Annotated in this window: 103 protein-coding genes and 1 pseudogene (1 of these 104 running past the window's edge); 70 read left to right on the top strand and 34 right to left on the bottom strand. The window is 39.3% G+C overall.

Translation table 11 applies throughout. The features are described from left to right. Nucleotides 1–579, top strand: partial view of a hypothetical protein gene (locus ACTJJH_RS13135; RefSeq protein ID WP_440601258.1) — the 3' portion only. Its footprint begins 45 nt before the window's first position; the window shows 579 of its 624 coding nt (coding positions 46–624); its start codon lies beyond the left edge, outside the window; the stop codon is at nt 577–579. A gap of 7 nt (nt 580–586) precedes the next feature. After that, nucleotides 587–1540: a M15 family metallopeptidase gene (locus tag ACTJJH_RS13130; RefSeq protein WP_032003326.1), complete on the top strand. Its 954-nt coding sequence runs from the start codon at nt 587–589 to the stop codon at nt 1538–1540. On the opposite strand, the gene ACTJJH_RS13125 is transcribed toward ACTJJH_RS13130, so the two are convergent. Continuing rightward, a complete protein-coding gene (locus ACTJJH_RS13125) occupies nt 1537–2394 on the bottom strand; it encodes a LysR family transcriptional regulator (RefSeq protein WP_440601257.1) in 858 nt (285 codons plus the stop codon). The genes ACTJJH_RS13130 and ACTJJH_RS13125 overlap by 4 nt on opposite strands. 147 nt (nt 2395–2541) lie before the next feature. Here ACTJJH_RS13125 and ACTJJH_RS13120 point away from each other — a divergent pair, with 147 nt between their 5' ends. The 4 genes from ACTJJH_RS13120 to ACTJJH_RS13105 all read left to right on the top strand — a co-directional run bounded on the left by ACTJJH_RS13120 (nt 2542) and on the right by ACTJJH_RS13105 (nt 6177). Beyond that, a complete protein-coding gene (locus tag ACTJJH_RS13120) occupies nt 2542–3210 on the top strand; it encodes an ankyrin repeat domain-containing protein (RefSeq protein WP_440601256.1) in 669 nt (222 codons plus the stop codon). A 16-nt stretch (nt 3211–3226) separates the two neighbouring features. Further along, entirely contained in the window at nt 3227–3709 is a 483-nt protein-coding gene (locus ACTJJH_RS13115; RefSeq protein ID WP_440601255.1) for a nucleoside deaminase, read from the top strand. Next, nucleotides 3709–4890, top strand: a complete 1182-nt coding sequence (locus ACTJJH_RS13110) for a cyanate transporter (protein ID WP_440601254.1) — start codon at nt 3709–3711, stop codon at nt 4888–4890. Before ACTJJH_RS13115 ends, ACTJJH_RS13110 begins: the two co-directional genes overlap by 1 nt. Before the next feature lie 129 nt (nt 4891–5019). Further along, complete coding sequence (locus tag ACTJJH_RS13105; protein ID WP_440601253.1) at nt 5020–6177, top strand: winged helix-turn-helix domain-containing protein; 1158 nt, start codon at nt 5020–5022, stop codon at nt 6175–6177. Nucleotides 6178–6214: 37 nt separating this feature from the next. Here ACTJJH_RS13105 and ACTJJH_RS13100 read toward each other — a convergent pair whose 3' ends face one another. Further along, nucleotides 6215–6670 carry a GNAT family N-acetyltransferase gene (locus ACTJJH_RS13100; RefSeq protein WP_440601252.1) on the bottom strand — a complete coding sequence of 152 codons (456 nt, stop codon included), beginning with the start codon at nt 6668–6670 and terminating at the stop codon, nt 6215–6217. A 112-nt stretch (nt 6671–6782) separates the two neighbouring features. Here ACTJJH_RS13100 and pdxR point away from each other — a divergent pair, with 112 nt between their 5' ends. Next, nucleotides 6783–8258: a MocR-like pyridoxine biosynthesis transcription factor PdxR gene (pdxR, locus tag ACTJJH_RS13095; protein ID WP_440601251.1), complete on the top strand. Its 1476-nt coding sequence runs from the start codon at nt 6783–6785 to the stop codon at nt 8256–8258. 274 nt (nt 8259–8532) lie between these two features. Here pdxR and ACTJJH_RS13090 read toward each other — a convergent pair whose 3' ends face one another. Next, on the bottom strand, nt 8533–9192 hold the full coding sequence (locus ACTJJH_RS13090) for an epoxyqueuosine reductase QueH (protein WP_005070032.1): 660 nt from the start codon (nt 9190–9192) through the stop codon (nt 8533–8535). Between the two features lie 453 nt (nt 9193–9645). Between ACTJJH_RS13090 and ACTJJH_RS13085 the strand changes: the two genes are divergently transcribed. The 3 genes from ACTJJH_RS13085 to ACTJJH_RS13075 all read left to right on the top strand — a co-directional run bounded on the left by ACTJJH_RS13085 (nt 9646) and on the right by ACTJJH_RS13075 (nt 11204). Then, a complete protein-coding gene (locus ACTJJH_RS13085; RefSeq protein ID WP_005070027.1) occupies nt 9646–9939 on the top strand; it encodes a hypothetical protein in 294 nt (97 codons plus the stop codon). Between the two features lie 202 nt (nt 9940–10141). Beyond that, entirely contained in the window at nt 10142–10606 is a 465-nt protein-coding gene (gene soxR / locus ACTJJH_RS13080; RefSeq protein WP_017385517.1) for a redox-sensitive transcriptional activator SoxR, read from the top strand. A 163-nt stretch (nt 10607–10769) separates the two neighbouring features. After that, entirely contained in the window at nt 10770–11204 is a 435-nt protein-coding gene (locus ACTJJH_RS13075) for an I78 family peptidase inhibitor (protein ID WP_440601250.1), read from the top strand. Between the two features lie 71 nt (nt 11205–11275). On the opposite strand, the gene ACTJJH_RS13070 is transcribed toward ACTJJH_RS13075, so the two are convergent. Further along, entirely contained in the window at nt 11276–11899 is a 624-nt protein-coding gene (locus ACTJJH_RS13070) for a hypothetical protein (RefSeq protein ID WP_032056483.1), read from the bottom strand. Nucleotides 11900–12369: 470 nt separating this feature from the next. Here ACTJJH_RS13070 and ACTJJH_RS13065 point away from each other — a divergent pair, with 470 nt between their 5' ends. Next, on the top strand, nt 12370–13749 hold the full coding sequence (locus ACTJJH_RS13065) for an L-serine ammonia-lyase (RefSeq protein WP_320137855.1): 1380 nt from the start codon (nt 12370–12372) through the stop codon (nt 13747–13749). Between the two features lie 43 nt (nt 13750–13792). Here the strand turns inward: ACTJJH_RS13065 and paaZ are convergent, their stop codons facing one another. Next, complete coding sequence (gene paaZ, locus ACTJJH_RS13060) at nt 13793–15895, bottom strand: phenylacetic acid degradation bifunctional protein PaaZ (RefSeq protein WP_440601249.1); 2103 nt, start codon at nt 15893–15895, stop codon at nt 13793–13795. 266 nt (nt 15896–16161) lie between these two features. Between paaZ and paaA the strand changes: the two genes are divergently transcribed. From paaA to ACTJJH_RS12990, 14 genes are all read left to right on the top strand, one after another. After that, nucleotides 16162–17100, top strand: coding sequence for a 1,2-phenylacetyl-CoA epoxidase subunit PaaA (paaA, locus tag ACTJJH_RS13055; protein ID WP_014206395.1), 939 nt, complete (start codon nt 16162–16164; stop codon nt 17098–17100). A gap of 32 nt (nt 17101–17132) precedes the next feature. Further along, nucleotides 17133–17423: a 1,2-phenylacetyl-CoA epoxidase subunit PaaB gene (gene paaB / locus ACTJJH_RS13050; protein ID WP_000389648.1), complete on the top strand. Its 291-nt coding sequence runs from the start codon at nt 17133–17135 to the stop codon at nt 17421–17423. Nucleotides 17424–17435: 12 nt separating this feature from the next. Next, nucleotides 17436–18191, top strand: coding sequence for a 1,2-phenylacetyl-CoA epoxidase subunit PaaC (paaC, locus tag ACTJJH_RS13045; RefSeq protein WP_440601248.1), 756 nt, complete (start codon nt 17436–17438; stop codon nt 18189–18191). A 16-nt stretch (nt 18192–18207) separates the two neighbouring features. After that, entirely contained in the window at nt 18208–18708 is a 501-nt protein-coding gene (paaD, locus tag ACTJJH_RS13040) for a 1,2-phenylacetyl-CoA epoxidase subunit PaaD (RefSeq protein WP_440601247.1), read from the top strand. Between the two features lie 23 nt (nt 18709–18731). Beyond that, on the top strand, nt 18732–19793 hold the full coding sequence (gene paaE / locus ACTJJH_RS13035; RefSeq protein ID WP_440601246.1) for a 1,2-phenylacetyl-CoA epoxidase subunit PaaE: 1062 nt from the start codon (nt 18732–18734) through the stop codon (nt 19791–19793). A gap of 8 nt (nt 19794–19801) precedes the next feature. After that, complete coding sequence (locus ACTJJH_RS13030) at nt 19802–20575, top strand: enoyl-CoA hydratase-related protein (RefSeq protein WP_262728821.1); 774 nt, start codon at nt 19802–19804, stop codon at nt 20573–20575. Beyond that, complete coding sequence (paaG, locus tag ACTJJH_RS13025; protein WP_262728819.1) at nt 20575–21366, top strand: 2-(1,2-epoxy-1,2-dihydrophenyl)acetyl-CoA isomerase PaaG; 792 nt, start codon at nt 20575–20577, stop codon at nt 21364–21366. The genes ACTJJH_RS13030 and paaG overlap by 1 nt, the downstream gene beginning before the upstream one ends. 2 nt (nt 21367–21368) lie before the next feature. Then, on the top strand, nt 21369–22907 hold the full coding sequence (locus tag ACTJJH_RS13020; RefSeq protein ID WP_262728817.1) for a 3-hydroxyacyl-CoA dehydrogenase: 1539 nt from the start codon (nt 21369–21371) through the stop codon (nt 22905–22907). 12 nt (nt 22908–22919) lie between these two features. Beyond that, nucleotides 22920–24128, top strand: a complete 1209-nt coding sequence (gene pcaF, locus ACTJJH_RS13015) for a 3-oxoadipyl-CoA thiolase (protein WP_262728816.1) — start codon at nt 22920–22922, stop codon at nt 24126–24128. Nucleotides 24129–24168: 40 nt separating this feature from the next. Then, the gene (gene paaK / locus ACTJJH_RS13010) at nt 24169–25458 is read left to right on the top strand and encodes a phenylacetate--CoA ligase PaaK (RefSeq protein ID WP_000377864.1); all 1290 of its coding nucleotides are present in this window, start codon (nt 24169–24171) and stop codon (nt 25456–25458) included. A 53-nt stretch (nt 25459–25511) separates the two neighbouring features. After that, nucleotides 25512–26477 carry a phenylacetic acid degradation operon negative regulatory protein PaaX gene (gene paaX, locus ACTJJH_RS13005; protein WP_000062822.1) on the top strand — a complete coding sequence of 322 codons (966 nt, stop codon included), beginning with the start codon at nt 25512–25514 and terminating at the stop codon, nt 26475–26477. Then, complete coding sequence (locus ACTJJH_RS13000) at nt 26464–27069, top strand: DapH/DapD/GlmU-related protein (RefSeq protein WP_440601245.1); 606 nt, start codon at nt 26464–26466, stop codon at nt 27067–27069. The genes paaX and ACTJJH_RS13000 overlap by 14 nt, the downstream gene beginning before the upstream one ends. Nucleotides 27070–27146: 77 nt before the next feature. Then, the gene (locus ACTJJH_RS12995) at nt 27147–27530 is read left to right on the top strand and encodes a PaaI family thioesterase (RefSeq protein ID WP_416698894.1); all 384 of its coding nucleotides are present in this window, start codon (nt 27147–27149) and stop codon (nt 27528–27530) included. Between the two features lie 127 nt (nt 27531–27657). After that, on the top strand, nt 27658–27906 hold the full coding sequence (locus tag ACTJJH_RS12990) for a hypothetical protein (RefSeq protein ID WP_440601244.1): 249 nt from the start codon (nt 27658–27660) through the stop codon (nt 27904–27906). A gap of 119 nt (nt 27907–28025) precedes the next feature. Here the strand turns inward: ACTJJH_RS12990 and ACTJJH_RS12985 are convergent, their stop codons facing one another. Next, nucleotides 28026–32702: a hypothetical protein gene (locus tag ACTJJH_RS12985; protein ID WP_440601243.1), complete on the bottom strand. Its 4677-nt coding sequence runs from the start codon at nt 32700–32702 to the stop codon at nt 28026–28028. Nucleotides 32703–33530: 828 nt separating this feature from the next. Here ACTJJH_RS12985 and ACTJJH_RS12980 point away from each other — a divergent pair. Next, entirely contained in the window at nt 33531–34085 is a 555-nt protein-coding gene (locus ACTJJH_RS12980; protein WP_440601242.1) for a TetR/AcrR family transcriptional regulator, read from the top strand. A gap of 107 nt (nt 34086–34192) precedes the next feature. After that, nucleotides 34193–34837: a glutathione S-transferase family protein gene (locus tag ACTJJH_RS12975; protein WP_440601241.1), complete on the top strand. Its 645-nt coding sequence runs from the start codon at nt 34193–34195 to the stop codon at nt 34835–34837. A gap of 66 nt (nt 34838–34903) precedes the next feature. Here ACTJJH_RS12975 and ACTJJH_RS12970 read toward each other — a convergent pair whose 3' ends face one another. Next, a complete protein-coding gene (locus ACTJJH_RS12970; protein WP_001277471.1) occupies nt 34904–35188 on the bottom strand; it encodes a DUF1330 domain-containing protein in 285 nt (94 codons plus the stop codon). Between the two features lie 62 nt (nt 35189–35250). After that, nucleotides 35251–35913 carry a GntR family transcriptional regulator gene (locus ACTJJH_RS12965; RefSeq protein WP_001049494.1) on the bottom strand — a complete coding sequence of 221 codons (663 nt, stop codon included), beginning with the start codon at nt 35911–35913 and terminating at the stop codon, nt 35251–35253. A 152-nt stretch (nt 35914–36065) separates the two neighbouring features. Between ACTJJH_RS12965 and ACTJJH_RS12960 the strand changes: the two genes are divergently transcribed. The 10 genes from ACTJJH_RS12960 to ACTJJH_RS12915 all read left to right on the top strand — a co-directional run bounded on the left by ACTJJH_RS12960 (nt 36066) and on the right by ACTJJH_RS12915 (nt 45794). After that, entirely contained in the window at nt 36066–36668 is a 603-nt protein-coding gene (locus ACTJJH_RS12960; protein ID WP_000420415.1) for an amino acid synthesis family protein, read from the top strand. Beyond that, entirely contained in the window at nt 36637–37428 is a 792-nt protein-coding gene (locus ACTJJH_RS12955) for an alpha/beta fold hydrolase (protein ID WP_262728809.1), read from the top strand. Before ACTJJH_RS12960 ends, ACTJJH_RS12955 begins: the two co-directional genes overlap by 32 nt. 30 nt (nt 37429–37458) lie before the next feature. After that, nucleotides 37459–38391, top strand: a complete 933-nt coding sequence (tgnA, locus tag ACTJJH_RS12950; RefSeq protein ID WP_032028489.1) for a flavin-dependent trigonelline monooxygenase reductase component — start codon at nt 37459–37461, stop codon at nt 38389–38391. 2 nt (nt 38392–38393) lie between these two features. Beyond that, the gene (tgnB, locus tag ACTJJH_RS12945) at nt 38394–39431 is read left to right on the top strand and encodes a flavin-dependent trigonelline monooxygenase oxygenase component (protein ID WP_001212559.1); all 1038 of its coding nucleotides are present in this window, start codon (nt 38394–38396) and stop codon (nt 39429–39431) included. Between the two features lie 11 nt (nt 39432–39442). After that, nucleotides 39443–40912, top strand: coding sequence for a (Z)-2-((N-methylformamido)methylene)-5-hydroxybutyrolactone dehydrogenase (gene tgnC / locus ACTJJH_RS12940; protein WP_057086185.1), 1470 nt, complete (start codon nt 39443–39445; stop codon nt 40910–40912). A gap of 122 nt (nt 40913–41034) precedes the next feature. Then, nucleotides 41035–41178 (top strand): hypothetical protein, encoded by a 144-nt coding sequence (locus ACTJJH_RS12935; RefSeq protein ID WP_081035520.1) that lies wholly within the window; start codon nt 41035–41037, stop codon nt 41176–41178. A gap of 38 nt (nt 41179–41216) precedes the next feature. Beyond that, nucleotides 41217–42623 (top strand): purine-cytosine permease family protein, encoded by a 1407-nt coding sequence (locus ACTJJH_RS12930; protein WP_000081163.1) that lies wholly within the window; start codon nt 41217–41219, stop codon nt 42621–42623. A gap of 25 nt (nt 42624–42648) precedes the next feature. Then, nucleotides 42649–43818 carry a hypothetical protein gene (locus ACTJJH_RS12925; protein WP_320124652.1) on the top strand — a complete coding sequence of 390 codons (1170 nt, stop codon included), beginning with the start codon at nt 42649–42651 and terminating at the stop codon, nt 43816–43818. Between the two features lie 138 nt (nt 43819–43956). Further along, nucleotides 43957–45414 carry an NAD-dependent succinate-semialdehyde dehydrogenase gene (locus ACTJJH_RS12920; protein ID WP_440601240.1) on the top strand — a complete coding sequence of 486 codons (1458 nt, stop codon included), beginning with the start codon at nt 43957–43959 and terminating at the stop codon, nt 45412–45414. Next, nucleotides 45411–45794: a carboxymuconolactone decarboxylase family protein gene (locus ACTJJH_RS12915; protein ID WP_000064100.1), complete on the top strand. Its 384-nt coding sequence runs from the start codon at nt 45411–45413 to the stop codon at nt 45792–45794. Before ACTJJH_RS12920 ends, ACTJJH_RS12915 begins: the two co-directional genes overlap by 4 nt. 62 nt (nt 45795–45856) lie before the next feature. On the opposite strand, the gene ACTJJH_RS12910 is transcribed toward ACTJJH_RS12915, so the two are convergent. Beyond that, nucleotides 45857–46762: a LysR family transcriptional regulator gene (locus tag ACTJJH_RS12910; RefSeq protein ID WP_440601239.1), complete on the bottom strand. Its 906-nt coding sequence runs from the start codon at nt 46760–46762 to the stop codon at nt 45857–45859. 98 nt (nt 46763–46860) lie between these two features. Between ACTJJH_RS12910 and ACTJJH_RS12905 the strand changes: the two genes are divergently transcribed. Beyond that, nucleotides 46861–47457 (top strand): NAD(P)H-dependent oxidoreductase, encoded by a 597-nt coding sequence (locus ACTJJH_RS12905; protein WP_396464087.1) that lies wholly within the window; start codon nt 46861–46863, stop codon nt 47455–47457. A gap of 56 nt (nt 47458–47513) precedes the next feature. Here ACTJJH_RS12905 and pobR read toward each other — a convergent pair whose 3' ends face one another. Beyond that, the gene (gene pobR, locus ACTJJH_RS12900) at nt 47514–48329 is read right to left on the bottom strand and encodes an IclR family transcriptional regulator PobR (protein ID WP_017385546.1); all 816 of its coding nucleotides are present in this window, start codon (nt 48327–48329) and stop codon (nt 47514–47516) included. 141 nt (nt 48330–48470) lie between these two features. Between pobR and pobA the strand changes: the two genes are divergently transcribed. Beyond that, nucleotides 48471–49685, top strand: a complete 1215-nt coding sequence (gene pobA / locus ACTJJH_RS12895) for a 4-hydroxybenzoate 3-monooxygenase (protein WP_016144900.1) — start codon at nt 48471–48473, stop codon at nt 49683–49685. Nucleotides 49686–49834: 149 nt separating this feature from the next. Here the strand turns inward: pobA and alr are convergent. Continuing rightward, nucleotides 49835–51128 (bottom strand): annotated as a pseudogene (gene alr / locus ACTJJH_RS12890) (alanine racemase). A gap of 1246 nt (nt 51129–52374) precedes the next feature. On the opposite strand from alr, the gene ACTJJH_RS12885 reads away from it, so the two are divergent. The 7 genes from ACTJJH_RS12885 (at nt 52375) to phnX (ending at nt 60468) form a co-directional block, all read left to right on the top strand. Beyond that, nucleotides 52375–53097, top strand: coding sequence for a UTRA domain-containing protein (locus tag ACTJJH_RS12885; RefSeq protein ID WP_347750493.1), 723 nt, complete (start codon nt 52375–52377; stop codon nt 53095–53097). A gap of 91 nt (nt 53098–53188) precedes the next feature. Next, a complete protein-coding gene (locus tag ACTJJH_RS12880) occupies nt 53189–54226 on the top strand; it encodes a putative 2-aminoethylphosphonate ABC transporter substrate-binding protein (RefSeq protein ID WP_440601238.1) in 1038 nt (345 codons plus the stop codon). 22 nt (nt 54227–54248) lie between these two features. Next, the gene (locus tag ACTJJH_RS12875; protein ID WP_440601237.1) at nt 54249–55451 is read left to right on the top strand and encodes an ABC transporter ATP-binding protein; all 1203 of its coding nucleotides are present in this window, start codon (nt 54249–54251) and stop codon (nt 55449–55451) included. Beyond that, complete coding sequence (locus ACTJJH_RS12870) at nt 55445–57154, top strand: putative 2-aminoethylphosphonate ABC transporter permease subunit (RefSeq protein ID WP_440601236.1); 1710 nt, start codon at nt 55445–55447, stop codon at nt 57152–57154. The genes ACTJJH_RS12875 and ACTJJH_RS12870 overlap by 7 nt, the downstream gene beginning before the upstream one ends. Nucleotides 57155–57256: 102 nt before the next feature. Next, on the top strand, nt 57257–58411 hold the full coding sequence (locus ACTJJH_RS12865) for a TIGR03364 family FAD-dependent oxidoreductase (protein WP_032034568.1): 1155 nt from the start codon (nt 57257–57259) through the stop codon (nt 58409–58411). Nucleotides 58412–58437: 26 nt separating this feature from the next. Then, nucleotides 58438–59625 (top strand): 2-aminoethylphosphonate--pyruvate transaminase, encoded by a 1188-nt coding sequence (gene phnW / locus ACTJJH_RS12860; RefSeq protein WP_440601278.1) that lies wholly within the window; start codon nt 58438–58440, stop codon nt 59623–59625. 27 nt (nt 59626–59652) lie between these two features. Continuing rightward, nucleotides 59653–60468, top strand: coding sequence for a phosphonoacetaldehyde hydrolase (gene phnX, locus ACTJJH_RS12855; protein WP_069122852.1), 816 nt, complete (start codon nt 59653–59655; stop codon nt 60466–60468). 223 nt (nt 60469–60691) lie between these two features. Here the strand turns inward: phnX and ACTJJH_RS12850 are convergent, their stop codons facing one another. After that, entirely contained in the window at nt 60692–61942 is a 1251-nt protein-coding gene (locus ACTJJH_RS12850) for an MFS transporter (RefSeq protein WP_440601235.1), read from the bottom strand. A gap of 61 nt (nt 61943–62003) precedes the next feature. Further along, nucleotides 62004–63155 (bottom strand): acyl-CoA dehydrogenase family protein, encoded by a 1152-nt coding sequence (locus tag ACTJJH_RS12845; RefSeq protein WP_440601234.1) that lies wholly within the window; start codon nt 63153–63155, stop codon nt 62004–62006. 331 nt (nt 63156–63486) lie between these two features. Between ACTJJH_RS12845 and ACTJJH_RS12840 the strand changes: the two genes are divergently transcribed. Together ACTJJH_RS12840 and ACTJJH_RS12835 are read left to right on the top strand one after the other, a co-directional pair. Further along, on the top strand, nt 63487–64704 hold the full coding sequence (locus ACTJJH_RS12840; protein ID WP_064784480.1) for a CaiB/BaiF CoA transferase family protein: 1218 nt from the start codon (nt 63487–63489) through the stop codon (nt 64702–64704). Between the two features lie 186 nt (nt 64705–64890). Further along, entirely contained in the window at nt 64891–65736 is an 846-nt protein-coding gene (locus ACTJJH_RS12835) for an IclR family transcriptional regulator (RefSeq protein ID WP_000996082.1), read from the top strand. 65 nt (nt 65737–65801) lie between these two features. Here ACTJJH_RS12835 and ACTJJH_RS12830 read toward each other — a convergent pair whose 3' ends face one another. Then, nucleotides 65802–66611 (bottom strand): enoyl-CoA hydratase, encoded by an 810-nt coding sequence (locus ACTJJH_RS12830; RefSeq protein WP_064784479.1) that lies wholly within the window; start codon nt 66609–66611, stop codon nt 65802–65804. A gap of 229 nt (nt 66612–66840) precedes the next feature. On the opposite strand from ACTJJH_RS12830, the gene ACTJJH_RS12825 reads away from it, so the two are divergent. Further along, complete coding sequence (locus ACTJJH_RS12825) at nt 66841–67812, top strand: NAD(P)H-dependent flavin oxidoreductase (protein ID WP_440601233.1); 972 nt, start codon at nt 66841–66843, stop codon at nt 67810–67812. A gap of 60 nt (nt 67813–67872) precedes the next feature. Here the strand turns inward: ACTJJH_RS12825 and ACTJJH_RS12820 are convergent, their stop codons facing one another. The 6 genes from ACTJJH_RS12820 to ACTJJH_RS12795 all read right to left on the bottom strand — a co-directional run bounded on the left by ACTJJH_RS12820 (nt 67873) and on the right by ACTJJH_RS12795 (nt 74446). After that, entirely contained in the window at nt 67873–69045 is a 1173-nt protein-coding gene (locus tag ACTJJH_RS12820; protein WP_081274058.1) for an MFS transporter, read from the bottom strand. Between the two features lie 64 nt (nt 69046–69109). Next, nucleotides 69110–69952 carry an IclR family transcriptional regulator gene (locus tag ACTJJH_RS12815; RefSeq protein ID WP_000081480.1) on the bottom strand — a complete coding sequence of 281 codons (843 nt, stop codon included), beginning with the start codon at nt 69950–69952 and terminating at the stop codon, nt 69110–69112. A 109-nt stretch (nt 69953–70061) separates the two neighbouring features. Then, the gene (locus ACTJJH_RS12810) at nt 70062–71267 is read right to left on the bottom strand and encodes a 3-oxoadipyl-CoA thiolase (protein ID WP_005069941.1); all 1206 of its coding nucleotides are present in this window, start codon (nt 71265–71267) and stop codon (nt 70062–70064) included. Nucleotides 71268–71281: 14 nt separating this feature from the next. Beyond that, nucleotides 71282–72805 (bottom strand): 3-hydroxyacyl-CoA dehydrogenase, encoded by a 1524-nt coding sequence (locus ACTJJH_RS12805; protein WP_440601232.1) that lies wholly within the window; start codon nt 72803–72805, stop codon nt 71282–71284. Nucleotides 72806–72866: 61 nt separating this feature from the next. Beyond that, nucleotides 72867–73628, bottom strand: a complete 762-nt coding sequence (locus ACTJJH_RS12800; protein ID WP_060465826.1) for an SDR family oxidoreductase — start codon at nt 73626–73628, stop codon at nt 72867–72869. Between the two features lie 29 nt (nt 73629–73657). Next, nucleotides 73658–74446: an enoyl-CoA hydratase gene (locus tag ACTJJH_RS12795; RefSeq protein WP_440601231.1), complete on the bottom strand. Its 789-nt coding sequence runs from the start codon at nt 74444–74446 to the stop codon at nt 73658–73660. A gap of 311 nt (nt 74447–74757) precedes the next feature. On the opposite strand from ACTJJH_RS12795, the gene ACTJJH_RS12790 reads away from it, so the two are divergent. Genes ACTJJH_RS12790 through ACTJJH_RS12765 form a run of 6 tightly spaced genes read left to right on the top strand, consistent with a single transcriptional unit; the run spans nt 74758 to nt 81213 of the window. After that, nucleotides 74758–75912, top strand: a complete 1155-nt coding sequence (locus ACTJJH_RS12790; RefSeq protein ID WP_440601230.1) for an acyl-CoA dehydrogenase family protein — start codon at nt 74758–74760, stop codon at nt 75910–75912. A 58-nt stretch (nt 75913–75970) separates the two neighbouring features. Next, nucleotides 75971–77254, top strand: a complete 1284-nt coding sequence (locus ACTJJH_RS12785) for an MFS transporter (protein ID WP_197970761.1) — start codon at nt 75971–75973, stop codon at nt 77252–77254. Nucleotides 77255–77301: 47 nt separating this feature from the next. Then, nucleotides 77302–77970, top strand: a complete 669-nt coding sequence (locus tag ACTJJH_RS12780; protein ID WP_000608704.1) for a 3-oxoacid CoA-transferase subunit A — start codon at nt 77302–77304, stop codon at nt 77968–77970. Next, nucleotides 77970–78623, top strand: a complete 654-nt coding sequence (locus ACTJJH_RS12775) for a 3-oxoacid CoA-transferase subunit B (RefSeq protein ID WP_440601229.1) — start codon at nt 77970–77972, stop codon at nt 78621–78623. Before ACTJJH_RS12780 ends, ACTJJH_RS12775 begins: the two co-directional genes overlap by 1 nt. 37 nt (nt 78624–78660) lie before the next feature. Beyond that, nucleotides 78661–79977, top strand: a complete 1317-nt coding sequence (gene dcaP, locus ACTJJH_RS12770; RefSeq protein ID WP_440601228.1) for an outer membrane trimeric porin-like protein DcaP — start codon at nt 78661–78663, stop codon at nt 79975–79977. A gap of 18 nt (nt 79978–79995) precedes the next feature. Further along, nucleotides 79996–81213, top strand: a complete 1218-nt coding sequence (locus ACTJJH_RS12765) for an MFS transporter (protein ID WP_057085826.1) — start codon at nt 79996–79998, stop codon at nt 81211–81213. 20 nt (nt 81214–81233) lie between these two features. On the opposite strand, the gene ACTJJH_RS12760 is transcribed toward ACTJJH_RS12765, so the two are convergent. Beyond that, a complete protein-coding gene (locus ACTJJH_RS12760; protein ID WP_440601277.1) occupies nt 81234–81683 on the bottom strand; it encodes a PaaI family thioesterase in 450 nt (149 codons plus the stop codon). Nucleotides 81684–81987: 304 nt separating this feature from the next. Here ACTJJH_RS12760 and ACTJJH_RS12755 point away from each other — a divergent pair, with 304 nt between their 5' ends. Beyond that, on the top strand, nt 81988–83790 hold the full coding sequence (locus ACTJJH_RS12755; RefSeq protein WP_440601227.1) for an acyl-CoA dehydrogenase C-terminal domain-containing protein: 1803 nt from the start codon (nt 81988–81990) through the stop codon (nt 83788–83790). Nucleotides 83791–83987: 197 nt separating this feature from the next. Continuing rightward, nucleotides 83988–84791: a thioesterase family protein gene (locus tag ACTJJH_RS12750; protein ID WP_032056434.1), complete on the top strand. Its 804-nt coding sequence runs from the start codon at nt 83988–83990 to the stop codon at nt 84789–84791. 73 nt (nt 84792–84864) lie between these two features. Here the strand turns inward: ACTJJH_RS12750 and ACTJJH_RS12745 are convergent, their stop codons facing one another. Next, complete coding sequence (locus ACTJJH_RS12745; protein ID WP_440601226.1) at nt 84865–88347, bottom strand: indolepyruvate ferredoxin oxidoreductase family protein; 3483 nt, start codon at nt 88345–88347, stop codon at nt 84865–84867. A gap of 204 nt (nt 88348–88551) precedes the next feature. Here ACTJJH_RS12745 and ACTJJH_RS12740 point away from each other — a divergent pair, with 204 nt between their 5' ends. Beyond that, entirely contained in the window at nt 88552–89493 is a 942-nt protein-coding gene (locus tag ACTJJH_RS12740; protein ID WP_002114430.1) for a LysR family transcriptional regulator, read from the top strand. A gap of 250 nt (nt 89494–89743) precedes the next feature. On the opposite strand, the gene ACTJJH_RS12735 is transcribed toward ACTJJH_RS12740, so the two are convergent. The 5 genes from ACTJJH_RS12735 to ACTJJH_RS12715 are packed head-to-tail and all read right to left on the bottom strand — an operon-like array spanning nt 89744 to nt 96257. Then, entirely contained in the window at nt 89744–90646 is a 903-nt protein-coding gene (locus ACTJJH_RS12735) for a hydroxymethylglutaryl-CoA lyase (protein ID WP_440601225.1), read from the bottom strand. Then, nucleotides 90643–92634: an acetyl/propionyl/methylcrotonyl-CoA carboxylase subunit alpha gene (locus ACTJJH_RS12730; RefSeq protein WP_440601224.1), complete on the bottom strand. Its 1992-nt coding sequence runs from the start codon at nt 92632–92634 to the stop codon at nt 90643–90645. The genes ACTJJH_RS12735 and ACTJJH_RS12730 overlap by 4 nt, the downstream gene beginning before the upstream one ends. A gap of 11 nt (nt 92635–92645) precedes the next feature. Next, nucleotides 92646–93449: an enoyl-CoA hydratase/isomerase family protein gene (locus tag ACTJJH_RS12725; protein WP_440601223.1), complete on the bottom strand. Its 804-nt coding sequence runs from the start codon at nt 93447–93449 to the stop codon at nt 92646–92648. A gap of 9 nt (nt 93450–93458) precedes the next feature. Continuing rightward, nucleotides 93459–95060 (bottom strand): carboxyl transferase domain-containing protein, encoded by a 1602-nt coding sequence (locus ACTJJH_RS12720; protein WP_440601222.1) that lies wholly within the window; start codon nt 95058–95060, stop codon nt 93459–93461. 24 nt (nt 95061–95084) lie between these two features. Continuing rightward, complete coding sequence (locus tag ACTJJH_RS12715) at nt 95085–96257, bottom strand: isovaleryl-CoA dehydrogenase (RefSeq protein ID WP_240282638.1); 1173 nt, start codon at nt 96255–96257, stop codon at nt 95085–95087. 144 nt (nt 96258–96401) lie between these two features. Between ACTJJH_RS12715 and ACTJJH_RS12710 the strand changes: the two genes are divergently transcribed. From ACTJJH_RS12710 to ACTJJH_RS12690, 5 genes are all read left to right on the top strand, one after another. Then, nucleotides 96402–97019, top strand: a complete 618-nt coding sequence (locus ACTJJH_RS12710; protein ID WP_002114305.1) for a TetR/AcrR family transcriptional regulator — start codon at nt 96402–96404, stop codon at nt 97017–97019. 108 nt (nt 97020–97127) lie between these two features. After that, a complete protein-coding gene (locus ACTJJH_RS12705) occupies nt 97128–98822 on the top strand; it encodes an AMP-binding protein (protein ID WP_440601221.1) in 1695 nt (564 codons plus the stop codon). Nucleotides 98823–98895: 73 nt separating this feature from the next. Continuing rightward, the gene (locus ACTJJH_RS12700; protein ID WP_167563773.1) at nt 98896–99567 is read left to right on the top strand and encodes a class I SAM-dependent methyltransferase; all 672 of its coding nucleotides are present in this window, start codon (nt 98896–98898) and stop codon (nt 99565–99567) included. Nucleotides 99568–99843: 276 nt separating this feature from the next. After that, nucleotides 99844–101127: a DcaP family trimeric outer membrane transporter gene (locus ACTJJH_RS12695; protein WP_440601276.1), complete on the top strand. Its 1284-nt coding sequence runs from the start codon at nt 99844–99846 to the stop codon at nt 101125–101127. A 100-nt stretch (nt 101128–101227) separates the two neighbouring features. After that, nucleotides 101228–102583, top strand: coding sequence for an MFS transporter (locus tag ACTJJH_RS12690; protein WP_167563772.1), 1356 nt, complete (start codon nt 101228–101230; stop codon nt 102581–102583). 49 nt (nt 102584–102632) lie between these two features. Here the strand turns inward: ACTJJH_RS12690 and ACTJJH_RS12685 are convergent, their stop codons facing one another. Further along, entirely contained in the window at nt 102633–103871 is a 1239-nt protein-coding gene (locus ACTJJH_RS12685; RefSeq protein WP_440601220.1) for an SGNH/GDSL hydrolase family protein, read from the bottom strand. Nucleotides 103872–103982: 111 nt separating this feature from the next. On the opposite strand from ACTJJH_RS12685, the gene ACTJJH_RS12680 reads away from it, so the two are divergent. Then, a complete protein-coding gene (locus ACTJJH_RS12680) occupies nt 103983–104888 on the top strand; it encodes a LysR family transcriptional regulator (protein WP_440601219.1) in 906 nt (301 codons plus the stop codon). On the opposite strand, the gene ACTJJH_RS12675 is transcribed toward ACTJJH_RS12680, so the two are convergent. Further along, nucleotides 104881–105183, bottom strand: coding sequence for a hypothetical protein (locus ACTJJH_RS12675; protein WP_440601218.1), 303 nt, complete (start codon nt 105181–105183; stop codon nt 104881–104883). The two genes, ACTJJH_RS12680 and ACTJJH_RS12675, sit on opposite strands and share 8 nt — an antisense overlap. Nucleotides 105184–106088: 905 nt before the next feature. Between ACTJJH_RS12675 and ACTJJH_RS12670 the strand changes: the two genes are divergently transcribed. The 3 genes from ACTJJH_RS12670 (at nt 106089) to ACTJJH_RS12660 (ending at nt 107245) form a co-directional block, all read left to right on the top strand. Then, the gene (locus ACTJJH_RS12670; RefSeq protein ID WP_005069891.1) at nt 106089–106235 is read left to right on the top strand and encodes a hypothetical protein; all 147 of its coding nucleotides are present in this window, start codon (nt 106089–106091) and stop codon (nt 106233–106235) included. A gap of 265 nt (nt 106236–106500) precedes the next feature. Further along, the gene (locus ACTJJH_RS12665; protein ID WP_440601217.1) at nt 106501–106929 is read left to right on the top strand and encodes a hypothetical protein; all 429 of its coding nucleotides are present in this window, start codon (nt 106501–106503) and stop codon (nt 106927–106929) included. Between the two features lie 94 nt (nt 106930–107023). Continuing rightward, entirely contained in the window at nt 107024–107245 is a 222-nt protein-coding gene (locus ACTJJH_RS12660; RefSeq protein ID WP_002114549.1) for a hypothetical protein, read from the top strand. Between the two features lie 82 nt (nt 107246–107327). Here the strand turns inward: ACTJJH_RS12660 and surA1 are convergent, their stop codons facing one another. From surA1 to ACTJJH_RS12645, 3 genes are all read right to left on the bottom strand, one after another. Beyond that, complete coding sequence (gene surA1 / locus ACTJJH_RS12655; protein WP_002114287.1) at nt 107328–107645, bottom strand: surface antigen protein 1; 318 nt, start codon at nt 107643–107645, stop codon at nt 107328–107330. 115 nt (nt 107646–107760) lie between these two features. Continuing rightward, nucleotides 107761–107988 (bottom strand): hypothetical protein, encoded by a 228-nt coding sequence (locus tag ACTJJH_RS12650; RefSeq protein WP_002114279.1) that lies wholly within the window; start codon nt 107986–107988, stop codon nt 107761–107763. A gap of 279 nt (nt 107989–108267) precedes the next feature. Continuing rightward, the gene (locus ACTJJH_RS12645; protein WP_014206459.1) at nt 108268–108744 is read right to left on the bottom strand and encodes a CinA family protein; all 477 of its coding nucleotides are present in this window, start codon (nt 108742–108744) and stop codon (nt 108268–108270) included. Nucleotides 108745–109060: 316 nt separating this feature from the next. Here ACTJJH_RS12645 and ACTJJH_RS12640 point away from each other — a divergent pair, with 316 nt between their 5' ends. Beyond that, nucleotides 109061–110479 (top strand): iron-containing redox enzyme family protein, encoded by a 1419-nt coding sequence (locus ACTJJH_RS12640; protein WP_440601216.1) that lies wholly within the window; start codon nt 109061–109063, stop codon nt 110477–110479. 41 nt (nt 110480–110520) lie between these two features. Then, nucleotides 110521–112665: a catalase HPII gene (gene katE / locus ACTJJH_RS12635; protein ID WP_080632720.1), complete on the top strand. Its 2145-nt coding sequence runs from the start codon at nt 110521–110523 to the stop codon at nt 112663–112665. 54 nt (nt 112666–112719) lie between these two features. Here the strand turns inward: katE and ACTJJH_RS12630 are convergent, their stop codons facing one another. Next, nucleotides 112720–113598, bottom strand: a complete 879-nt coding sequence (locus ACTJJH_RS12630; protein WP_000432004.1) for an SDR family oxidoreductase — start codon at nt 113596–113598, stop codon at nt 112720–112722. Nucleotides 113599–113737: 139 nt separating this feature from the next. Beyond that, nucleotides 113738–114139 carry a DUF6367 family protein gene (locus ACTJJH_RS12625; RefSeq protein ID WP_068565422.1) on the bottom strand — a complete coding sequence of 134 codons (402 nt, stop codon included), beginning with the start codon at nt 114137–114139 and terminating at the stop codon, nt 113738–113740. A gap of 474 nt (nt 114140–114613) precedes the next feature. Here ACTJJH_RS12625 and ACTJJH_RS12620 point away from each other — a divergent pair. Beyond that, nucleotides 114614–115343: KGG domain-containing protein (locus ACTJJH_RS12620; protein WP_440601215.1), on the top strand; the 730-nt coding region annotated here is incomplete at its 3' end.

The following is a 115343-nucleotide window of genomic DNA, read 5'->3' as shown; positions in this document are numbered from 1 at the left end:
AAAAAAAAGCCGAAATCACCAGTACTTTATATTGTGATTGGTGTGATTGCAGGGGTGTTTGTCAGCATCTCGCTATTCCTGTTCTTGTCTCAACCGAATTCGCCAGAATCAACAGCAATTGAGAGTAAATCAACGGAAGAGCAAGTTTTAAATCAAGATGTTGTACATTCTTCAGATGAACAAAATCAGATTGCTGTAAGTCAAGACAACGAGACGGATTCAATGAGTCGTGATGGCTTTGAACAGCCAAAAGATAATGAGTTAAGCAATATTTTTAAACCTGTTCCACATAAACCTGTTGCTACGAATGAACAACGAGTTTCACCATTTGATGAACAGCTAACAGGTGAAAAGAAAGTTCAGGTTGTGCCTCAACTACAGACGAGTGTAGCTAAAGCGGCTCAACCCAAAATACAGCCAGCTCAGCAAAAACCTGTGAGTAAGCCGCAGCAGCAACAAGTGGCGCAGGCTAAACCCGTAGTTGAGAGTAAAGCTCCAGCTGAACCAGAACCTGAGGTTGAGCCGCCTAAGGCATCGGTAGATATTAAAATTACACGAAGTCCTTTTGCCGTGAATTAATGAACTGATGATGATCTTTCTCATATTCTTTTGCTTTACATGTTTGGCAATTGGTTTAGCGTTTTTAATGTCTTATGAACTCAGGAGTAGAAGCAAAGATTTTGTTTTGTCATTACTGCCCCAAGGGCGTAAACAGCTTAATCAGGTTAAACAATTTGCTCAAACCATGAATCAGGCAGCTGCTCCTGAAAAATTACAATCTCATTGGCATTTACAGCAATGGTGGATTGTAATTGCAGGCTTTTTCTTGTTTGCCAGTATATTAGTTTTTGCTTTTACTCGTCCGATTAGTTCAACCCGAATTGAAGCTGAATATCTGAAAAAAACAGATCCTCAAATCTATGCACTTTTAAATGGTGAAATATTATCGCCACCGCCAGAAGTAGATGAAAGCCTAATTGAAGCCGCAATTGTTGAGGCGACGCAGTTAGAGCAGCAATATTCGTCTCAAAATAGTGGAGCTATTAATTCTTCACCGATTGATAACGCCAGTTTCGATGGTCGAGCTATTCTGGACACAAATTTAGTTGATCGTAAATGGGACAAAATGAACCCACGATATAAACAGCGTTTACTCATGGTCTTTAAAATCATGAAAGAACAGTATGGTTATGAGTTGGTTCTATTAGAAGGCTATCGTAGCCCAGCACGTCAGAATATGTTGGCGGGCAATCCAAATACGACTAGAGCGAGAGGGTATCAAAGCTATCACCAATTTGGTTTAGCTGCTGATGTAGCATTTAAGCGAAATGGAAAAGTGGTTATTTCTGAGCGAGATCCATGGGCAATGCAAGGCTATCGGTTATATGGGCAAGTCGCTGAATCGGTTGGCTTAACTTGGGGTGGACGTTGGAAATCTATCCAAGATTATGGGCATACCGAGTTCCGTATGCCAGGCTTAAGAAAAACTCAAGAAATGGCAGAAAAACTGATTGCTGAAAGTTCGAATGATATAAGTTAAATATTGATTGAGGATTGAAAACGTTCTTGTAAAACAGTCGTCATTTTATCTACAAGCTGGGAAATTATCCCAGCTTTTTCCCATGTGTAAATTGAAACGGCCATAGGCGGCACAGCTCCTAATGCATCATATCTACGTACTCTCCGGCCATTGGTCGTAGCTACAGGCAATAAAGATAATCCTAATCCTGTTTCAACACTGACTAACACGCTTTCTAGGCTACTACCCGTAAAGGCAATATACCAACGTCGCCGTTCGCGCTCTAAGGTTGCGAACATCTCATCCCGATAAAGTCCGCCTTGAGGAAAGGTCACTAAACTTATGGGATCAGACCATGCAGTTGTTGAATTCTCACTTTCAAACCATGCCATTTCTTCTGGGAATGTAGCGTGGTGATCAGCACTGGCCGCAGGTTCTTTGACAATAATAATATCGAACTCACCATTCCGATAACGTTCTGTTAAGTTGCGACTCAAGCCAGAGGTTACGTCTAAACGAATGGAACGATGCTCTTTGGCAAATATACCAAAAACTTCGGCCATTGCTTGGCTCATCATATCTTCTGGTAAACCAATACGAATGGGAATACTTCCTGCTGGATCTTTAAGTAGCGCTTCAGCTTCTTGTTGGAGAGTCAAAATCCTTTGCGCATAACCAATTAGATATTCTCCAGATGCCGTCAATTTGAAAGGTCTTGCTGTCCGATCTATAAGGGCATGACCGACAGATTCTTCAAGTCGTGCTAACTGCTGACTAACTGTTGATTGAGTCAGGTGTAATCGTTCGGCAGCTGCGGTAAAACTACCCGTTTCAAAAATAGTGACGAAAGCACGTAAAAGGCGAGGATCAAACATATTAGGTATCGCCACACTAAAAAGCCAATAAGATAAGTATTTATAATCTTAATACTATCGATTAAATAATTTAATTTCCAAATACTTTTGGTGATCTTTATTCTATTTATAAAATGTTTAGCCAAAAATTTCTATTGGGAGGCCACCATGCGTAAGTCACTAATATGGATGAATCTGATTGTCGCATTAGGGGCGTCGGGTTTTACAAATATGACGAATGCAATGGGTGAGTATCCTTTACATCAGGCAGTGATAAATAATGACACACAATCTATCAAACGGATTTTATCTCAAAAAGCTTTAATTGATGAGCGAGATGAAACTGGTTCGACTGCTTTGATGGTCGCTACAAGAGCAAATAATGTACATGCTGCTCATATGCTGATAGAGGCTGGTGCCGATGTAAATGCAAAAGACAATATTCAAGACAGTCCATATTTATATGCTGGTGCACAGGGATATTTAAAAATTCTAAGAATGATACTCATGCATGGTGCCGATTTAAAAAGTATTAACCGTTACGGTGGAACTGCGCTCATTCCAGCAGCGGAACGAGGCCATGTTGAAACAGTCCGTACATTAATTGCGGCCGGTGTAGATGTTAATCATGTGAATAATTTGGGTTGGACAGCATTACTTGAGGCCATCATTTTGGGAAATGGAGAACCTAAATATCAACATATTGTAGAGCTTTTATTGAAAGCAGGTGCTGATCCGAACTTGGCAGATAAAGACGGGATAACTCCCTTAGAACATGCGCGGTCACGAGGATACCTCGAAATTGAAAAAAGACTTCTTGCAGCTGGTGCAAAATAGAAAGTGAGAGTATGTGATGGAAAAAGGTGAACAGTTTTTACGTAAGGCGATTGAGCTTGCCTATAACAATATCGAAAAAGGTGGCAGGCCATTTGGTGCTGTGGTTGTAAAAAATGGAGAAATTATTGCTTCAGGCGTAAATCAGATTCTGGTAACGAATGACCCAACCGCACATGCTGAATTACTGGCGATTCGTGCAGCCAGCCAAGTTTTAGGATCTGCCAATTTAGAAGGCTGCTCTGTGTATGCAAGTGGCCATCCATGCCCAATGTGTATGGCTGCGATGCGTTTAGCTGGTATAAAGTCGGTGAGCTATGCTTATTCTAATGAAGACGGAACACCATTTGGTCTGTCTACAGCCGAAATATATATTGAGCTTGCCAAGCCGTTTGCTGAGCAATCAATGAAAATTCAATATATACCGATCAGAGTTGAAAACCGCACTGATCTTTATGCGCATTGGAAGAATTATCAAGCCAATTATTCAGGCTCAAAATAATGAAGCAGTCTGGAGTTTTTTTGACTCATCCCATGCTTGTTGTAACGGTAGCTTTGGTGGGCCTTAATTTAAGACCATTTATCACAAGTATTGGACCATTGATTGCCAATATTCGAACAGCCACTGGTTTAAGCTTACAAGGGATAGCACTACTTACTTTGCTACCGATGATGCTTATGGGAGTCATTGCATTTGTTGGCCCAATATTGCAGAACTATGTCGGCGAACGAAAAGCTATTCTTGGTGCATTGCTGGCCATTTGTGGAGGATGTGCTGTCCGATTTTTATTGCCTACATCCGAAGGATTAATTCTTAGTGCAATATTAATTGGATTCGGAGTTGCGATGATACAAGCGGCTTTTCCCGGCATGATTAAACGAGAATTTAGCCAATATATTGGGCCGATGATGGGACTTTATTCGGCTATGCTCATGGGAGGAGGAGCACTAGGTGCATGGTTAGCTCCCATAATTTCAAATATAACGGGTTTATGGTTTGTTGGACTGGCTTTTTTTGCAGTTCCAGCTTTATTTGCATTTATATTGGCGCTTGTCTTTTTACCAACAAAATTTGGCTCATCCATTCATCATGCGCCTGTACGCAAGTTATTAAATCAACCTCGAACATGGTTATTAATGATGTGCTTTGGACTTGTAAATGGTGGCTACTCGTCAGTAGTAGCGTGGTTGGCACCTTCTTTTCAAGATCAGGGTTGGAGTGCAGCACAAAGTGGAAAATTACTCGCTTTGCTGGCCCTGAGCCAAGCAACTTCAGCGCTCATTTTGCCTGTTTTAGCTAGGAAATATAAAGATCGACGTCCATGGTTATGGTTTACGTTAGCAATGCAGCTAGTCGGTTTCTCTGGAATGGCTTTTATGCCTGATTTTGCCTCTATACTTTGGGCAATTTGTTTGGGCGTAGGTTTGGGAGGATGTTTTGCGTTAACGCTTATCGTTGCATTAGACCATTTTGATGATCCGATTCATGCAGGGGCTTTATCTGCATTGATGCAGGGTGGTGGTTTTTTACTGGCAGCAATCCCGCCGTGGATTATTGCAATTTTGCATGATCTTACGGGGGCTTACAAAGCAGGATGGCTTTTCCATTTAGCCAGTGTGATATTAGTAGTTGTTTTAGTAATTAGATTGAATCCCAAAAGTTATTTTAAAGTAAGTCTGTAAAACGTTGAGTTAGCCGAGATTCATTTTTTAAGAATTGCTACTCCTATAATCACAAGCAAATGAGGAAATAGTGATAGGATAGAACTGAAAATTTCCTCTTTTAAATGAATACAACAATATTTGATTTCTATGACTTCTTCTTTGAAACAGCTCACTTTATTTAATCAAGGCCTAGGAAAAACCAGTCGATTTGCAAAAGGCATGGATGGAACTTTACAGGCTATTGAGCATTTAGGATATGTGCAGATCGATACCATATCGGTTGTAGAGCGAGCTCATCACCATATATTGTGGAGCCGAGTGCCTGATTATGAGCTAAGTCATCTCAATAGTTTGGTTCGTGAGCGCCAGATTTTTGAATATTGGTATCATGCAGCGTCTTATCTTCCTATGAAAGATTATCGTTATGCACTCCCTGCCATGATGTCTGTCAGAAACGGAGAAAGCCGTTATTTCAATAGAGGTGATCAACGCCTTATGAATGAAATTTTGGCCCGTGTTCGTGCTGAAGGAAAAATTCGTCTTCGTGATATTGATAAGAATAATAAAAAGAGTTTGGGAAACTGGTGGAATACCGGACCAGGCCGCCGTGCTTTTGAGCAGTTATATATGCAGGGTGACCTGATGATCTGTGAGCGTAACGGAATGGAAAAGGTCTTTGATTTGACCGAGCGCTGCTTGCCTGAAAATATTGATTTAAGTATGCCTACGCTTTATGAATATGCGCAGTATTTGTTTAATAATACGCTTCGAGCGCATGGTGTATTTACATGGAAACAATTAGTTCATTTAAAGAAAAATGATTTAAAAGAAACTATGCGTGTCGTTTTGAAAGAGCAGATTGACGCAGGTGTAGTATCTGCAATTAAGCTTGAGAATGGTCAAACTTTATATGTTGATGTTGCTGCAATGGAACAAAAGGTTAGTACTGATTTCGGTTTAAAAATACTTTCACCTTTTGATAATTCTCTTATTCATCGTGACCGTTTAGCTTCTTTATTTGAATTTGATTACCGCATTGAATGCTATGTACCAGCGGCCAAACGTGTATATGGTTATTTTTGCTTGCCGATCCTATATCAAGATGAGTTAGTCGGCCGAGTAGATTGTAAAGCGCATCGTTCTATCAAAGAATTAGAAGTGATTAGCCTACATTTGGAAAAAACAGTAAAAAATAAGGAGCTCTTCTTCTTCGAACTGGAACAAGAGCTCAAGCGTTTTGCTGCGTTTAATCAATGCTCAACTATTAATGACAAAGTGATTCAGCGTATTCGTACTAAAATTTAGACACCAAAAGCACTCCAGCTTTTGGTGTTTTCACTTTTTAGTTTAAAGGCATACGATATTGAATAACTCCTGGTTTTTGTGCAATCCAGTCATAAAGCTTTTGCGCTGTTACATTGGTTTCTTGAGTATGCCAATATAAACGGTCACAGTTGTGTTCGATAGCTTGCTTCTGCACATATTCAATGAGTTGCTTACCAATGTGTTGTCCACGAACTTCAGGGGAAACATACAGGTCTTCTAGATAACAGTAATTATTTTCTGCCCACGTTGAACGATGAATAACATAGTGCACAATTCCTAAAACCTGCTTACCTTGTTTGGCAACGGCACAGTACATAGGTTCATTCTCATCGAAGAAACGTTCCCATGTTACTTTTGTGACATGAAGGGGTAAATTCACCTGATAAAAATTTTGGTAAGCAAGCCAATATTTTTCCCATTGTGAATAATCTTGCTGCTGAACAGGAACGATTTGAAGCCCTTGATTTTGCATAATAATTACACTCTGTTTTAAAGTAATAAAAAATCGACAACTAGAGTGTAGTTTTGATAGTGGTATTTTTATAAGATACACTTTTGATATTTTTCATAGTACCAGTTTTGATATGGCAGCTCCGATTTCCGCATCTTTTCCACATTTAATTTTGCCAAAAGGCCAGATTAAAGATGGATTATATACGGCTTTGCGTGATGCAATTTTAGATGGAAGGCTGACTGCCGGAACAAAATTACCCTCAAGTCGTACCTTGGCAGAGATGATGTCAATTTCAAGGAATTCTGTATTGGCGGCTCTTGAACGATTACTAGATGAGGGATATTTATTTACTAAACCAAGTTCGGGTACCTATGTTGCTGAGGTTGTGCCAGATCAGTTAATACACGTTCAAAAAAATTCAAAAGAAAAGTCTAAAAATACTCATCGTTCCTTAAATATTAATCCGAATATTGAAGCTTTATTGGATTCATGGCGAAAGCAGTCATGGTTAAGTAAAAAGAAAAAGATGTTTCATGTAGGGGTAGGCTGTATTGATTTATTTCCTCATCAACTGTGGGGCAAGTTATTAACGCAAGCTTGGCGGCAGTCGTATTATCAGCTTGGTCAATTTTACGACCCGCGTGGCTATCTACCTTTGCGTCAGGCAATTTCTGAATATGTTCGCTCCACTCGAGGCCTGAACTGCAACGAAGAGCAAATTATTATTGTAAACGGAACGCAGCAGGCTATTCATTTAACGGCCTATGCCTTACTTCAAGCAAATGATGAAGTGTGTTTGGATGAGCCAGGATATGATGCAGCTTTTAAGATTTTTCGAAGTTTTGGTGCACAGGTAAATTTGATCGAGAGTGATGAGGAGGGAATGCAAATCTCTGACATTACAGATCATTATTTCAAAAGCAAACTTGTTTATACGGCACCTTCACATCAGTTTCCTTTAGGAGGAACTTTAAGTTTAGCTCGCCGTTTTGCTTTATTAGATTGGGCAAACAAACAAGAAAAATGGATTTTTGAAGACGATTATAATAGTGAGTTTCGTTATGGCACGCACCCAATCCAAGCACTACAAGGTTTAGATCAGCAGCAAAGAGTCATTTATTCTGGAACTTTTACCAAGATGATGTTTCCGGAGTTTCGTTTAGGGTTCATGGCTGTACCTGAAGCATTGATTGAAACCTTTAGTGCAGCTAAATACTATACTGACGTGCGAAGTTCATATTTAGAGCAGGTCGCTTTAGCTTTATTCATTCAACAAGGCCACTATGCTCGACATGTACGTAAAGTTCGAAAAGCATGCTATGAGCGTCAACAAGTATTGATTAACGCTATTAATGAATACCTTTCAGATGTACTCGATGTTCAGCCAACAGATTCAGGCATTCATCTTATATGTTGGTTAAAAGCATCATGGACTGAGCAGGAGTTTATTTCTTATTGCTCGGCATTAAACTTAGAGATTCAACCTCTATCAAGATATTGTCAACTTGAGCCGAAAAAAGCAGCAGTTCTGTTGGGCTATGCTGCACATCAACCTGAGGAAATGGTAGAAAATATTAAGAGATTAGCCATCAGTATCAAAAAATAAAATAGCTAAACTTTTCAAAATTATATATGAATTTTAGAGCGATTTTATTTTTAATGAGAAGGACAAAATATTTATTCGATTTAAATATTTTGATGAAATATTAAAAAATTTAAATTTAAAAGATTTATTAATCTTATTTTAAGATAACTTCATTATTCTAAAAACATCAAAGCTCAGTACAGTACACCTTTTGGCCACATTCTCCAGATGTGGCCTTTTTTTATTAGGAATAAATATAGCTTAGAATGAATTAATTTTTTAAGGAGAATAAGATTTAATCTTCTTCCATGGCATTACTATAAAATTTAACACCTAGTTTAATTCGGTCTCGACCATTACTCATACGCCAACGATTGGTGTCACGTAAAGAATATACACAGCCACAATATTCCTGTTGGTAGAATTCCTCTCGCTTACTGATTTCAATCATTCGACTAGAGCCACCATTTTTTCGCCAGTTATAATCCCAATATTGAATATCCGGATAATTGGATGCTGCCCGAATTCCGCAATCATTAATTTGAGCCATATTTTTCCAACGAGAAATTCCTAACGAACTACTGATGAGACTAAAGCCGTGTTCATGTGCATAAAGGGCAGTTCGCTCGAAACGCATATCGAAACACATGGTACAACGTATGCCGCGTTCTGGTTCATCTTCCATACCTTTAGCTCGAGCAAACCAATTATCCGTGTCATAATCTGCATCGATAAATGGAATATTATGCTTTTCTGCAAAACGAATATTTTCTTCCTTACGGATGAGATATTCTTTTACCGGATGAATATTAGGATTATAAAAAAATATTGAAAATTTAATTCCAGAATCAATTAATGCTTCCATAACTTCTCCTGAACAAGGAGCACAGCAAGAATGAAGTAATAATTGATCATGTCCAGATGGGAGTTCTAATTTTAAACGTTGAGTTGACATAATAAAAAATTAAATTGCAATTCTAATAATTATATATTTTTATTTTGTATAATGTGAACTGAATTATTTTCAATTAAACATGAAATTAATTTAATATCTTAAAATTTATTTATTACTTTATTTGTGGTTTAGTTGAATATAATGAAATAATTAGATTATTAAATATTAAAATTATTTATATCGGTACTTTTAAATTTATTAACCGAAATACTATATAGTAATATAAAATATAGATAAATTTAATATTTTTTAAAATAATAATATTAAAAGATAGCTAGGTAAGTGATTGATGTTTCTAAATATAATTTGAAATTTTTTATGTTTTATTGTGATGTGTGTCACAGATAAACCTTATTTTTTCAATTAAAATATTTCTTTAGATTTGTAGCTTTAATAAATCTATACTATAAAACTTGATATGTTTTTAAATTTAAGTGTGTGATTATTTGAGATATGAAAGATTGGCAATGTAAGTATTGTAATGGTTACATTATGGTTAATCATTCAAAGATCAGCGTAGGAGAAAAAGTTTACTTTTTGGTATATAAATTTGATGCAAAGAACGAACGAAAAAAATTATATAAAAAGGGAATTGTAGTTGCTCGCTACGATAATATACTTCACATTGAGTCACGTAAAAAAACTTATAAGATCGAACAAGCTAAGGTCTATCCATTAGGAGCACCGATGCCTTTCGTTTACAACATGTTTTGGGTTTGCGGGTGCCCATGTACCCTACAAAATTAATTTCTTAAATTTAAATGTCAGCAGCTCATTTTATAAATTTAATTGAATTAATAATCGTATCAAATTTATTTTTTCCGCTTTTATAGAAAAGTTAAGAGCGATAAGCTCATAAAAGTGGTTTTTAGCAGTTAAGGTGTTTGGATTTTTATTTGACAAAGTAAAGATGCTCTTTTATAAACCTTGAGTAAAGTTGAGGTTAAGCATGATAAGTGAAAATAAAAAAGCTGACTCTAGTCGAGTTTTGACTGTGGGGGAAGTTGCAAAAAGGAGTGGAGTTCCTGTCTCGACCCTACATTTTTATGAGGCGAAGGGGCTGATAAAAAGTATAAGAACCAATGGTAATCAGCGTCGCTTTCCATTAATCGTTTTAAGATATATTGCGATTATTAAAGTTGCTCAAAGAGTGGGAATTCCTTTAAATGAAATTAAAGAAGCTCTTAGCGCATATCCTATGGGGAGCAAATTAACAGCTAAACAGTGGAAAGAGTTATCAAGCCATTGGCGAAAAGATCTCGATGATCGTATTCAAAAATTAACGAGGTTACGGGATGAAATGGACTGGTGTATTGGTTGTGGTTGCTTATCACTAGAGCAATGTCCGTTAAGAAATCCAGAAGATGTTTTAGGGCAAGAGGGATCTGGAGCACGAATTTTGGAAAGGCCATGATCGCAATATTTTGATAATTATTTTTAGAAAGGAAAATCTTAAATTCCAATTAATTAAAGAAATGGTGAGTAGAACTCCCAAGTGAGTTTTTTATTGTAAACAAGACACATGAAACATGAATTTTTTTGATATCTTTAGTTTTTTTATTAAGAAGCAAAAATTTATGAAAAAAATTATCTTTCTTGGTTTAGCGCTTGTTTCGTTAACGGCTTGTTCATCTGTACAACATAAAGATTCAACTCCACCAAAAATTGGTTCACCAAACCCAGCTAGTCAATATTGTGTTGAACAAGGTGGGAAATTAGAAATTAGAAATGAAGCAAATGGTCAGGTTGGGTATTGTCATTTACCAAATGGCCAAGTTGTCGAAGAATGGAAATTATTCCGTGATAACCAAACGAACTGTGTAGCAGAAGAAGCTCAAAAATTAGTGGGTCAATCTGGCCTTACTGATGATCAAATTAAACAAAAAACTAAATCAGAAATTGTGCGCAAAGTGGCTCCAGGTCAACCAATGACTATGGATTATCGTACAAACCGAGTTACAGTTACTATTGATCCTGCTTCTAAGAAAATTACTCAAGCAACCTGTGGTTAATGTGTGTAATTAAAGTTTGGTAAATCAAATTTTAAAGAAAAGAGCCTGCTGAAAATGCAGGCTTTTTTACTTTAATTTTGGGAATAATGGATAACGGGATACTCTTTTTGTTGTGGCAGTTGCTGTAAAGCCTGATTAATTTTGATGAGAAAAATATCAACTTTATCTTGGCTTGGATTGTTGGTGTTGTATGAGGCTCTTTCTTGATAGTTAATTCCACATCCAATAATTTTCATATTTGCGGGATTAAAGCTCCAGTCATTTTTATTTTTGATCGAGATATCTAAATCACTATCACATTCTTTCCAGAGTTTTAAAAATTGATTGGAATATACAGCGGGAGCTTCTTGTGCTCGGTAGGCTGTAAATCCTTGCATTTCAGAGTTAGCAAATTGAAGGAGATGATTGGTAGGCATTCCTCCCCAAAGTATAGCCGTATCTTTCGGTAGCTTTATCCACGTTATATTCTCTTCTTTAAGAGGTGCAGTTTGCTCATCTTTCTGTTTGGACTTTTGAGATTTATAAACCAGTTTTGTTCCAACAGGAACCGTTACACCTTTGACTTGAGTGCTCTGTGTTGTATAGAAATACGGCGAATCATCACGGTTACAGCCTGTTGGGTTATAACAACCAATACAACCACTTAACAATAAAAGCGGACAACTTAAAATACTTAATTTGAAAACTCGATCCATTTTTCTTGTCTTTAATTATCTCTAGAAATTTAATATATCAGTATTTAAATCAATAATAAAAAAAGCCCCTAGCGGACTAGAGGCAGAAAAACATCAGATGCAAGAACAGGTGAATTATGCATCTGAGTTAAGTAGGTTGTATCAAACCATGTAGAGCACTTTACCAGCAAAAATGAATAAAAATAGGGAGGTGCGACTAATGGCTAATATTTGTAGTTTTTTATTTGTACAACTTCCTGTACTTGTTTTAAGGAAGGGGGCGCTAATACATTTATATTTGTTAATAAAAACTACAAAAGTTATGGCTGTGAACAAAGTTATTTATCGTGATTGTTCAACCGTTGTCTTTTTGTGCTACTGCCGAAGAGTTATTCGTGATTTGTACTTGGCTTAATGATAATTTTAGAGCTATCCGAAAGGACACAATAATGACGAACATACGAATAATAATGAATCGAAGGTAGGACCACGTGTTTATTAGTGTATTTGATCTTTTTAAAATTGGCATCGGCCCATCTAGCTCCCATACAGTTGGACCCATGCGAGCGGCATACAGTTTTGTGGATGATTTATTGAAGCAAAACGATTTACAAGCAACAGCTAGAGTTCAGGTGAAGTTATACGGTTCGCTGTCGGCAACGGGTGTCGGTCATGCGACAGACAAGGCTGTTCTGTTAGGTTTAATGGGTTTTGACCCTGAACATATTGATACCCAAGTAAGTACAAGCTTGATTGAAGATGTTCTAGAAAATAACGCCATCCAGCTTAATCAGCAAAAGACTATTTCTTTTGATTATAAGCATGATGTGCTTTTTCTAGATGAATCTTTGCCTTATCACCCCAATGCAATGGAGTTGATTGCCTATAACGAGGCTCAAGAAATTTTATATGCAGAAACTTACTATTCGGTTGGTGGCGGTTTTATTGTTAGCCAAAGGCAATTAGCAACAACTCAAACTGAAACAAACGACGTTAAGGTTCCATATCCATTTCACAGTGCGGCTGAACTTTTAAGCTTATGTAAGACTCATCATTTATCAGTGAGCGAGTTAATGCTTGAAAATGAAAAAAGCTGGCGGAGTGAAGCTGAGATTCGTAGCAAGATTATGGAAATCTGGAAAGTGATGCAGCAATGTATTCACAACGGATTAATTAATGAAGGCATATTACCGGGCGGATTAAACGTAAAACGTCGGGCTAAAAAAATTCACGATAAGTTATTAAATAAGAAAAATTCAAACCTGATTGTGACAACTTTTCATGCGATGGAATGGGTCAATTTATTTGCCTTAGCGGTAAATGAAGAAAATGCTGCTGGCGGTCGAGTAGTAACGGCACCTACAAATGGGGCCGCAGGAATTATTCCGGCAGTTTTATATTACTACGTGACTTTTTCTAAAGATTTTTCCGAAGATAAAGTGGTCCGTTTCTTTTTGAGCGCGGCAGCCGTCGGCATTTTATGTAAACTCAATGCTTCTATTTCTGGTGCAGAAGTAGGGTGTCAAGGTGAAGTCGGCTCGGCGTGTGCGATGGCTTCGGCAGGCTTAGCCGAGATTTTAGGAGCATCGCCTGAACAGGTGGAACATGCGGCTGAAATTGGGCTTGAACATAACTTGGGTTTAACGTGTGACCCGATTGGTGGTTTGGTTCAGGTGCCTTGTATTGAACGAAATGCAATTGCAGCCGTAAAAGCCATTAACGCAGCTCAAATGGCGCTTCATGATGACGATGAACACTTTGTCACGCTAGATAAAGTGATCCAGACCATGAAAGAAACAGGCAAAGATATGTCTGAGAAATATAAAGAGACTTCAAAAGGTGGCCTCGCTGTTAACGCAATTGAGTGCTAAAAAAATGAGATGGGGACGAGGTGACCCCATCTCAATTTAAACATTAAGCTTCGCGAGCAACTAAGGTTAAAATATCGTAAGTTGCGACAAGTTCACCACGTTGGTTTTTGACTTTAATATCCCATACCACAACGCCATGCGCAGGCTGAGAAGGGTCTTTTTGTGGTTTAGGGGTTTTCTGTTTACAGGTCAGTTCAACCTGAATCGAGTCACCAATTTTAACTGGTTCAACAAAACGTAAGTTGTCCATACCGTAGTTGGCAATCACAGGACCTTGTGCTGCATCTACAAATAGACCTGCTGCGGCAGACACAATGAAGTAACCGTGTGCAACGCGTTCACCAAAGAAAGACTCGGCCGCTGCGATTTTGTCGGTATGTGCATAGAAGTAGTCACCACTTAAACACGCGAAATTGACAATATCGGCTTCAGTCACTGTACGACGCGCTGTTAATAAACGTTCACCAATTACTAACTCATCAAAAGACTTTTTAAATGGATGTACGCGGTCTTCATTAACTTTTGAGCCAGCAGTCCATGAGTGGGTAATTTGCGTCAGGCTATTTGGAGAGCCTTGAATTGCAGTGCGCTGCATATAATGTTTAACCGCGCGAATACCACCTAACTCTTCACCGCCACCGGCACGGCCAGGGCCGCCGTGTACTAAATGTGGAAGTGGTGAACCATGACCTGTACTTTCTTTTGCTGACTCTGCATCAAGTACATGCACACGGCCATGCCAAGGCGCAATTTTTTGAATAATCTGCTCAATATTCTCATCGTTATTTTTAACGACAGAAGCGACTAGGCTACCTTCACCACGTGAAACAAGGTCAGCTAGTTCTTCAATATTTTGATATGGCATGAGTGTACATACCGGACCGAAAGCTTCTGTGGTATGAACATTCGTCGCTTGTAAAGGTTGTTCGCAGAGTAATAAAGTTGGAGCGAAAAAAGCGCCTTTTTCAGGATGGTCTGCATTAAATGTAAAGCTATCATTGCCACCAAAAACAATTTTTGCGTCTTTGCTGAGTTCAGCAACTTTTTCTGCAACGTCATATTTTTGTTTTATGCTCGCTAAAGCCCCCATGGTGGTTTCTTCTTTTTGCGGGTCACCCACTACAACTTTAGCAAGTTTGGCAGTTAGCTTTTCTTGCACAGTTGCTAACAAGTTTTCAGGAACAAATGCACGACGAATCGCAGTACATTTTTGGCCTGCTTTTGTGGTCATTTCACGGAAAACTTCACGCACAAATAAATCGACAGTTTCTTCATTTGCCTCAGGGCTTAAAATTGCACTGTTGACTGAGTCGGCTTCCATGCTAAATGGAATTGAATATTTATTGAGGTGAGGGTGGTTACGCAGTTTTTGACCTGTATAAGCAGAACCTGTAAACGTGACACAGTCTTGTGGGCCTAAGTGATCGAACAAATCATACGTTTGACCGCAAATAAGTTGTAGCGAGCCTTTTGGTAATACATGTGCTTCTTCAATCGCTTTTACAACAGCTTGAGTTAATTGAGAGCCGTCAGTTGCTGGTTTCACAATACATGGCACACCTGCAAGTAGCGTCGGTGCAATCTTTTCAAGCATTCCCCAAATGGGGAAGTTAAAAGCATTAATGTGAACGGCAACACCTGCTTTAGGACTTAAAATGTGTTTAGCGCCGAAAGTGCCATTTTTAGAGAGTTGAATCCAGCTGTCTTCAGTAATAATTTTTTCGTCATTGAGTTCACGGCGAACCAGACTCGAATAAGCAAATAATGTCTGGATCCCACCTTCAATATCAATCCAAGCATCTTTACGAGTTGCACCTGTTGCATAAGTAAGTTTGTAGAACTCTTCTTTGCGCTCAAGTAAATATTGGGCAATTTGTTTTAATGCATTGGCACGTTGGTGAAATGTCCAGTTAGCCAGTTCTGAACCATTTTGTTTGGCATATTGAACAACACGTTTCATATCAATGCCATGACTACTTACGGCATAAATCGCTTCACCTGTAATGGCATGATAAACAGGGCGTAGTTCTTCACCCGTCGAATGCCATGTTCCATAGACATAAGAAGCAAGATGAGGCAGTTGATGCTCAGACTGCTGAAAATCTGTGTCAGTTGAGGTTCCTTCTAGGTGTGCTTGTTCAAGCATGACCAAACTCCTTTTTTATTTGATACATCAATTATAAAAAACTGCAAAAATATGATTCATAATTTCAGATTAATTTGTCTAAAAGTCAACTTTATTTTGATTTATAAAAGTAAAAAGGTTTTTTACAATTGATTTAAAATTAATAATTTCAATAACTTGATATATTTTATTGTTGTGGATTTAATTTGATACTAAAAAAGTGATTGACTTTGTTTTTAGTGTATCGAAAAATAGATTCAAGGGTGATACCTACAGGGAATGAAAGAATGGAAAACAATTACCAGAAATTTGAACAAAATATTGCCAATGAAATTACGATCGAGGCTAAGGATCAAATGCCCGATGCCTACCGCAAAACATTGATTCGTCAAATTGGGCAACATGGCCATTCTGAAATTGTAGGTATGTTGCCTGAAGGAAACTGGATTACTCGTGCACCAACTTTAAAACGTAAAGCGGTTTTACTGGCGAAAGTACAAGATGAAGCGGGTCATGGTTTGTATTTGTACAGTGCGGCAGAAACTTTAGGTGCTGACCGTGATGACATGATGGAAAAATTAATTGATGGGAAAATGAAATACTCATCAATCTTTAACTATCCAACTTTGACTTGGGCAGATGTCGCTGCAATTGGCTGGCTTGTTGATGGGGCAGCCATTGTGAACCAAGTTGCGCTTTGCCGTACTTCTTACGGGCCATATGCACGTGCAATGGTACGTATTTGTAAAGAAGAAAGTTTCCACCAGCGCCAAGGTTTTGAGGCCATGATGGCTTTAGCAAACGGTACGCCAGAACAAAAGCAGATGGCACAAGATGCAGTAAATCGCTATTGGTGGCCAGCACTCATGATGTTTGGCCCAAGTGATGAGCATTCTCCAAACAGCGCACAAAGCATGGCGTGGAAAATCAAACGCTTTAGTAACGATGAATTACGTCAAAAGTTTGTCGATAACACCGTACCACAAGTACTGCAACTTGGCTTGGAAGTACCAGACCCAGATTTAAAGTTCAATGAAGAAACAGGCCACTATGAGTTTGGCGAGATCGACTGGCACGAATTTAATGAAGTGATTGCCGGACGTGGACCATGTAATCACGAGCGTATCGAAGCACGCCGTAAAGCATGGGAAAACGGCAAATGGGTTCGTGATGCAGCAGTGGTCTACGCGAAAAAACAGCAGCTTGAAGCGAACAAAGTGGCTTAACAAGATTTATGGAAAAATTTGAGGAAATCAAAATGGAAGATAAAAACAACTGGTCGCTCTACGAAGTATTTGTACGTAGTAAACAAGGCTTAAGCCACCGTCACGTAGGTAGCTTAAGAGCACCTGATGATGAAATCGCACTGCAACATGCTCGTGATGTTTACACGCGCCGTAATGAAGGAATTAGCATTTGGGTGGTTCGTTCTGAACTGATTAAATCATCACAGCCAGATGAAAAAGCTGAATTTTTCGATCCTTCTTTAGACAAGGTTTATCGTCACCCGACTTTTTACCATATCCCAGATGGCATTGAGCACATGTAAGGGGAATGGCAAATGAATCATTCAGTTTTATCTAAATTCTTATTACATATTGGCGACAGCCAATTGGTTTTATCGCAGCGTTTGGCTGAATGGTGCGGGCATGCACCTGAGCTTGAAATTGATATTGCCTTAGCAAATATCGGTTTGGACTTGTTGGGTCAGGCAAGAAACTTTCTGACTTTGGCTGGTCAATATGATGAAGCTCAACGTGATGAAGACCAGCTTGCATATTTCCGTACTGAACGTGAGTTTTTAAACCTCTTGTTATGCGAACAACCCAATGGTGACTTTGCACAAACGATTGTACGTCAGTGGTTGATGGATCATTACCATCTTCATTTATTTACGGCTTTAGCGCAAAGCTCACTTCCTGAATTAAGTGCGCTTGCTGTCAAATCTTTAAAAGAAGTGAAGTATCACATCCGCTTTTCGACAAGCTGGATGGAACGTTTAAGTTTAAGTACAGATGAAGCGCATCAACGTGTGCAAGACGGTTTAAATAATTTATGGCGCTTTACCGCTGAATTATTTGAACTGAGTGCAGACGAAAAAGCACTAGTTGCACAAGGCGTGATTCCAGATTTTTCAAATGAAAAAGAACAATGGAACCAAATCATTGCAGATGAGCTTAAGCGTTTTGAATTAAATGTTGCTGTGAACGGTGCTTATCGCCGTGGTGCGAAACAAGGATTGCATACCGAGCATTTGGGTTATTTGTTGGCTGAAATGCAAAGTATTCAAAGAACTTATCCGGGCATGACCTGGTAAGACAAGGAGGTGAGCCATGCAAATGATTCGTCATTGCATCGACCAATGTTGGGATGTTCTACAAACGGTCAGTGACCCTGAAATTCCGGTTTTATCGGTTGTCGATTTGGGCATGATTCGCGGTGTAGAGATTAACGATCAACAAGAAATTATTGTTCGTCTAACTCCAACATATAGCGGATGTCCAGCAACAGATATGCTCAAAGCACAAATTGTTGAGGCATTTACCGCAGAAGCTTTGACACCAGTCAAAGTCATGGTTGATTTGTCAGAAGCATGGACCACGGACTGGATGTCTGAAGCAGGGAAAAAGAAACTGCAAGTTTATGGCATTGCACCACCTGAAGGGTTGGCGCATCAGTGTGGGACTCACGTTCATTTAAATGATGGTGTCGAGTGCCCACGTTGTAAAAGCCGACATACCCAACTGTTAACAGAGTTTAGTTCTACCGCCTGTAAAGCACTTTATAAATGTCAGGACTGTCTTGAGCCTTTTGATTACTTCAAATGTATTTAAGTCTTTAGATAAGGAAATCAGCCATGAGCCAATTTGTACCATTAAAAGTAAAAAGTATTACACAGCAAACCGATCAGGCAATTTGTATTGCATTTGACGTTGTACCTGAACAACAAGAACAATTTCAATTTCAACCGGGGCAACATTTAACCATTCGCCATTTAACCGAAGCGGGTGAAATTCGCCGTTGTTATTCAATTTGTAGCTATGCGGGTAAAGAAGACATCAGCATTGCGGTTAAAAAAATTGATCAGGGTCAATTTTCAAACTGGGCAAATGACCATTTGAAAGTGGGCGATGTGCTTGAAGTCATGCCACCACAAGGTGTGTTTTTCCAAAAAGCAGCCAAGATTGGCGGACAAAACTATTTAGGTGTTGCTGCGGGGAGTGGTATTACCCCAATTTTATCGATTGTTAAGCAAGTTTTGTTTGAACAACCTGAAGCTAAATTTACCTTGCTCTATGGCAATCGTTCATGGAAACAAACCATGTTTGCCGAGCAAATTATGGATTTGAAAGATCAGTTTAAAGAACGCTTTCAACTCATCAATATTTTTTCTCGTGAGTTCAATGACAGTGAACTGATGAATGGTCGTATTGATGCAGAAAAGTTAAAACAGCTTTTTGATTTTGAAGTGCTTGAAACAAACTTTGACCATGTTTTTGCCTGCGGCCCAGACGAAATGATGAATGCTGTAGAAAGCACTTTGCCGAACTTTGGTATTGCCAAAGAGCGCATTCACACTGAACGTTTCCATACAGGACAAGCGCGTAAGCGTAGTGTTGAAGCGGATGCAAACCGTAAAGAAGAAAAAGTAAACATCATTTTAGATGGCCGTGAACTGATTGTTTCTGTGGCTCAAGATGATGAAAGTATTCTTGATGCGGCTTTGCGTGCGGGTGCCGACTTACCGTATGCATGTAAAGGTGGGGTGTGTGCGACCTGTCGTTGTAAGGTACTTTCTGGCGAAGTCGACATGTTCCTTAACTATAGTCTTGAAGAAGATGAAGTTGAAAAGGGCTATGTGCTGAGCTGCCAGACCTTACCAAAAGGCTCAAATGTTCGTTTGAGTTTTGATGAATAGAGGCCGCCATGCAAGAGTTGATCAAAGCCAACACAGCTGCTGACGGTGTTTTGTTATTAACCCTAAACCGTCCAGAAAAAAGAAATGCTTTAAACAATGCGACATTGCAGTGTTTATGCGAGTTGCTCGAAGAAGCTGAACATAATGCTCAAGTCAAAGCGGTGGTTTTAACGGGTAATGCTCAATGTTTTGCGGCTGGGGCTGATCTTAGCGAGTTGGCAGCAATGGACGCCGTGTCTTTGCAACTCGATATTCGCCCGAAGCTTTGGCAAAAAATTGATGCGTTTAGTAAGCCACTGATTAGCGCAGTCAATGGCTATGCCTTAGGCGCTGGGTTTGAGTTGGTTTTGCATGCAGATATGGTGATTTGCGGTGAAAATGCCCGTTTTGCTTTACCTGAAATTGGCCTTGGGATGTTGCCGGGTGCAGGCGGAACACAGCGTTTAGCGCGCTTGGTTGGACAGCAACTCACCATGCGCTGGGCGATGACAGGTGAGATGATTTCGGCAAAACAGGCAGAACAACATGGCATTTGCAGTCAAGTGGTTCCGACCGAATTAACCGTTGAATATGCGGTTCAACTTGCAGCTAAAATTGCCAAACAAGCGCCTTTAGCGATTCGCGTGATTAAACAATCAATTAAAAGTATTCATGAAACGACTTTAAGTCAGGGACTCAAGTTTGAACGTCAAAACTTTGTCTGGCTGGCGGCTACAAAAGATCGAAACGAAGGGATTAATGCTTTCTTTGAGAAAAGAAAGCCAGTGTTTAGAGGTGAGTGATGGACTATCAAAATATTATTGCTGAAGAAAAAAATGGTGTTGGCTACCTGACATTTAACCGCCCAAAAGCACTGAATAGCTTTAACGTTGATATGCACCGTGAAGTGGCTGAGGTTTTAAACCTGTGGACCAAAAATCCCGATGTTCGCTGTGTTGTGATTAGTGGTGAAGGCCGCGGCTTCTGTGCAGGGCAAGATTTAGGTGATCGTGTAGTTGACCCAAATGCTGAAGCTCCAGATTTAGGATATTCCATTGAAACTTACTATAACCCGCTCATTAAAACGATTGTAAATATGCCAAAGCCTGTGATTTGCGCCGTAAATGGTGTAGCAGCAGGTGCAGGGGCAAATATTGCACTGGCATGTGATTTAGTGATTGCAGCTAAATCGGCAAACTTTGTACAAGCCTTTTGCCGTTTAGGTTTGGTTCCAGACTCGGCGGGTACATGGTTTTTACCACGTGCTGTAGGCCATGCGCGTGCTATGGGATTGGCTTTGTTAGGTGACAAGCTCCCAGCAGAAACCGCAAAAGAATGGGGCATGATTTGGGATGTGGTTGACGACGCCGAGCTTAAAACAAAAGTGACTGAACTCGCTGAACGTTTAGCGAAACAGCCTACATTTGGTCTATCTCTTATTAAAAAAGCCATTCATCAATCAAGCAATAACACCTTTGATGAGCAAGTGCTGTTAGAGCGAGATTTGCAACGCATTGCGGGTCGTTCCGAAGATTATCGTGAAGGGGTACAAGCCTTTATGAATAAACGTGAACCAAATTTTAAAGGGCGTTAAGCATGACAGATTTAGACTTATCTCGTGCCCGAATTGCCGTTATTGGTTCTGGCACTATGGGCATCGGCATTGCCCAGTTAGCCATCGTAAACGGGCACTCGACTGTTTTATATGATTTAGATGCTCAAAAAGCGCAACAAGCCGTTCAAGGTTTAGGGCAGACGTTTAAAAAGCTGGTTGAAAAGAGCAAGCTTACCCAACAGCAAGCTGATGAAGCCTTAGCGCGTTTAACTGTGGTCAATCAAGTTGAAGCACTGCGTGATGCTGACTTGGTTATTGAAGCAGTGGTTGAGAAAAAGGAAGTTAAACAGTCTTTATTTAAGCAACTCGCTGAAATTTGTAGTCCGCAAACCATTTTTGCAAGTAACACATCTTCAATTTCAGTGACTGCAATTTCGGCGGGCATTGCTCACCCTGAGCGTGTGGTCGGCTTACACTTTTTTAACCCTGCGCCAGTCATGAAATTGGTTGAAATTGTACAAGGCTTAAAAACACCAAACAGCTTATGTTTAGCTTTAAAAAACTTGATGTTGAATTGGAAAAAAATTCCGGTACTCACCAAGTCGACGCCCGGGTTTATTGTTAACCGAATTGCACGTCCGTTTTATGCAGAAGGTTTTAGAGCACTGCAAGAACAAGTCACCAGCTACGACCAGCTAGATTATGCCTTGAAGCAATGCGGCGGTTTTGCGATGGGACCGTGTGAACTTACTGACCTCATTGGGCAAGATGTTAACTTTTCAGTGACCCAAAGCGTTTACCAAGAGTTTTTTTACGAGCCGCGCTACCGCCCAAGCCTCATTCAAAAAGAATTAGTCGATGCAGGTGCTTGGGGTCGTAAGTCAAAACAGGGTTTCTATAGTTATAACGAAAAAAATCAGTACGAGACATTTCAGCCTAAAGCTGTTGTTGCCAAACCAGTTGATGCTCATATTCAGCTAAAAGGGACTTGGTCTCAGCTACCTGCTTTTTTAACGCGTTTAGGTTTAAAAAGCGGATCTGCGAGTGACGACAATATCCTCCAAATTGATGATATCGACTTGCGTTTAAGCCAAGGTGAGTCAGCCAATATTCATTACTTAAGCCGTAAAGTGGTTTTAATGGACTGGCACCATGATTTTGAACACGCGGAGGCTTTAGTACTCAGTCATAACGAACTTTGTGAAGCGAGTGATCTGGCTAAAGTTGAAGCTTATTTTGCACAGTTTGGTATCAGCGTGATGTGGATTAAAGACCATCCAGCACTGTTAACCTTACGCACCATCGCTTTACTCATTAATGAAGCCTGCGAAGCAAGTTTACATGGTGTTGCGAGTCTGGAAGATATTGATAATGCCATGAAATATGGAGTGAATTATCCTAAAGGTCCTTACCAGTGGTTGACACAAATGGGCGGCGCTTATGTGCTCCAAACCTTAAATAACTTATATGCACTGTATGGAGAGGAAAAATATCGCGCGAGTATCTACCTCAAGCAATATGTAGCGAAAACCCAAAATATTGCTACTCAATATTCACGTGATATGACCGAATTTGCATAATCAGGAGTCAACATGGAAGACATTTTAATTTGCGATTTTATTCGTACCCCAATTGGACGATATGCAGGTGCCCTAAGTGCTGTACGTGCAGATGATTTAGCTGCATTGCCCATCAAATATTTAAAAGATAAACACCCGAACCTACCGTGGAATACGGTAGACGAAGTGTTTTTAGGGTGTGCTAACCAAGCAGGTGAAGACAACCGTAACGTTGCACGTATGGCAACACTGTTAGCAGGCTTACCTGATACAGTACCAGCCATGACCGTCAATCGTTTATGTGCTTCGGGTTTAGATGCAGTAGGCCTTGCAGCACGCTCAATTAAGGCTGGTGAAGCGCAGTTTGTATTGGCAGGTGGTGTTGAGTCAATGAGCCGTGCGCCATTTGTACAAGCTAAACCGACCGAAGCGTTTAGCCGTACACCTGAAATTTATGACACCACCATTGGCTGGCGCTTTGTAAATAAGCAACTTAAAGCACAATACGGCACCGACAGCATGCCCGAAACAGCCGAAAATGTAGCTGAAAAATATCAGATTAGTCGTGAAGACCAAGATGCGTTTGCATTGCGTAGTCAGCAAAAAACCGCTGCGGCACAACAAAATGGTTTCTTTAACGATGAGATTTTGCCTGTCGAGATTACAGACCGTAAGAAAAACGTGGTTGTGGTGAACCGCGATGAACATCCGCGTGAAACGACACTTGAAGCACTTGCGAAGCTAAAAGCGCCTTTTAGAAAAGAAGGTGGTTCGGTGACTGCCGGAAATGCCTCTGGTGTAAATGATGGCGCCGCATGTGTGTTAATTACCAACCGTGAATTTGCAGATACACATGGTTTAAAACCTTTAGCACGCGTGATTGGCATTGCAAGTGCAGGGGTTGAACCCAAATATATGGGTATAGGTCCTGTTCCGGCTGTGCAGAAAATTTTAAAGCAAACAGGTTTAACGCTAGATCAGATGGATGTGATTGAGCTGAATGAAGCATTCGCAGCCCAATCTTTGGCTTGTATGCGTGAGCTTGGCCTAAAAGATGACGATGAACGCGTGAACCCAAATGGTGGTGCGATTGCGTTAGGACATCCGCTCGGTATGAGTGGTACACGTTTAGTGATTACCGCAACACGTGAGCTAAAAAAACGCGGTGGACGCTATGCACTTTGCACGATGTGTGTAGGTGTTGGACAAGGCGTTGCACTGATTTTGGAAAACTTAAATTAATTTAGACGGTTTTAAAAATTACATAATGAGGAGATAGGCGATGGACAGCCTTACAACGGATAATGTTGAACAATTAACACTTGCAGAGCTTAGAGAGCTGCAAACGAAACGGTTAAAACAAACCCTGACTTTTGTATATGAAAATAGTCCGGTCTATAAGAAAAAGTTTGATGATGCAGGTGTACATCCTGATGACTTCGTGACTTTAGATGATCTGGCAAAGTTTCCATTTACCACCAAACAAGACTTAAGAGACAACTATCCGTTTGGGATGTTTGCCGTACCGCAAGAGCAAATTGTGCGTTTACATGCATCATCGGGTACAACGGGTAAACCGACGGTGGTGGGTTATACCCAAAAAGATATTAATACGTGGTCGGACATTGTTGCGCGTTGCTTACGCATGGCAGGTTTAACCGCGAAAGATATGGTTCAGGTGGCTTATGGCTATGGACTATTTACAGGTGGTTTAGGCGCACATTATGGTGCCGAGCGCTTAGGTGCAACGGTTATTCCAATGTCTGGCGGGCAAACTGAAAAGCAAGTTCAGCTTATTCAAGACTTTAAACCGACTGCAATTATGGTTACGCCATCGTATTGCGTGAGTATTATTGAAAAGCTCGAGCAACAATTTGGTACTGCACGTAATACCTCTTTAAAAGTCGGTATTTTTGGTGCCGAGCCATGGACTAATGAACTGCGCCGTGAAATTGAGGAACGCCTCAATATTAAAGCACTCGATATTTATGGTTTGTCTGAGGTAATGGGGCCGGGCGTTGCGATGCAGTGCTTGGGTGAGGGCGAGGGATTAACCATTTGGGAAGATCATTTCTACCCAGAAATTATTAACCCTGAAACAGGTGAAGTCTGTAAAGATGGCGAACTTGGCGAGCTCGTCTTTACCACCATTACCAAAGAAGGCTTACCGATTATTCGTTACCGTACTCGTGATTTGACCCGCTTACTACCGGGTGAAAATCTGGCTATGCGTAAGATGGATAAAATTGTGGGCCGTAGCGACGACATGCTGATTATTCGCGGTGTGAACGTTTTCCCGACTCAAATTGAAGAGCAAATTTTGCAAGTTCCACATTTAGTTCCAAATTATGAAATTTTGGTGACTAAAAAAGGCCATATGGATACTTTGCATATTCGTACAGAGATGTGTCATAACTGTACTATACAGGCCAATCAACTTGCTCAGGAGTTGATGAAACGCATTAAAACCATGATTGGGATTAGCGTTACTGTAGAAGTTGTGACAGAAGCGACCTTACCTCGTTCGGAAGGTAAGGCAAAGCGGGTAATCGATATGCGTCAGATTGCTTAACATCAAGATCATTCAGGGTATAGAATCTATACCCTGAAACTAAACGCCAAGACATGAGTATGAGTGCAAAAATACAGCAAATAATTGATTCTGTTGTAAAGAATGAAACCTTAAGTGGAACTTCGCTTATTTCGACAATTTTTGGAGATTCAGTACTTCATCGGGGTGGAAATATTAGTCTTGCAAGCCTGATTCAGTTATTAGAGCTGTTTGGTTTTAATGACCGCGCTGTAAGAACCTCTGTTTTTCGTTTAGTTAAAAATGATTGGTTATGTTCAGACAAAATCGGCAGAACCAGTTTTTATCGAATTACCGATTCGAGCCGTTCGACCTATTTGCAAGCCGAGCAACGTATTTATAACGACCAGATGAAAGAGTGGGACCATTATTGGGATCTTATTCTGATGTCTAGCCTCGACACTGAAAATAAAGCGTTGTTAAAGAAAGAACTCGAATGGTTAGGATTTGCCAATATTTCGACAAACTTAATGGCTTATCCGGGGTGTAACCGTATTGAACTGCAACGCTTGTTGGTTGACTTAAATATGAGTGAGCAAGTGGTAGTGTTTAAAGCCGAAACATTGCAGCTCTTTAATAACTCGGTCGATACCATTGGGCGTATGCTCAGAACCAACTGGCCCATCGATGAATTACGCCAAAGATATTTACAGTTTCTCGATATTTTTAGAGAAATTGGCGTGTTGCTCATGCAGGAAAACGAACAACTCGAACCAGTTCAGGCCTTTCAAATTCGAACTTTGCTGATTCATTATTATCGACGGATTTTATTGAAAGACCCTGCATTACCGCTTGAGTTGTTGCCAACTGACTGGCCTGCGATTAGTGCACGAACTTTATCAATGAATATTTATAAAAAAGTATTTGAACCTGCGGATGAATACTTCTTGTCTGTTGCCGCAACAGCAGAAGGACCAATGCCAAATGCCACAGCACATTATTGGCGCCGTTTCGGAGGTTTGGTGGCGACAAATGAGAGGTTAAATCATGCCTTGTTATAGTATTGACGGTGTTATTCCAGTCGTTAGCCCAGAGGCTTTTGTACACCCAACCGCTGTTTTAATTGGTGATGTGATTATTGAAGCGGGTGTATATGTAGGGCCATTTGCTTCATTGCGTGCCGATTTTGGTCGTATTCACATTAAGCAAAATGCCAATATACAAGATAACTGCACCGTACATGGCTTTCCGCAAAGCGTGACTTTAGTTGAGGAAATGGGGCACATTGGGCATGGGGCAATTTTGCATGGTTGCCGCATTGGAAAAAATGTTTTGGTTGGCATGAACAGCGTGATTTTGGACTATGCTGAAATTGGTGAAAACACCATTATTGGGGCAAATAGTCTGGTCAAAACCAAAGATGTTATTCCAGCAAATGTATTGGTAATGGGTAGTCCTGCCAAGGTTGCACGTGATTTATCAGAACAAGAAAAAAAGTGGAAAACCAGAGGCACGCAAGAATACATTGAGCTTGCACAGCGCTGCTTAAACTCAATGCAAGAAGTTCAGCCTTTAACATCAGAGGTGGATGACCGCCTGACCTATAAGGACTTTAGTTCTTCAAACTATCAGATTAAACAAGATAGTGTTTAACGGCTTTTAATCAGTCGATTTCAATACAGATAGATTCATAACATTTAGGGAATACTCGCACGAGTAGGGAGACGTTTGTGCAAAATATGGAAACTACAGCGGTTGATCAATTCGCGGAGTTATTGGGTGTACAAGTGCTACATCGCAGTTTTGATGAAGCGCGTTGTCAGCTTAATGTGAAAGACGAGCACATGAATGCCTTGGGCGGTGTGCATGGTGGGGTCATATTTTCTTTAGCCGATATTGCTTTTGCGATGGCTTGTAATGCAGGGGATGCGCCATATACTGGCCTACAGGCTGATATTCGCTATATGAGTGGTGCGAAAGATAGGGTGTTATTTGCAACGGCAACCAAAGTCGGGAGTAGTAAAAAATTCGCCCATTATGAAGTGTTGATAACAGATGGTCTGAATAATAGAGTCGCTTTGTTTACATCTACGTGTTACAGACTTGTGCCGTAATGTGCGGTTAGTTTGGTAGTTAGAGCTAGAGCAAAACTTAACTAGTACGACAGTTTGAGTCGTTCATATATTGATCAATTTAACAGCTTAGATATGATGTAAACTTCTTAACTATGGGGTTTTTATTATGTCGAAAAATTCAAAACAAACTTCTAATAAAGTTGCTAAATTGGCATCAGAAGTACTGCGAGATCCATCTTCCTCAGCAATTCAGAAAAAGTTAGCTGGATCAGCTTTATCTCAAACACATTCCACTAAACAAACGGGAAATAAAATGGAATCGGAAGCATCTAGAGTGCTAAAGAGCGACAAATATAATGACACGACTAAGACTTTAGCTGCTTCATTAGTATCGCAGTCTAATAAAGAAAGATAAATTATTTCACTGTAGTCAGGGGTATATAGAAAATTTAATCCCTGACTATTATATTAAGTTTAACTTAGCATAATGTTACTCAGTGTTAATCTACGTGCTTTATTAATATTCTCTTTTTTTTAACTTAAAAGACCATTTTCTATATGGTTAATTGTTCTTAGAACTAGTGAAGAATAAGCATCTGACTGAAAGACATAATCCCAAATATCTAAACAAATATTAAGAGTTTCACTATCCTCATCCTCGGTTGCTTCATCATAAAGACGTTGAATAACTTTTATTATTTCCGCATCTAATAAATTAGCATTACGAGACTCACTAGTATCGGTTGATTTGGTAGTTATATTGATAACTAGTGATAAAAGTGATGAACTATAAACATTGTAACTTTCAGCTGTGTTTTCAAAGTAACGAAATAAACTATATAGATTAAAATGAGCGGCTCTAGAGGTAGCAAATATTTTAAATAGCTCTACTGAATTAGTCTTATTCCAAAACCCATTATGTCCAGCGCAAGTACTAATTGAATGTAATGTATTTTTGTTGTTGTCATTAACTAATATCTCAAAAGAGGTTTGCAGTTTTTCTAAATTTTCATCACCGTGCCCATCACATAGTAGTTGTTTAACTACTGAGGTGCATCCTTCTTTTAGAACGCTGTTATCTTTAAAAATGATTTTAATTTCATCTTGAAAAAGGTCATAAAAGTACCAGCGAGCATAAATTTGACGTGCAGCCTCTTTACGTACATCTTGATATTCAGAACTTAGCATATTTAAAACAAGTGAAACCATAGCGTTCTGATATTTACCTTTAAATCCATTATTAAAAAAATAATGTGATTCATAACCACAAGTCATCCTCAAGTCTTTATTACACAAGTCTAGAAATTGAGTGAATGCAAAATCTTCATCGTAATTTAATAAAGGGGCCAATAACTCTAAAGCTGCCATATTTACAGCTGGGTGAGGGTCATTTATGGCTAAATTTACAAAATACTTATGAGATAAAGCATATTCTTTATCATTCCAAAAGAGATCTGCAATAGCCGAATAAGCTTTACCTCTTACACAATTAATTGTATTACCTCTAAGCTCCTCAGCTGAAATTACTTTAGGATCATTTCCTTTTTCAGAGTTATATATATTAAGCTGACCTTGTATTGGATCCTTTGAATTTATTGCTAAAAATTCAATTTTTTCAATATATTGGGTGGATAATATTTTTATACGAGTAGCTAATAAATCAACTAAGGCGTGACCATCATCTGTTAGAGAAAAGTGGGCTAATACTTCCTCAATTAATTCAATAGGAGGGGGTTGCCAACTATCACGATATTGTTCAGTAACATTCGATAAGCTGGAATCACGTATGCCTCGAAAGAAGGCTTCAATATATTGACTATCTATATTTTTAGGTAAGGATAAGGCTAATTGGCAAAATCGAACGGGCTGATTCTTTGTGGCAGTACTTAAGTCATTAGAAAATTGATTTATACTTGCTTCTGCCAGAGTATTTCTATTAATACGTTTCAATCTAAATGAATTAAAGTGTGTAGCAGGTTTGAGAATTAAATCGATCCAGGCTTTATCTGAAAGTTGGTTAGCCTCACGTATAGGAGAGCTGACCCAACCACTCTTTGTTTCATAAAATTTACAAAAATCTGTTGATCTAGTTTGAGCAAACTTACGATTAAGTACTTGAATCATTTGTTTTGATTCTAGAGAGAGTCTTCTTTTATCAAGTTTTGGTAGTAGGAAGTACTGAGTCTCACCCCAGTAGTGAAGAAAATGTCCTCTTTTCCTATACTTTATTTGTCTTTTTACCTCTTCATAATCAAATGAAGAAAAAAAGAAAATTTTATTTTCTAATTTATGAAATAAAGTTTCTGAACAGGAAGGAGAAAATTTTTCTATTATTTTTCCTGATAATATCCATGCTGGCTCTCTGTAAGTATTTCCACACTTAAAACGTACTTCAGGATTAGATAAAAGCCATTCGATAACAAAATCTGAATAATCTAATGATAAATGTATAATAATTCTTGCAAATATATGGTTGAATACCAAATTTTGGCTGCTAGTGTAAATATGAGTTAATTCAAATAAAAGATTGGAATGTTCACTTAATTTTTCTGCCGACTTTTCAAGTAATTTAATTATTCCATCAATTAAACCAGCTACAGGATTGGTATTATATTTATTATTTTTAGATAGCCATTGGTAATGTTGCTCCTCATTATTATCGCTACTTAAGAGATTATTTAAGTGATCAAGTAATTTCTGAAGAATATTTTGAGGAATTGTATCAGCGAGAGTAATAATTTCATCTAGTTCGATACTTGACCAGTTATCTTTATTAGAGAATTTGGGTTTATTAGAACGTTCTTTCGAATAGTAGTCGATCTCTATAATATCTTTATAATGGTCCAACATTAATTCAATAAGATCTAAGGCTCTTAAAGGACTTCTTCTAGAAAGCTCTTTCCAGTTGATAAAATTGACATAACAACCTGATAGTATAAGCTGTTTTCGCACTTCAAACATTTCTGCTGAGTCATTTGCTATTTCCCAGCATAAGGTATTATAGACATATCTATCCCATTGTTCAGACTTCCCTATAAATGGTTTCATTTCAGATAGAACAAGATCTGGGGAATAGTCTGCAATTGATCTAAGTAATCTTAGAGTAATATCCAGTAGCTCTGGATCCTGACTATTTAACCAGTCATTCAAATATTTTTTTTCTGAAAGATAAGATAAAATTGCTACATTCTCATAACAGCTATTATTTAAGAATTTAATAAATAAGTTAGGTTCAGAAATAATTGCATCAATTAATTGTTTAGCTGGTTTTTTTAAATCTTTTATATTTTTTAGTGAATTAAGAGCTAAATACTTTAAATGAAATCTTATATGTTCATTAAAAATTATTGCTCTAATACTATTGCAGAATAGGGTTTGGTCTGTTTCAAGTAAAAGATTGAGAGCATATTTTAAATGCTCGCGCTTAGTTAAAGTTTGTTCGCTACGGTTTCCAAGCATTTGAATTAGATTTTCGGAAGACGTTATAGCCTCATTAAATAGCTTAAGGCCAATTTGATAATCATAAAGAGCCTGATGTCTGAAACTGATTCTAGTGTTTTGTTTGGATAATAGTCCTACTGAAATTAAAGCATGTAATGTATTTTGATTGCCTAAAGGTAAGGTATTTTCATTCACATTTAGACGTGAGTTACGAGACATTTGCTCAACAATAATATCGATAAGTTTTATCGCATCTTGTTTGGAAATATGGTGACTATATTCCAAGAGACCTAAACGGTTCTCTCTAAATAGCCGTACTAATTCTAACTTATTTGTAAACTGGGGAGCGGACTGGATTCTTTCTGCAATTGTTAAATAGATATTAAGCCATAAAGGAATCTGAAGAGTTTTCTTTTTTTCTTCAGTCAGAGAATTATAAACCTCATAATTTTTAATGAGATTACTGACTATTGATTCATCTAATTTGGAAATACTAATTTTATTAAGGTGACTGGTCAGACTGCTGATCCAACTTGAAAGGGCTGCATCCTCCTGTACATCAAAATCTCTACAAGCAAGAACAATACTAATTTGAATTTTTTCTTGGCGTAAGCTAAGAAGCTGTCTTACTAGTTGACGACATATTTCTAAGGCATTACTTGAATGCGATCCTGTCCACCGTATCGCATCTAATTGATCTAAAATAATAACTACTTTCTGATTTTTTGAAAAATTCTTTAAACAGCTAATAGGGGAAGAAGGAAAGCCCAGATCTTGTCCAAATTGGTCTATATTATTTTCAGGATGCTTTCTATCCAGTCTTATGGGAATACTAATGATATTTTGTTCTTGTAACTGGTGGTGTAGGTTCAGTAAGAGAACACTTTTACCCATACCAGCTTCTGCTTTAATAAGAGTGACGGCTTTTTCGTTTACAGATTCAATAATTTCATTAATTTCTGGGCGTGGAATTACATTGTGTGTAATCAAATGAGGTTCAATAGAATTAGCAAATTCTTCTGAAAGTTGTCTTATAACAGTTGTGATTCTTTCATCATTAGGAATAATTTTGAAAGTAAAGCCGTGAGTATTTAGATCATTCAATAGTTGAGAAGCTGTAATTTTTTGTCTAAGTCTATTAAAGCCAACTGGATAGGTCTTTAGAAAATTGATTACATTAATAGGTTGATCAAAAAAAAGTATAGAAGCTTTATCTATTAGCTCATTCCGTTGATAGGTATCTTCGGAGTAACTGGTCACTACAAATTTTTGAAGAAAACTGATTGCACGTTCCAAATGACTATCTTGTTGAATATCTAAACCAAGATATGTACATAGTTGGGAAAAATCCTTTTGTCTTTCTACACTAGAGTTAATTTGGTAAGTTAAAAAATCTTTTGGTATACCATTGTAATTCAATGCAATTAAACGTAAGTCTGACATTAGTTTACAAGTTAAAGGAGAAACAAGATTAAACTCTTCAGTGCCTTGTTCGATCTGGAACTTTGCATTTTTTAATATACTTGTACTATTTAAGGCTGAAAGCGTCCAAAATTCATTACTTCCATTTCCCGCTTTGCATTGATGATGTTCTGTTTTACCATCAAGACGTCCAATAATGACATCAACACCTACTTCATCAGTACCTATAGGTTCTACAGTGACATAAGCAATTTTTTCTTCAAGAAGTCTTATGAATTGATAGGCAATCCAGTTTGTTTCAAAATAATTGCCTAGTTTCTCAGCAAAACCACCTGCTTCTAATGCCACGTGTAGAACCTTATTTTTACTCTAGTATTCAGTAATATATAACAATTTTTAGTCATAGCAATACTTTGTCCCATCACTCATTAACCTTTTCCGCTTAGTAAAATTTTTTACATATCAATAACCATCTTTTGGTGGGAATTTTTAGAATCTAATTGAGAACCTCATCGTTGGCATGAGATGGGTTATTTGAATATCTGTCTGAAAGTTCAATAGAGAACACCCTTTACAACCCCCACTTAACAATAACTCACTCATTATTTAGCCTTACTTTTCTAATGATTTAATTTAAAACAAATGGCATTTTGCGTGCTTGACTGCAATAGGACAGGGCACTATCCTTTGCCTGCTGGCCTACATTGCCAGACGGTCGTCGCGGACCGTGATGAAAGATCGCATCAGAGTTATTCCGTCTGAGGGATAGTCTTATGCGTGAACTCCTCGTCTCCTCCCGTTGCGGTAGGACGGGAGAGGGACACCTTCGGGTGTGCTGGTTATATCTTTCACCAGTCCGCGAACCCTTTCTCGTTCTGCCACCATAATTCTATAAATGTCTGGCAGAACTCCCAATAAAAAGGAGTTGGCTTTGCACATCCATTATTTCTTGGCACCGAGTGCCAAAAGCTATAACGACACAGCTTAAAAATTTAAAGCAGCTTGAATGCCCTAAGGTTTTCAGGCTTAAAGTCATTTTTACTTAAAACTTAGCAACAACAAATTTGAGATGTGCCAAGCACAGTCTTTACGGCTTTGCTGTGCCTTTTTTCTCCCAAAAAGGGCACAGGCTTTTTATCTCATTTACAAACAACAAGAATTTATAACGGTAAAACTATGCCAAAGTTAGTGCTTTCTTCCCGTGCCATACAAGTCATCAACAAGTCGATTGATTTATTTCACCATCGTGGCTTTCATACCGTTGGGGTAGATCGAATCGTGAAAGAATGCAAAGTTACCAAAGCGACTTTTTATAACTTTTTTCATTCAAAAGAGCGGTTTATTGAAATCTGTCTAATCGTACAAAAAGAACGTTTAAAAGAAAAAGTGGTCTCAATTGTTGAGTATGCCCAAAGCACAAGCGCGGCCAATAAACTCAAACAGCTTTATTTCTTACATACCGATGTAGAGGGGATGTATTACCTATTATTTAAAGCAATTTTTGAAACGAAACTGAGTTATCCAAAAGCCTATATAACCGCGGTGAGATATCGCACATGGCTACTGAATGAAATCTATAGCCAGCTTATAAAACTAAAAACCGATGCGACTTTTCAGGATGCCAAACTATTTTTATATATGATTGAGGGCGCAATCATTCAGCTTTTAAGTTCAGATGGGGCAATTGATCGGGAAAAGATGTTGGATTGTTTTTTTATGCAGTTTAGGTAGGTGATGTAAAATGCTGGGCTGATAACAAAAAATATTAGACCGGTCGTCTACTAATCTATATAGTGAGGCCTTACTTTGTTGACCTTCTAGTTTAAAAGAGAAAATTAATGTCTATTATTCTTCATCATTTAAATGCTTCACGCTCATTTCGCATTCTGTGGTTACTTGAAGAAATTAATCAACCTTATGAATTAAAAAGTTATTTTCGAGATAAAACTACAAATCTTGCACCTCAAGAATTAAAAAATATTCATCCCTTAGGAAAATCGCCTGTGATTGAACTTAATGGAAAAGTAATTGCTGAATCAGGTGCCATTGTAGAAATTTTGATTGAAAAGTTTGCTCCTCAACTTATGCCCGCAAAAGATTCAGACAGTTATCTTGATTATTTACAATGGGTTCATTTTTCAGAAAGTTCGGCTATGGTTCCATATTTATTAAATATTTTTAATTCGATTGAGTTAAAAAATGGCACTCAATTAAAGTTCTTGGATCAATATGCGCATACTGAGTTGGATAAAGTATTTTCATATTTAGATCAACAATTAGTTGGCAAAAAATTCTTAGTAGGGGATTGCTTAACGGGTGCAGATTTTATGATTGGTTTCGTAGTCTATGGTCTAATTAATTCTTTAAATATTCGATCAAAATATCTCAATATTGAGCAATATGTACAAGGTCTCGAAAACCTAGAAAGTTGGAAAAAAGCCATGTCTATTGAACAAAATCTTCATCAACAGACCAATGTCTAAAACGTAATGGCCTTAAGCACTTAAAAATAGAATTGATTTCCCAAGTTGAGAAATCAATTCAGCAATTTAGATCCCTTCAACAAAACTCACCATGACATCACAGCAGCCTTGGCGTTTACTTTTGGCAAGCTGATATTCAGGTGAAAAATAACATTCACGTGCAGTTTCCATATCTGGAAATTCAATGACCACGTGACGTTCAAACTCTTGTCCCTCTAAAACTTCTGAGGCACCACCACGCGCAAGAAACTTGGCACCATACTTTTGAAAAGCTTGCGGAGCAGTGGCCATATATTGTTTATATTGTTCCATATCATGAATGGTGACATGAGCAATCCAGTAAGCAGACATATCGTATTTCCCTATAATTCATTCAATAAAGGTTTATTTACCTTTTCCTAAAATTTGTGATTTCATGCATCTAAAATATTTTTTGCGACAGCAGCAGCTTCGGCAATATGTTCAGCAACCGCTTGTTTTGCCTTTTCAGGGTCTTTGTGAAGGTAGATAGCTTCACACATATTTTTAATACGTTGATAACCTGAAATTTCACGCTTTGTCGATTTCATAGTCATGGCACGAAGACGGCTAATTCGGCCATTTAAGCGTTGCACCACTTCCCACGCAATATGATGGTTTGCTGTAGTAAAGATGGTTTGATAAAGCTGGGTTGAGGTCGCAATAATCAGATTGATGTCATCGGCAGCAAAAGCAGCTTTAAGATCTTCTAATAGAAGCTTTAATTTTTCAGCAGTTTTTTCATCGAGGTTTTTAGTGCAGTCAACCACAGCACTTTGCTCTAACAAAAGTCGAATTTCATAAATCTGTGAAGCGATGTCCCAGTTAAGTAGCGAAACAATAGGGCCTTTATTGGGCAAAATCTCAACTAAACCTTCTGCTTCCAAATAACGAATCACTTCGCGAACCACAGAACGGCTCACGCCAAGTTCTTCACATAACGTTCTTTCAACCAGTCTTTTTCCCGAAGGGAAATAGCCTGTAATAATGGCATTGCGCACTTTATCTAAACACAGCTCTCGTAATGTTACGGGTGGGTTTTCAATTTTAAGATTCATAAATAATTAAATTTTCCTGTTTTTTAACATGTTGAGTTTCATCACATGTTTTTCAATAAAAATTAGCATAGCAAACTCTTGCTTTTTTTTCAGTATGTATTATGGTATACCATAATACGAATGACAAGATAATTTACTTGCAAGGAAGAGCAATGGAACTCATACGCAAAACAGTGCTTCATGTAGAAACCACTTATGTAGATGGCGGCAAAGAAGCCGCAAAGCCTTTAAAAATGGTGGCAGCCGCAGCGGTCATTAAAAACCCGTGGGCAGGGCAAGGTTATGTAGAAAACCTAACACCGGAAATTCGCCGCATTGCGCCGATCTTAAGCGAGCATTTAACCAAGCTTATTCTTGATGAAGTGGGTTCTGGTGAAGCTGTTGAAGCTTTTGGTAAAAGTGCAGTAGTTGGCTTAAATGGAGAACTTGAACATGCATCGGCTTTAATCCACACCTTACATTTTGGTAATACTTACCGTAGTGCTGTTGGTGCGAAATCTTATTTGGCATTTAACAATACCCGTGGCCCAGCAAATGCGCCGATTTTAATTCCAATGATGGATAAAAATGACGAAGGCCGCCGTTCTCATTACTTAACATTGCAATTTGCAATTCCAGATGCACCTGCTGCCGATGAGCTGGTTGTTGTGATTGGTGCAGCAACAGGTGGTCGACCACATCATCGTATTGGTGATCGTTATAAAGATTTGGAAGAGTTAGGTCATGATGTCAAAAACCCTGCAGCTGTCAAATAACCGTATTGCTCACTATTTTGAGCAAGGCGAAGGAGAGCCTCTGGTTCTGATCCATGGAGTGGGAATGCAAGCTGCGGCATGGTATCCACAAATTGAATATTTTTCTAAACATTATCATGTAATTTCAGTGGATATGCCGGGACATGGTCAAAGCACCAAATTATCGGCAGAAGCAAAATTACAAGATTTTGTTGAATGGACCATCGAATTTATTACAGCCTTAAATCTAGGACCTGTAAATTTAGCAGGACATTCAATGGGATCACTGATTACGACAGGAGTTAGCGTTACCCGTCCTGATTTGGTTAAACGGATGGCAGTGCTCAATGGTGTATATAAACGTACAACACAAGCACGTAATGCAGTTATCCAAAGAGCTGAAGAGTTAAAAACAGGCCGTATTGATGTCGAGACTCCGCTACAGCGCTGGTTTGGCGAAAGCGAAGTCGAGCGTATAGCAGCAGCCAAAGTAAAAACTTGGCTCGAAAATGTCGACTTGTCTGGTTATACCACTGCATATTCTGCTTTTGCGCAAGGCGATGAAACCTATGCAGATGACTGGTCAAAGATCACTTGTCCTGCTTTGGTGTTGACCGGAACGGATGATCCGAATTCAACTGCAGAAATGGCTGTGCAAATGGCAAAACAGGCAAAGCATGGCACTGCAATTGTCATTGAAAATGAACGTCACATGGTGAACTTAACTGCACCTGACAAAGTGAATAATGCAATGCAAGCGTGGTTGGAAACCAGCGTTTAATTTGCCACACATTGCTGAAGGAATATAACAATGAGTGAAATGGATACTATCAATAAAATGCGTGAACTTCGTGATGCTTTCGGGTCATTTATGACAGGCGTTACGGTGGTCACAACCTGTAAAGAAGATGGAACACCACTTGGCTTTACAGCGAACTCTTTTGCTTCGGTGTCTTTGGACCCAGCTTTACTTCTAGTGAGTATTGCCAAGACATCAAGCAATTATCATAACTTTGCAAATACCACTCATTTTGCAATCAATATTTTGGCAGAAGAGCAAAAAGATGTTTCGAATACTTTTGCTCGTCCAAGCGAAGACCGTTTTGCAAATCTTTCATGGACAAAAAGTGCTTGCCAAAACCCACTCATCAATCATGTCAGTGCATGGTTTGACTGTACAACCTACCAAGTTGTTGATGCAGGTGACCACGCTATTTTAATCGGTAAAGTTGAAGATTTTGCTTCGACAGGTTTTGCAGGTCTTGGTTATTATCGTGGTGGATATTTCACACCAGCCAAACTTTCTGCCGAGGTGATCTCTGGTCCTAAAGTGGTGATGAGTGCAATTATTGGTCATGAAAATACCATTTTGCTTGAAGAAACTGCCGATCATAAATGGACTATTCCGCATGTCATGGTCGATAAAGACGGTGCCGATAAAGCGCTTGAGAAAATCTTTGCACAATATCAGCCAGATGCTTCTGCCAACTTCATTTACTCTGTATATGAAAACGTTGAAAACCAGCAGCAATATATTTCATTTTTATGCAACACACCCGTAGCTCAAGCCACTAAAGGTCAGTTTGTCGATTTAAATGACCTTGAGAAGTTAGAGTTTGTAGACAGCGCTTTAGAAAGTATGTTGATGCGCTATCGCAAAGAAAACCATTTGAAAACTTATGGTGTTTATTACGGAAATCAGACAACAGGTACAGTTCGTCAAATCGTTAAAGAGGAAGTTTAATCATGCGTTTTTCATTATTTGTGCATATGGAACGTGTTTCTGATCAGCAAACCCAGAAGCAGCTTTATGATGAAATGATTGAGCTTTGTCAAATTGCAGACCGTGGTGGTATGCATGCGGTATGGACAGGCGAACACCATGCCATGAACTTTACCATTGCACCAAACCCATTTTTAAATCTGGTCGATTTAGCCAATAAAACCAAAAATGTTCGTTTAGGTACAGGCACGGTGGTAGCGCCATTCTGGCATCCGATTAAACTTGCAGGTGAAGCTGCAATGACCGACATTATTACCAACGGCCGTTTAGATATTGGTATTGCTCGTGGTGCTTATTCGTTTGAATATGAACGTATGGTTCCGGGCATGGATGCATGGAGTGCAGGTCAGCGTTTACGTGAAATGATTCCCGCAATTAAAAACCTTTGGAAAGGCGATTATGAGCATAACGGTGAATTTTGGCAGTTTCCAAAAACCACCTCAGCACCTCAACCGCTTCAACAACCGCATCCACCAATTTGGGTTGCTGCCCGTGATCCTAATAGCCACGAATTTGCTGTGCAAAATGGCTGTAATGTACAGGTAACGCCTTTGCATTTAGGTGACGAAGAAGTTGAAAAACTCATGGGACATTTCAATGCAGCTTGTGAAAAGTTCAATGAAATTCAGCGCCCTGAAATTATGTTGCTCCGCCATACCTATGTGGCAGATAGTGAGGAAGATGCTCAACTGGCAGCAGATGAAATCAATACTTTCTATAACTACTTCGGCGCTTGGTTTAAAAATGAGCGTGAAATTAACCAAGGTTTAATTGCACCTTTAAGTGTTGAAGAAATTGCTGCACATCCTTTTTATACACCAGAAGCGATGCGTAAAAATAATGTGATTGGACAAGCCCAAGAAGTCATTGACCGCTTAAAAGCTTATGAAGCAATGGGCTATAACGAATATTCTTTCTGGATTGATACGGGCATGAGCTTTGAACGCAAAAAAGCCTCATTAGAACGTATGATCAATGAAGTTATGCCGGCATTTGCATAGAGGCGAATATCATGACAGCAGATTTTCAGCTTTATATTAATGGTCAGTTTGAATCTGGTGCAGCAACATTTGAAAGTATTAATCCTGCAACAGGTGAAGTCTGGGCACAGATGCCGGAAGCTCGAACCGATGAAGTCAACCGAGCAGTTCAAGCGGCATCTCAGGCCTTAAAAGCACCAGCTTGGGCAGGTTTAACTGCCTCACAGCGTGGTAAATTGCTCTATAAACTGGCTGATTTAATTGAAAAAGCTGCACCGCAACTGGCTCAAATTGAAACCAGTGATACGGGCAAGATTATTCGTGAAACATCGAGTCAGATTGCCTATGTCGCTGAATATTATCGCTACTATGCAGGTATTGCCGACAAATTAGAGGGCAGTTTTCTACCGATTGATAAGGCAGACATGCAAGCATGGATTGTTCGTGAACCAGTAGGCGTGATTGCTGCAATTGTTCCTTGGAACAGTCAGTTATTTCTATCGGCAGTAAAGGTAGGGCCAGCTTTAGCGGCAGGTTGTACCGTTGTGCTAAAAGCATCTGAAGACGGCCCTGGACCATTATTGGCTTTTGCTAAATTGGTCCACGAAGCGGGTTTTCCGGCTGGAGTGGTCAATGTAATTACTGGTTTCGGGCCTGAATGTGGCGCCGTGCTGAGTAGTCATCCTGATGTTGCCCATGTTGCGTTTACAGGTGGTCCAGAAACGGCACGGCACATTGTGCGTAACTCGGCTGAAAATCTTGCAAAAGTTTCACTCGAATTAGGTGGCAAATCACCATTTATTGTATTTGCTGATGCAGATATTCAAAGTGCGGTAAATGCTCAGGTCGCTGCTATTTTTGCGGCCACTGGGCAAAGTTGTGTTGCGGGTTCACGCTTACTGGTTGAAGAAAGCATTAAAGATGAATTTGTTCAGCGTTTGGTTGAGCGTGTACAAACTATAAAAATTGGTTTACCTCATGAAATGGCAACTGAGTTTGGACCACTTTGTACCTTACGCCAACGCCAAAAAATCGAGCAAGTCGTTGCAAGTTCAATCCAGCAAGGTGCAAAACTGCTTACTGGTGGTAAAAGTCTTGAGCGAGCAGGTTATTACTATCCACCGACCATTTTAGATTGCACCGATGCACCTCAAGCAGATTGCATTACCACTGAACTATTTGGTCCGGTGTTATCGGTAGATAGTTTCAAAGATGAAGCGGAAGCTGTGCAAAAAGCCAATAGTACGCCTTACGGGTTGGCAGCAGGCGTTTTTACCACCAATTTAAGCCGTGCTCACCGCATGACGAAAGTCATTGGGTCGGGAATTGTTTGGCTCAATACTTACCGTGCTGTTTCTCCACTTGCACCTTTCGGTGGACATGGGCTTTCGGGACATGGTCGGGAAGGTGGCGCAAATGCGGTTCTAGATTATACCGCCACCAAAACAGTTTGGTTACGTACCTCAGATGAGCCAATTGATGACCCATTTGTCATGAGATAAATCATGACTTGAGGTATGAAAATATAACGGGATTTTAATTTCAAGGATGAAAAAATGAATCAGTCAAACTCAGTAATCGCCTAAAGCTTTAAATAGTTGAAAACGTAAAACTAGATGTATCGATGCTTAATCAAGTATTGATCGGACTGGCTTTACCTTTTTCTTGGCTAAAACAACACAAACAGAGTTATGAGCTGTTTGTAAAAGGAAATAAAAAGATGAAGCCGAGTCATATAGAAATGACTTTGGCTGGGCAGATTTTTTGATGTTGAGGAAATGAATTCCTCAAAGAGAGATTAAGGATATGAGCCAAAACGAAAATAGCAATAATGCTTTCGCTATCGAAAGTCATTCCATTGATTATGTTGCTCCCTCTGAACGTAATGGAAAAGTTCGCGATCTATTCACATTATGGTTTTGTACCAATATTGCACCGCTTGCCGTGATTACGGGTGCAATGTCAATTTTAACCTTTAACCTCAATATTGTAAGTGCATTGCTTGCGATCTGCTGCGGACATTTTTTTGGCGCAGCGATTCTAGCCTTAACCTCTGCACAAGGCCCGCAGGTCGGCATTCCTCAAATGATTCAGAGCCGCGCACAGTTCGGGCGTTATGGGGCATTGCTGGTTGTACTGTTTACCACCCTCATTTATTTAGGTTTTTTCATCTCTAACATTATTTTGTCAGGCAAAACCCTTCATACCGTTGTTCCTGCCATTCCTGTGCCGACCGCAACCGTGATTGGTGCGATTGCAGCAACCACAATTGGCGTGATCGGTTATCACTTTATTCATAAGTTCAATAAAATTGGAACTTGGTTTATGGGTGGTTCGTTGCTCATTGGCCTCATGATTATGGTGCCGCATATTAATGCAGATGTACTTGCTAAAGGCTCTTTCAATATGAAAGGCTGGTTTGCCATGTTTGGTTTGTGTGCTGTATGGCAAATTAGTTTTTCACCTTATACCTCAGACTATTCACGATATTTACCGAAGTCGATTGGTATTTATAAGCCATTTATCTTTACCTATTTAGGCGCATCTTTAGGAACAATTTTTGCGATGGCATTTGGTACGATTGCGGTCAGTATTGGCTCAACCACAGATGCAATGGAAGCAGTAAAGTCAGGCACTGGGCTGTTCGGTTATGTTCTTATGATTTTGTTCTTATGCAATATCATTGGTCACAATGCCATGAACCTCTACGGTGCGGTTCTGTCTTGTATTACCTCTATTCAGACTTTTGCAGGGCAGTGGATGCCAAGCCGAAATATCCGAGTCGTGTTATCAATCATTGTATTAGTTCTTGCGACTTTAACGGCACTTTGGGCATCAAGTAACTTTATTAGTTTCTTCTTGAATGTGATTTTTGCCTTGTTATTTATTTTGGTGCCATGGGTGTCTATTAATTTACTAGATTTCTATGTCGTGAATAAAAAGTCTTATGACATTCAATCGATCTTTGCACGTGATGGTGGTATTTACGGCAAATTTAATGCAAAAGCGCTTACGGCTTATTTCATTGGGATTGCGGTACAAATTCCATTCTTAAAAAATGCGTTTTTCACAGGTGCACTGGCCGATGTAATTCCGGATGCGGATATTTCATGGGTGATTGGATTGGTGGTGAGTCTGGTGGTGTATTACGTCTTTAATCTAGGAAAGATTAAATGTTCTGCACCTGCATTAAACGCAAAATTACCTCAATAAGCATTGTAGTGAAAGGAATCCCACAATGAAAAAAAGCTATTTACAAGCGGCTCTAAGCACAGCATTGATGGCTGTAATCTATCCGAGTTACGCAGGTGTAAGTTTTGGAAATAGCGATGGTGAATATGGCAAGCTCACCTTATCAGGCTATGTTCGCGCTAACTATCAAGATAAACACTATGGAGAGTCAGTTTCTGATCAAAAAATTCGTTTCGATGCTGCGCAGTTAAAACTGGACTACGAGCATGGACCGTTATTTGGTCACGCGGAATATCGTTGTTATCAATATGACCGTCTATGTGATTTTTCTACGTTGATTGATGGTTATGTAGGGTACAAATTAAATAAAACTGATCAGGTGGTGGCAGGTGTTCAGCCGATTCCATTTGGACCGGGACGTTTTTGGGGTAATAGCCTATATGGAAGTATGAGCACAACCGCAGGTTTAGAAGATGTTCATAATCTTGGTTTGAATTATCACTTTGAATTGCCGACAGCAACTAAGTTTGATGTGGGGTATTTTGCGGTAGATGGTGGAAGCTACACAGGCTCTACCCAAGATTCAGGACGCTACACTGCAAACTATGTGAGTTCAGACGATCCGAATAAAACCGATTTGCAAGAAAAGAACATGTGGGTAGGCCGAGTGACTCAAGATATAAATCTTGGAATTAATGGATTAACCACACAGCTCGGTGGCTCATATTGGACATCGAATATTGAAAATAAAGCCACTTCGAGTGATGGGCGCCGTCATGCATGGGCACTTTTTGGTAAAGCCAATTATGGCAATTTTAATGTAACCCTTACTGGTGGTAAAAATGACGTAACTAATCAGGATCAGCTCAATCCTAATCAGTCACTCATGGGTTCCTACGACAGTGAATATTATGTAGCTAACAAAGGAACGTTCTATACGGCAGATGTGGGCTACTCTTTCAAAAATGTTAAGCAGATCGGAAACATTACGCCGTACTTTATGTACAGTCAGTACGACAAAGATCAGGACAATATGAAAGATTCGGTCCGTAATATTATTGGTGTGTCTATTGACCATAAACAGCTATCGTTGGTGGCTGAATACATCATGAGTAAAAATGACCCATTCATTGGGGGAACTCAAGATTCATTGGCAAAAGGGGATGATAACCAGTGGAATAAGTTGCTTAACTTAACGCTGTTTTATTATTTCTAAAGACATTTAAACATTCGGGCATACCGAAAATTTTTTTAAATTAATTTTTGGTATGCCATAATACAAAGTTGATGGTGAGCTATTTAATTTATGTATCGCTCCACTATCAATGCAGAAGATCTCAATAGGATAATGATCATGCAGCTTAATGAACTCGCTTTATTTCGTCAGCAAGCCTTTGTTGCTGGAAAGTGGTGCGATGCAGACCATCAACAAACATCCGAAATTTTAAATCCGGCGACACTAGAGATTATTGGTACTGTCCCAAATATGGGCAAAGCTGAAGCTGAACGTGCCATTGAAGCTGCAAAAGAAGCTTGGCCGCTATGGAAAAATAAAACAGCAAAAGATCGATCAATTATTTTAAAAAAATGGTTCGATTTAATCATTTCAAATGCAGATGAATTGGCTTTTATTTTAACGAGTGAGCAAGGAAAGCCTTTAGCTGAAGCCAAAGGTGAAATTTTATATGCTGCCAGTTTTATTGAATGGTTTGCCGAAGAAGCAAAACGAGTGTATGGCGATATTATTCCAAGCCCATATCCCGATGCTCGTATTGTCGTAAATAAACAGCCTATTGGTGTCGTTGCAGCCATTACGCCGTGGAATTTTCCCGCTGCCATGATTACGCGTAAGGTTGCTCCAGCCTTGGCGGCAGGTTGTCCTTGTATTGTAAAACCGGCACCTGAAACACCTTTTACTGCTTTGGCTTTAGTGGACTTAGCTGTGCAAGCGGGTGTGCCTGCTGAAATTTTTAGTGTGATTACAGGCGATGCAGTTCATATTGGTGATGCGATTTTTGAAAGTGATGTTGTACGCAAGTTTACTTTTACGGGTTCAACACCAGTCGGCAAAATGCTGCTTGAGCGTTCAGCAAAAACCTTAAAAAAAGTTTCATTAGAGTTGGGTGGTAATGCACCATTTATTGTATTTGATGATGCCGATTTAGATGCAGCAATTGAGGGCGCGCTCATTGCTAAATTTAGAAATGCAGGGCAAACCTGTGTCTGCGTCAATCGATTTTTAGTGCAGGCAGGCATTTATGAAAAATTTATTGCTGCCTTAAGCCAAAAAATTCAAAACTTTAATATTGGTAATGGATTAGAAGCAGGGCATGACATTGGGCCATTAATTAATGCCAATGCGGTGAAAAAAGTTGAAGCTCATATTCAAGATGCATTAGATAAAAATGGTCGTCTTGTGGTTGGTGGTAAAAAGCATAAAGCGGGTGAATTGTTTTTTGAACCAACACTGATTGCAGATGTTACCGCTGATATGGATGTGGCAACCCAAGAAACGTTTGGTCCGCTAGCAGCTGTATTTAAATTTGAAAACGAGCAACAAGCAGTTGAAATGGCAAATGCAACTGAATTTGGTTTAGCCGCATATTGTTATACCAAAGATTTAGGCCGTGCTTGGCGAATGAGTGAACAGCTTGAGTATGGCATGGTCGGAATTAATAAAGGCCTTATTTCAAATGAAGTTGCGCCTTTTGGTGGAATTAAACAGTCGGGTTTGGGGCGTGAAGGTTCTAAATACGGTATTGAAGATTATCTGGAAATTAAATACACCTTGTTTGGAGGATTGAATATATGAGTAATGAAAAATTTGAAAAGGGTTTAGCAATCCGCAAACAAGTTCTTGGTGAAGAATATGTAAATAATTCAATCAACAATGCTGATGAGTTTAATCTTCCTCTTCAAGAACTAGTCACTGAATATTGCTGGGGAGCTGTTTGGGGGCGTGAAGAGTTAAGTAAGCCTGAGCGCAGTTTAATTAACTTGGCAATGATCTCAGCTTTAAATCGTCCGCATGAATTAAAACTACATGTTAAAGGTGCACTTCGAAATGGCGTACCTAAAGAGAAAATTCGTGAAGTGCTTTTGCAGGTTGCAATTTACTGTGGCGTGCCTGCTGCTGTAGATAGCTTTCGAATTGCTAAAGAGGCAATTAAAGAATTTGAATCTGAGCAATAAACATTGGCTTTGAATATTAAAAAAGGCCTTGTTCAAGTGGACGAGGCTTTTTTATTTTAAGCTTATTTGTTCAGCTCAGGGGGTAAATGTTGGGCCAAATAATCAATTGCAAGACGGGTTTTTAGCGGCATAAAAGGCAGTGTAGGCCATACCAAATGAATCGGAAAAGCAATGCTCGACATGGTTTCTAACACTTGTACGAGCTTACCTTCCTGTAATTCATTTTGAATGAGCCAATCGGGTAACCAAGCGATACCAGCCCCAGCAAGTGCTGCATTTTTAATAGCTTGTAAGTCATTTAAAAGAAGTTTTGCTTTGGGCTTAATTAATAAAGGTTCTGCATTTTCCTTTTGAAGTCGCCATTTCTGCATTTGACCAAAATGCGGATCGGCAATCGTCGCGTGGTGGTCTAAGTCTTCAATATTTTCTAATGGACCTGCTTTATTCAAATAGTCAGGTGAGGCACAAAGTAGCATTCGATGTTCACCAATCGGTTTGGCAACGAGCTGAGTGGTGTCAGGTAGTGAACCAATTCGGATGCATAAATCAAAACCTTCTTCGACCAAATCTACAGTTCGATCATTAAATGAAATTTCTAGCTGTAAGTCCGCATGCTGCTGAGCAAATTTAACCATGAGCGGGGTAGCAAAGAGTTGCCCGAACAGCACTGGCACAGACATTCGTAAACGGCCTGTTGCGTTTATTTTCCCTTGGTCTAACAGGGCCGCTGCATTTTGTATTTCACTTAACGCTCGGCGGCTATGCTCATAAAACAAAGTACCTTCATCAGTCATGCTGAGCGAACGTGTGGTTCTTTTAAATAAAGCAACGCCAAGCTGTTCTTCCAGCCGAGCAATATTTTTACTAATGGCTGAGCGAGTTAAATGCAATTGCTCGGCAGCTTTTACAAAACTTCCAGCTTCAACCACAGTCACAAATATAGATATTACACTTAGTTCATGTTGCATGATTGTTGCCTAAAAGGAACCAATATTAAGAAATAATATCACCACTGTTGAATTTGTTGTGGAGTTAATATGGCTTCATCAAAAACGTGGAGACGGTCATGGCTAAAATATTGGTATTAAAATCCAGCATTATGGGTGAGGGTTCACAAACTAATCGCCTAATTGATGTAATGCTTGAACATCGAAAAGACCAAGGTTTGCAAGATGACATCACCATACGCAATTTAGCTGAAATGAACCTGCCTGTATTAGATTTAGAAATTTTTCAGGCGCTTCGTGGGGCTGAAAATGTAAATCAAGACATTCAACAGATTGTTGCTTTGTCTGACGAATTAATTGCTGAATTAAAAAGTGCCGATTTATTGGTGATAGGCGCACCCATGTACAACTTAAATGTCCCGACTCAACTCAAAAACTGGTTTGACTTGGTGGCACGCGCAAGACAAACATTCCGCTACACTGAAACTTATCCTCAAGGTTTGGTGGAAGGGGTAAAAGCTGTGGTGGTAAGTAGTCGTGGCGGTATTCATGTTGGCCAAGAAACTGAGGCAGTCACGCCTTATCTCAAAGCTGTATTGGGCCTAATGGGTATTCATGACGTTGAATTTATCTATGCAGAAGGCTTAGACATGCAGGCCTATCGCAGCAATGCATTAGATCTGGCAAGCCAGCAAGTTAAAGAATTCGCCATTTAAAATTATGAGCTGAAACTCTTGTACCTCTAATTGTTCACAAGAGTTTCTAAGTCTATTTAAATCACATTTCTGAGCTCATTTGCTGTGTTGCGCAGCAATGGCAAAATTTGCTGAACCAAATAATCTTCTTGTACACGGTTGGTTTGAGACATGCAGTTAAGCGCTGCTATTGCTTGACCTTGTGCATTAAAAACAGGTACTGCAATCGCGATCACACCGAGCTCATGTTCTTCTTTGGAAAGACAATAATCCGATAACGAAATACCCTTAAGCACTTCAAAAAACTTTGACTCATCTACAATGGTAAACGGGGTTAAGCGCTTCAAACCATAATTTTTTACCCACGTATGCTGAGCTTCTTCGGGCAGTGCTGCCAGCAATACTTTACCTGTAGACGTGGCATGGGCAGGGAGTCGGTTTCCTAAGTGCATGCCATAAGGGCTAACACGTAAATTATCTTGCTGCGGTAAATAGCTACGGGCAATCGGCACCACTTCGTTATCGTCTAGCACCACAATTGAAAAAGTCAGCGACGTCTGCGCACACAAAAGATTTAAAAATGACTGAGCAACTTTAGGCAGATGGGCAGAGCTTAAATAAGAACTCGAAAAGCGTAGCACGCGATGAGTGAGCCAAAAGTAATGTTCATCGGTTTCTAAATAGCCTAAGTATTTTAAAGTTTTTAGATAACGCCTTGCCGCTGTACGGCTAATACCGGTTCGCTCAGCCACTTGAGTGACATTGAGCCGTTGCCGATCTGTTCCAAAAGCTTCCAGTAAAGCTAAGCCTTTTGCTAAGCCTGCAATGTAGTCTTCTTGACGAATTTTCTCATGCGAGTTCGGGTGCTCTAAAAAAGCATCGAGAGAAGGCATCCTTTCATTCCTGTTATTTTGATTGTTTCTGTCCGCTATTCGGACAAACTAAATGATAAACGGTTATTTTCGTCTTGGATACATAGTGCACAAAACTTAAAGCCAGTAATTTAAAAGTCAGGATGAAACAAGGATGAAGTTATGGATATTTTAAAGACACAGGTTGCAATTATTGGTTCTGGACCAGCAGGGTTATTGCTTGGGCAACTTCTATATAAAGCTGGAATTGATCATATTATTGTTGAGCAACGTAGTGCTGAATATGTGGCTTCACGGATTCGTGCAGGAATTTTAGAGCAAGTTTCGGTCGATTTATTGAAGCAAGCAGGCGTTGACCAAAACTTAAAAGAAAAAGGATTACCACATTCGGGCATCGAAATCTTAACCAATGGTGAATTGCATCGCGTTGATTTGGCTGCACTCACGGGTGGCAAACAAGTGACCGTATATGGACAGACTGAAGTCACCAAAGATTTAATGACTGCGCGTGAAGCAGAGCAGCTCACTTCATTTTATGAAGCTCAAAATGTACAAGTAAAAGATTTTTACACTGCACCAAAAGTTGAGTTTGAGTATCAAGGTAAAGCTTTTCAAATTCAGTGTGACTTTATTGCTGGTTGTGATGGCTACCATGGCGTCTGCCGTGCCAGCGTGCCAGAAGATAAAATTAAAACCTTTGAAAAAGTTTATCCGTTTGGCTGGTTAGGGGTGTTGGCCGATGTTCCACCTGTAGCCGATGAACTCATTTATGTACAGTCAGAGCGTGGGTTTGCTTTATGTAGTATGCGTTCAGAAACGCGTAGCCGTTATTATTTACAAGTGCCTTTAACAGATCATGTAGAAGACTGGTCAGATGAAAAGTTCTGGGATGAGCTAAAAAACCGCCTAGACCCTGAAAGCCGTGAAAAGTTAGTGACAGGACCTTCTATTGAAAAAAGTATCGCGCCGTTACGTAGCTTTGTGACCGAACCAATGCGTTTCGGAAAACTATTTTTAGCTGGCGATGCTGCGCATATTGTTCCACCGACAGGAGCAAAAGGCTTAAACCTCGCGGCTTCTGATATTGCTTATTTATCAAGTGCGCTAGTTGAATATTATGTCGAAGGTTCCGAGCAAGGTATAAATGAATACTCAGAAAAATGCCTACAACGTGTATGGAAAGCTGAGCGTTTTTCTTGGTGGATGACTCATTTATTGCATCGTTTTGAAACTGAGAGCGAGTTTGATCATAAGATTAAACAAGCCGAGTTAAGTTATGTGCTTGGCTCGATCGCAGGTAAAACTACATTGGCCGAAAACTATGTCGGTTTGCCTTATGAGATTAAGCAAATTGATAGTTTTAAGCACGCAAGCTAAAGACTAGGTAAGAAGTAAAAAGGGCATGCAAATGCTCTTTTTTTATGTAAAAAACTGGATGGAATAAAATCGCTTAAAAGATGTGATTCAGCTAAAAGTAGCCCCAATACTTTTTAGAATATAGGGCTACCTATCAATTCACCTAAAATTTAGTTGGCCTTTGCCGCAACTTTATTATTGGTTAATATCACTTGTTGCTGAGATTGAAGGGGTTTAACCACTTGTGAATTAGAGTTACTCCAAGGGATATAGGCTTCTGTCAAAATATGGCCTGTAAGACTCGTTAAATCACTCGTTTTAACTTCTGCATTGCCTTGATGACCAAATAATACAACTTCATCACCTGCTTTGGCCTCTGGAATATCTGTTACATCAACCATAACAGTATTCATTGATACTCGACCAACTACTGGCGCTTTTTGTCCATTTATTAATACAAAAGCTTTATTACTAAAACTACGACGGTAGCCATCCGAATAACCTACAGGGAGGTTTGCGAGTCTAGAGTCACGTTTCAAAGTATAGGTTTGGTCATAACCTACAGTTGAATCTTTCAGGTAATTATTAACCGCGGCAATTTGTGTTTTAAATGCCATCATGCCTTTAAATTCAGGGTGATTAGGAAAATCACCATATATAATTGCACCTGCACGAACCATATCTAAATGTGATTCAGGAACGTTTACAGTAGCAAATGAATTAGCAGTATGTAATGTTAATTCTTTACGATTCAGTTTGGCTTTTTTTAATCAACCATGCGGTTTGTTCATTAAATTGCGCCAGACGCTCACGAACAAATTTTTCATCTTCTACAGCATAGTGGGTCATAATGCCGTCAATTTTAAGATGGGGAAGTTTGGTGATCGCAACAGCTTGTTCTTTACCTAGAGCCGTAGACATTTCAAGACCATTACGATCCATACCACCTGAATTTAAAGCCAAGCTGTAGTGAACAGTTGTATTGTTCGCTTCTGCCCATTTAGACATACGAGCAGCTTGGTCATAATTACCTAAAAGCTCTTCAATATTTAAAGCTTGTGCGTTGATAATTTCACTATCTGTGGCTGTACGTAAACGTGTAATTTTGCCTTTATAGCCATGCTTGCGCACCATAGCCGCTTCAGCATTACTGGTAATGCCAATACAAGATACATTTAACTTCATAACACTTGGCATAAGTAGATCAATACTATGGCCGTATGCGTTAGCTTTCATGACTATACAAAGTTGTGTTTTGCCATTAAGTAACTGATTTGTCCTTTTAATATTATCTTCAAAAGCTTGAGTATCAATTTCTATCCATGCATTGGCTGTAGGAGCAGGACTTACTTCATTTGTAACATGGGGAGTAAGTAAGGGAGCTGCATGAGCAAATTGCACCGAACCGAATAATATTAATGCACAGCTATAAGCGAGATGAGAAAATTTTGTTTTAAGTTTCATGAGTTTTTTAATCTTTCCTGGCTGAATATAATTTAACGCTGGGTGGATTTTTATGGTTAAGTACAGAAATACAATTGATTTAAAATGTTACACGATTTGGTTGTAATAATACTTTCTCCTTAAAATATTATAGTCGCTATTAAGTAAAATTTAATTTGCTTAAACTAAATTGAAAAAATACAAATCTAATTTCAATTAATCTTAATTAAATCTAAATATACATTCATAAAAAAACAAGAAGAAAAATTATTATAATTTTTTGAATGTTATTTTTTTAATCTATTTATTGGTGCTGTTTTTAATAAAATTTTTTAAAATATAACATTTGGTAAATAATTAACTTTATTATTACAAAAGATTTTTTTATTTTTTTAAATAAATTGGATTGTATTTTTATCAGTTGGTAAAATATAAAAAATTGGGTGAGTAAATATCCCTAATTTTGTTCAATAGAATAAAAAAATTAAAATTACTATATTTTTCATTGTTTTATTTGTTGTTTGTTAAGGCTGTTTAGAAATTATGGATTATGTCGTATCAATTTTAATCATCTAATGTCGTATTTAATAGTTTTTCATAAGTTAATTTAAATTTTATAAATAAAATATTAATTAGATTGAGTGAATAATTGGGTGATATTTAACCTTGGGTGTGTGGTCGTGGTTTTGTGTAATAAATAGACTGGCATGTCTTATATTCTTTTTTTAATTCGATTTATTGTTTAAGATTTTGGTTAAATTAAAAAAATTATGTTTGTTTTGAAGTCAAGTAATCTTCTTAATATTTTAGTTTTTATTAAATGAATAATTTTGTATTAAGACTTTATAAATATAAGATGATGAGTATGTTTTTTTAATTGCTCAGAATGGTTTGGCTTTTTCTTGATCATATTATTCTAATTCTACAAGGTTGTAATATAGGAGGGCTGATATTGATTTTTAGTGCAAACCATCAATTCCTGTGTAAAAGTCCGTACAGAAATATGAATTTTTATCTTAAAAAGTGTCTAACTAAATATGATGTAATGGCTATGCCATGCCGTTTTTTCTTGATGAACAAATGAGCTCAGGAAAGTTTTGCGAAGCCATCATAGGCGTACACCCACCATTTTTTATGAAAAAATGAATTGGGATAAAATCGGGGAATAGGACGCATTTTGCTTAAAAGATCAGCATTAATAAAAGCTTTTGTCACATTTTTTCAGTATATTGCTATTAATTTCTTTATTTATAAATTCTAAGTTTGTATGGAACAGGACCAAGCTCGCATACCTAAATATATTCCTATTCGCGATGCAATTGCCCACGATATTGAATCTGGCGTATTAGAAGCCCACGCAAAACTCCCTTCGGAAAGAGTGCTTTCTGAACAATTCCAAACCACTCGCGTGGCTGCGCGTGAAGCTTTGCTGGCTTTGGAAACCGATGGTTTGATTTATCGTTTAGACCGCCGTGGTTGGTATGTTCGTTCTCCTCGTATTATTTATCACCCGCAATCTACAAAAAACTTTAATCAGTTTGTGATTGAACAAGGCTATGAACCTTCGACAGAAGTGATTTCGAGTGAACTGACTCAGGCCACTTCTTGGGATGCTAAGCATTTAAAAGTTGAAAAAGGGCATCCGATTTATTCGGTTTGGCGACGTCGTTGTATTAATGGACGACCTGTTTTGGTTGAGCATTTACGAGTGAATGCCGAACTTTTTCCTGAGTTTTTAACTCATGATCTCAAGCAATCCATTACTTTACTCATGGCAAATCAATATAACTGCCATATCACCAGAGCCGATATTAACCTCTATCCAACAGCTTTATCTGACCAACAGGCCAAAGCACTGCATGTGAATGTTGGCGCACTGGGTTTATATATTTGCCGTAGCAACAGAAATGAAGAGGGCGTGATTACCGATGTTGACCAAGAATATTGGCTACACGATGTTTTAGATTTACATTTCGAAGCGCGAGCATAAAAATAAAATCTGGTTTAAACCAGATTAATTAAACTGTCATATAAAGCTGTTGAAATACGATCATCAAATAATTGCATTCGATGGTTTGCAGATGAAACAGTATGTTCAACAGACAATTAAACTCGGCACTGCATCAGTTTTAGGTGTAGTGGTCGCTATTCAAATGGGATGTTCATCAGCAACATCAAAACAATCAGAAGAAATTACAGTCTATACGGCAGTGGAAGCTGATCAGCTTAAGCAATACCAAGAAGAATTACACAAAGCCTATCCAGAGCTAAAAGTAAAATGGGTACGTGATTCAACAGGGGTGATCACCGCTAAACTTTTGGCAGAGCAGAAAAATCCTCAAGCGGATGTGGTTTTTGGTGTGGCTTTAACCAGCTTACTGGTCATGGAAAAGAAAGATATGCTTAAGCCTTTTAAACCTGAAGGCATTGAAAATTTAAAACCAGAATTTGTAAGTCAAAAATCTGTTCCGACGTGGACGGGTATGGATGCATGGGAATCTGCAATTTGTGTCAATAAAGTCGAATTAGAAAAACGTAAGTTACCAATTCCAAAAACTTGGAAAGATTTAACCAACCCCATTTATAAAAACCTGATTGTGATGCCAAATCCGGCTTCTAGTGGCACAGGCTATTTAGATGTCACGGCTTGGATGCAAATTTGGGGCGAAAAGCAGGCATGGGACTATATGCAGGCTTTGGATAAAAATATTTCCCAATATCCTCACTCGGGTTCAAAACCTTGCAAGATGGCAGCACAGGGCGAAATCCCAATTGGTGTTTCTTTCGGTTATCCGGCATTTAAATTAAAAGCAGAGGGCGCGCCTTTAGAAGTGGTTTATCCAACTGAAGGCTTAGGCTGGGAAATGGAAGCTTCAGCAATTATGAAAGGAACCAAGAAATTAAGTAGCGCGCAAAAATTTATAAATTGGTCGGTAAGCAAAGCGGCAAATGAAGCCTATGCCCATAACTTTTCAATGGTGGCCTATAAAGGCATTGAAAATACCACCATGAGTTTCCCGAAAAATCTTCCTCAAATGCTTGTGAAAAATGATTTTTATTGGGCGGCCGAGCAGCGTGAACGTATTTTGGCTGAATGGTCAAAGCGTTTTGAAAAGTGATCTTTTAGATAAAGGCCTCATTATGCAAATACCTTCGTCATTGCAATCATCGCTGCTAGGTCAAAACCAAAAGGGCGAGTTAGCAGGGCATTTATTGTCGACCTTAACGACCTATAAATATCCTGAACATGGCCCTTCGGTTTTAGAAGTGGTGAATATTCAAAAAAAGTTCCAACATTTTCAGGCCCTAACGCATATTAATTTAGACCTGAAAGCTGGCGAGTTCGTGAGCTTTTTGGGGCCTTCAGGGTGCGGTAAAACCACATTGCTACGCATAATTGCGGGTCTAGAAAAACCTGATTATGGAAAAGTCATAAAAAAGGGCACAGACATTACGTTGTTAAGTGCTGAAAAACGTCACTGTAGCATTGTGTTTCAGAACTATGCGTTATTTCCAAACTTAAACGTTGAAGAAAATATTGCTTTTGGCTTAGATAAAAAAAAGTGGGATAAGGCACAGCGTAGCCAACGTGTTCAACAGTTATTAGAACTGATTGAATTACCCGATATTGCTAAAAAATATCCTAACCAATTATCAGGCGGGCAGCAGCAACGTGTTGCGCTTGCTCGGGCAATTGCACCGAAGCCTGATATTTTACTCTTGGATGAACCATTGTCTGCACTCGATGCTCAGGTACGTCTAAACCTAAGACAGAAGATCCGTTCGATTCAATCGCAGCTTAACTTGCCAACCATTATGGTCACGCACGACCAAGAAGAAGCATTAAGCATTTCTGATCGTGTTGTGGTGATGAATCATGGCGTCATTGAGCAAATTGATACGCCGCACAATATGTACTACAAGCCACAAACTCAATTCGTTGCCAAGTTTATTGGCACCATGAATTTTTTAAAAGCCACTTGTGCTGTACCGAATCAGCTCGAGGTTCTAGGTTTTATTCCTCTAAATTTGGAGCAACAAAAACTTAAAGCAGGGGAAAATTACAGCATTGGTTTTAGACCCGAAGCTGTCGAGTTGGTTGATGATTTTGGTAGTGATAAAGAGTCGTTGTATTTGCCAGTTAAAGTATTAAGCACTGAATTTTTGGGTGCCAAGCGTCGTTTGTTTTGCGCTATTCATATCGATGGAATTGAGCAGGCAAAACACCTGTTGCAAATTGAAATTGAAAATACCAAGTTCAAATCTTTGCAAGAACTCATGTTTATAAAAGTGCCTAATCCGCTCATTCATGTCTTTGACGAACAAGGGTACGCACTATGTTAAATGAAGCTGCTTCAGCGGTTTTAAAAACACAGCCGCGTCGGAAAACTGAATATTCATTAAGATCAAATATTGCTTTGGCTATGGTCGCAATCGCTTTGACTTTAGCGATTATTGCACCTTTAATGATGCTGTTTGAAACCGCATTTTTTGATGAAAATCAAAGTTTTGTTGGTCTTGAAAATTTTTATAACTATTTTGCAAGTCCAGCTTTACTCAGCTCTGTATTTAACTCGGTGTGGGTTGCTTGTACTGCTACTGTCATTACAGTATTGCTTGCCAGTATTTATGCTTTTGCCCTGACCAATGTGAATATTAAAGGCAAAGGCTTCTTTAAAATAGTCGCTTTTTTACCGATTTTAGCGCCATCACTTTTGCCTTCTTTGGCATTGGTTTATTTATTTGGTAAGCAAGGTGTGTTTAAACCTTTGCTGGGCAATATACAAATTTATGGCCCAATCGGTATTTTAATCAGCTACTGCTTTTGGCTATTTCCGGCAATTTTGATGTTGATGATGGTGTCTTTTCGCAGTGTCGATCAGCGTTTAATTGAGGCATCTTTGTCGCTAGGTAAAAATATCTGGAAGACGCATTATCACGTCACATTACCTGCAATTCGGTATGGACTCATCAGCGCAAGTTTAGTGGCGTTTATTTATGTACTGACCGATTTTGGTATCCCCAAAGTCATTGGCGGTTCATTTAACATGATGGCGCTTGATGTCTATAAACAGATTATTGGTCAGCAAAACATGAGCATGGGTGCGGTAATTTCCATCTTGTTATTGCTACCAGCAGTGTTCGTCTTTATTTTCGATCGAATACAAAGCAAACGCCATGCACGGTTTCAAGCTTTTCAGGCTAAACCTTATGTTTCAGCATCGAATAAAAAGCTTGAAGTCGTTCTGAGCTTATTTTGTGGTTTAGTTTCAGGTGCGATTTTACTGATTATCTTTACGGCAGTGCTGGCTTCATTCATTCAGTCTTGGCCTTATGATTTGTCTTTGACCTTAGCACATTACAGTTTTGAATATGTCGATGGCGGCGGTTGGGCAGCGTACTTTAACTCGGTTCGCATGGCACTCTTTAGTACGGTTTTTGGAACAGCACTGATTTTTATGGTGGCGTTATTAACCGAACGTTTTAAGGCACATCCATTCATTAAAAATTATGTACAGGCTTTAGTTTTATTACCCCTTGCTGTGCCGGGGTTGGTGCTAGGTATTGCTTATATTTTGTTTTTTAACCAGCAAAGTAATCCGTTAAATGTGCTGTATGGAACTATGACCATTTTGGTGATTTCAACCATCGTGCATTATTACACCGTCCCACACCTGACTTTAACCAATGCCATTAAACAGATTCCGCTACAGCTCGATCAGGCAGCACAAACTCTAGGAACATCGAAGTGGAAAACCTTTTGGAAAGTATATTTGCCCATGTGTTTTCCAGCGCTATGTGATGTGTCGGTCTATGTTTTTGTGAATGCCATGACCACTGTGTCGGCTGCCATTTTCCTCTATTCACCAGACACCAGTTTAGCGGCGGTAGCCGTTTTAAATATGGATGATGCGGGAGACACGGTTGCTGCTGTTGCCATGAGCATTCTAATTTTAACCACCTCATGTGTTGTAAAACTCATTCACTGGTTATTTACCCGAAAAATTATGGCAAGAAGTCAGCAATGGCGTGAAAGCGCTCACTAAGTTTTAGGTAAACACAATTTTTATTTAACCGACTGAAATAAAAATGCTTTGTTCAACAAGGCAAGGGTTTATTCATCCTAAATTTCGCAAATTGGAAGTCTTATGAATAACGCACAGTTTGATTTAATTGTTGTCGGAGCCGGTATTTTAGGTCTATCCGCTGCCATACAGGCACAAGAGCAAGGTTTAAAAGTCTGTATCTTCGAGAAAAATGCCAAACCAGTGGGGGCAACTCGTCGTAATTTCGGCATGGTCGGAACTTCGACATTAACCCATCCAGAGCAACAGTGGCGAAAGTACGCGCTTGAAACGCGTTCTTTTTATCAGCGTATTCAAGCTGAAACCGATATTTCGTTTGCTCAACGACAAGGTGTTTATCTCGCAAACACTGCACTTGAATGGCAGGTTTTAAATGAGTTTGCCGAGCGTGCAAATAACTATCAAATTCCAATTCATTTGCTAAAGCATGAGGAACTGGTCACCCAATTTTCTTATTTAAACCCCGAGCAGCAGTTTCAAGGCGGCTTGGTTTTTGAAGAAGACTATTCGGTCGAACCGCATGTGATTGGGCAGCGACTATTGGCATATGCCGAAAGAAACGGTGTAGAGATTTATACCAATGCTTGTGTCGTTCAAACCCAATATCAACATGAAATTTGTCAGGTTCGCTTGGCAAGTGGCGAGGTATATCGGGCAAATAAAGTTTTGATCTGCCACGGTGAAGTTATCGATGTTTTATATCCAGAACTGCTGCAAAGTTTGAACTTGAAACGCTGTGGCTTACAAATGGCCCTGACTCAACGGTTTCACCAAAAATTAAATGCTTCTCTTTATTCAGGCTTATCTATTTCACGTTATCCGGCTTTTGAAATTTGCCCAAGTCATGCCGAGTTGGTTAAAGCATCACAACAGGGTTTCATTAAAGAATTCGGTATTCATATTCTGATTAAACAAAACGAATTTGGCGAACTGATTGTGGGTGATAGCCATGAATATCATTCGATTAATGAAGCGCCTCAGTTTGAGCAGCGTGAAGAGATTAATGAGTTTATTCAAACGTACTGCCACGAAAAACTAGGGCTGACTTTACCGCCGATTCAAAAACGTTGGAATGGTTATTACCTGACTCATGAACATGAGTTGGCCTGCGTCACTGAAGCTGAAAAAAATATCTTTCTGGTGAGTGCGATTGCTGGCAAAGGCATGACTACAGGGGCTGGCTTTATGAAAGAAATATTAGAACAAAATATTTATTAGTTTGTCATCTGGTTTAAACCAGATTGATGTATATTGAAATGAACGCGAAAGAAATGAGTAACATTATGAACATGCAACCCCAACTCGATATGGATTTAGAGAACAAATATTTGCTTCTTACTCCAGGACCATTATCAACATCGGCAACAGTACGCCGTGCAATGCAAAAAGACTGGTGTACTTGGGACCAAGAATACAACTCGCTGGTACAAGATATCCGCTCTCGTCTAGTCAACTTGGCAACCAGTCAACCTGAAAAATATACGGCTGTGTTAATGCAAGGCAGTGGTAGTTTTACGGTTGAGTCTGTGCTTGGTTCAGCTATTCCACGTGATGGCAAAATCTTGATTATTAATAACGGCGCATACGGTGCACGTATGGTGCAAATGGTACGTTGCCTAAATATTGAAGTTGTAGAACTGAACTATTTAGAAACCCAGTCACCAGATTTACAAGAGATTGAGCGCGTTTTAGAAGATAAAACCATTAGCCATGTTGCTTGTGTGCACTGTGAAACCACCACAGGTATTTTAAATCCGATTCAAGAGATAGGCCGTTTAGTTAAAGCAGCAGGAAAAATCTGGATTGTTGATGCCATGAGTTCATTCGGTGGTGTGCCTATGGATATTGCCGAGCTGGAAATTGATTTCCTGATTTCAAGTGCAAATAAATGTATTCAAGGTGTTCCGGGCTTTGGCTTTATTTTGGCCAAGCGTGATTGCCTAGACGCCTGTAAAGGTTTAGCTCGTTCAGTCAGCCTCGACTTATACGACCAGTGGCATACCATGGAGCAGTATAACGGTAAATGGCGTTTTACCTCGCCAACCCATGTGGTGCGTGCATTTTATCAAGCATTGCTTGAGCTTGAGGCAGAAGGCGGTGTTGCTGCACGTTATCAACGTTATTTACAGAACCAACAAACCTTATCTAAAGGTATGCAACAACTAGGCTTTGAATTGGTATTAGGCAATCAAGCACCCCAATCACCCATTATTACCACATTCCTTTACCCAACAGCCGAGACATTTAGCTTTCAGTCCTTCTACGAAACCCTGAAAAAATCAGGTTATGTAATTTATCCAGGCAAAGTCACTGACCTTAATTGTTTCCGTATTGGCAATATTGGCGAAGTTTATATTCATGACATTGAAGGACTTCTTGCTGCGATTGCGAGCTACTGTGAAAACCACCTAAACCAAGCCGTAACAGCATAATTTTTATCAAATTAAAGGGAATACATCATGACAACCAATAATACACAAATTCAGGCTGTGGTTTTTGACTGGGCAGGTACAACTGTAGATTTCGGATCACGTGCACCAATTTTGGCTTTTATGGCTTTATTTAAAGACAATAAAGTTGAAATTACGGTTGAAGAAGCGCGTGCCCCAATGGGTTTAGAGAAACGTGATCATATTGCAGCAGTTTTAAAAATGCCGCGTGTAGCGGCGGCATGGCAGGAAGTATATGGGCAAGCTGCAACTGAAGCAGATATTGATCGTTTATATAAAGACTTTATTCCGTATCAGTTAAATTCTATTCCAACATGTTCTGCGTTAATTCCGGGCGCATTAGAAACGTTTGAAAATATTAAAAAGCGTGGTGCAAAAATTGGGAGTAACACCGGTTATGCATCCATGATGATTGGTCGTTTGGTTAAAGATGCTGCCGATCAGGGTTACCGTCCAGACTGTATCGTTACTGCCAGTGATGTGAAATATGGTCGTCCATATCCTGAAATGCTATGGAAGAACTTAATTCAACTCGACGTGTCTGATATTAAAACTGTTGTAAAAGTAGATGATACCGTAGTGGGTATTGACGAAGGTTTAAATGCCGGATGCTGGACAGTAGGACTTGCGATTAGTGGTAATGAAGTCGGTTTAAGCTATGAAGAGTGGAGTTCGCTATCGGCCGATGAACAGATTATTCTAAAAGATAAGGCATACCAAAAAATGAATGCGTCGGGCGCTCACTATGTGATTGATAGTGTCGCTGACTTGCCAAATGTTTTAGATGATATTGAACGCCGTTTAGGGCAAGGGGAACGACCTTAAACAAATGTTTAGGGCAATATATTTTTAAGCTTAGCTCCCTTGGGAGCTAAGCTTACCTAAAAAATTAAAATGAAGAGTAATAAACTCTACATATGGGGAAATAAAGAGTAACTTTGAGGAGTAAATTCCTTATTTCCTGCTAACCATCTAAAACACATGTTTAGATCGTTAGACCATCAATCCTATAGTCATAGGACCTATAGGATTTTTTGTGATGGGTCTTTTACGACTTTTGAGGGTCATATAATTTTTCTTTAATGAATAGGGCTGGTATCACACCACAAATTAGGTAGGCAGCGCCCATGACGACAAAACCTAAACCAATTGAGCCGCCAGAGGCTAAGAAACCAATCGTTGCTGGGGCTAATGCAGCGCCTAAACGTCCGACGTTATAAGCACCGCCAATAGCTGTACCGCGGATTGCTGTTGCAAAGCTTTCGGTCATGTAGGTTGCATTTACGCCATAAGGGATGCCGTAGAGGAAACCAAAAGTGACCAGTAAATATAGAATGTTGCTTGGTGAGTTATAGAAAACAATGAGAGGTAGGAAAATAGCAGTACCGATTGCACCAAAAGCATAGGTAAAACGACGTCCTAATTTATCTGCCATCATGCCCGCAAGAACTTTACCCAAAATCATCGCGGTATATGTACCTACCATATAGGCAGTCATTTCCTTAAATTTCATACCGAGTTCACTTTCAAGGTATGAAGGCATCCAGTTATTTACACCATAGTATCCAAACTGTAAAAAGCCCGCTGTTAATGCCCATAAGATAAACATATTGCGGTTTCGTTTATCTTGGAAAATAAGCTTAAATGCCGAAGTTTTCGATGCGTTTTGAGCCACAACTGGTTGTTGTAGTCGAGACTTTTGCCATGCTTCTGGTTCGGGTACCAAAATATGCATGAGAACAGCAATAATGACGGGAATAATCGCAACATAAAACAGCATGCGCCAGCCATGATCGGGAATAATCCAGCCTGCAAGTAAAGTCGCAACAATATAGCCAACCGTCCAGCCAGCTTGTAGGGTACCCAGTACTGTGGTGCGATAACGGGTTGGGACATACTCGGCCATGAGGGTATTACAGGCAATATAAAGTGAACCTAAACCCAGTGATGCAAAAAATCTTAAAATACCAAACTGAAGAAAGCTTTGGGTGAAACCTAAGCCACAGGTGAGGAGCGAGAAAGTTAAAATAGAAATAACCACAATGCGCACACGACCAAATTTATCGCATGCCCATCCCCCAAAAATGCCACCAACAGCCATGCCTGCCAATGTGAAACTGCCAAGCATACCTGCTTGTACTGAACTTAATCCAAAATCTGCCTTAATACTATTTAAGCTATAAGACAGCATCATCAAATCTGCACCATCTACCAATAGCGCCAGAAATGCAAAAATAAATGCTATTTTCCACGTATGAGGCTGTATACGAGAAAGACCTTCTTTGTAATTTGTAGCCATAATCCATTACCTACATTTGATTGAAAGCACTTCAAGTCGTTTTGAAGCGCTTAAAATTTGATTAAGACGCAGCGCGAATCATGTTTCGGGCAATAATCACTTGTTGAATTTGAGTGGTCCCTTCATAGAGACGGAACAAACGAACATCTCTATAAAAACGTTCAATCGCATACTCACTGATATAGCCTGCACCGCCGTGAATTTGTACGCAGCGATCAGCAACGCGGCCACACATTTCGGTTGCAAACATTTTTGCGCAAGAAGCTTCGGTGCTAACGTTTTGTCCTGCATCGCGTAGGCGTGCAGCGTCTAAGACCATACATTTAGCGGCATAAATTTCAGCTTTTGAGTCAGCAAGCATGGCTTGAATGAGTTGAAATTCGGCAATCGGTTGTCCAAATTGCTTGCGTTCGATGGCGTAATTTAAAGAATCGTCTAGCAGTCGTGTTGCTGCACCGACACTCAAAGCCGCAATATGCAAACGGCCTTTATCGAGTACTTTCATAGCAGTTTTAAAACCAACTCCTTCAACACCACCAATGAGCGCTGAAGCAGGAATGCGACAATTTTCAAAAATAACGTCACAGGTATGGGCGCCTTTTTGCCCCATTTTTTTATCCCGTTTACCAAGAGAAATACCCGGAGTTTGACTATCGACAATAAACGCAGAAATACCACTAGTGCCTTTAATATCAGGGTTTGTACGTGCCATGACTGTAAATACACCAGCGTGAGGAGCATTGGTGATAAAGCGTTTAGTACCATTTAAAATGTAAAAGTCACCGTCTTTTACAGCGGTGGTTTTTAAAGAGGCAGCATCAGAACCTGCATCCGGTTCGGTTAAGCAAAAAGAACTGATCACTTCACCACGTGCTAAACGTGGCAAGAAAAATGATTTTTGTGCTTCGGTCCCATCAATAATCAGGCCACTTGAGCCAATGCCATTATTGGTCCCAATGAGAGAGCGAAAAGCAGGAGAGGTACGACCTAATTCAAAAGCCACATAGACTTCTTCTTCCATCGTCAGGCCAAGACCTTCGTACTCTTCAGGAATGGTTAAACCAAATAAGCCCAGCGCTTTCATTTGCTCAACGATATCTTGAGGAATTTCATCCGTTTCAGCGACTTCATTCTCATGAGGAATTAATACACCTTCAACAAATTGTCGAATCATATCAACAAGTTGATTTAAGGTTTCCTGATCTCGAATCATAGTCTCGTCCTTTTACTACATGCAGAAAACATCAATGTGATGTTCGTAAAATCACCAATATTTGAAGCGATAGTAATCAAACGATGAACGCAAAACAATATATTTTGAAAATTAATTTCGCAATGCGATACTTTGTTGTTGATTTATGTTTGGCTAATTTATTGATTTATTTGAGCTATATTTTCTTATAAAAAATCATTATTTTTAGTGGAAAATTAAAGTTTGATTTTTAAAAAGAGCTGTGTATATTAAAAATATATATCGCTATGCGAAATTTTAAATGGATAAGTTTTCCTATAGGAAATGAGTCACAAAATATAGTGGGATGAAGATGGGTGCTTTAAATGGAATTCGGGTGCTTGACTTAAGTCGGGTGTTGGCTGGGCCTTGGTGTGGACAGATTCTTGCCGATTTAGGTGCAGAAGTAATCAAGATTGAACGACCAAAAGTCGGTGACGATACCCGTTCTTGGGGGCCGCCTTGGATGAAAGATGACTCAGGCCAAGACACTCAAGAAGCCGCTTATTATCAGTCGACCAACCGCAATAAACTATCGGTTGCCATCGACATTGCGAGTCCTGATGGTCAAGAATTGATTAAAGCTCTTATTCAAGACACCGATGTTGTGATTGAAAACTACAAAGCGGGGTCTTTAAAAAAATACGGCTTAGACTACGAGTCTTTATCTGCAATTAACCCGAAATTGGTGTATTGCTCAATTACAGGCTTTGGTCAAACTGGTCCAAGAGCAGAGGAACCCGGTTACGACTTTATTATTCAGGGTATGGGCGGGCTCATGTCGGTCACAGGTGAGCGTGATGATTTGCCCGGCGGTGGACCACAAAAAGTAGGCGTCGCATTTTCTGATTTAGCCACGGGGCTTTATTCTACGATTGCCATACAAGCTGCTTTACTCAACCGCCATGTGACGGGTTTAGGCCAATACATTGATATGGCTTTGCTTGATGTTCAAATTGCCACAATGGCAAATCAGGGAATGAACTATCTTTCATCGGGTAATATCCCTAAACGTTATGGCAATGCACACGCCAATATTGTGCCTTATCAAGTGTTCAAAGCTTCTGACCGTGATTTCATTATTGCGTGTGGAAATGACACTCAGTTTATTCAGCTCTGTCGAAGTATTGGATTACCCGATTTACCAAATGATGCACGTTTTGCCAGAAATGCAGACCGCATTAAGCATCGTGATGAAATTATCGGGATTCTACAAACTCACTTTTTAACAAAAACAGCAGATGAATGGGTAGATGCAATCTATGCGGCTAAAGTTCCCGTAGGTGTAATCAATAACTTGGAACAAGCTTTTCAAGAACCTCAAGTGATTGCCCGTGAAATGTTAGTCGAGATGAACCATCCTCAGCGTGAAAAACTGAAGGTAATTGGGTCACCAATCAAATTTTCTAGAACACCCGTTGAATACAAAACAGCACCGCCGCTGTTGGGTGAACATACGCAGGCCGTTTTGGGAAGAGTGGTTTCTTCAGAAAAACTGGCTGAGCTCAAAGAAAAGGGCGTAATTGGGTAGGTGGCTTAAAAGCGGAAGGTTAAAATTATATTTAAAATCAGAAAATAAAATATTTAATCTTTCGCTTTAATGAGTTAAATGAAGTTATCTTTTAGATGCAGACTCGGATGTTTGCTCTTTTGCTATTTATAGAAAAAATAGATTATAATTTTCGCAGTGCGAAACAAAATATGGATTGGTATGACAATGAATGATGCAGTTGATGCAGAGCAGACAGAAAAATTATTAGCGCCTTTAAGGCATGAATTATTACATCCGATTGAAGACATGCAGGATGAAAATGATCGCCAATTTATTACTGCATTAGCACGTGGTTTAGAGCTATTACGTTGTTTTACGCCTAAACATCAGCATTTGGGCAATCAAGAGCTTGCTCAGATGACAGGTTTGCCAAAACCAACCATTACTCGCCTTACACATACCTTGTCGCGTTTGGGCTATATCAAACAAGTACCTAACTCAAGCAAATTCCAGCTTTCAGTAGGTGTTCTTGCGTTTGGTTATTCCATGTTGTCTAACGTATCGATTCGCTCTATTGCTCATCCATATATGAAAAATTTGGCAGACTATGCGGGCGCTGCCGTAGCCATGGCAACACGTGATCGACTGAATATGATTTATCTTGATGTGGTACAAGGCAAAGGCAATATGACCATGCGCCGTCAAGTTGGAACTTATTTACCGATTCATTTAAGTTCAATGGGACGTGCCTGTTTAGCTGCAATGCCTGAAGATGAAAGAGAGTTTTTACTTGATGCCATCCGTAGCAAGCACAAAGAAGACTGGATCAAAATTAACCGTGATCTAGATAAAGCTTTCAAAGATTACCAAGATTTTGGATACTGTTTTTCAATCGGTGAATGGCATAAAGATGTCAATTCGGTTGCAGTTCCACTGATTCATGAACAACATGGTTTGCTGGTGTTCAACTGTGGTGGTCCAAGTTTTATTATGAACCGTGAAAAACTTGAAGAAGATATTGCACCGCGTCTTTTACACATGGTGAATAATATTCGTACCGAGATTAGCTAAACGTATTTGATTTATTTATAAAAGCCAGCTTTGATCTTCAATGCTGGCTTTTTAGTGGGTGAGTTTTAGGCTGTTTGGCTGTGAAAGTTCGGTTTCCGTTTTTCTTTGAAAGCATTTAATGCTTCTTTAAACTCGGAACCTTGTAAACAACGCGAGAAAATAGTCGACTCATGATCAATACGATTGAGTAGATCATCAATTGGTATATCTCTTAGCAACTTTTTACTCAGTTGTAACGCTTGGCTGGGTTTGTGAGCGAGTTTAATTGCCACTTCTTCAACTGCCTGATCCAGCTCAGTTGCATCAAATATTTCATTTACCAGACCATAATTTTTTGCTTGGTCTGCCGAAAACTTTTCACCGAGTAAAATAATTTCCGAAGCTCGAGCAAAGCCCAATAATCTTGGCAAGATGTAACTTGAACCTGCTTCAGGTACAAGTCCCAAGTTTACAAAGGGGAATTGGAAAATAGAGTTTTGGCTTGCATACACAAGGTCGCAATGTAGAAGCATAGTGCTGCCAATGCCAATTGCCACACCATTTACTTTAGCAATAATCGGTTTTGGAAACGTTGCTAAGCTTTTTAAGAAAACAATCGAAGCGGGTGGTTCTGAAGTGGTGGTATCGCGTTTTTCAAATGCATTGACATCATTACCACTGGTAAATGCGGAGTCTTCACCAGTCAGCACAACCACATGAATGTCTTGATTAGTTGCAGCTTGATCTAAGGCCTGACTTAGGGCCGCATACATTTCATAATTAATCGCATTCTTTTTAGTTGGATTACTTATGGTGAGCGTTAGTATATTTTTATCAAAATATTCATGAATTGTGCCTGTTTTAAGCTCGTTTTGAGTTTTGTTGTTCTGATCCATGATTCATTCCTTTAAATAACTTCTGTCTAAAAATTAAACTCATTAAAATAATGCTATCGAAAAATAATTCCGTTATCAATTATTTTGTTTTATATTGTGGTACATAATTTTGTATTGTGAAATTTTTAACTTAAATTACTTTAAATGCTGATAGGATTTATGAGTAAATAAGCATCTAGCTCTGCTAAGGAAATGAGAAGCTAGCTATAGAACAGTGAGTGGGAATAATATGAAGACCAAAATTACAGAACTATTTGAAATCGAGCATCCAATTATTCAAGGCGGTATGCATTATGTTGGTTTTGCAGAGCTTGCTGCTGCGGTTTCTAACGCAGGCGGGTTAGGTATTATTACTGGCTTAACTCAGCGTACACCTGAAAATCTGGCAAAAGAAATTGCACGTTGCCGAGAAATGACTGATAAGCCTTTTGGGGTAAATTTAACCTTTTTGCCTACGGTGAATACCCCTGATTATCCGGGTTTTGTAGAGGCAATTATTAAAGGTGGAGTCAAGGTTGTAGAAACAGCAGGGCGTAATCCTGAACAAGTCATGCCGTATTTAAAGGCTGCTGGCATTAAAGTAATTCACAAATGTACTTCGGTTCGACATAGCTTAAAAGCTCAGCAAATTGGATGTGATGCGGTTTCTGTAGATGGTTTCGAGTGTGGTGGGCATCCTGGTGAGGATGACGTGCCAAATATGATTTTATTGCCTTTAGCAGCCGATGCATTAGAAATTCCGTTTGTTGCTTCAGGTGGAATGGCAGACGGACGCTCACTCGCTGCTGCATTAGCGATGGGAGCTGATGGAATTAACATGGGAACGCGTTTTATTGCGACTCAGGAAGCTCCTGTACATGCAAATGTGAAACAGGCGATTTTGAATGCAACCGAACGAGACACGCGTTTAATTATGCGTGCTTTGCGAAATACAGAGCGTGTCATGAATAATGAGGCCGTAGAAAAAATCGTGGCAAAAGAAAAAGCGCTAGGCGATAACATTAAATTTGAAGATATTATTGAAGAAGTCGCTGGCGTCTATCCAAAAGTCATGATTGATGGCGATGTTAATGCAGGTGCATGGTCATGCGGTTTAGTCGCAAGCTTGATTCATGATATTCCGACATGCGATGAATTGGTTAGCCGAATTGTTAAAGATGCAGAAGATATTATTCGTGGTCGGTTATTAGGGCTTTTATAGGACTTAATCTAGCTCTTCTAATTAACTATTAACATACTTTATATAAGATCAGCACAAGTTTTAACTGTGCTGATTTTTTGCATCACTCACACAATAATAAAGACATAAAACGGCAAAAATTAAGCCTAAAATGCAGACACCTGTCCATCCGAAGTGTTTCCAAGCGTAGCTTCCTGCTGTTGTGCCTATAGCACCGCCAGCAAAGTAACCTGTCATATAAATGGCATTAAACCGTGAGCGTAATTCTTGATTAAGTTTAAATACAATACTTTGGTTGGTGACATGCACAGCAGAAAGAGAAGCGTAGAGAATGAGTAAGGCAATAATATAAAAAGCGAAATGGTAGGGTAAAAGTGAAAACAGAACCCAACTTAAAATAAGCCCAATGCCGCAAAAAATCGAAATTTTATGGATATAGCCTTGGTCAATAAATTTACCTGAAAAATTGGCAACAAATGTTCCTAACACCCCAACAAAACTGAAAAGCCCAATGGTAAAGTCGCTAAAAAAGTAAGGCGCTGGAGCTAGAAGCAATGACATGGTGGTAAAGGTTAAACTTACACAAGCAAATGTAAAACCACCAATATAAGTTCTGGTTCTTAAACGCCGATTTTGAATAAAAATTTGTGGTAAAGAGCGAATAGTCTTTACATAGTTTTCAGATTTGGTTGGTGGAAATAACCCGATATTACGATGCAAAATAAAGGCAATAATAAGTAATAGAAAACCACTGACCAGATAAATAATATTCCATGCAAAAAGCGTAGACATCAGCCCAGAAAGGGAACGGGCGAGTAAAACACCCATCATCAGTCCGCTCAGTAAAAAGCCGACCACACGGCCGCTTTGTTGAATCGGAACCAGACTTGCAGCAAGGGGTAATAACAGTTGAGCTGAACTTGAAAATAGACCAGTAATGACGGTACCAAGCAGTAAAAGATAAATATTGTGCGAAAACCCGCTAATAATTAATCCACTTGAAGCCAATAACATAAAGATAAATAGCAGCTTGCGCTTTTCTATTATGTCCCCTAATGGCATTAAAAAGAGTAAGCCACATGCGTAGGTGATTTGGGCTAGAGTTGGCACCCACGCTGTAGTTGTTTCAGTTAAATTTAGACTTACACTAATTGAATGAATAAGTGGCTGACTAAAATAATTTCCACCTGTACAAATGCCTGCGGCAATCGCCATTAAAATAATGGTTGGGGTATAGAGTGCGTTTTTCATCATGCCTATAGTCATAATGAAAGTGGTACCTTAATCAACACAACCATGACTATTTTAAGCACGACTGTTAATGCGTTTCATTCAAAGCATCTTGAATGTTGTGCACCATGTGGATTAAACGTGGTCCAATTTCACCTTCAAGTTTTTCCGGATTTAAATGAAAACTTGGCGCACCACAGTTAAAAACATAAAGACCGTGTTTCGAGCTGACCAACGGTACAGCCACCGAGTTCACTTCTTTATGCCACTCACCTAAAGACAAACAATATCCATAATCTTGGTAATCACGGAAAGCTCGTTCTAAAGAACGTTTTATGGCTGGCCAGTTTTCTGGATTTTTTTGTTTCAACGCATCAAGTAGAAAATTGCGCTCACGTTCAGGGGTCGCAGCCAAGCATGCTCGTCCCATTGAACTACTATGGATTGGCAAAGTAGAACCAATTGGACGGCGCATATTCAAGGCTGTTTCAATTTGCACAACATCGATATACACCATATTTAAGCGGTCACGCGTTGCCATCGCCACAGGCGCTTGAACATACTGACTCATCTCTTCCATATATTGATGAGCAATATTACGAATCGAGATGTTAGATAATGCTGCGTATCCTAAAGATAAGACACCAATATCTAGTGTGTATTTGGTCGAGTTAGGCAATTGTTTTAAATAACCTAATGACACAAGGGTATTGGTAATACGTGCAATGGTCGGTTTAGGTAAACCTGTCATTTTTGCTAATTCTTGATTGCCAAGCACCTGATTATTTGCAGAAAAGCATCTTAAAAGTTCTAAACCGCGCGCTAAAGAAGCAATAAATTGCGGGTTATTTTCTCGATGTATATGCGAAATAGGATCTAAACGTATCTCATCAAAATTTATTGGTTTTTCAGTTTCCGTGTTTTGAGACATTCGATCCTCAAATATAATTAAAGCAATAGTTTTGCCATTATATTTCGCTCTGCAAAATAAATCCATTCATCACTGCGCTGTTGTGATGAATGGATATCTGGTTCAATGGTTATGAAACGTTTTCAATCACCATTGCAAGACCTTGGCCTACACCAATACATAGGCTCACCACAGCATATTTCTTTTTACGGCGAATTAACTCGCGCGCTACTGTTAAGCTAAGACGAGCACCAGATGCACCAAGTGGATGACCAACCGCAATTGCACCACCATTTGGGTTCACACGCGGGTCATTAAAATCAACATTCAAGCCTTTTAAACAAGATAAAACCTGTGAAGCAAAGGCTTCATTAATTTCAATAATATCCATATCATCTAAAGTAAGTCCCGCACGCGCAACAGCTTTTTTAATGGCTTCGATCGGACCTGCACCCATAATACGTGGTTCAATACCCGCTGCTGCTGCTGACAAAATTTTAGCCATTGGTTTTAAGCCATATTTTTGACCTGCCGCTTCAGAACCAATCAAAAGTGCTGCTGCACCGTCATTAATCCCGGAGGCATTACCAGCAGTGACAACGCCGCCTTCAAATAGCGGTTTTAACTTTGTGAGCGCTTCAACAGTTGAGCTTGGACGAGGGTGTTCATCTTCAGAAACGAGTTTAGGCGGTAATTTTTTGCCTTGGAAAACCTCAATTGGGGTAATTTCATCGGCAAAGAAACCTTCTTCTTTGGCTTTTTGATATTTGGCTTGTGATTGGGCTGCAAATAAGTCTGCTTGCTCACGGCTAATCCCAAAATCGGCTGCAACGTTATCACCTGTTTCAGGCATTGAATGTCCGCCGTACTGAGCAATAATTTTTTTATTTGGAAAGCGAGAGCCAATGGTGGTGTCATAAATTTTTGCATCACGGCTATAAGCACTTTCTGCTTTACCCATCACAAAGGGAGCACGTGACATACTTTCTACACCACCTGCAATATACAGTTCACCTTCACCACAAGTAATGGCACGTGCCGAGTCAATCACAGCACCTAAACCACTAGCACATAGGCGGTTTACCGTTTGGCCCGGCACAGTGACAGGTAAACCGGCAAGCAATAGTGCATTTCGTGCCACATTACGACTATCTTCACCCGCTTGGTTGGTGTCGCCTAAAATCACATCTTCAATATCCGCGCCTGGTACACCTGTTTTTTCAAGTAATTTTTGAATAACGGTTGCTGCTAAATCATCAGGGCGAATTGAGGCAAGTTCACCCGCATGACGGCCAAATGGACTACGTAAACCATCATAGATATATGCGTTTAACATTGAGAAATTCCTTTTCAAGACTCGTGAGTAAAAGTAAGAGGTAAATGAAGTGCGACACGGCGCTGTAACCAAGGGCTAGGGCGGTAACGTGGGTCATGCGTAAGTGCTGTTATACGGTTTAGAATGAGTAAGATTTTTTCGCTACCGACTTGATCGCCCCATTCAATTGGGCCAAATGGATAACCTAAGCCAAGGCGCACTGCGGCATTAATGTCATCTACCGTGGCAACATTTTGCTGCGCAATATCACAGCCTAGATTAATCACCATCGCTAAAACACGCTGAGCAACAAAGCCAATGCTTTCATTAATCATGCTGACCAGATTTCCATCTAGATTGAAAATAGAGTGAGCCGCTTGTCGGTATTCAGATTTAGTAATGAGTGAAGGCATCAAGGTGCGATGCTTTGCAATGCCATAAAGCATGTCTATAGCAACAGCATGTTCAGGGTTAACCCCTAGACGGGTCGCCGCTTGGGTTGTGTCTTCACCGTAACAAGCAAGTAAACATAAGCTATCTGTTTGTGGTTCAGAATTGGTGTCTAGGGCAATATTTTGCTGAGTTAAATAATCTTCGAGCTGTTTCTTATCGTCTAAAAAATCGGCAGCGATCCAAACTTTTGGATATTGCGCTAAACGCTCTACAAACTGAGCAGGTTGTTCACCTGTTTTTGAGCCAGTTTCATAATTATAAAAGCCTTGATTAACCTTACGTCCAAGTTGCTTGGCATCAAGCATTTGTTTGGTGAGCGGGTTTGGTTTGTAGCGGGCTTCTTCATAATACTGATGATAAATCGACTCCATCACAGGATGCGAGACATCAAGGCCAGTTAAATCGAGTAATTCAAAAGGACCCATTCTAAAACCAACGCCGTCACGTAAAATTCGGTCAATTTCACTAATATCACAGACATTTTCATTTAAAATTTTGAGTGCTTCGGTGCCATAAGCTCGACCTGCATGATTAATAATAAATCCAGGGGTGTCCTTCGCTACGACAGGGCGGTGACCAAATGCACGAGATAAATCGTTTAAAGCATCAATAATAAGTGGGTCTGTTTTTAAACCACGGATCACTTCGACCACTTTCATGAGTGGAACTGGGTTAAAGAAGTGATAGCCTACAACACGCTCAGGCTTTTTACAGTTTGCAGCAATGGCTGTAATAGAAAGAGAAGAGGTGTTTGAGGCTAAAATAGTATTATCCGAAACAATATCTTCAAGCTGCTGCATCAAGTGTTGTTTGATATCAAGACGTTCAACAATTGCTTCTACAATGAGGTCGCAATTTTTTAAATCTTCAATTTGATGAGCAACAATTAAATGGTTGTTTGCCACTACTGCTTGCTCAGATGTAATCTTATTTTTATCGACTAATTTTTGAAATGTAGCAGCCAGTTTTTCTTTAGCCTGTTCTGCGGCGCCTTCTTTGGCATCATATAAATAAGTGGTATGACCTGACTGCGCAGCAATTTGAGCAATACCACTGCCCATGACACCTACACCAATCACAGCCATGCTTTTAATATCATAAGTCATGTCGATCATCCTGATGATTAATCTATATTTGAAATTAAACGGAAAAATAGGGTTGGGTGATTTAGCTTAAGCATTGTTTATCACCATCAATGGGTAAGATTTGTCCTGAAATTGAGCGACCACTGTCTGATGCTAAAAATAGGCATAAATCTGCAATATGCTTTGGATTGACAAAATACTTGAGCGACTGATTTTTCAGTGCGTTTTGAGTCACTTCTTCAAGTGAAGTATGGGCTACATCGGCACGGGCCTGTAATACACGTTGAACTCGATCACCATCTACCGCACCCGGAAGAATAGCGTTAACTCGAATATTGTCTGTACCGAGTTCCATAGAAAGCGTTTTGGTAAAACCAATCAGTCCCCATTTTGACGTGGAGTAGGCCAATCGATATGGATAGCCTAAGCGGCCGGCAATAGACGACATATTTATAATCACGCCTGCCTGTGCTTGCTTTAAATAGGGAATGGCTAACTGGGTAATTAAAAAAGTGCTATTCAGGTTTAAATTAATCACCGTGTTCCAATCTTCAAAACTTAACTCATCTGCTGCAACGGTCGGACCTGAGATGCCTGTGTTATTGACTAAAATATCAATACTGCCAAGCTTTTGAATTGCTTGGCTAAACATCAGTTTAATTTGTTCATGATCAGCTAAATCACATGTGTAGATATGCAAATTTGGATAATCTTGTTGAAATTGTTCTAGGCTTTTAGCATTAATATCGCAAACAAAAACTTCATCTTGATTGTTTAAAAAGACTTCAGCAATACATCGTCCAATCCCTGAACCACCTGCACTAATCAATACTTTTCTGGCCATTTTCATTCCTTTGTTATTATGGTTTTAAATTATTTACCTTGATACGACGGCTTACGCTTTTCGATAAAAGCTTGAACACCTTCATTTTTATCTTCGGTTGAAAACAGTAACTGGAATGCTTTTCGTTCTAGAGTTAAGCCTGCATTTAATGGAACATCTTCGCTCATCAGTGCAACTTCTTTAATTTGTTGTAGGGCAATAGGAGGCATTTTTGCGAGGCTTTGTGCCATTTGAATTGCAGTTGGGATGGTCTGGTCATCTTCTGTGACTTGTGAAACAAGACCGATGATATGAGCTTCTTCAGCTTTCACCATGGCACCCGTCATAATCATGCGCATGGCATGGAATTTACCGACAGCACGAAATAAACGTTGTGTACCACCAGCACCCGGCATTAAACCGACTTTAATTTCTGGTTGGCCAAAGGTTGCGCCTTTACCTGCAATAATAATGTCAGCATGCATTGCAAGTTCACAGCCACCACCTAATGCATAGCCATTTACAGCAGCAATCACGGGTTTAGGACACTGAGCAATCGCATTCCAATAACGTTCGGTATGGCGCAATAACATTTCTGTTGAAGTTGCGGTTGCCATTTCTTTTAGATCTGCACCTGCGGCAAAGACCTCTTCACCACCTGTGAGCACAACCGCATTGATCTCATCGTTAAAACTTAATTCGGTAAAAGCTTGTGCTAGTTGTTTGCGAACCTCTGTATTCAATGCATTTTTTGCTTCAGGTCGGTTTATTTTTACAATCGCTATTTTTTGAATAGAAAAGTCGACTTCTACGAAATTATTCCCTGTTAATACACTCATTTTTGAATTCCTTGTTTCGCATACCAAAACTATATTCCTTTTATGATGCTTATTTTGGAATTTATTTCAAGTCTTATTTAGTCCATTAGAGCAATTATGATTTATTAAATGAGCTAAGTTATTGATATTACGTAATGGTGATTTTTTAAATTTCGTTAAACGAAATTAATTTTCAAAAAAGCTTGAAATTTGTATTTTCGTTCTCGTACTATGAAACACATCCGCAGTAAACAAGATTTAAAACATGGTATCCAGACAAGCTGGAGATGGCTGATGGGTGCGATGGAAATACATAAAAAGGGAGATCACAGATGATCCGTGATGAAGGGATGTTGGAGCAGTTACTTTCAACAATTCGAGATTTTGTAAAAAATGAATTGATCCCTCGTGAAAACGAAGTGGTAGAGAAAGACAAAATTCCGGATGACATTGTGCAGCAAATGCGTGAGCTTGGTTTGTTCGGCCTCACAATTCCCGAAGAATATGGTGGCTTAGGTATCACCATGGAAGAAGAAGTCAGAGTTGCATTTGAACTTGGACAAACTTCACCAGCTTTTCGTTCTTTAATTGGGACTAATAACGGTATTGGCTCAAGTGCAATTTTGATTGATGGCACAGAAGAGCAAAAGCAAAAATATTTATCTCGTTACGCAAGTGGCGAAATTATTGGTTCATTTTGTTTAACCGAGCCTGAATCTGGCTCTGATGCTGCCTCCTTAAAAACCAGTGCAGTTAAAGATGGCGACTTTTATGTGTTAAACGGCACCAAACGTTTTATTACCAATGCACCTCATGCTGCAACTTTTACCGTAATGGCTCGAACCAATCCTGAAATTAAAGGGTCTGGTGGTATTTCAGCTTTTTTAGTCGAAGCAAATACACCGGGCATTACGTTGGGAAAAATTGACCAAAAAATGGGGCAAAAGGGCTCGCACACTTGTGATGTAATTTTTGAAAATTGCCGTGTGCCTGCTTCTGCATTGATTGGTGGGGTAGAAGGTGTTGGTTTTAAAACGGCCATGAAAGTGCTTGATAAAGGGCGTTTGCACATTGGTGCCTATAGCGTGGGTGTTGCGGAACGCATGTTAAACGACGCATTGCACTATGCGATTGAGCGTAAACAGTTTGGTCAACCTATTGCAAACTTCCAGTTGATTCAAGCCATGCTTGCCGACTCAAAAGCCGAGATTTATGCAGCTAAATGTATGGTTTTAGATGCAGCTCGCCGTCGTGACAATGGCGAAAACATTAGCACAGAAGCATCATGCGCCAAAATGTTTGCGACTGAAATGTGCGGACGCGTTGCTGACCGCTGTGTACAGATTCACGGTGGTGCAGGCTATATCAGTGAATATGCCATCGAGCGTTTTTATCGCGATGTGCGTTTGTTCCGCTTATATGAAGGAACCACGCAAGTTCAACAAATTATTATTGCTAAAAACATGATTAGGGAAGCTACAGCCTAATAAAAAATCAAATGCCATGAGGCATTGGATGCCTCATGTTCCTTCTGAGGATATGGACATGACAACAGAAACAGTTACCCAAAATACGGCTAGCAGTGAAGCTATCCAGACACCAAAAAAGATTTGGATTACCGCATTTATATTCGCTTTTTTAACATTGTTGTGTGATGGGGCAGACTTAGGTTTTTTGGCGTTGAGCCTGACCAGTCTTAAAACAGAATTTCATTTGACGGGTGTACAAGCTGGAACGCTAGGCAGCTTAACGCTTTTCGGTTCCGCTGTGGGTGGTCTGATTGGCGGCTGGGCGTGTGACCGTTTTGGGCGAGTTCGCATTATTGTATTCTTTATTGCTTATTCTTCAGTTTTAACTAGTGCGCTGGGTTTTACTGATTCTTATATGCAATTTGCAGTTTTAAGAACATTTGGAGCGATGGGCTTAGGCGCACTTTATATTGCCTGTAATATTTTAATGTCTGAAATGGTGCCAACCAAACATCGCTCGACCGTTTTGGCTACTCTCATGACTGGTTATACACTGGGTTCTTTACTTGCGACCTTATTAGCTGGACATATTATTCCTGAACATGGTTGGCGTTTCCTTTACTGGATTGCAATTGCGCCTGTGGTGTTGTCAGTTCTAATGCACTTTTGCGTACCTGAACCTGAGTCTTGGAAAAAAGCGCGTCAATTAAAAGCACTAGAAGTCGCTCAAAGTAACCAACCTAAAAAACGCCAAAATCCATATTTTGAGATTTTAAGAGATAAAAAACATGGCACCATGTTTGTTCTCTGGATTATTAGTACGGGTGCATTGCAGTTTGGCTATTACGGCGTGAGTAACTGGTTACCTGCTTATTTAGAGTCTGATCTTGGCATCAAGTTTAAAGAAATGGCCATGTATATGGTCGGTACCTTCCTGATTATGATGTTTGCCAAAGTGATCGCAGGGATCGTTGCCGATAAATTAGGACGCCGCGCTGTATTTGCTTTCGGAACTATTGGTACAGCTTTATTTATTCCAGTGATTGTCTATTTAAATACACCAACCAATATTTTATGGATGATGCTGTTCTTCGGTTTCCTTTACGGTATTCCTTACGCAATTAATGCCACATATATGACAGAAAGCTTCCCGACTTCGATTCGAGGCTCGGCAGTGGGTGGTGCTTATAATATTGGCAAAGTACTTTCTATTTTCTCTCCATTAACAATTGGTTATCTATCGCAAAATGGTTCTATTGGCTTAGGGCTTTTGGTGATGGCTGCAGCTTATTTTATCTGCGGGGTAATTCCATTGTTATTTATTAAAGACCGACTATTTAACCCGCAAAAGGCAGAGTGACAGATCAATCTGTCACCTTAAATTAAGGATGAAAAGGGACAAGTGAGATGATAAATAAAATCACCAGTGACATTGAACCAATTTTAAAAGCTATTCCTGATGGTGCAACCATCATGACAGGTGGGTTTGGTGTGACTGGGCAACCTGCTGAATTAATTGAAGCCTTAATCGATTTAGGAAAAAAAGAACTCACCGTTGTAAATAACAATGCGGCTTCTGGTGACCGTGGTCTAACCAAGCTCATTATTGCTGGCTGTGTAAAAAAAATGATTTGTTCATTTCCGAAATCTGCTGGGTCAACCGTTTTTCAAGACTTATATAGAGCGGGAAAAATTGAGTTAGAACTAGTTCCACAAGGTAATTTGGCTTGTCGGATTCAGGCCGCAGGGGCTGGTTTAGGGGCTATTTTTACGCCGACTGGTTATGGTACCAAAGTTGCCGAGGGTAAAGAGACCCGAACCATTAACGGTAAAAATTATGTGCTTGAATATCCACTTGAAGCTGATTTTGCACTGATTTATGCCGATAAAGCCGACCGCTGGGGCAATTTAACTTACCGCAAAGCAGCCCGCAATTTTGGGCCGATCATGGCAAAAGCCGCTAAGACCACGATTGTTCAAGTGAATGACACCGTAGAGCTAGGAACGCTTGACCCAGAGTGCATTATTACACCGGGAATTTTTGTTCAGCACGTTGTAAAAGTAGGAGATATCTAATGTCAGTTCAAAAGCGTTCTCGTGAAGATATTGCCAAGCTCATTGCCAATGACATTCCTGAAGGTTCTTATGTCAATTTAGGGATTGGCTTACCAACCAACGTTGCTAAATTTTTGCCAAAAGACAAAGAAATCTTTTTACATTCGGAAAATGGGGTTTTGGCTTTTGGTCCACCGCCACAGCCTGGCGAAGAAGACCAAGATTTAGTTAATGCTGGAAAAGAACTTGTCACTTTGTTAGACGGTGGATGCTTTATGCATCATGGCGACTCGTTTGACATTATGCGTGGTGGCCATCTGGACATTTGTGTGATTGGTGCATTCCAAGTTGCGGTAAATGGAGACTTGGCAAACTGGCATACCGGTAAGGCAGATGATGTGCCGGCAGTTGGCGGTGCTATGGATTTGGCAGTCGGTGCAAAAACGATTTATGTCTATATGGAGCATGTCACTAAAAAAGGTGAGCCCAAAATTGTAAAAGAACTGAGCTATCCAATAACGGGTGAGCAGTGTGTAAACCGTATTTATACCGATTTATGCATTATTGAGCTCAAAGACCAAAAAGCTTATGTCACAGAAATGGTGGAAGGCCTAAGTTTTGATGAATTACAAGCAGTCACCGACTGTGAACTAATCGATGCACGTGTAGCCTAAATACACACGGAAAAAATGCTTCTTTAAGGATTAAAAGATGAAAAAATTAATTTTAGCTGCAGCTTGCGCTGCGGCTTCAGGGACTATTTTTGCAAATTCTTCAGATACGACAGAACAAAGAATTAATTTGCTAGAAACCGAGCTGCAAAAATTAAAAGCAGAACTTGCTGCTCAGAAACAAACTCAAAATAATTTACAGGTCAAACAGGTAAAGATCGAAGAGAACATTGAAAAAACTAAAGCGACTGTAACAGAGAAGCCTGTTGCTCCTTCGTGGGTCACTTGGACGGATAATGTTAAGGTTTACGGTATTGCCCGTATTGATGCAGCGGTTGATTTCAAATCATCACCAGACTCGGGCGGTAGAACGACCAGCAGCCTGTATCGAACACCTTTTGAAAGTGAAAAACGTTCAAATCATGCACGTTCGGATGCCATGATTAATGCAAGCCGACTAGGTGTTTATTTTAATAGTCCTAATAAAGCGGTTACTGGAAATATTGAAGCCGATTTCTTCGATAGCTCTAACATGGGAACGGGGGATGGTAAATTCCGTATACGTCATGCTTTTTTCACCTATAAAGACTGGACCTTTGGTCAAACATGGTCACTCATGTCCAACATGGAAACCCGTACTGAAGCTGTTGACTACACTCAATTTGTGGGAACTTCTTATACACGTACTCCTCAAATTCGCTATGACTGGAAAATCGATGCCAATAATGATTTAAAAGTAGCCTTAGAATATACAGGTTCGAGAGTCTCGGCATTTCCAACTTTAACGGGTCGCTATAGCTTTAAACAAGGCCCTTTAACGGCACTTGCTCAAGGCTTTATTAATGAAAAATCTACAGATGTCGCAACTGCCACGGTGAAGAAAGTAAGCTGGGGCGCTGGAGGCGGCTTAAAATATCAACTCTCCCCTCAGCAGTCGGTACAAGCAAATTATCAATATATTGTTGGCGATCAAAAATTTATGCCGTATACCACCCAAAGTGGGTTGGCAAATTCAACAAGTTTAAATGCCGCGGGTGATTTCTCATTAAACGAAGACAAAACAGATTTGGTTATGAATAAGTTGAATAGCATCAATATTGGTTATTCATATAAATTTAATGAGCAATGGCGTGCAAACTTATCGGCTTCAATGTTTGATTATGATGACGACACGGCATATGCCAAACTCAACCCAGATGCTAATAAACGCTTAACGGACTACGCAGCTAACGTCTTTTATTCACCGATTGAGCAAATGGATATTGGGATGGAATATCACCAAGGCAAACGAGAAGTTTTTGACGGCAGAACCGCTGATGTATCACGTGTAAACTTTGTATCGATGTATAAATTCTAAAATGGGGCGTAGTTAAAAATGGAAAAAATAGTTGAGCCCAATGCAGAAAATATACTGTCAAAAAGCTTTATTTTTATCATGGCAATGACATGTGGAATTTGTGCGGGTTCAAACTATTATAACCAGCCCTTAATCTATTCGATTGCTGAAGCATTAAAAGTTAATGCCGACCAAGTCGCTTTAACTATTGTGATTAGCCAACTGTCATATGCAGTTGGCCTTTTTATATTGGTTCCCTTAGGCGACTTTTTTGAAAAGCGTAGTTATATTTGCTTGCTCATGTGTTGTACGGGGCTTGCACAAGTAGGGCTATCCTTAAGTCAAACCTTGCCAGCTTTATATGGCTTTACCTTTTTAGCCACATTCTTTTCGATTGCGACTCAAGTTTTAGTTCCTTTTGCCGCAGGTTTAGCCAGCCCGAACAAAAGCCCTCAAGTCGTAGGCACTCTCATGAGTGGTTTGTTCTTGGGAATATTATTGGCGCGCTCTATTGCAGGTTTACTTTCTACAGTTTGGTCTTGGCATGCGGTTTATTTAATTAGTGGAATTGTCATTTTGGTATTTGCTTGGGTGATGTGGGTGAAATTGCCAGTTGCGCGTAAGTCTCACCAACTCAATATTTTACAGATTTATGGTTCACTATTTTCATTAGCAGCTCACCAGCCGCATTTATTACGCCGTGGTTTTGCTGGTGGAATTGGCTTTGGAATTTTGGCTCTGATTTTTACCACTATGACTTTTATTTTGGCGAATGAGCCTTATCATTTTAACGATTTCCAGATTGGTTTATTTGGGATTGTTGGACTGGCAGGTGTATTTGCGACACCTTGGGCAGGTAAGAAAATTGCGGCAGGGCTTGAAAATAAAATTGCAGTGATTTGTATGGGGTTATTAATAAGTGCATGGATACCACTATTTTTTGCCCAGCAGTCTCTGTTTGCCTATGCTGTTGGTGTGATTATGGCGTACTTTGGTTTGTCGGCATTTCATGTACTCAACCAAAATTTGGTCTATCGAATTTCGGCTGAGGCGCGTTCCCGTATTAATTCAATTTATATGACTTTATATTTTGGTGGAGCTGCCTTAGGTTCTTTTATTGCGGTGTATGCTTGGAAACACTGGGGATGGGAAGCATGTGCTGCCTTAGGTTTAGTGATGGCATTGGTGAGTTTTACGATTGATCGTTTAGATTTTTATGAAATGAACAAGATTGCAAAGCAAGAAAAAGCTCCATAAACCGGAGCTTTAAAATTTTATTATTTACGAATAATCATTAAGGTTGCCGAGGCGAAGGCATACACTTTGCCACTTTCATCTACGATTTTTCCTTCGGTACTAATAATATTCCGGCCGGCATTAATCAACTCGGCCGTCGCATAGTAAGACGTATCAACCTGCATGGGGCGGATCATTTTTACATTTAAATCAATGGTTCCATAGCCAACGCCATGTTCAAGTAGGGTATGGGCCGCACTGCCTGTCGCCGTATCTAAAGCTGTGGCACAAAAGCCGCCGTGTACACCGCCTTGTATATTTCTATGTTCTTTGCGAGGAGTAACTTTATAAGTTGCTTTACCTTCGGAAACTTCAACGAGTTGCATTGGTATGGTGTGAGCCATAGGTGATGGAGAAACTTCACCATTTTTTAAAGCGGTTAAAAACTCAAGACCTTTGTATTTCGGGCTTTCCATGAATCGTCCTTGGATTATTAAGCAATCTAATTACGATACTATAAATTGATTTTTTACGGAATAAAATTTTGCAATACAAAATATAAATTTATTCTATTTAAAAAGAGACTAATAACTTTTTATCTTATATCTATATTAAAAACATATATATATGTTCAATCTCTATAACTAAGTTATGATAATTTTACTAAATTAGTGAAAATATATTTTGCTATAAGAAATTTTTTGATATTTTAGTGAGATTGAAACAATAAAAGTCCATTTTAAGGAAAAACGATATCTGCCCATGACACAGGCAGAGAGGTGAAAGGAAAAAACGATGCCTTTATATAAAGCTCCATTACGTGATATGCAATTTGTGCTGCATGAAATGCTTCAAACAGAACAGAACTATCAAGGTTTAAGCAAATATCAGGAAAGCGTAAATCGAGAATTAATTGATCAATATTTAGAAGCGGCAGCAGATTTTTGTGAAAATGAGTTAGCGCCCATAAATCAAAATGGCGATCAGGAAGGCTGTCATTTAAATCAAGGCGTAGTCACAACACCGAAAGGTTTTAAAGAAGCCTACCAAAAATATGCCGAGCTTGGGTTTACTTCATTAACCGCCGATCCAGAATATGGTGGGCAAGGTTTACCGACTTTACTGCGGATTGCGATTTCTGAAATGTTATGTGGTTCTAATTGGGCTTGGGCGATGTATCCGGGCTTATCTCATGGCGCAATGAGAACGATTGAGCACCATGGCACCGAGCAACAAAAACAGAAGTTTTTGGCTAAACTCATTAGTGGCGTCTGGACCGGAACCATGTGTTTAACCGAATCACATGCGGGTTCAGACCTTGGGTTAATTAGAACGAAAGCCGAACCAAATCCGGACGGTAGTTACTCAATTACAGGCGAAAAGATTTTTATTTCAGCAGGAGAACATGATCTTTCTGAAAATATTATTCATATTGTTTTAGCCCGTTTGCCTCAGGCACCTGCAGGGACTAAAGGCATTTCTTTATTTATTGTGCCTAAATTTAATGTGAGTGACGACGGTCAGGTGCTGGACCGTAATAAAGTCGTTTGTAGTGCGATTGAACATAAAATGGGGATTCATGGAAATGCCACCTGTGTACTGAATTTTGATGGTGCCAAAGGTTATTTGATTGGTCCTGAAAATCGCGGGCTCAATTGTATGTTTACCTTCATGAATACTGCACGCATTGGAACGGCAGTACAAGGGCTCGCTGCTTCTGAAATTTCATTTCAAGGCGCATTAAGTTATGCCAAAGAGCGCCTCACCATGCGATCGTTATCTGGTCCTAAATATCCTGACAAAAACGCCGATCCAATTATTGTGCATCCCGCTGTACGTTCAATGTTAATGACACAAAAAGCTTTTTCTGAAGGCGGTCGTGCGTTGGCTTATTTTCTGGCTCAGCATGTCGATATTGTGGAAAGTTCAAATGATCAGCAACAGCAAAAACACTCTGACGAATTACTGGCTTTTTTAACGCCAATTGCTAAGGCTTTTTTAACAGAGTCAGGTAATGAGTCTGCAAAGCATGGCGTTCAAGTATTTGGTGGGCATGGCTTCATTGTTGAGCATGGTATGGAGCAAATTGTACGTGATGCGCGTATCTCAACATTGTATGAAGGAACGACCGAAATTCAGTCTTTAGATCTACTGGCACGTAAAGTCCTCAAGTCAGAAGGCAAACTTCTAAAAAATATGACCGACTTAATTGATCAATTTATTGGTCAACAGCAATCAAATGAAGTCTTGAAACCTTATTTAGAGAAATTAGCTGAGCTTAAGCAACAATGGTTATCACTGACCAAATCGATTGCAGAGAAAGCTAAGCACAACCCTGAAGAAATAGGGGCTGCTTCAGTAGATTATCTTTATTTTTCCAGTTACGTCGTGTTCGCTTACTTATGGGCTCGAATGGCACAAGTTGCCCATGAAAAATTAGAATTGGGTACACAAGAGGAAGCTTTTTATAAAGCAAAATTAACTACTGCTAAGTTTTTCTATCAAAAGCTTTTGCATCGTACACAGAGTCATGCTGCTTCTATCGAGTCTGGTGCTGACGCTGTGATGGAGCTCGATCAAGATGCTTTTGCTTTTTAGTGAATAGTCATTTTTAGAATCACTAGGTGAAAATTTATGTACGGAATTTTACCTAGTGATTAAATTTGTAATTTTAGACTCATCAGTTTTTGGTAGGAAAAACCAGTTGAGCCAAAGAAATAGAGGGTTAACATAAGCATTAAAACGTGAATTTTCATCAAATATTGATGTTGGATAAGGACTACGGAAAGAAAATCATGAATGCTTATTATCAATTACTGAATAGAACAATTGGTCCTCAAGGTGAAGTCATTGCTCATTATTGCTCAACTGTCCATGCACAAGGGGCTTGGAACCCTCATGAACAGCATATGGCACCTGCAAGTGGTGTAATCGCAGCAGAGTTAGAACAGTTTTCACCGCGACAAGATATGCGAATTGGTCGAATTAGTTTTGATATTTTTGGATTGATTGCATTTGGTGAGTTTACGATTAAGACACATGTGATTCGTGCCGGTAAAACCATTGAATTGATTGAAGCCGAAATGCAAGCACAAGGTAAAACCTGTATTGTGGCTAGAGCATGGCGCATGTGTACTCAAGACAGTTCCGATATTGCTGGGCTTGAAGATCAGCCAGTTCATCATCCAGATACCTTTACAGAATGGACAGGTATGAAAAGATGGCCGGGTGGTTTTATCCAGACACTCGTCACTAAAACTGATGATCAGCATCGCGCAGGCAAAGGGATTGTTTGGCTGAATAATGATAAAGAAATCGTGGAAGGGCAGCCGACCACAGATTTTGCGCATTTAATTGGCATGGTAGATGCGGCAAACGGCATTGTCCCAAGACAAGAAGGCGAATTTACTTGGGGCTTTCCAAATCTTGATTTGCAAATCCACATGCACCGTTATCCGCAAGGGAAATGGCTAGGTCTGGAAACCGTTCAGCAATATGGTTCGGATGGTATTGGTTTAACCAGTGCAGTTTTACATGACGTACATGGTCCATTTGGACGAAGCGAGCAGATTTTGACTTTACGTAAAATGGCTAAATAAATTTTTGAGCCAATAAAAAAGTCATCCCTAAGGATGACTTTTTTATTTTTAGATTTAAATTTTAAGCAATTTCTTAGCTACGTACTTTAATGAGTGTTGGAGTAAGGTCATCCCAACGTTGTTTTGCAGCATCCATTGCTTTCATTTTGATATGGCCATAACCACGAACTTCTGCCGGTAATTTTGCAATTTGCTCAGCAACTGCCAAGTTATGATTGTCTGGTGCTTCAACAAGTGCTTCAACAAATGCGATGTAACGGTCACGCCATGCTTGTTCATGTTGACGCTCTTCTTGACGTGCAAATGGGTCAAGGAAAGTTTCACGAAGCCATTGTAAGCGCGCAAGCATCATCATTGGGAAGCGCATCCAGTAACCAAACGCACGTTTACGGACATTTTTCAGACCACCAAGTAACGCTGGCGGAGCAAGATGATACGTTAAACGTAAGCCTTTACCGAATTGGGTTTCAATCGATTCTTTGAAGCTTTTACCTGTTAGTAGACGAGCAACTTCATATTCATCTTTATAAGCCATGACTCTATAAAGCTGAGTTGCAATGGTACCCGTTAATTCTTCTGGTAACTTTTTAGCTGCCAATTCTACAAGTGTGCGGTATTTAGCTGCATAAGCTTCATTCCAGTAGTCTGTTAAACGAGCAGAACGATCTTCAACAAGTTCAGCCAAAGTTTGCGGAGTTTTGGTTTTTGGCATTGCCGCAACTAAGCGTGCAGCTAAAGTTGGGTCACTTGCAAGATGACAACCCACACGGAAAGCTTCGAGGTTCTTTTCAACAGCAGTACCATTTAAACGAATTGCTTTTTCAATGCTTTCACGTAATAACGGAATACGACCAGATTGCCATGCCATACCGAGTAATAACTGGTTGGTATAGATTGAATCACCTAAGAGCTGAGTTGCAATTCGAGCCGCTGGCAGAGAAACCAGTTGACCTTGACGAACACGACCACGAAGACGATCAATTAAATCACTAATAGGTGCATACCAGTCACGAGATTTAATAAACTCAGAAGTAGGGGTGCTGTCTTCATTCACAATAACTAAGGCATCATCTTTTAAGCGAGAAAGAGCAGCGCTACCACCAGCGACTACGGCATCTGCACCAATGAGTAATTCACATTGTCCTGCCGGAATTTTGGTAGAAGAAATCTGTTCATCACTTGCTGCAAGTTGTACGTATGAATAAACCGTACCGCCTTTTTGGGCAAGACCTGCCATGTCCATAACACGTGTGGCTTTACCTTCTAGGTGAGCTGCCATACCAAGGAGTGCCCCAATAGTTACAACACCTGTACCACCAATACCGCCAACCATAATACGACTTGGAACATCGTATAGCTGAGGAATAACTGGTGATGTTGGCCAGCCTGCACCAATTCCTTCAAATTTAGCTGGACGTTTCATATCACGTGTATGAACAGTCACAAAACTTGGGCAGAAGCCTTCGGCACAAGTGAAGTCTTTATTACAGCTACTTTGGTTAATTTGACGTTTAGTACCTAATGCTGTTTCTACTGGCTCAATAGACAAACAGTTTGATTTTTTCGAACAGTCACCGCAGCCTTCGCAAATATCACTGTTAATGTATAAACGTTCAGCTGGGTCGGGGTAGGCATCACGTTTACGACGACGGCGTTTTTCACTGGCACAGGTTTGTACATAAATTAAAGCGGTTACACCTGTAATTTCACGAAGCTCACGTTGAACTGCGTCGAGCTCATTACGGTGGCGAATTTCGACACCCGGTGCAATGCCGTCTTCTTCGTTTAATAGTTTAACTTCATCAGTGACAATAACTTGTTTTTTAATACCTTCAGCAGCAAGCTGACGAGTTAACTGTGCAACGCTCAAATGACCATCTACATGCTGACCACCTGTCATAGCGACTGCATCGTTGTAGAGGATTTTGTAGGTTATATTAGTTTTTGCAGCGATAGACTGACGAATTGCTAAGTAACCTGAGTGGAAATAGGTCCCATCACCAAGGTTAGCAAAAATGTGTTTTTCATTGGTAAATGGTGATGCACCGACCCAGCTTACACCTTCACCGCCCATTTGAGAGAATGTTTCGGTACCACGGTCAAGCGAAACAGCAATATAGTGACAACCGATACCGCCTAATGCACGGCTACCTTCAGGAACTACGGTTGAAGAGTTATGTGGGCAACCACTACAGAAATAAGGTTTACGCTCAGCAAGATCAATAACACGTTTTGATTCTTGCTCTGCTTTTAGCAGTAAGTCGATTCTGCTTTGGATTTGTGCTTTTAAGTTTTCTGGAATATCGAGTTTTAAGAAGCGAGCAGCCAGCATTTTTGCAATGGGTTCAGGCTGATACTCATAGTGACCAATAAGCGGCGCTTCTTCAATAGAGGTACTCCATTCACCTTTGCCATCAGTTGCTTTACCAATCACATGTGGGCGTTTGCCATCAGGCAGTGAGTACAGCTCATCTTTAATTTGTGTTTCAATAATTGGACGTTTTTCTTCAATAACGATCAGTTCTTGTAAACCTTCAGCAAACTCGCGAACGCCTTGAGGTTCTAACGGCCAAATTAGTCCAACTTGATAAACACGTAGACCAAGCTGCTGAGCAGTTTCATCTTCAATACCTAAAATACGTAAGGCTTCAATGGTATCTAAATAACCTTTACCACTTGCGGCAATACCAACACGGGCATTTTCACAAGGCCATGTAACAGTATTGATTTTATTGGCACGGGCATAGGCCAAAACAGCAGGTAAGCGATACTTATAAAGGCGTTCTTCTTGCTGAATGCCATGATCTGGCCAACGAATGTTAACGCCACCCTCTGGGAAATTGACATCTTCTGGTATAACCGGAGTGACACGGTCTAGATCGACATGAACAGAAGCAGAAGTTTCTACAATTTCACTGACGAGCTTCATTGAAGACCAAAGGCCAGAAAAACGTGAAACAGCAATGGCATGAACACCGAAGTCTAAAATTTGTTGAACGGATGTTGGGTAGAAAATTGGAATACCGCAACCAATCATGACATGTTCGGACTGGTGAGGGATTGTAGAAGATTTACATGAGTGGTCATCGCCAAATAAAGCAACCACACCACCACGTTCAGAGGTACCAGCTAAGTTAGCATGGCGGAGTACATCGCCTGAACGGTCAACACCCGGGCCTTTACCATACCACCATGAAGATACTCCATCATATTTGCCTTGGCCTGAAAGGTTAACTTGTTGGGTACCCCAAATTGCGGTAGCAGCCAAGTCTTCGTTTACACCAGGTTGAAATACAACATTATGGGATTTAAGTAATCCTTGAACTTGCCAAAGGAAACTATCATAGTTACCAACAGGAGAACCGCGATAACCAGAAATAAAACCAGCAGTATGATAACCATTCATCGCGTCACGGCGAGTTTGGGCAAGAGGCAACCGAACAAGTGCCTGAATGCCGGTCATATATGCTGTACCGTTATCACTTACATATTTATCTTCAAGTGACACATCCTTTGTTGCAATAATATTTGGAGTGACTTTTGTAGCTATATTCATTTATATCTCCTTAGAATTTTTAGTAGCTCGGACTACTTTCTTTTTTCAACATCCAGTTGAATATTTGGAGCAAGTGACATACGAAATAAAAAAAGATCGGTTCCTCTTCTTAAAAAGAATTAGTGCCAATGTATGTACATTTAGTCATTGTGGTTGATCTAAACTGGTGCAACAATCCGTAATTTAGGAAAACATATTTACGTTATGCGCAAAAATCTCGATGGTGGACTATTGCATGCAATGCATGCATTCCTGAAAGTGATTGATAGCGGGAGTTTCACAGCAGCAGCTGAGCAGATGGATCTGACCACAGCACAGGTTTCACGTCTTATCAGCGAGCTAGAAACACGCTTAGGTACAAAATTAATACAACGCTCAACACGCCAGCAGGCACTGACCGATATTGGTGCGACTTACGCAGAACGCTGTCGGCAAGTCATTTCAATGGTGGATGAAGCAGAATCAGAAGTAACAGGAACAGCATCTAAACCCAAAGGCCGTTTACGTGTATTAAGCATGGGAAGCTTTGGGCATCATTATGTTTTTCCAGTGATGGCCGAGTTTTGTAAGCATTACCCCGAATTAACAGTGGAATATACGACTTCACAGTACGTTCCAGACTTGTTGGCAAAAGGGGTGGATGTCAGTCTTTATCTGACTGAATCATTAACAGACTCTCGTTTTGTCGCACGCAGAATTGGCACTATCTTTTCTGTTTTATGTGCTTCACCTGCTTATTTAGAAAAGCATGGTATGCCGAAGTCCCCAGAAGACTTAAAAGATCATGCCTGTTTACGCTTGGTAAACCCGTCTATTACACCAGATTGGCACTTATTAAATACAAGTGGTGAGTCTTACCAAATCGACATTGGCGGGCAACTCATTGCAGATAACCCTGAGTTATTATTAGATGTAGTGCAACAAGATATGGGCATCGCATTATTGCCGATGTTTTCGGCTTTAGATGCGGTTCAAAATGGAAGATTATGTCATATCTTGCCAGAGTGGCGTTCGCCCGATATCGGAGTTTATACCTTGTTGCCTTCACGCCATTTTATCGATGCCAAAACACGTGCATGGTTAGATTGGGTGGAAGAATATATTTCTCCAAGAATTGAAATGGATGCATCTTATTTTTATAAATAATGAGATAAATTTTTTAAGGACTAAGATAAAAAAGGATGAAGAATAATACAGATTAGAATAAAAATAGGGTAGAGAATGCTTTTTTTGAAAGAGGCATTTAATACAGAGATAAACGATAAATTTTAAAAAAATTGCATAAGGGAATTAGTCCCAATTCCTGAACGAAATGAGATAAAGATGAGATAGGATGATCTGGTACTCAGCCTAATATTAAGTTTTATACCAGATGCTGAGCTATTTTAATTAATGACTACGCACACTTGGTTTGCCAATAAGCATTTGCATAATTCGACAAGCTTTTTCGGTTTAATACATTGCTAATATTTTGACTGGCTTGCATCAGTTTTTCTAAGTCAATGCCAGTTTCAAACCCCATGTGCGACAACAAATAAAACAAATCTTCGGTCGATACATTACCAGAGGCACCTTTGGCATAAGGGCAACCACCGAGTCCTGCAAGGGACGAGTCAAAAACACGAATGCCTTGCTGTAAAGACTGATAAATATTGGCAATCGCCATGCCATAGGTATTGTGGAAATGTCCTGCCAAAACCTTGCTGTCGAGTTCAGCAAGACAGGCTTGCCAAACCTTTTGAACGCGATCTGGTGTTGCGGTACCAATAGTTTCACCTAAAGACACCTCATAGCAGCCCATGTCATAGAGCCGTTTAACAACTTTTACCACTTGTTCAGGGGCAATTGCACCTTCATAAGGACAGTCGACAACGCAAGAGACATAACCGCGTACACGGATGTTATGTGCTTTTGCAGCAGTCATGACATCGCTAAATTTTTCAAAGCTTTCGTCAATTGAGCAGTTAATATTTTTACGTGTAAAGCTTTCAGAAGCTGCGGTAAATACCGCAACTTCTTTGCATCCTACCGCTTGAGCAGTTTCAAAACCTTTGATATTGGGGGTAAGCAAGCTAAATTGCACATCGGTTGTTTGGGGTAATAACTTAAATAGCTCGTCACTTTGAGCCATTTGCGGCACCCATTTTGCCGAAACGCATGAACCGACTTCAATCGATTTTAGGCCTGCACTAATTAGGTCATTAATAAAGTTTAAGCGTTGTTCGACGGTTAAAGCCTGCTTTTCATTTTGGAGGCCATCTCTGGGACCGACCTCCACGATTTTGACAAATTCACTCATGCAACTTCCTCCTGTGCAGGCTGAAATTCCACAAGCTCATCGCCAGCTTTGACCTGATCACCAACTTGGAAATAGGAGTCTACAATCACGCCATCTTTAGGGGCACGGATGGTATATTCCATTTTCATTGCTTCAAGCGTCATTAAAATATCGTCTTTCTTCACGCTATGATTTGCACTCACCAAAACTTGCGTGACCACACCCGGCATTGGTGCTTTTAGGTGGCCTTCATCGGCTTGGCTATCTGCTTGATTATAATCTTGACGGATGTAAGCAAACTTATAGCTTTGTCCATTTTGGAACAAGGTAATACCTTGCTGACTTTGGTTAAAAGACAGCTTTTGCTGAGTTCCACTAATTTGAACAGAAGCAGTATGTGCATCAATCAATTGACCAGAAATCGGGTAGCTTTGACCGTTATATTCTGCGGTGAAGCCATCTTCATTTGAGGCAAATTTAATTTGAATATTTTGGTTTAAATAATTCAGTTTAATACTGTGCTGATAGGCAATATTTAAACGCCAAAGCGGCTGAGCCTGCCAAAGCTGTTTTTGGCTTGAGCTGTTGTTATTAAGTTTACTTAAAAACTCAATAAATGCTGCTGCTATCACCAGTTCAGGTTTGATATCTTCTGGGCTAAACAAGAAGTTTTGTTCACGTTGAATCAGGTTGGTATCAAGCTTGGCTTGTTTAAAAGATTCGCTACGAACAATTTTTTCAAGAAAAGCAATGTTGTTGCCTAAGCCATCCACATGGAATTGGCTTAAAGCATTTTGCATTTGAATAAGTGCAGCTTCACGGTTTTTACCCCATACAATCAATTTGGCAATCATAGGGTCGTAATACGTCGTGATTTCATCGCCTTCAACAATACCGCTATCTACACGCACATATTGGTTTTGAGTTGGGTAATGCAAATAGTCAATTTTACCAATGGCAGGTAAAAAGCCTTTTTCAGGTTCTTCAGCGTAAATGCGTGCCTCGAGCGCATGTCCGTGAATCTGTAATTGGTTTTGTAGTTTAGGTAAAGGTTCGCCATAAGCCACACGAAGTTGCCATTCAACCAAGTCTTCACCTGTAATCATTTCAGTGACAGGGTGTTCGACTTGTAGGCGGGTATTCATTTCCATGAAATACGCCGTACCATCTTGTTCTACAATAAACTCAACCGTACCTGCACCGACATAATTTACGGCACGTGCAGCATCAATTGCAGCTTGGCGCATTGCATCGAGCTTCTCGCTTGGCATTTGTGGAGCAGGGGCTTCTTCTAGCACTTTTTGGTGACGGCGTTGTACAGAGCAGTCACGTTCAAATAAATGCACGTAGTTGCCATGTGTATCACCAAATACTTGTACTTCAATATGGCGAGGCTGAATCACATAACGCTCAATCAAGACATCATCATTACCAAAGCTCGATTTAGCTTCACGTTTACAAGAGGCTAAGGCATGCAAAAAGTCTTCACTGCGTTCAACCAGACTCATGCCTTTACCACCACCGCCAGCACTGGCTTTAATTAAAACAGGATAGCCAATTCGGTCTGCCTGTTGTTTTAAAAAGTCGGCATCTTGGTTGGTTCCGTGATAACCCGGTGTTAAAGGAACGCCTGCTTTTTCCATTAAAGCTTTCGAGGTTGCTTTTAAGCCCATGGCTAAAATGGCATCTACTGGCGGCCCAATAAAGCAAATATTGTGTTGTTGGCAAGCGAGCGCAAACTGGTCATTTTCAGAAAGGAAGCCGTAACCCGGATGAACCGCTTGGCTGCCTGTATCAATGGCAGCTTGAATAATACGATCAACCTGTAAATAACTTTGTGTTGCAGGGGACTGACCAATATAAACCGCTTCATCTGCAAGTTTGACGTGTTGTGCATTTGCATCTGCATCTGAGTAAACAGCAACTGTTGCAATCCCTAATTTTTTAGCTGTACGAATTACGCGGCAGGCAATCTCGCCACGGTTCGCAATTAAAATCTTTTCAAACATGATGATCGTCCTTAATTGTTGTTATTCGAGTTAGAAACCCAAGTAGGCTGTTGTTTATTTAAAAAGGCACTTAGACCTTCTTTTGCCTCACTGCCTTGACGAACTTGAGCAATATGATGTGCTGTCTGTTGCAGCAAGTCATTGCTCATGGTCTGGTTGCTCACCATTTGAATGAGTTGTTTTGAAGCCGCTTGAGCGTGCGGGCCACCGAGTAATAGAGCATCAACAATTTCTTGAACTTTTTTATCTAAGTCTTCAGCATCTGCTACTTCGTGTGCTAAACCAATTTGTTTGGCTTCACGTGCTGAAATCCGTTCGGCAGTTAAGAAGTAACGGGAAGCTTGTCTTGCACCAATCGCACGAATCACATAAGGACTAATGGTAGATGGAGCAAGACCTAAACGAACTTCAGAGGTTGCGAACTTGGCATCAGTGCTGGCGATGCAAATATCGCATGCCGATGCCAAACCCATGCCACCACCAAAAGCAATGCCATGCACACGAGCAATAGTCGGTTGTTTTAGCGTTGCAAGTGCATCCAACATTTGTGCAAGTTTTAATGCATCTACTTCATTTTCTGCTGAAGATGCCTGACCTGCCTGTTTCATCCAGTTGAGGTCGGCACCTGCCGAAAAGCTTTTGCCGCGACCAGCTAAAACCACAACACGAATGTCATCACGGGTATTAATTTGCTTAAAGCAAGCATGTAGTTCTTCAATGACTGTCGTATTAAAAGCATTGTGTAGTTCAGGGCGGTTCAGCCAAACATAGGCAACCTGACCTTGTTGTTCGAGTTGTAAAAATTGATAGCTCATATACACCTCTTACATGCGGAACACGCCAAATTTGGTCGGCTGGATTGGGGCGTTCATGGCCGCAGCAAGGCTTAAACCAAGTACCTGACGAGTTTGAGCTGGGTCAATGACACCGTCATCCCAAAGACGAGCAGAAGCATAATATGGATGACCTTGACGCTCGTATTGTTCACGAATGGGTTGTTTAAATTCATCTTCTTGCTCAGCTGACCACTCGGCACCTTTTTGCTCAATCTGATCACGTTTTAAAGTCGAGAGTACGCTTGCCGCTTGTTCGCCGCCCATCACTGAAATACGAGAGTTTGGCCAAGTCCATAAAAAGCGTGGTGAATAAGCGCGGCCACACATACCGTAGTTACCTGCACCAAACGAACCGCCAATAATTAGGGTAAGTTTTGGTACATTTGCGGTTGCAACTGCCATAACCAATTTAGCGCCGTTTTTTGCAATCCCTTCATTTTCATACTGGCGACCAACCATAAAGCCCGTAATGTTTTGTAGGAATAACAATGGAATATTGCGCTGTGTGCATAGCTCAATAAAGTGCGCGCCTTTTTGTGCAGACTCTGAAAATAAAATTCCGTTATTGGCAATAATGCCGACTGGCATACCATAGAGTGAAGCAAAACCGGTAATCAGTGTTGAACCAAAGCGTGCTTTGAACTCATCAAAACGAGAGCCGTCTACAATACGGGCAATCACTTCACGTACATCGAAAGGTTTACGCGCATCATTTGGTACCACGCCATAGAGTTCAGATGCATCAAACAATGGTTCATCAACTTGTTTATTTAAGTCATTTGGCTTTTTATTTAAGTTCGCAACAATGTTTCGCGCAATCGCAATAGCATGTTCATCATTTTCGGCTAAATGGTCAGCCACGCCTGAAAGACGTGTATGCACATCACCACCGCCTAAATCTTCACTGCTCACCACTTCGCCAGTTGCAGCTTTTACTAGAGGAGGGCCACCTAAGAAAATCGTACCTTGGTTACGGACAATAATGGTTTCATCGGACATGGCAGGTACATAAGCACCACCAGCGGTACAGCTACCCATCACCACAGCAATTTGGGCAAACCCTAGGCTCGACATGCGTGCCTGATTATAGAAAATACGTCCGAAGTGATCACGGTCTGGAAAAACCTCATCTTGCATTGGTAAATAGGCACCGCCTGAGTCCACCAAATAAATACAAGGCAAGTGATTTTGTTCGGCAATTTCTTGTGCGCGTAAATGCTTTTTAACCGTAAGTGGGTAGTACGTTCCGCCTTTAACCGTTGCATCGTTGGCAACGATCATGCAAGTCACACCATTGACCTGACCAATACCTGCAATTACACCCGCGGCAGGAACATCATCTTCATAAACGTTGTACGCTGCCAACTGACCAATTTCTAAAAATGCCGTACCGACGTCAATCAGTTGATCAATACGTTCGCGGGGTAAAAGTTTACCTCGAGCCAAATGTTTTTGACGGGCATTTTCACCACCGCCTAAAGCAATACGCTGGGCAACTTGTTTTAGATCTGTGACCAATGTTTGCATGGCTTGCTGGTTTGTTTTGAAGTCTTCACTTCGAACATTAATCTTGCTTTGTAATTGGTTCATAAGATGCGTCCTTATTTATAATTATTATTTGGTTTCATTGAAGAGTTCGCGACCAATCAGCATGCGGCGAATTTCAGAAGTTCCGGCACCAATTTCATAAAGTTTTGCATCGCGCCATAAACGGCCAGCTGGGAATTCATTGATATAACCGTTGCCGCCTAAACTTTGAATTGCTTCTCCAGCCATCCATGTTGCTTTTTCAGCAGCATATAAAATGGCACTTGCAGCATCTTTACGTAAGCTACGGTCATGATCAGCTTTGTCGCAGGCAGCACCAACAGCATATACAAGAGCTTTACATGCCAACCAAGTTGAATACATATCGGCAAGTTTGCCTTGCATAAGTTGGAATTCACCTAAAGCCTGACCAAACTGTTCACGTTGATGTAAATATGGGATTACCACATCCAGACAGGCATCCATAATGCCTAAAGGTCCGGCACTTAAAACTGCACGTTCATAGTCCAAACCACTCATCAGTACTTTTGTACCGTTACCCACGCCGCCGAGTACGTTTTCAGCAGGTACTTCTACATTGTCAAAGAACAGAGGGTAAGTGTTAGAGCCACGCATACCGAGTTTGTCTAAATGGTTACCGTGACTAAAGCCTTTCATGCCTTTCTCAATTAAAAAAGCAGTCATACCTTTCGCGCCAGCTTGTGGGTCAGTTTTAGCGTAAACCACGAGTACATCTGCATCACCGCCGTTAGTGATCCACATTTTTGAACCGTTTAAAACAAAATGATCGCCTTTTTGCTCAGCACGTAATTTCATGCTGACGACATCAGAACCTGCATTTGGTTCAGACATCGCAAGGGCACCCACATATTCACCGGAAATCAGTTTTGGTAAATACTTTTGTTTTTGCTGCTCGTTACCGTTACGGTTAATCTGGTTTACACATAAATTAGAATGAGCGCCGTATGACAGGCCAATAGATGCCGAAGCACGCGAAATTTCTTGCATAGCAATAATATGAGCTAAATAACCCATATTGGCACCGCCATATTCTTCAGAAACCGTCATGCCTAAAAGGCCCATATCTCCAAATTTTTTCCAGAGATGTGCAGGGAATTTGTTGTCTTGATCAACTTGTTGGGCGATTGGTGCAATTTCCTTTGCACAAAATGCTGCCACTGAATCTTGAAGCGCAATTAAAGTTTCATCTAGACCGAAATTCAAGCTGCGTAGGTTCATGATATCTTCATCCTATTGGTTATATTTGTTGTCCATAAAATATTTTGTGGGTATTTGATAATTACCATACAATGATTTTTTAAAAAAGTGAATACTGATTCATAAAATGATTTACAATTCATTTTATTTGTTAGAGAATAAATTATGAGCTATAAACGATCATCTTTAATGCAAGAGCGGATGGAGCAAAATCGTAAGTCGATTTTGAGTTCAGCCAGAAAGTTAATTTCAGAGGGAGGGTTTAAAGACGCGCAAATACAAACAATTGCAGAGCAAGCGGGCGTATCAAGTGGTCTGGTTTATCGTTACTTTGACAATAAAAGCCAAGTGCTGATTGAAGTTTTGTCCGAAGCCATTAATACAGAACTATTGGTGATTGACTCAATTACCGAAAGTGACTTATCGGCAAAGCAGAAATTACATAAGGCTGTGGCAACCTTTGTAAAACGGGCACTGAATAGTCCTCAGCTTGCATATTCACTCATGTTTGAACCTGTCGATTCAACAGTTGAACATGAGCGTTTTCGTGTGAAGCAATTGATTAAACAAAGTATTAAAAAAATACTTGCGGATGGAAATGCAAGTGGTGAGTTTGTCTTGGATGATTTAAATACAGCAGCACTTTGTGTTGTCGGTGCCATGACCTATGTGGTAGTTGAACCCCTAGACCCAGCTCAAAATACAAAGTTTGATCATGCGCATAAAGACTATTTTTCAAAACAGATTGCTGATTTTTGTGTAGATGCTGTGCAGAGGAAATAGGGCATATAAAGGAAAAAAACACAAAGAAGGCGGTTTAGAAAAATAGTTGCAGTAACAACAATTAGATCAGGTAAGAAGAGAATTAGAAGAATCAAGGAGAATGATTCAATGCAACAAGAACGGTTAAGCTACGCCTCGGGACCAAGCACGCAGCCCTTATTGGGTATGACCATTGGTGAACAATTTGATCAGGCTTGTCGGCAATATGCTGAAAAGGAAGCAATCGTTAGTTTTCATCAAAACAGACGATTAACCTATAAAGCTTTACAAGATGAAGTAAATGCTTTTGCTTGTAGCCTTTTAAAATTGGGATTAAAAAAAGGCGATCGATTAGCCATTTGGTCGCCTAACTGTGTGGAATGGACAGTTACCCAATTTGCAGCTTTTAAAGCAGGGATTATTTTAGTCAATCTAAATACAGCTTATAAAAGCCATGAACTTGAATATGTGTTGAATAAAGTCTCATGCAAAGGATTGATTATTGCTTCTCAATTCAAAACGACTGATTACCAAGAACTACTCACAAAAATTGCCCCTGAGTTAACGAGCAGTCCAGATAAAGTACTTAGTTCAGCGCGACTACCACATTTAAAATTTGTCATTAAAATTGATGATCAGCACCATACGGGTATTCATCGCTTTAGTGATTTAGTCACTACACCAACTTCTGAACAGCTAGAACAATTAAAACTATTAACCAAGCAACTTCAGTTTGATGAAACCATTAATATTCAATTTACATCAGGTACAACAGGTAACCCTAAAGGGACCATGTTGACCCACCATAATATTTTAAATAATGGCTATTTTGTCGGTGAAGGCATTCGTTTAACCCCTCAAGATAAAGTCTGTATTTCTGTGCCGTTGTTTCATTGTTTTGGCATGGTCATGGGGAATTTAGCCTGCGTTACGCATGGGGCAACCATGATCTATCCATCGGCTGTATTTAATTCTTTAGAAACTTTAAAAGCGATTCATCAAGAGCGTTGCACGGCAGCGTATGGCGTGCCAACCATGTTTATTGCAACCTTAGAGCATGAACAGTTTAATGATTTTGATCTATCGAGCTTAAGAACAGGCATTATGGCAGGTAGTCCTTGTCCACGTGAAATTATGCAACGTGTTATAGACCGAATGCATATGTCTGAAATCACCATTTGTTATGGCATGACCGAAACCTCGCCAGTGAGTGTACAAAGCTCAGTAAACGATTCGATTGATAAACGGGTAAGCACAGTTGGGCATGTTCATCCGCATGTTGAAATTAAAATTGTCGATTTAGAAGGGCAGATTGTTCCGCAAGGCACTTTAGGTGAGCTATGCGTTCGCGGTTATTCAGTGATGGCTGGCTATTGGGGTGAAGAAGAAAAGACCCGTGAAGTGATTGATGCTGCTGGCTGGATGCATACAGGTGATATTGCCGAAATGGATCAAGACGGTTTCATTAAAATTAAAGGCCGTATTAAAGATGTGGTGATTCGTGGTGGGGAAAATCTCTTTCCAAAAGAAATTGAAGACTTTTTATACACTCATCCAGATGTAAGCGATGTCCAAGTCATTGGCTTGCCAGATGCCAGATATGGCGAAGAACTCTGTGCTTGTATTATTTTGCATGAACATCATCAAATTGATGAAGACAGCATTCGCCAATTCTGCAAAGAGCATATTTCTCATAATAAAGTGCCGCGCTATGTCCGATTCTTTAATGAGTTTCCAATGACAGCTTCAGGCAAAGCGCAAAAGTTTAAATTGCAGGAAATTATGCGAGCTGAACTTAACTTAACTGGAAATGTCTTTGACTAAAGAGGTTAAAAGTTTGGTCAAAGAGCAGCAAACTATAAGTTGAAAGGCAGCTTAAATAGAGGATATAAGCAAAATGGCAAAAGACTTTAATAGCCCAAAGGTAGTCGAAGGATATGACGAACATATTCGTAAATTAATTCCGGGTTATGAAGTGATCCATCAACAGGTGGATGCCATTTTGCAATCAGCGTTACCACCAAATGCTCATATTTTAATTGTGGGCTGTGGCACTGGGTATGAACTCGAATATTTACTTAAACGTCATCCAAACTGGAAATTTACAGCAGTTGATCCATCTTTGACTATGCTGCAAAAAGCTCAGGAGCAGGTTGAACTTTTAGATAAATCTTCTCATGTGAACTTTGTTCACGGTGAAACTTCAGCTTTGCCTCTGGAAAATTGCTTTGATGCTGCACTTTCTATTCTCGTGGCTCATTTTATTGCAGATGACATAAAACCTGTTTTTTTTAAGGATATTTATGATCGCTTAAAAGAAAAAGCGATTTTGCTGACCTACGATTTAATGACGTGTGTAAATCCACAGCATCTTCAAGCTTTACGTTATTTATGTTTGGCACAAGGCTTAACAGAAGAACAATGTCAAAAAATGTTAGAGCGTATGGCGCAAGACTTTTTTAGCCTAACCACTGAAGGATATATAAAACTTTTAGAAAAAACTGGTTTTGAAAGTGTGCATCCTTATACGCAAATTTTGACGTATCAAGGGTTTATTGCAAAAAAATAATGGATTTGGGAAAGCGTTAATACGGATATAAAACCTGCATATTCTCAATGAGGAAGAGAATAGAAAAACTGAAAAGAATTAGAAGATTTGGCTTTACTTAAAACAAATTAAAAGTGGTTTTCAGGCCGCTTTAGGGAGGTTTTGTCTAAAAAATATGATCGAAGGTTTTTCTTGTGAAAGAAAGACAAATTTTAAGCACCTATTTTAGATGGGTACATAACAAAAAGGATGTCGAGATCTTTAAGTCCAATTAAAGATCAAAAGGAAAATTTCATGATGAAAGTTTTAAATACAACGGTTCAAAAAAGCCTGTTGGCTGTTTCTGTGACCCTGTTTATGTCTTCCGCTTTGGCAGGTCAAACAGATCCTGAAATAGCACAACTTCGCCAAGAAGTGAAAGAACTTCGGGCTATGTTACAAGCCAATATGCAGGCGCAAAAATCTTTATCGCAAGGACGAGTGGAGTTAGCAACTACTGCAACACCCCAAGCTATTCAGCCTACAAAACAAGGTTTAACCAAGTCTGGTGCAGAATTTAACTTATATGGTTATATACGGGCAGATGCATCTTATCAAATGAAGGGGGCATCTACGATGTATAACAATATTAGCGGTGTTCCACTTGAAAACACGCCAGAAGAATCTGCACAAAAAGACCAGTTGCACAGTACGGTTAATGTGACACGTTTCGGGTTGAATTTTAAAACCCCAACAGCCGCGGGTGATGTGGGCGGAAAGTTGGAAATGGACTTCTTTGGCGCAGCCACTCGTGATCAGTTTCGCATACGCCATGCTTATTTAACTTTTGATAAATGGCTTATTGGTCAAACGTGGTCAACATTTATCGCACCCGAATATTATCCGGAAACGATTGATGCGGGCACATTTGTAGGCAGTGCATTGTTAAGATCACCGCTAGTTCGCTATAGCGATAACTTAACGGCAAATACAAGCTTTGCAATATCGGTTGAAGATCCGAAATATACTGCGAGCTCAGACCCAGATAATAAAATGCGTTTACCAGCGTTGGTAGGTCGGTTAAATCATAAATTTGCCAATGGCTCGATGTTGTCGGGACGTAGTTTTGTTGCCGAAAAGAGAACTAATCATGATGAGGAAGTCGCTTGGGGCGTAGGCTTGGGCGGTAAATACCAAATTACCCCCGATACTTTACTTAAAGCTGATTATTACCATGTCAAAGGAGATGGGCGTTTCTTGCTATGGAGTAACAGTGGCTATGCAATAGATGATCAAAACAATATGCATAGCAATGAATTTGATACCGTTTCTTTAGGTATTACTCATCAATTTACACCGCAAATTCGTTCAACCTTAGCTTATGGCTATATGAAAGCCAAAGATGATAACCGTTTTGCTGAATTACAACGTAATAGCACCACCCAAAATAAAGAGCTTTGGCAGGGCTGGGTGAATGCGCTTTATAACCCATACAAACCAATTACCTTGGGCGTCGAATATGTGTATGGCGAACGAGAAACTTTTGATGGACGTAACGGGATTGATAACCGCTTCAATATGATGGCGAGTTATGACTTTTAATTTATTCAATAAAACCTTGAATAATTTGTTTTTTCTTTAGGGTGCAGTATGTCGTTTTAAAAAATTGAATATGAATTTATCTCACAAAGGAGGTGAGTAAATGACAACATCTAAATTAAATGTAAATGAAGTTATTGATCAGGCCAGATTTACCCCTTTTCACTGGAGTATTTTACTTTGGTGTTTATTAATTATTATTTTTGATGGTTACGATCTGGTGATTTATGGCGTGGTACTGCCTTTGCTAATGCAAGAGTGGTCATTAACAGCTGTACAGGCGGGGATGTTAGCAAGTACAGCACTATGCGGGATGATGTTTGGGGCGATGTTCTTTGGAACATTGGCAGACAAAATAGGTCGTAAAAAGGTAATTTTAATCTGTGTGACTTTTTTTAGTGGTTTCACCTTTTTAGGTGCTTTTGCATCAAGCCCACTTGAGTTTGGGATACTTCGGTTCTTGGCAGGACTAGGCATTGGTGGGGTCATGCCAAATTTAGTTGCACTTACATCAGAATATGCGCCTAAACGTATAAGAAGTACTTTGGTGGGGAGTATGTTTAGTGGGTATGCAATTGGGGGAATTCTTTCAGCATTGATCGGTAGCTATTTGGTTGAAAGTCAGGGGTGGCAAATTATGTTTTTAATTGCCGGTATTCCACTATTTTTATTACCTGTCATTTGGAAGTTTTTACCTGAGTCTTTAACCTTTTTAGTTAAGACAGGTAAGACTGAGCAAGCACAGCGCATTATTCAAAAAATTTCACCTGAACAAAACCTAACGATTAATACTCACTTACTGCTTAATGAGGATAATGTTCCAACAGGTAGTTCTGTAAAGGGATTATTTCAGCAAGGCCGTGCTTTCAATACAATCATGTTTTGGCTCGTATTCTTTATGTGCTTACTCATGGTGTATGCCTTAAGTAGCTGGTTACCAAAACTCATGCTGGCAGCAGGTTATTCACTCGGAAAGAGTATTTTGTTCTTGCTTGCTCTAAATGTTGGCGCAATGATCGGTTCAATCGGTGGCGGTATTTTGTCTGATAAATTCCATTTAAAACCTGTAATTATGGGAATGCTACTGGCGGGTGTTGTCGCTTTAGTCGGTTTAGGCTTTAAGTCACCAGCCTATGTTTTATATGGTTTGGTGACTGTTGCAGGAGCAGCAACGATTGGTACTTCAATTCTTCTTTATAGTTACGTTGCACAATATTACCCATTAAGTGTGCGTTCTACTGGAATTGGCTGTGCCTCTGGTGTAGGTCGAATTGGGGCTATTGTTGGACCTATCTTAACGGGCCTGTTATTGGGTTTAGAATTGCCGCATAAGATGAATTTTGTGATGATCGCAATTCCTGCAATTTTAGCGCTTTTCGCCGTCATGGTTTTAAAACGATATTCAGCTGAAAAACAGCCTATTACACCAAAACTTAATGTTGAGTTAGAGGGTAATTAATCAATATGGATACGGGTAGGAAACAAATTCCTATCCGTATCTGGATGTTTTATTGATTAACTAATTGGTTTAAATCAACTAGATTTGCCATTTGTTGATTACCGCGATCATTCGGATGTAAATGATCTCCCGAATCATAAATTGGATTTAATCGATCAGAATGTTTAGGGTCTTTTAAACCTTGCTCAAGATCAAGTACGCCGTCAAATGTATGGCTGGTTCTGATCCAGTGATTAATGCGCTGACGTAATTCATCTTTATTCGGTTGATAGTAGTTATCAAGAGGAGTATTTGGTAAAGCTCCTGAAAATGGTAATAAGGTTGCTCCAATCACCTGAATACCTTGGCGATGTGCTTCATCTACAACACGTTTATAACCTTGAGTGAGTGCTTCAAAAGTCGGTATTTCTTGTTTGGAGGCAAATGCGGTACCGGGCCATGAAATATCATTAATACCCACCAAAACAATTAATGTTTTCACACCTGAATATTGAAATACTTCCTTTTTCAAACGATCTAAAGCACTGTCACCCATACCGTCTGTGAGTAGTCGATTTCCTGAAATTCCACTGTTAATGACCGCTATTCGATGTGGCGATAAGCGCTTAGCTAAAAAGTCGGTCCATCGAGTATTTGCGTCTAGAGTTGCAGTTGCACCATCGGTAATTGAGTCTCCAACGACTGCAACAACATGTGCTTTACGCTTTGGTTTTACTTCTACAGCTGATAATAATAATCGTGCAGTTGTGGTTTTGGCACTGCTAGGCGTATTTAAGTTCGCAGTCTGGTTGCCCGTAATGAGCCAACTGGTTTGTTTCGCATCCCAATGAAAAGTTTTAAATGTAGTGGGCTTTTGAATAAAGGTATTTACCATTAACTGTGCATGATCTGGAACAGGGAGCGGGATTGGATCACTTATCAGTTGTTTGCCTGGTAAAATTTGTGCTTTAAGCTTTCCAGAGAAATAAACTGGATAAGCACTCTTTGATTTAAGACTTTGTCCTTTGACTAACCCCACAGTAGTTTTATCAATATAAAGCGGTTGATCCCCATATTGATTTGTAAAAACGAGCCTAACTGCTTCACCACCTAAACTAATTTGACTAATTTGTTTAATAGTCTGATTCGATATTTGATCAGGAATATTGGTCGGGAAAACGAAATCTTTATTCCAGACTTTTTGTGGACTAGCTGCCCAAGTGGTAACCCACTGGCTCTTTTGTACTTCTGCTTGTGCAAAGCTCGTAAATAAAACAAGAGAGAATAGGGCGGGTTGATAAAGTTTCATCTCGTGAACTCTTTAAAATAAATTAAAGTTATCTTGAAACAAATTACTAGCTTGTTATAGCAACATAAGCGGAATAAGATTTGTGAATGAAATTCATAAATAGATTTTGTTATGTCATATTTTGATATTAATCGGTCTGGGGAGTTGGCAATTTTTATTCGAGTAGTCGAGTTAGGAAGCTTTTCAGCAGTCGCAAGAGCTTGTGACATGACGCCGTCTGCTGTGAGTAAGTTAATTTCACGCTTAGAAAAAAGACTTGGAGTTAGACTGCTTAACCGTTCAACACGTCAGTTTCAACTCACCAGTGAAGGATGTCAATTTTATGAGCAAGGCGTTCACATACTCAATAACTTAGATGAACTAGAACAATCTGTTACTGCAAATCACATGCCGCAAGGACGAATTAGAATTCATACCAGTCTTTCATATTGGACGCATTTTTTATTACCTTGTATTTCTCTATTTAACGAGTGCTATCCACAAATCGAATTAGAGGCTCATTTGAGTGATGAAGTCATTAATTTAGTTGAGCAAAGAATTGATATCGCAATTCGTACAGGGCCTTTAAAAAGCTCAAATTTGGTTGCTCGCTCACTCGGACGCACTCAGAAACATTATGTATGTTCACCTACCTATATTGAAAAGAATGGTTATCCGCAGCATCCAGAAGAGTTATACGAACATCAGCTTTTAGACGTAAGTTACCAACGTCAAAATAAAACGTGGCTTTTTAAAAAAGACGATCAAGAAATCACACTTGCTCCCACTAAGGTTTTAAGAGTAAATCATGGAGAAGCCATCTTACAGTTAGCGCTTGCAGGTGCTGGTATTGCACAGCTTAACCAGTTCCAAGTCAAAAAAGCTTTAGAACAAAAACAGTTGGTCAAAATCCTTGAAGACTGGAATATCAAGGCTTCAGAAGAATTTCATGCTGTTTGGATAGGACATGACAAATATGTCCCTAAACGCGTAAGGGCATTTTTAGATTTCTTGGTAGAGCAGGCAAAGATTAGTTAATTAAGTTTTTTCTGGCACTTAACTGACATTGGTGCATGGTTTCATTCATAGTTTCCACAAAGTGCATATTCGCATTAATATTTTGTAAGCTTACTTTGGGTAAGTTCTCTACAAACTGCGGCGAATAATGTTTTTCTAAAGAGTTATAAATACAGTTGCATTGTGAAAGTGCACGACCTGCCCAAACACAATGTGTATTAAATTCATTTTTACTGATAGACCTGCAACCTAATAAACTTATAGAACTTATTAATAGGGTGCAGATTAAAACAATACGATATAAAAAAAACATCATTATTGCTCTTCATTGGTTGTTGTTATCGTTAAGTCATGTTTATAGAAATTTTCTAGTCTTTATCGAGCATTAAATATGGAAATATTTACTCTGAAAAGATAGGAAAGCAGAAACATAAAACTGTAGGATATTTTCTTGAAAATATTTTCAGTGAAGTCGATAACGTGATGAAGAGTAGAAGAAAAAACACGATATAAAATAATAGTCATTAGAGACTCCTTGATGAAAGAAGTTGCGCCCAATCACTGCTATTAATTATGGTGGTGAAACGAAAGAGGGTTAGCAGACTGATACCTAAGAAACCAGCACACCCGAAGGTGTCCCACTCCCGTTCCTCCGTCAAAGGCACGAGGGGCTACACACCAAAAAACTTGTTTTTAGTGCGCTTAGGTAGACGGTCTGCTAAAACCGACTGACAAAATAGGTCAGCCGGAGCATCATAAGCTGAGCCTTAAAGCGGGTCAATTGCAAAAATAAAAGATTGGTTTATATAAACAAATATTAATATTTTTAAATTTTCATTAATAAAATAATGAGTTATTTATAATTGAGAATATTGAATAATAGTTCAATAGAGGTTAAAAAATAATTTTTAATGTTTATATATCAAATATTTATTAATTGTTTATTTATATAGTGTTTGCAAGTAATGACTTATTTCAACATAAGTCAAAAAAGAGCGGGAAATTTTGATTTTATGAATATCATGTAATTAAATAAATAGCCGTTGCCAAATTTTAATTAAAATATCAATTGCAAGAAAAGTAATTCTTTAACATTTATTTTATTTAGATTTTTACAAAAGCTTGCACAACCTACAAAACTTAAGAGAACCACAGCGGTAGGCCAACATAAGATAATGTTATTCATAAGCCTACATCTTAAGATTTATAAGGGTGACCTCAATGTTAAGAATTTTTTGTGCAGTGAGTATGGTAGTTGCAATCGCAATGGGTATGAGTGCCTGCCAAGATCGAAATTCAACAGATGATGATGGAACACATGGCTCTAATGATCCAGCAACTACTCAACAAATGGAAAAAAACTCATAATTATTTCGATTAAGAAAACTCACTTTTACGTGATTTTTCTTATCGTTATTTTCTATAAAATATGTAACATAATAAAAAAAGCAATTATATAAAAATATAAAATTAATCAATAAATTAGTGTGTTATAGCCTTTATATTAATTTGTTGTTATTGAATTGTTTCCTCAGTAAATTATAGTTTCAAAAAATTAATAAAATAAACACAATAAATTACTTATATTCATCCAAAATTCATTTTAGTGAAAACAATTTTTAAAGGTAAGGATATGCCCCAGTACTTAAAAATAGCTGAGAAAATCTATCAAAATGTTAAGGAAAAAAAAGGGTTTGTAGATGATCCTATTGAAGATCTTAACAATTTAATGATTGAGCTTAGACATGAGATTAAGGGGACAAAACTTAAACTTTTATACAATTATATTGATTTTGGTGAATTGCTGATTAAGCCTCTTCAGGCATCTAAAATTAAATTAGATTTAAGTATTATTCCGAAGAGTAAAAACACACAAGAATTTGTATTGTGGCTTGCAGGTTTTATTGAGCGTATTACCACAGGTGGCCAAGAAAAGTTACCGCCAATTCGCGATAAAGTTGCATTACCTGCATATGCTTATGAAGAAACATATCCTGCTAAAGAAACTCCCGTGAATAACGGGGAAGAAATTATTGAATATTTTAAGAAAAACCAGAACTGAAATTTTGTTTACCTACGGCTCAAGTCTATTGCTAGGCTTTTACGTTAAATAAATGTCAAAACCAGTAACTTTAGTTAAGAAATAAGGTGGCGGTATGTTTGTATATTTTACTGATGGAACTTGCATTAATGACTCTGAAATTTATGGTGTGAAAGCAAAGCAAGAACAAAACAGATATGTAGTAGAAGTTACGATCAAACCAACACATACTCTATCTACAACGCCGGATGTACAATTTAAAAAAGAAATTTTTGATGATCCGCACCAAGCCAATCAATATCTTAGTAATAATTTTAATATGCCGCCGTTTTTCTAATATAAATACTTCAAATAATAAAAAAGCTTATTTCCCAGGGCCAATAGGAAATAAGCTATATGCTTTGGACCAATTAAGGATGTTACATGTCATCCCATGCATCTTTAATGGCTTGTTTTGCATGTTCCCATTTTAATCGGGATTCAGCTTTGAGCTCTTCCCATTTTTGTTGCAAGCTACCTTCCATCTCTTCAAACTGAGTTCCTTCTTTAGATTCTGAACGGGCACGATGACCTAGTTCATAAGCTGCAGAAAAATCACGATCATAATCCAGATCTGGCGTAGTTAATTGAGCTTCTTGATAATAAGGTCGAGTAAGATAACTTTCTCGCCAGCGAGAGTCAGAATAATTATGGTCGCCAGCTACAAGTTGAGCATGGTCTGTATTTTGATCTGTCATCAGTTTTTCCTCTTCTCTTATTTAATTTTATGCTTATGTTAAATTTAGGAAGGTGAGGGCACCTTCCTAAATAAAATGAATGACCGCATCAAATGACATTTAATTCAACAACGGATTAGCGTTGCTGATTATTGTTATTTGAGTTTTGTTGGCCTGAATCTTTTTGATTAGAGCCTTGTTGTTGGCGGCGGTTGTCATTTTGCTGTTGTTGCTGATTGTTTTGTTGCTGTTGATCGTTTTGCTGTTGGTTGCCTTGTTGCTGCTGGTTGTTACGGTTGTCGTTTTGCTGTTGTTGTTGCTGCTGATTATTGCGTTGATTGCTTTGATTATTAGTAGTGCTCATCTTTAATTACCTCATATCATTTATGATGTGTGTTTTATCTGAGAGCTTCAGATAGGTTCATTAAAACATGAAAATTTTTAATGTGTAGCGTTGGGGTGTTACCCTATATTTAAATGTAAATTTAAAAATTAAATAAAACCTTGATTTCTATAAAATGTAATTTTAATGATTAAACATAATTAATATGAATATAGTTAAAATTACATTTGGGTACATAGAGGTTAAATAAAAGCTATGATCATTTCTAAATATGTATTTGTTATCTTTTATGAAGGAAAGCTATTTTTTATTATCTAATATTATAGATTCGATATCTTGACTAATGTAATAGAGCAGTTGTCTAAGTTTAAGATAGGGTAATCCTTTAAATATACGTCTGAAATTATAAAAATTATCTTTATAATAAATGGAATAAAAAAAGGTACCTACAGGTTTTTCTTGAGTTTCAGAACCTCCTTTTTTTAATAACCCAGTACAAGCGATATAAAGATCGGCATTCAAGAGTTCTTTACCTTTTTTTATCATCTCTACAGTGACTTGCATCGACTCAGGCGTATATTTTTCAATGAGTTCTGGTGAAATATGAAGTGTATTTTCTTTGACACGTAGGTCGTAGCTGACCAAGCTACCAATAAGAATATCACCTGAATAGGGACTCAAAGAAAAGCGATAAGCTAAATAACCTGCCGAAGCACTTTCAAAAAAAGCGATTTTAATTTTTTCTTGTGCTAGTAATTTACAACATGAGTTAAACATTTGTATTCTCCTTACAATTGTTTTTAATTTAGTTATAGGATTATTTTTAATTTCTTTTTGTTAAGTTTTTAGTCTTTATAATTTTAAAGGTAAGTTAATTGTAAATATAGTTTATTGTTTATATATTTTTTATAAAAACATATAGTTAAATTATTCTAAAGGTGAGAATGTAAGTTTGTGTTATTTTTTATGTTGTTGAAATATAAAGTTTTTAAAATTATGAGTTGTTTCTTAATAACGTAATATAACAAAGATAGGCTGGGATTATTGTTCAGTTAAAGTATGGTAATTTATATCTCACTAAAGGAGAATAGAAATGCCTGTTGTAGTGAAAAAAAGATTATTAGACTTATTACAAGATAATCAACAGAACTATTACGAATTATTTGTTTTTTTCCTTGATCCTGATATTTCTAGTTTTGAAAAAGAGAAGAAAGCAACAGATTTTCTTAATGAAGAAATAGATAAAATAGATCAAAAGGAAATTGATTTTCCTGCAACTATAAATACAGTTAAAGAATGGTGTGAAAATGACAATAAACAAAATTGTGAGTTATTTCAGGCTTATCTAAACCGTAGACAAAGTGGGGGTGAGAGAGAGTATTTCCAGAATGTCGGACAGGCATTTGAATTTTTGATTAAGGTCTCTCCAACTAAAAAGGTCGACGGTGCATGGCTCTATAGCTCAGTTCACTACTGGAACGATCCGGTTTTTCATGACCTTATTATTACTTATCTAGAAGAGCTGGGACTTGGTGAGCCGAAAGCAAATCATGTCTGTATTTATGATGACTTATTACGTAGTCTGGGGCTTGATAGTTTTGATCTGCTTTTAGAGGATGAATACTATCATAATGCCGTGATTCAGCTGGCGCTTGGCTATGCTCCACCAGAGTTTATTCCCGAAATTGTCGGTTTCAATTTAGGTTATGAGCAACTGCCACTGCATCTACTCATCAGTAATTATGAACTTGCTGAACTGGGTATTGATTCTAAATATTTTAATTTGCACATTACTATCGACAATATTGATAACGGACATGCAGATAAAGCCATTAAAGTTATAGAAAATATTTACGATAAATACAGAGATAAAGAAGCTTTCTTTAATAAATTAAAACGTGGTTTTGCTCTTAATAACCATGGTGTTTCTTCTTCAAAAATTATTAAAAATTTAAATCTTGAAGATTTAGTCCTTAAAATTTTAAAAAGAAAAGCGCTCGTGGGTCAGCTAATACATAACGAAACCAGACAGTTTGGATGCAAAACCATTAACCAATGGTTATCAAATCCAGAAGACGTTAAAGGCTTAGTTACACATCTCATTGATCACAAGTGGATTAAATTGAATACCGATCCTGAACAGAGCGTATTCTGGCGAATGATTAATGAAGAAAATGGAAAAATGTTTGGGGTATTTAACCCTGTAGAACGACAAATTATTCATGACTGGATTGCTGGTACTGATCATTCTTCTAACTACTTGGCCTACAGCAGGGAACTTAAGAATAGCCAGCGTATTCAAGATTATCTGTTTAGCTATATTTCTGATGGCGAACTTGATGCGCTCCAAGAGCGTATACGTCAGACACCTGATCTTGCCATAAAAATATGCAAGCTGACTCCGTTTTTGGCTCCAGATTCACACCATAAAAGCATTGGGCTTTGGAGCACACGTAAATATGTCGAGCTCCTTTTTCCATATTTAAGTTCCTTTAACAAAACTAACTCTTGAAGTTTTTAATTCACCCCACGTTTAACTTTAAAACATAGGTAATGAACATGACTGATAATGTTAAATCAACAAATAAAACAAGTGAAATGGCTGGTGCTGATGCTGCAAATAAAGCCAATACTACCCAAAAAACTGAACAATTAGACTCAGTCAGAGACGATGCAACCAATGAAGCATTAACCACAAATCAAGGGGTTAAAATTGCTGATAACCAGAATAGTTTAAGAGCAGGTATTCGCGGTTCGACACTATTAGAAGATTTTATTTTACGAGAAAAGATTACTCATTTTGACCATGAACGTATTCCTGAGCGTATTGTGCATGCACGTGGCGTGGGTGCTCATGGTTACTTTCAGGCTTATGAAGGAAATGAGCGCTTAACAAAAGCTGGTTTTTTGACTGACCCAACCATTCAAACTCCAATTTTTGTACGCTTCTCAACAGTGCAGGGCCCACGTGGTTCTGCTGATACGGTCCGTGATATTCGTGGTTTTGCCATTAAATTTTATACCCAAGAGGGTAATTTTGATTTAGTCGGCAACAATGCGCCTGTGTTTTTTGTGCAAGATGGGATTAAGTTTCCAGACTTTGTTCATGCAGTAAAACCTGAACCAGATACAGAAATACCAACAGGAGCAACTGCACACGATACTTTTTGGGATTTTGTGTCTTTAGTACCTGAGTCAGCACACGCGGTGATTTGGGCTATGTCAGACCGTGCAATTCCACGTAATTTACGCTCAATCCAAGGGTTTGGGGTTCATACATTCCGTCTTATTAATGCCGAAGGAAAATCACATTTTGTGAAATTCCACTGGACCCCTAAACAAGGTTTAAGCGCTTTAGTTTGGGATGAAGCTCAAAAGCTTGCTGGTAAAGACCCGGATTTCCACCGTCGAGATCTTTATGAGGCGATTGAGAATGGGGTTTATCCTGAATGGGAGCTCGGTGTACAAATTGTTGAAGAAGAAGACGAGATGAACTTTGACTTCGACTTATTGGACCCGACAAAAATTATTCCTGAAGAGTTGGTTCCAGTGACACCAATTGGCCGATTTGTTTTAAACAGAAATGTAGATAACTTCTTTGCAGAAACAGAGCAGGTGGCTTTCTGTCCGGGACATATTGTGCCAGGAATTGACTTTACAAATGACCCGCTTCTACAAGCACGTCTATTTTCATATACCGATACACAGTTAAGCCGTTTAGGTGGACCAAACTTCCATCAAATTCCGATCAATAAACCTGTGTGCCCATTCCACAATAATCAACGTGATGGTATTCACCAGCATACGATTCATAAAGGGCAGGCTTCATATCAACCCAACTCAATTGATAATGATTGGCCAGCCGAAACGCCACCTGCTGCTTCAAATGGTGGTTTTGAAAGCTATCCTGAACAGATTAGCGGACATAAACTTCGCCAAAGAAGCGAGACTTTTTCTGATCATTTTTCACAACCGCGCCTTTACTACAAGAGCCTTGCCCCTCATGAGCAAAAGCATGTGGTCGATGCCTATACTTTTGAGTTAAGTAAAGTGCAACGAAAACACATCCGTGAGCGTCAAGTTCAACAAATTTTGGCAAATATTGATCTCGACTTAGCACGACAAGTAGGTGCTAATTTAGGAATTGAAGTGCCTGATTTGACGCTAGATTATAAAAAAACCGCAGTTGAAAAATCGGCGAAATTATCTTTCTTGGCTTTCCCGCCCCAAGATATTCAAGGTCGAAAAGTTGCAGTACTCATCCATAATTTAGTCAAATCTGATGCATTAGAAGCTATGAAAAACTGGGCAATTAAAGAAGGGGTGACTCTTCATTTATTAGCGCCAAGCTTAGCTCCTGTAAAAGATCATCAAGACAGTATTATTACGGCTGATGGCATGCAAATGGCTGAACCGTCAATTGCGTATGATGCAGTGATTATTCCTGATGGCGATAACTTAAACGCTGTCATGCAAGATGGAGTAACTCGCCATTATCTATTAGAGGCTTACAAGCATTTAAAACCAATTGCGTTTTTAGGTAATAAATCTGATTTACTTGAACCACTAGGTTTAGTTCCCGATGAAGGTACTCTAGTTGGAGATGAATTCCAGCCGATTGCTGAAAAGTTCAAAAACCTGATTATGGCTCATCGTGTTTGGTCACGAGAACCAATAGCTGCCCACATACCAGCTTAACAAACAAAAAGCCCTGAAAATTTTAACTTTCAGGGCTTTTTTATAGCTTAGGGATTAGCCATTTACGATTTGACCACCATTTACATGAATGACCTGACCTGTAATATAACTTGCATCATCTGAGGCAAGAAAAAGATAGGCGGGAGCAACTTCACTTGGTTGTCCCATTCTTCCCATTGGTGTGTCTTTACCAAACTCTTTAACGGTTTCTGCATCGAAACTGCTTGGAATTAATGGTGTCCAGATGGGTCCTGGCGCAACGCCATTTACCCGAATTCCTTTTTTCTGTTTCATTAAATTGTTCGATAAGCTACGCGTAAAAGTCGTAATCGCACCTTTAGTACTTGCATAATCAATGAGCTCATCATGGCCTTGATAGCTGGTAATACTGGTGGTGTTAATAATACTGTCGCCTTCTTCCATATAAGGAATGGCTTCTTTAGTAAGATAAAACATTGGGAAAATATTAGTTTTAAAAGTTTTTTCTAATTGCTCATTACTAATGCTTTCAATTTCTTTTTGCTGATATTGCACACCAGCGTTATTCACTAAAATATTAATTTTGCCGTAATGTTGTAGAACTTTATCAATATCGAGTTTTGCAACATCTGGGTCAGAAATATCACCTTTTAATAAAAGGCAATGTTGTCCTTCTCTTTCAACGAGTTGTTTAGTGATTTCGGCATCTTGATCTTCTTCGAGATAAAGTATCGCAATATCAGCGCCCTCACGAGCAAACAATACTGCGACAGAACGACCTATACCGCTATCGCCACCACTAATAACGGCAACTTTATCTTTTAGCTTATCGCTACCTTTATGGGTACTTTTTATTATCTCAGGTTCAGGGTGCATTTTTTCCTGATCACCTGGTTGATGAGATTGAACTTGTGCGGGGGCAGATGTTGGATACTGGTTTGTTGAGTTTTCCATTTTTAAATACCTCGGTTGTAATATCTAATTTTCATATAGTGAGCTGTTACCGCGTAAATGTGAGTAAAATGAATTTTTTAATAAGTTGTCTTTGTTATTTTATTTGTAAGGATGTAAAAAAATATTTTATATTTGAGGGCTAAATAATATCGATTAACTTGATTTTGTTTTTATCAATCATGCTTTCAATAATAGATCTATTTCCTGTATCCTCTATCCAGTTTTCTATCGGTATATTATTAGATAAGTCTAATATTTTTTTAATAATTTCTTTTGCTCCATCTATATTTTCTGAATTTTTATTATTTTTAACAGCCATATTATCTAGCAACATTTTTATATCTTCATGTTCTATATTTTTTGACTTAATAATATATAAGTCTCTTTGGAAGGGATGACTTGCATGAGGTGGGTCTAATCTATAGCTCCATTCTTTGTCATAGTCCTGCCATGAGTTTTTGGACTTAATATGTCCTAGTAAAATTTCAGGGATAGAAATATGGATATATTGTAGAGTTGACTGTTGATTTTTTAATTGCATAGTTAAGTTACTCAAACCATCTTATTAAAATTAGTTTTAAATATTCATATTAATCTCTCAAGTAAATTAATTCTGAAAATGTAATGATATATGTTATTGTTTTTTAATTAAAATAATTGTTTGCTTGTTATTTTCTCAATAGATCTGGTGTTGTGTTAGTTTACTGTTTTGTACATTTTGAAATTTTTTGTTATCAGTTAAATTATTTTAACTATGTTTGTAAAACTATATTATAGTGTGCTATTAGGTAATAATGAGTATGTTCATTATTTAAAGAGTAAAATTATTAATAATTAAAATTTTTAAAATATTTTAAAAATAATGACTTTATAGGAAATTTCATTTTTAGATTGATATACATTTAAAAGGATTGATACATCACTTAGGTGGGAAAATATTATAAATATTCTATTGTTATTAAATCCGTTAACCAAAAGCGGTAGTGACTATAATTAAATATAGGAAGATATAACTATGGCTAATACTAGATATGAAGATGATGATAACAATAGAACAGGTACTTCAAATCGTGGATTTGCAAGTATGGATCCTGAAAGAGTACGAGAAATAGCTAGCAAAGGTGGGCGAGCTGCTCACGCGAGTGGTAATGCACATGAGTTTACCTCTGAAGAAGCTCGTGAAGCTGGCCGAGCAGCCCATGCAAGTGGTAACGCTCATGAATTTACGTCTGAAGAAGCGCGTGAAGCGGGTGCATTAAGCCATAAAAATGATGGCCGTAATGGTCGTGGCCGCGGTCGTGATGATGACGACGATGATGACGATCGCGGTAGCCGCTCAGGTGGTCGAGGCCGAAGCCGTTACGACGACGATGATGATGACGATGATCGCGGTGGTCGTTCAAGCGGACGAGGCCGTGGCCGCAGCCGTGATGACGACGATGATGATGACGATCGCGGTGGCCGTTCAGGTGGACGAGGTCGTGGTCGCAGCCGTGATGACGATGATGATGACGATCGCGGAGGCCGTTCAGGTGGACGAGGTCGTGGTCGCAGCCGCGATGACGATGATGATGACGATGATCGTGGTGGCCGTTCAGGTGGTCGAGGCCGAGGTCGCAGCCGTGATGACGATGATGATGACGATCGCGGCCGTTCAGGCGGACGAGGCCGAGGTCGCAGCCGTGATGATGATGATGATGACGACCGCGGAGGCCGCTCAGGCGGACGAGGTCGTGGTCGCAGCC

Source organism: Acinetobacter sp. 22301, from assembly GCF_052045285.1.
Classification (GTDB): domain Bacteria; phylum Pseudomonadota; class Gammaproteobacteria; order Pseudomonadales; family Moraxellaceae; genus Acinetobacter; species Acinetobacter pittii.
The sequence above is the reverse complement of the archived record's forward strand: the minus strand, read 5'-3'. Positions and strand labels throughout refer to the sequence as shown.

What these genes read in the sequence shown, in the direction of transcription:
- ACTJJH_RS13130 (WP_032003326.1), top strand. Translation starts at nt 587, where the DNA reads ATGATGATCTTTCTCATATTCTTTTGCTTTACATGTTTGGCAATTGGT.
- ACTJJH_RS13125 (WP_440601257.1), bottom strand. Translation starts at nt 2,394, where the DNA reads ATGTTTGATCCTCGCCTTTTACGTGCTTTCGTCACTATTTTTGAAACG.
- ACTJJH_RS13120 (WP_440601256.1), top strand. Translation starts at nt 2,542, where the DNA reads ATGCGTAAGTCACTAATATGGATGAATCTGATTGTCGCATTAGGGGCG.
- ACTJJH_RS13115 (WP_440601255.1), top strand. Translation starts at nt 3,227, where the DNA reads ATGGAAAAAGGTGAACAGTTTTTACGTAAGGCGATTGAGCTTGCCTAT.
- ACTJJH_RS13110 (WP_440601254.1), top strand. Translation starts at nt 3,709, where the DNA reads ATGAAGCAGTCTGGAGTTTTTTTGACTCATCCCATGCTTGTTGTAACG.
- ACTJJH_RS13105 (WP_440601253.1), top strand. Translation starts at nt 5,020, where the DNA reads ATGACTTCTTCTTTGAAACAGCTCACTTTATTTAATCAAGGCCTAGGA.
- ACTJJH_RS13100 (WP_440601252.1), bottom strand. Translation starts at nt 6,670, where the DNA reads ATGCAAAATCAAGGGCTTCAAATCGTTCCTGTTCAGCAGCAAGATTAT.
- pdxR (WP_440601251.1), top strand. Translation starts at nt 6,783, where the DNA reads ATGGCAGCTCCGATTTCCGCATCTTTTCCACATTTAATTTTGCCAAAA.
- ACTJJH_RS13090 (WP_005070032.1), bottom strand. Translation starts at nt 9,192, where the DNA reads ATGTCAACTCAACGTTTAAAATTAGAACTCCCATCTGGACATGATCAA.
- ACTJJH_RS13085 (WP_005070027.1), top strand. Translation starts at nt 9,646, where the DNA reads ATGAAAGATTGGCAATGTAAGTATTGTAATGGTTACATTATGGTTAAT.
- soxR (WP_017385517.1), top strand. Translation starts at nt 10,142, where the DNA reads ATGATAAGTGAAAATAAAAAAGCTGACTCTAGTCGAGTTTTGACTGTG.
- ACTJJH_RS13075 (WP_440601250.1), top strand. Translation starts at nt 10,770, where the DNA reads ATGAAAAAAATTATCTTTCTTGGTTTAGCGCTTGTTTCGTTAACGGCT.
- ACTJJH_RS13070 (WP_032056483.1), bottom strand. Translation starts at nt 11,899, where the DNA reads ATGGATCGAGTTTTCAAATTAAGTATTTTAAGTTGTCCGCTTTTATTG.
- paaZ (WP_440601249.1), bottom strand. Translation starts at nt 15,895, where the DNA reads ATGCTTGAACAAGCACACCTAGAAGGAACCTCAACTGACACAGATTTT.
- paaA (WP_014206395.1), top strand. Translation starts at nt 16,162, where the DNA reads ATGGAAAACAATTACCAGAAATTTGAACAAAATATTGCCAATGAAATT.
- paaB (WP_000389648.1), top strand. Translation starts at nt 17,133, where the DNA reads ATGGAAGATAAAAACAACTGGTCGCTCTACGAAGTATTTGTACGTAGT.
- paaC (WP_440601248.1), top strand. Translation starts at nt 17,436, where the DNA reads ATGAATCATTCAGTTTTATCTAAATTCTTATTACATATTGGCGACAGC.
- paaD (WP_440601247.1), top strand. Translation starts at nt 18,208, where the DNA reads ATGCAAATGATTCGTCATTGCATCGACCAATGTTGGGATGTTCTACAA.
- paaE (WP_440601246.1), top strand. Translation starts at nt 18,732, where the DNA reads ATGAGCCAATTTGTACCATTAAAAGTAAAAAGTATTACACAGCAAACC.
- ACTJJH_RS13030 (WP_262728821.1), top strand. Translation starts at nt 19,802, where the DNA reads ATGCAAGAGTTGATCAAAGCCAACACAGCTGCTGACGGTGTTTTGTTA.
- paaG (WP_262728819.1), top strand. Translation starts at nt 20,575, where the DNA reads ATGGACTATCAAAATATTATTGCTGAAGAAAAAAATGGTGTTGGCTAC.
- ACTJJH_RS13020 (WP_262728817.1), top strand. Translation starts at nt 21,369, where the DNA reads ATGACAGATTTAGACTTATCTCGTGCCCGAATTGCCGTTATTGGTTCT.
- pcaF (WP_262728816.1), top strand. Translation starts at nt 22,920, where the DNA reads ATGGAAGACATTTTAATTTGCGATTTTATTCGTACCCCAATTGGACGA.
- paaK (WP_000377864.1), top strand. Translation starts at nt 24,169, where the DNA reads ATGGACAGCCTTACAACGGATAATGTTGAACAATTAACACTTGCAGAG.
- paaX (WP_000062822.1), top strand. Translation starts at nt 25,512, where the DNA reads ATGAGTATGAGTGCAAAAATACAGCAAATAATTGATTCTGTTGTAAAG.
- ACTJJH_RS13000 (WP_440601245.1), top strand. Translation starts at nt 26,464, where the DNA reads ATGCCTTGTTATAGTATTGACGGTGTTATTCCAGTCGTTAGCCCAGAG.
- ACTJJH_RS12990 (WP_440601244.1), top strand. Translation starts at nt 27,658, where the DNA reads ATGTCGAAAAATTCAAAACAAACTTCTAATAAAGTTGCTAAATTGGCA.
- ACTJJH_RS12980 (WP_440601242.1), top strand. Translation starts at nt 33,531, where the DNA reads ATGCCAAAGTTAGTGCTTTCTTCCCGTGCCATACAAGTCATCAACAAG.
- ACTJJH_RS12975 (WP_440601241.1), top strand. Translation starts at nt 34,193, where the DNA reads ATGTCTATTATTCTTCATCATTTAAATGCTTCACGCTCATTTCGCATT.
- ACTJJH_RS12970 (WP_001277471.1), bottom strand. Translation starts at nt 35,188, where the DNA reads ATGTCTGCTTACTGGATTGCTCATGTCACCATTCATGATATGGAACAA.
- ACTJJH_RS12965 (WP_001049494.1), bottom strand. Translation starts at nt 35,913, where the DNA reads ATGAATCTTAAAATTGAAAACCCACCCGTAACATTACGAGAGCTGTGT.
- ACTJJH_RS12960 (WP_000420415.1), top strand. Translation starts at nt 36,066, where the DNA reads ATGGAACTCATACGCAAAACAGTGCTTCATGTAGAAACCACTTATGTA.
- ACTJJH_RS12955 (WP_262728809.1), top strand. Translation starts at nt 36,637, where the DNA reads ATGATGTCAAAAACCCTGCAGCTGTCAAATAACCGTATTGCTCACTAT.
- tgnA (WP_032028489.1), top strand. Translation starts at nt 37,459, where the DNA reads ATGAGTGAAATGGATACTATCAATAAAATGCGTGAACTTCGTGATGCT.
- tgnB (WP_001212559.1), top strand. Translation starts at nt 38,394, where the DNA reads ATGCGTTTTTCATTATTTGTGCATATGGAACGTGTTTCTGATCAGCAA.
- tgnC (WP_057086185.1), top strand. Translation starts at nt 39,443, where the DNA reads ATGACAGCAGATTTTCAGCTTTATATTAATGGTCAGTTTGAATCTGGT.
- ACTJJH_RS12935 (WP_081035520.1), top strand. Translation starts at nt 41,035, where the DNA reads ATGCTTAATCAAGTATTGATCGGACTGGCTTTACCTTTTTCTTGGCTA.
- ACTJJH_RS12930 (WP_000081163.1), top strand. Translation starts at nt 41,217, where the DNA reads ATGAGCCAAAACGAAAATAGCAATAATGCTTTCGCTATCGAAAGTCAT.
- ACTJJH_RS12925 (WP_320124652.1), top strand. Translation starts at nt 42,649, where the DNA reads ATGAAAAAAAGCTATTTACAAGCGGCTCTAAGCACAGCATTGATGGCT.
- ACTJJH_RS12920 (WP_440601240.1), top strand. Translation starts at nt 43,957, where the DNA reads ATGCAGCTTAATGAACTCGCTTTATTTCGTCAGCAAGCCTTTGTTGCT.
- ACTJJH_RS12915 (WP_000064100.1), top strand. Translation starts at nt 45,411, where the DNA reads ATGAGTAATGAAAAATTTGAAAAGGGTTTAGCAATCCGCAAACAAGTT.
- ACTJJH_RS12910 (WP_440601239.1), bottom strand. Translation starts at nt 46,762, where the DNA reads ATGCAACATGAACTAAGTGTAATATCTATATTTGTGACTGTGGTTGAA.
- ACTJJH_RS12905 (WP_396464087.1), top strand. Translation starts at nt 46,861, where the DNA reads ATGGCTAAAATATTGGTATTAAAATCCAGCATTATGGGTGAGGGTTCA.
- pobR (WP_017385546.1), bottom strand. Translation starts at nt 48,329, where the DNA reads ATGCCTTCTCTCGATGCTTTTTTAGAGCACCCGAACTCGCATGAGAAA.
- pobA (WP_016144900.1), top strand. Translation starts at nt 48,471, where the DNA reads ATGGATATTTTAAAGACACAGGTTGCAATTATTGGTTCTGGACCAGCA.
- ACTJJH_RS12885 (WP_347750493.1), top strand. Translation starts at nt 52,375, where the DNA reads ATGGAACAGGACCAAGCTCGCATACCTAAATATATTCCTATTCGCGAT.
- ACTJJH_RS12880 (WP_440601238.1), top strand. Translation starts at nt 53,189, where the DNA reads ATGAAACAGTATGTTCAACAGACAATTAAACTCGGCACTGCATCAGTT.
- ACTJJH_RS12875 (WP_440601237.1), top strand. Translation starts at nt 54,249, where the DNA reads ATGCAAATACCTTCGTCATTGCAATCATCGCTGCTAGGTCAAAACCAA.
- ACTJJH_RS12870 (WP_440601236.1), top strand. Translation starts at nt 55,445, where the DNA reads ATGTTAAATGAAGCTGCTTCAGCGGTTTTAAAAACACAGCCGCGTCGG.
- ACTJJH_RS12865 (WP_032034568.1), top strand. Translation starts at nt 57,257, where the DNA reads ATGAATAACGCACAGTTTGATTTAATTGTTGTCGGAGCCGGTATTTTA.
- phnW (WP_440601278.1), top strand. Translation starts at nt 58,438, where the DNA reads ATGTATATTGAAATGAACGCGAAAGAAATGAGTAACATTATGAACATG.
- phnX (WP_069122852.1), top strand. Translation starts at nt 59,653, where the DNA reads ATGACAACCAATAATACACAAATTCAGGCTGTGGTTTTTGACTGGGCA.
- ACTJJH_RS12850 (WP_440601235.1), bottom strand. Translation starts at nt 61,942, where the DNA reads ATGGCTACAAATTACAAAGAAGGTCTTTCTCGTATACAGCCTCATACG.
- ACTJJH_RS12845 (WP_440601234.1), bottom strand. Translation starts at nt 63,155, where the DNA reads ATGATTCGAGATCAGGAAACCTTAAATCAACTTGTTGATATGATTCGA.
- ACTJJH_RS12840 (WP_064784480.1), top strand. Translation starts at nt 63,487, where the DNA reads ATGGGTGCTTTAAATGGAATTCGGGTGCTTGACTTAAGTCGGGTGTTG.
- ACTJJH_RS12835 (WP_000996082.1), top strand. Translation starts at nt 64,891, where the DNA reads ATGAATGATGCAGTTGATGCAGAGCAGACAGAAAAATTATTAGCGCCT.
- ACTJJH_RS12830 (WP_064784479.1), bottom strand. Translation starts at nt 66,611, where the DNA reads ATGGATCAGAACAACAAAACTCAAAACGAGCTTAAAACAGGCACAATT.
- ACTJJH_RS12825 (WP_440601233.1), top strand. Translation starts at nt 66,841, where the DNA reads ATGAAGACCAAAATTACAGAACTATTTGAAATCGAGCATCCAATTATT.
- ACTJJH_RS12820 (WP_081274058.1), bottom strand. Translation starts at nt 69,045, where the DNA reads ATGATGAAAAACGCACTCTATACCCCAACCATTATTTTAATGGCGATT.
- ACTJJH_RS12815 (WP_000081480.1), bottom strand. Translation starts at nt 69,952, where the DNA reads ATGTCTCAAAACACGGAAACTGAAAAACCAATAAATTTTGATGAGATA.
- ACTJJH_RS12810 (WP_005069941.1), bottom strand. Translation starts at nt 71,267, where the DNA reads ATGTTAAACGCATATATCTATGATGGTTTACGTAGTCCATTTGGCCGT.
- ACTJJH_RS12805 (WP_440601232.1), bottom strand. Translation starts at nt 72,805, where the DNA reads ATGACTTATGATATTAAAAGCATGGCTGTGATTGGTGTAGGTGTCATG.
- ACTJJH_RS12800 (WP_060465826.1), bottom strand. Translation starts at nt 73,628, where the DNA reads ATGGCCAGAAAAGTATTGATTAGTGCAGGTGGTTCAGGGATTGGACGA.
- ACTJJH_RS12795 (WP_440601231.1), bottom strand. Translation starts at nt 74,446, where the DNA reads ATGAGTGTATTAACAGGGAATAATTTCGTAGAAGTCGACTTTTCTATT.
- ACTJJH_RS12790 (WP_440601230.1), top strand. Translation starts at nt 74,758, where the DNA reads ATGATCCGTGATGAAGGGATGTTGGAGCAGTTACTTTCAACAATTCGA.
- ACTJJH_RS12785 (WP_197970761.1), top strand. Translation starts at nt 75,971, where the DNA reads ATGACAACAGAAACAGTTACCCAAAATACGGCTAGCAGTGAAGCTATC.
- ACTJJH_RS12780 (WP_000608704.1), top strand. Translation starts at nt 77,302, where the DNA reads ATGATAAATAAAATCACCAGTGACATTGAACCAATTTTAAAAGCTATT.
- ACTJJH_RS12775 (WP_440601229.1), top strand. Translation starts at nt 77,970, where the DNA reads ATGTCAGTTCAAAAGCGTTCTCGTGAAGATATTGCCAAGCTCATTGCC.
- dcaP (WP_440601228.1), top strand. Translation starts at nt 78,661, where the DNA reads ATGAAAAAATTAATTTTAGCTGCAGCTTGCGCTGCGGCTTCAGGGACT.
- ACTJJH_RS12765 (WP_057085826.1), top strand. Translation starts at nt 79,996, where the DNA reads ATGGAAAAAATAGTTGAGCCCAATGCAGAAAATATACTGTCAAAAAGC.
- ACTJJH_RS12755 (WP_440601227.1), top strand. Translation starts at nt 81,988, where the DNA reads ATGCCTTTATATAAAGCTCCATTACGTGATATGCAATTTGTGCTGCAT.
- ACTJJH_RS12750 (WP_032056434.1), top strand. Translation starts at nt 83,988, where the DNA reads ATGAATGCTTATTATCAATTACTGAATAGAACAATTGGTCCTCAAGGT.
- ACTJJH_RS12745 (WP_440601226.1), bottom strand. Translation starts at nt 88,347, where the DNA reads ATGAATATAGCTACAAAAGTCACTCCAAATATTATTGCAACAAAGGAT.
- ACTJJH_RS12740 (WP_002114430.1), top strand. Translation starts at nt 88,552, where the DNA reads ATGCGCAAAAATCTCGATGGTGGACTATTGCATGCAATGCATGCATTC.
- ACTJJH_RS12735 (WP_440601225.1), bottom strand. Translation starts at nt 90,646, where the DNA reads ATGAGTGAATTTGTCAAAATCGTGGAGGTCGGTCCCAGAGATGGCCTC.
- ACTJJH_RS12730 (WP_440601224.1), bottom strand. Translation starts at nt 92,634, where the DNA reads ATGTTTGAAAAGATTTTAATTGCGAACCGTGGCGAGATTGCCTGCCGC.
- ACTJJH_RS12725 (WP_440601223.1), bottom strand. Translation starts at nt 93,449, where the DNA reads ATGAGCTATCAATTTTTACAACTCGAACAACAAGGTCAGGTTGCCTAT.
- ACTJJH_RS12720 (WP_440601222.1), bottom strand. Translation starts at nt 95,060, where the DNA reads ATGAACCAATTACAAAGCAAGATTAATGTTCGAAGTGAAGACTTCAAA.
- ACTJJH_RS12715 (WP_240282638.1), bottom strand. Translation starts at nt 96,257, where the DNA reads ATGAACCTACGCAGCTTGAATTTCGGTCTAGATGAAACTTTAATTGCG.
- ACTJJH_RS12710 (WP_002114305.1), top strand. Translation starts at nt 96,402, where the DNA reads ATGAGCTATAAACGATCATCTTTAATGCAAGAGCGGATGGAGCAAAAT.
- ACTJJH_RS12705 (WP_440601221.1), top strand. Translation starts at nt 97,128, where the DNA reads ATGCAACAAGAACGGTTAAGCTACGCCTCGGGACCAAGCACGCAGCCC.
- ACTJJH_RS12700 (WP_167563773.1), top strand. Translation starts at nt 98,896, where the DNA reads ATGGCAAAAGACTTTAATAGCCCAAAGGTAGTCGAAGGATATGACGAA.
- ACTJJH_RS12695 (WP_440601276.1), top strand. Translation starts at nt 99,844, where the DNA reads ATGAAAGTTTTAAATACAACGGTTCAAAAAAGCCTGTTGGCTGTTTCT.
- ACTJJH_RS12690 (WP_167563772.1), top strand. Translation starts at nt 101,228, where the DNA reads ATGACAACATCTAAATTAAATGTAAATGAAGTTATTGATCAGGCCAGA.
- ACTJJH_RS12685 (WP_440601220.1), bottom strand. Translation starts at nt 103,871, where the DNA reads ATGAAACTTTATCAACCCGCCCTATTCTCTCTTGTTTTATTTACGAGC.
- ACTJJH_RS12680 (WP_440601219.1), top strand. Translation starts at nt 103,983, where the DNA reads ATGTCATATTTTGATATTAATCGGTCTGGGGAGTTGGCAATTTTTATT.
- ACTJJH_RS12675 (WP_440601218.1), bottom strand. Translation starts at nt 105,183, where the DNA reads ATGATGTTTTTTTTATATCGTATTGTTTTAATCTGCACCCTATTAATA.
- ACTJJH_RS12670 (WP_005069891.1), top strand. Translation starts at nt 106,089, where the DNA reads ATGTTAAGAATTTTTTGTGCAGTGAGTATGGTAGTTGCAATCGCAATG.
- ACTJJH_RS12665 (WP_440601217.1), top strand. Translation starts at nt 106,501, where the DNA reads ATGCCCCAGTACTTAAAAATAGCTGAGAAAATCTATCAAAATGTTAAG.
- ACTJJH_RS12660 (WP_002114549.1), top strand. Translation starts at nt 107,024, where the DNA reads ATGTTTGTATATTTTACTGATGGAACTTGCATTAATGACTCTGAAATT.
- surA1 (WP_002114287.1), bottom strand. Translation starts at nt 107,645, where the DNA reads ATGACAGATCAAAATACAGACCATGCTCAACTTGTAGCTGGCGACCAT.
- ACTJJH_RS12650 (WP_002114279.1), bottom strand. Translation starts at nt 107,988, where the DNA reads ATGAGCACTACTAATAATCAAAGCAATCAACGCAATAATCAGCAGCAA.
- ACTJJH_RS12645 (WP_014206459.1), bottom strand. Translation starts at nt 108,744, where the DNA reads ATGTTTAACTCATGTTGTAAATTACTAGCACAAGAAAAAATTAAAATC.
- ACTJJH_RS12640 (WP_440601216.1), top strand. Translation starts at nt 109,061, where the DNA reads ATGCCTGTTGTAGTGAAAAAAAGATTATTAGACTTATTACAAGATAAT.
- katE (WP_080632720.1), top strand. Translation starts at nt 110,521, where the DNA reads ATGAACATGACTGATAATGTTAAATCAACAAATAAAACAAGTGAAATG.
- ACTJJH_RS12630 (WP_000432004.1), bottom strand. Translation starts at nt 113,598, where the DNA reads ATGGAAAACTCAACAAACCAGTATCCAACATCTGCCCCCGCACAAGTT.
- ACTJJH_RS12625 (WP_068565422.1), bottom strand. Translation starts at nt 114,139, where the DNA reads ATGCAATTAAAAAATCAACAGTCAACTCTACAATATATCCATATTTCT.